We start from the raw sequence: 113,914 nt of genomic DNA on the forward strand, positions 1-113,914 counted from the left end.
CTGGTCCCGGTGGTGCTGTCGTTACTGGCCGGCCTGACGCGCAACTATTTTCTGGGCCTGTCGAGCGGTCTGACCTTCGACTGGCTGGTGCAAGTCTGGCAGGCCTACTCACCGACCGTCTGGCTGTCGTTGCAACTGGCCGTGGCGTGCGCAATCTGCGTGTGTCTGGTGGGCGTCCCGGCAGCGTATGCGCTGGTGCGCATGAACAATCGCTTCAGCCGGGCCTTCGAGGAATTGATGGTCTTGCCCGTCGCCATGCCCGGTCTGGCCAGCGCCCTCGCGTTACTGCTGACCTACGGCCAGTTCGGCGGCTTTCGCAGCAGCTGGTTGTTCATTCTGGTCGGCCACGTGTTGTTCACCCTGCCGTTCCTGGTGCGCCCGGTCATGGCGGTGATGCAGCGTCAGCAACTGCCGGTGCTCGAAGAGGCGGCCGCCAGTCTGGGCGCCGGGCCGATCAAGCGTTTCTTCAGTGTGGTGGTGCCTAACTGCCGGGCCGGGATTCTTGCCGGTGTGCTGATGGTCGTGACCCTGTCGCTGGGCGAATTCAACCTGACCTGGATGCTGCACACGCCGATGACCAAAACCCTGCCGGTCGGTCTGGCCGACAGTTACGCCTCGGCCCGACTGGAAGTCGCCAGTGCCTACACCCTTCTTTTTCTGTTGCTGATTGTGCCGCTGCTGATTGCGTTGCAGGCCATCAGCGCGCGTCTTGCCCGTGGAGAGAGCCGATGAGCGGAACCACCATTCGCCTGAAAGGCTGCCGCAAGGCATTTGCCGACGGCACCGTTGCTGTAAAGGATCTGCACCTGACCATCGAGCCCGGCGAAACGCTGGCGATTCTCGGTCCGTCCGGTTGCGGCAAGACCACCACCTTGCGGCTGATTGCCGGGCTTGAACGTCCGGACGTCGGGCAGGTGTTGTTCGATGATCAGGACGTGACTCGTCTGCCCATCGAGCGGCGCGACGTGGGCATGGTGTTTCAGAACTACGCGTTGTTTCCCAACCTCGATGTGGCCGGCAATATCGTTTACGGCCTGAAGATTCGTGGTCTGTCGGCTGCCGAGCGCAACAAGCGTTGCGATGAGTTGCTGGAACTGGTCGGTTTGACCGGCCACGGCAAGCGCCGCGTCAACGAGCTGTCTGGCGGGCAGCGCCAACGGGTCGCGCTGGCCCGGGCGCTGGCGCCGCGCCCTCGGGTGCTGTTGCTGGACGAGCCGCTGGCGGCACTGGACGCGCAGTTGCGCGAGCGCTTGCGCAGTGAGCTGGACCAGTTGCTGCGTGGGCTGGGCATCACCTCAGTTTTCGTCACCCACGATCAGGGCGAGGCGATGGCCCTGGGCGACCGGATTCTGGTCATGGAAAAAGGCTGCGTCTCGCAATTGGCGACGCCGAGGGACATCTATCAACAACCTGCCAATGCGTTCGTCGCCGGGTTTGTCGGCAATCTGAATGCGTTCAGCGTGGTCGAGCGCACCCCGTCAGGCCTCAAGGTGAGCGGCGGCGAGCTGCCGTGGCACGGTGCTGACCTACCGGGCACGGTCTACTGCCGCCCCGAGCACCTGCGTTTGATGTCAGGAAACGGCCATATTCATGGGCGTCTGGTCGGGCAGTTTTTTCAGGGCGCGCAAAGTCGCTTGCTGGTCGATGTCGGTGGCCCGCAGCCGCTGCTGGTAGACAGCACCGACAACGTGATTTATGCCGCAAACGCAGTCATTGCCTTGAGCGTCGACCCGCAAGTGCTGTTTACCCTGCATTCGTGAACTCGTTTTTCGTAGAGAGATTATTTTGAATCGTCCGTTTCTTATTGCTCAGATCAGTGACCTGCACCTCAAAGCCGACGGGCGCCTGACCTATGGCGTGGTCGATACCCTGCGGGCGCTGCGCCGCGCTGTCGCGCACATCAATGCCAGCAAGCAGCGCCCCGACATCGTGGTGATCAGCGGTGACCTGGTGGACTTCGGTCGCGAGGACGAATACGCCGTGCTCAAGCCCGAACTGGAACGTCTGCAGATGCCGTTCTATCTGGTGCCCGGCAATCATGACGATCGGCACAACCTGCTGGCCGCGTTTGCCGAGCAGGTGTACCTGCCGTTGTCGGCCAGCGGTCCTCTGGACTGGGTCGTTGAGAAATACCCGGTGCGCCTGATCGGCATGGACACGACCATTCCCGGCGAGCATGGCGGGCAACTGGATTATTGTCAGCTGGACTGGCTGCACGCACAGCTGTCCCGTCGTCCTTACGTGCCGACCGTGATCGTCATGCACCATCCGCCGTTCATTACCGGCATAGGGCACATGGACCGCGAATCCTTCGGCAACGCATCGGCGCTGGAGCGCGTGATCGCCCAGCATCCGCAAGTGGAGCGTTTGCTGTGCGGACATTTGCATCGACCGATGCAGCGACGTTTCGGAGGCAGCGTGGCGAGCATCTGCCCGGGCACCTCACACCAGATCGTCCTCGACCTCGACGAAGCCGCGCCTGCGCATTTCAATCTGGAACCGGCAGGTTACGTGCTGCATCGCTGGCATTCGGAACAGGGATTTGTCAGTCATAACGCCGTGTTCGGCGACTATGAAGGGCCATACCCGTTCTACGATGTGAACGGGTTGATTGATTAATTGATTGCTCATCGCTCCCACGCTCTGCGCCCGGCGTGATACTCAAGTCTTGATGAGCCCGGAAAGCGGGGCTCGACGCGCAGTATCAGGCGGAGTAAAGATCCTTGTGGGAGTGAGCTTGCTCACGAAGACGGTGTTTCAGTCGATGCATTTTCGACGATCATACAGCCCTCTTCGCGAACAAGTTCGCTCCCACGGCCTCCGGCCAGAATCAATAGCAGACCTTTATATAACGATGAGCGATCTGCGTCCTCTTCCTGATTGCCGATCAGGCGCCGATAACGCCGCCATCTTCCCGGGTGATGACCATCACCGATGAGCGCGGTTTACCGTTGGGCAAATGCTCGGGGAAGGTAGAGCCACCGTTTTCACCGGGATGCTGGATGCCGATGAACATCGTCCGGTAGTCAGGCGCAAAGCTGATGCCGGTGATTTCGCAACCGATCGGGCCAACCAGAAAACGGCGGATCTCGCCGCTGGCCGGGTCGGCACAGAGCATCTGGTTGTTGCCCATGCCAGCGAAGTCACCCTTGTTGCTGGAGTCGCCGTCGGTCTGGATCCACAGCCGACCCGATCGATCGAAACTCAGGCCGTCCGGGCTGTTGAACATGTTCTGCGCGTTGATGTTGCTCGACCCGGCCTGTGGCGTACCGGCGTGTACGGTCGGGTTGCCCGCGACCACAAACAGGTCCCACTCGAACGCCATCGCCGACGCATTGTTGCCGCCTTCGCGCCAGCGCAGGATCTGTCCGTACTGGTTCTTGGCGCGTGGATTCGGCCCGCCGACAGGTTGACCTTCGTCGCCGCGCTTGATGTTGTTGGTCAGCGTGCAATAAACCTGGCCATCCTTGGGGCTGACCACGATCCATTCCGGGCGGTCCATGCGCGTGGCCTTGACCACGCTGGCGGCCAGCCGTGCATGAATCAACACTTCAGCCTGATTGGCGAAACCCGCAGCGGCATCGAGGCCGTTCTTGCCGTATTTCAGTTCGATCCACTGGCCGTTGCCCTTTGGATGGTCCGGGTTACCGTTGCCAGCGTCGAATTGCGCCATGTACAGGGTGCCGTGGTCCAGCAGGTCGCGATTGGCTTTCGGGTTCTTGCGATCGATCCGGTCGCGGCTGATGAATTTGTAGATGAACTCGCCACGCTCGTCGTCGCCCATGTACACCACGGCGCGCCCGTCCCTGGTCTGCGTGAAGGCGGCGTTTTCGTGCTTGAAACGCCCGAGTGCCGTGCGCTTGACCGGCGTCGATTCGGGGTCGAACGGATCGATCTCGACCACCCAGCCATGGCGATTGACCTCGTTGGGGTTTTTCGCCACGTCGAAGCGCGGGTCGTGCGGGTGCCAGTTGATCTCTTTACTGGCAGCCACGACGCCATAGCGCTTCATGCCCGCATCGAATGTCTGCTCCGGGTTGCTGCTGCCGAAGCAGTCGGTGAAGTTCTCTTCACAGGTCAGGTACGTGCCCCACGGTGTCTGGCCGCTGGAGCAGTTCTGGAAAGTCCCCAGGACGCGGGTGCCGGTCTTGTCGGCGTCAGTCTTGAGCCATTCGTGACCGGCCGCCGGGCCACTCAGCCTGATCGGCGTATTGCCATGCACGCGACGGTTGTAACGCGAGTCCTGCACGAACTGCCATTTGCCGTTTTTCTGCTGTATCTCGATCACTGACACGCCTTCTGCGGCGAGTGCCTTGCGCACTTCTTCTGCCGATTGCGGCTCCTTGCCATGCTCGAAGAGGTAGCGGTAGTTGGTGTATTCGTTGTTGATCGCCAGTAAAGCACGGTCTTTGCGACCCCGCATCGGGAACAGGCACATGCCGTCGTTGTTGTCGCCGAACTGCACCTCCTGAGCCTGGGCGGTACCCTTGCCACTCGGGTCGAACGCCGGACCGCCCGCTCGCAGAGGCTGGCCCCAACTGATCAGTACCGAGGACGTGTAACCTGCTGGCAGGCTGATGCTGTCGGCGGTGGCAGCAGGAATGCTCTGGAAGCCGAGCAATCTGCCAGACGCCGCGCTGACGCTGTTGGCCAGAGCGGTACGGCTGAGCAGGTTGCCGCCGAGAAACATCGCAGCGCCGCACAATGCGCCCGCGCTGATGAAACCGCGGCGGGTGAGGCCGACCTTGTCGGCGCCGACCAGGTTTTCCAGGTCAGTGGTCTGGTTTTCTTCTAATAGTTTCATCATCACGGCTCCCTCGAATATGGCAGCCACCTTAGTGCGCGCATATGACGAAATTGTGTCGTGGTGATGACCTGCCAGCGCTTACAACGGTATACCCAGCAGTACCAGTGAAGCTGCAAATCTTGCCTGCACCGTGGTGCCGGTTTTCAACTGTTGTGCATGCAGGTGCTCAGGTGTCGCCAGGGCGCACAGCGTCTGGCCGCCGGGGAGTGTGATGCGTACTTCGCTCGGGCCATCTTCAGCGTCGGTCACGCTGTCGATTCGGCCGATCAGACAATTGTTTCCATTTGTTTCTTCGCTGCGGTCTGCGTGCAGTTCCAGCCAGCCGGCCTTGATCAGTGCAACCACCTCCGTGCCGTTTTCCAGTTCCAGACGCAGGGTGCTGTCATGGGTGACCTGTGCTTCGATAAACACCTCGTCCGCCAATTGCAGGCGAACCTGATCGTTATGCCCCTGGCGGGTGATGCTGACGATCCGCCCCAGCAACTGATTGCGTGCGCTGGTACGCAGGGTCAGGCGATTGAGCAGGTCAAGGTCGCTGCTGTCTTCGGCCGCTTCCAGCACCTGGGCCTGCAAGGCCTGGACGCGCTGATAGAGACGCAGCACTCGCTCGCCCTCGACCGACAACTTCGCGCCGCCACCGCCGCGCCCGCCGACACTGCGCTCTACCAGCGGTTTTTGCGCCAGATTGTTCAGCTCGTCGATCGCGTCCCAGGCCGCCTTGTAACTCAGCCCTGCGCTTTTCGCAGCGCGGGTGATCGAGCCCTGTTCGGCAATATGCTGCAACAGCGCAATGCGTTGCGGGCGACGGACCATGTGTTGCGTCAGCAAGGTGGGGAGGGCCATGGAAATCCGGTGCGGTCGAGTAGGAGTGGGCAGTATGATCGCTCTCGCTCATGGCGTCGAAACCGGACGCGGAGCGTCCCGAAAGGCATTACCACGCTGGAGCGTGGGAACGATATTAAACCAGGCGCGTAGGGGCCATTAGTCACCCGGCTTGGGCGTGCGAGCCAGGCAATACACGTCCACCCGCCGCGCACCGGCCTTGTTCAGCAGTCGCGCAATGACCTCAGCCGTCGAACCGGTGGTCAGAACATCATCGACCAGCGCCAAGTGCTTGCCCTGTACCCAATCGGGATCAACCAGGGTAAAGGCGCCGCGCAGGTTGCGCCTGCGGGCTTTCGCGTCCAGGCCCTGTTGCGCGGTTGTCTCCCGGCTGCGTAACACATGCTCTTCGTCGACGGGCAGTTGCAGCTGTTTACCCAGCCAACCGGCCAGCATTGCCGCCTGATTGTAGCCGCGCTGGCGCAAGCGTTTGTTGGCCAGCGGCACTGGAATGAGGCAGTCGGGGCGCGGCAGGTCTTCCTCGAAACGGTGCTGCAGGTATTGCGCGCATAGTTCCGCCAGCAGTCGTCCCATGGGCCATTTACCGTTATGTTTGAAGCGGGTGATCAAACCGTCGACCGGGAAATCGTACAGCCAGGGCGCGATGACCTGAGCAAAGCCGGGCGTTTGCTTGCAGCATTGCGCGCAGCTCATGCCTGAACGCGGTAACGGCAGCGCACAGCACACGCAGGCGTTGCCCAGCCACGGCAGTTCTGCTTCGCACGGCACGCAAATGGGCGTGGGCACCTCACTGCGTTCATCGCATAACAAACAGGATTGTTTGTTTTTTAACCAGATGTAAACCTCATACGGGTAGCTGGGTTGACAGCGCATGGCTCTTCCTTAAATATGCCCGACATCCGTGTAGCGCATGGGGTCTTTCCCGCCCTCGCGCATTGCCCAGAAACACCAAGGAGCCGCCCGATGAGCGCCAGCACCACCGCCACTTTGCGTCACGACTGGACTTTAGCCGAGGTCAGGGCGCTGTTCGTACAGCCATTCAATGACCTGCTGTTTCAGGCGCAAACGGTGCACCGCGCTCACTTCGACGCCAACCGCGTGCAAGTCTCCACGCTGCTGTCGATCAAGACCGGCGCCTGCCCGGAAGACTGCAAGTACTGTCCGCAGTCCGGCCACTACAACACCGGTCTCGAGAAAGAAAAGCTGCTGGAAGTGCAGAAGGTGCTTGAAGAAGCCGCGCGTGCCAAGGCCATTGGCTCGACCCGCTTTTGCATGGGCGCGGCCTGGAAGCATCCTTCCGCCAAGGACATGCCTTATGTGCTGGAGATGGTCAAAGGCGTGAAAGCCATGGGCATGGAAACCTGCATGACCCTGGGCCGCCTCGATCAGGAACAGACCGAAGCGCTGGCCACTGCCGGGCTGGATTACTACAACCACAACCTCGACACCTCGCCGGAGTTCTACGGCAGCATCATCACCACCCGGACCTACAGCGAGCGCCTGCAAACCCTGGCCTACGTGCGCGATGCGGGGATGAAGATCTGCTCCGGTGGCATTTTGGGCATGGGCGAGTCCCTCGATGACCGCGCGGGGCTGCTGATTCAACTGGCCAACCTGCCTGAGCACCCGGAGTCGGTGCCGATCAACATGCTGGTCAAGGTCGCCGGTACGCCGCTGGAAAACGCCGAAGATGTTGACCCGTTCGATTTCATTCGCATGCTCGCCGTGGCACGGATTCTCATGCCGAAATCCCACGTGCGTCTGTCCGCCGGTCGCGAAGCGATGAACGAGCAAATGCAGGCACTGGCGTTCTTCGCCGGGGCCAACTCGATTTTCTACGGCGACAAGCTGCTGACCACCGCCAACCCGCAGGCCGATAAGGACATGCTGTTGTTCTCGCGTCTGGGCATCAAGCCCGAAGCGGGCGAAGGGCATGCCGACGAAGTGCATCAGGCCGCCATCGAACAGGCGCTGGTCGAGCAGCAAAGCAGCTCGATGTTCTACGACGCTGCCTCTGCCTGATCCGTTGAATGGGCCGGCCTGTTCCGGCCCGTTTTGAATTGTCATCTTCCGGTTCGGGGCCTGCATGTCTTTCGATCTCCGCACGCGCCTCGATGCCCGGCGCGCCGCACACCTCTATCGCCAGCGCCCGCTGCTGCAAAGTCCGCAGGGGCCGCAGGTCATCGTCGACGGCCAGCCGTTACTGGCGTTCTGCAACAACGATTATATGGGGCTGGCCAATCATCCCGAGGTGATCGCCGCCTGGCAGGCAGGTGCCGAGCGCTGGGGCGTGGGAGGCGGGGCTTCGCATCTGGTGATCGGCCACAGCGCGCCGCACCATGAACTGGAAGAAGCGCTGGCCGAGCTGACCGGTCGCCCGCGCGCCCTGTTGTTCTCCAATGGCTACATGGCCAACCTGGGCGCAGTGACGGCGTTGGTCGGGCAGGGCGATACGGTGCTGGAGGACCGTCTCAACCACGCCTCGCTACTGGATGCCGGTCTGCTCAGCGGTGCACGGTTTTCGCGCTATCTGCACAACGATGTGAGCAGCCTGGAAGCCCGCCTGGAAAAATCCGTGGGCGATACCCTGGTAGTCACCGACGGGGTGTTCAGCATGGACGGCGACATCGCCGATTTGCCCGCGCTGGCCCGTTCGGCGAGGGCCAAAGGGGCCTGGCTGATGGTGGATGACGCTCACGGCTTCGGCCCCTTGGGTGCCAACGGCGCCGGTATCGTCGAGCACTTCGGCCTGAGCATGGATGACGTGCCGGTGCTGGTCGGCACCCTGGGCAAGTCGTTCGGCACTTCCGGAGCGTTTGTGGCCGGCAGTGAAGAGTTGATCGAAACCCTGATCCAGTTCGCCCGGCCCTACATCTACACCACCAGCCAGCCGCCCGCGCTGGCCTGCGCCACCTTGAAAAGCCTGCAGTTGCTGCGTACCGAGCATTGGCGTCGCGAGCATCTGACGCGGCTGATTCAGCAGTTTCGTCGCGGTGCCGAGCAGATCGGGCTGCAACTGATGGACAGCTTTACCCCGATTCAGCCGATCATGATCGGTGATGCCGGTCGAGCGTTGCACCTCTCGCAGTTGCTCCGCGAGCGTGGCCTGCTGGTCACCGCCATTCGCCCGCCTACCGTGCCTGCGGGCAGCGCGCGACTTCGTGTGACCTTGTCTGCCGCGCACAGCGAAGCCGACGTGCAGCTATTATTGAACACTCTGGAGCAGTGCTACCCGCTGCTGGATGCCAGCCAATCCTCGGAGCCTGTTCATGCGTGATCGTCTGATTCTGTTGCCAGGCTGGGGCCTTGGCGTTTCGCCGCTGGAGCCGCTTGCTGCTGCGCTGCGTGGGCTGGACGAGCACTTGCGGGTTGAAGTCGAGCCATTGCCGGATATCGACAGCTGCGACTTGCCAGACTGGCTCGACGAACTGGACAGCAACCTGCCAGACGACGCCTGGCTGGGCGGCTGGTCATTGGGTGGCATGCTCGCGGCTGAACTGGCGGCGCGGCGCGGCGAAGGTTGTTGCGGATTACTGACGCTGGCCAGCAACGCCTGTTTCGTCACCCAAGGTGCGTGGCCGAACGCAATGCCCGCGCAGGATTTCGAGGCATTTCTGGCTGGCTGTGCCGATGATCCGGACCTGACCCTCAAGCGTTTCAGCCTGTTATGCACGCAAGGCGCAGAAGACCCGCGCGGTCTGGCGCGGCTGCTCAAGGCCGGCGCACCGCACCTGTCGAAAACGGCGTTGATCGACGGCCTGAAAATACTTCGGCAACTCGACACCCGCAGCGCTTTGCAAACCTATCGTGGCCCGCAACTGCACCTGTTTGCCGGGCTGGATGCCTTCGTGCCCGCTGAGGCGGCAAGTGATCTGCTGGCCTTGTTGCCGGATGTCGAAGTGGGGCTCATCGAGCAGGCCAGTCATGCCTTCCTGCTGGAAAACCCTCACGGGGTGGCGGCTGCGATCCATGCCTTTCTGCACGAGCTGGACGATGACTGATCTTTCAATCCCCAAACCACCTTCTGTCTTGCCTGACAAACGTCAGGTCGCCGCGTCGTTTTCCCGCGCGGCAGGCAGCTATGACAGCGTTGCCGAACTGCAGCGCAACGTCGGTAATGAACTGCTCACGTGTTTGCCTGCGCAATGCAATCCGTCTCGCTGGCTGGATCTAGGCAGCGGCACCGGCTATTTCAGCCGGGCGCTGGCGCAGGCTTTCAATGGCAGCGAAGGCATTGCACTGGATATCGCCGAAGGCATGTTGCGTCACGCCCGACCCTTGGGTGGCGCACAGCACTTTGTTGCGGGTGATGCCGAGCACCTGCCGCTGCGTGACCAGAGCTGCGGGCTGATTTTTTCCAGCCTCGCGGTGCAGTGGTGCGCCGATTTCACGGCGGTGCTCAGTGAAGCTCACCGCGTTTTGCAACCAGGCGGCGTATTTGCCTTTGCCAGCCTGTGTGTCGGCACGCTGTACGAGTTGCGCGACAGTTGGCAGGCAGTGGACGGCCGGGTGCATGTGAACCGTTTTCGTCATGAGGATGACTATCGTCAGCTGTGCGCGGCGAGCGGCCTGCAAGTGCGCAGCCTCGATGTTCGCCCGCAGGTTCTGCATTATCCGGACGTGCGCAGCCTGACGCACGAGTTGAAGGCGCTCGGTGCGCACAATCTCAACCCCGGACGACCCAATGGCCTGACCGGGCGCGAGGGAATCATGGGCATGATTCAGGCCTATGAAGGCTTCCGCCAGGACGCCGGACTGCCCGCTACCTATCAAGTGCTGTACGCGGTGCTTGAAAAAAACTGACGGACTGACAGGAAAGACTGCTGAGATGACTGCTGCCTACTTCATCACCGGGACCGATACCGACGCTGGCAAGACCACGGTGGCTGCCGGTTTGCTGCATGCTGCCCGAATGTCCGGCCTGAGCACGGCCGCCGGCAAGCCCGTTGCCTCCGGTTGTTTTGTCACGCCACAGGGGCTGCGCAACCCGGATGCTCTGGCGTTGCTGGCCGAGTGTTCTGTCGAGCTGGATTACGCTGACGTCAACCCGCTGGCTTTCGAACCGGCCATCGCTCCGCACCTGGCAGCACGCGAAGCTGGCGTCGCGTTGACCGTCGATTCGGTGCTGCAACCCATGCGGCAGATGCTCGCCAGACAGGCCGATTTCACCCTGATCGAAGGGGCGGGCGGTTGGCGCGTGCCGCTGTCCGGGCAGAGCACATTGTCCGACCTGGCCATTGCCTTGGACCTGCCGGTGATTCTGGTGGTAGGCGTGCGTCTGGGCTGCATCAATCATGCGGTGTTGACTGCCGAAGCGATTGCCCGTGACGGGTTGCGTCTGGCCGGCTGGGTGGCCAACATCGTGGATGCCGACACCTCGCGGCTTGAAGAAAACCTCGCCACGCTGGTCGAGCGTCTGCCTGTACCTTGCCTGGGACGGGTGCCGCGCTTGAACGAGGCAAGTGCCGAAAATGTGGCGCAGTATCTCGACTTGAAGGTGTTGAGCTGACAGCACCGCTATGTCGCTGACCGGCAAGACAGTTTTGGATTTTCAAGACTCAGGCTATCGTGCGGCCTAGTGCCATTAGTCTGTTTGTCGAGTATTTCCGGGCAAATGCTGCTTCAATGGGCGTGTTCGTTTTTTGAACTGAGGATCGGCTTATGCAAATCACCATGAACAACACCCTCTACCCAGGCCTTAGCGCAATGCAGGTCGGGCAAAGTCGTGTGGATCAGGCGGCCACCCAGATTGCCAGCTCCAATATCGAAGTGTCGGGCAGAAGCCAGTCTTCTGACTTTCAGCTTGAGAACCTGCGCTCTGTTGATCGCAGCCAGCGTTCCGACTTGCCGTCCAACATCGTCGAACTCGAGGCTGGAAAGGATCAGTTTGCAGCCGGACTGGCTGCGCAGAAAGCCAGCAATGAAATGCTCGGCACGCTGATCGACACCTACGCCTGATTTTCGCGTCAATTCCCGCCGTGCCATCTGCGCACGGCGTTGCCCTCTGAATTTCTCCGCATCATTGTCCTGTATCTCACCTGCACCCGGTTTCGCCCTCCACTAGACTTTTGCTTACGTTTCGCTCGCCCCCGCACGACGTACGCCTGCGTGGCTTATGCATGGGCCGTGGACGAATGGTGCGTGCTTCGCTATTGACAAGGTTTGGGCGTAAACGTATGTTTCAAACACCTGTTTGACCGCGAGGCATACGAGATTGTCTGGCGCTTGAGGGTATCTCTCCAGCGACCGCCCGGTCATTCGTTCCAGGATTCATCAGCAGAGGTTATCGCTATGCCTGACTACAAGGCCCCCTTGCGTGATATTCGTTTTGTTCGTGATGAACTGCTCGGCTATGAAGCGCACTATCAGAGTCTGCCAGCCTGTCATGACGCCACTCCGGACATGGTCGACGCCATTCTGGAAGAGGGTGCCAAGTTCTGTGAGCAGGTGCTGGCACCGCTGAACCGTGTGGGCGATACCGAGGGTTGCACCTGGAGCGAGTCGGGCGTGAAGACGCCGACCGGCTTCAAACAGGCTTACAAACAGTTCGTCGAAGGCGGCTGGCCAAGTCTGGCGCATGACGTTGCGCACGGCGGTCAGGGTCTGCCCGAGTCGCTGGGCCTGGCGGTCAGCGAGATGGTCGGTGAGGCGAACTGGTCGTGGGGCATGTACCCTGGCCTGTCACACGGTGCGATGAACACGATCTCCGAGCACGGCACGCCCGAGCAGCAGGAAGCGTATCTGACCAAGCTGGTGTCCGGCGAATGGACCGGCACCATGTGCCTGACCGAGTCGCATTGCGGTACCGACCTGGGCATGCTGCGCACCAGAGCAGAGCCTCAGGCTGACGGGACCTACAAGGTTACCGGCACCAAGATTTTCATTTCCGCTGGCGAACACGACATGGCCGATAACATCGTCCACATCGTGCTGGCCCGCCTGCCGGACGCACCGGCTGGCACCAAAGGCATTTCGCTGTTCATCGTGCCCAAGTTTCTCTCGGCTGCCGATGGCGGCATCGGTGAGCGCAACGCCGTGAACTGCGGCTCCATCGAGCACAAGATGGGCATCCACGGCAACGCCACCTGCGTGATGAACTTCGATGGCGCTACCGGTTACCTGATCGGGCCGGCGAACAAGGGCCTGAACTGCATGTTCACGTTCATGAACACCGCGCGTCTGGGGACTGCACTGCAAGGTCTGGCGCACGCCGAAGTCGCCTTCCAGGGCGGCCTGCAATATGCCCGTGACCGCCTGCAAATGCGTTCGCTGACCGGCCCCAAGGCACCGGAAAAAGCCGCCGATCCGATCATCGTTCACCCTGATGTGCGTCGCATGCTGCTGACCATGAAGGCGTTCGCCGAAGGCACCCGTGCCATGGTGTACTTCACAGCCAAACAGGTCGACATCGTCAAGTACAGCGAAGACCCGGAGCAAAAGAAAGCCGCTGACGCGCTGCTGGCGTTCATGACCCCGATTGCCAAGGCGTTCATGACGGAAGTGGGCTTTGAAGCCGCCAACCACGGCGTGCAGATCTACGGCGGCCACGGCTTCATTGCCGAGTGGGGCATGGAGCAGAACGTTCGCGACAGCCGGATTTCGATGCTGTACGAAGGCACCACCGGTATCCAGGCGCTCGATCTGCTGGGCCGCAAGGTGCTGATGACCCAGGGCGAAGCGCTCAAGGGCTTCACCAAGATCGTTCACAAGTTCTGCCAGAGCAATGAAGGCAACGAAGTCGTTCAGGAGTTTGTGACGCCACTGGCTGCGCTGAACAAGGAGTGGGGCGACCTGACCCTCAAAGTCGGTATGGCGGCGATGAAGGATCGCGAAGAAGTGGGTGCTGCGTCGGTGGACTACGTCATGTTCTCCGGCTATGCCTGCCTGGCGTACTTCTGGGCCGACATGGCGCGTGTTGCGGCCGAGAAACTGGCGGCCGGTACGTCTGACGAAGCGTTCTACCGCGCCAAGATCCAGACCGCGCGCTTCTACTTCCAGCGCATCCTGCCGCGCACCCGTACCCACGTGGCGGCCATTCTGTCGGGCGCTGCCAACCTGATGGACATGAAGGAAGAAGATTTCGGCCTGGCTTACTAAGCTTCGCTGGCGTCATGAAAACCGCCTGATCGCTGATCAGGCGGTTTTTTTATGGGTGCGTTTTAGCGCATCGCTGTATTCGAATCTCCAGCGAAACCTGGGAAGGCGTTCAGGCCCCGTGCATAGTCATGATGTTCTTCAGTACACCTCTCGTTCCTCACGCTCCGCGTGGGAATGCAGTTCGTGACGCTCTGTGTCACCCAACGCATGCCGACGCGGCGCATGGACGCAAGAAGCCCGCAATAAACATTTCCCGCTTCCTGCCGTTACAGAAATTAAGTTGTTTGTTGATCCTGCCGATGCATTGTTTGCTGGGGAGGGGCACAATGCCATCAGGCCAGCCAGTCATCCAGATGCCGGGTAGGAGATAACCCCTTTTGTTGCGTCCATCAGCTGCACGCTTGAGTCATTTTCTGCCTTCACTGGGCTTGCTGGTGGCGGGGCTCGCGGCTGCGTACGTAAAGGACCTGAACGTCTTCTTCACTTCGCTGTTCAACGTGCTCCCGACGCTGGTTCTGCTGTTGGGCGGCGCGTACTGCTGTGTTTACCGACGTCAGCGCGAGCTGTTTCTGATGCTCACGGTGTATATCGCCTACTACCTGCTCGATACCCAGACCGATTACTACCGTGACCACGGCAAGGTCCGCGAAGATGCGGCGGTGATCTTTCACCTGGTCTGCCTGCTGCTGCCGCTGCTGTTCGGGCTGTATGCAGCATGGGAGGAGCGAACGCATCTGTTCCAGGACATGGTCGCGCGGCTCGCGGTGCTGGTAGCGCTGGGCGGCGTGGCGGTGGGGCTTGAACAAAGTTATCCGGTCGAGCTGCAAGTCTGGCTGGCCGACATCCGCTGGCCTGTCCTGCATGGCGCATGGATGAGCCTGATCCAGTTGTCTTACGCGATGTTCCTCGTGTCATTCGGGGTGCTGATCTGGCAATACCTGGAAAAGCCGCGACCGCTGCATGCGGCGCAGATTGTCGGCCTGCTGGGTTTGTTCTGGGCATTGCCCAAGACCTTCATCCTGCCGTTCACGCTGAACATCCTGTGCAGCCAGGTGATGCTGATGATTGCCGCTGCTGTCGCTCATGAGGCCTATCAGATGGCCTTCCGCGACGAGCTCACCGGGTTGCCTGGGCGTCGGGCGCTCAATGAGCGCATGCAGCGTCTGGGTCGCAACTATGTGCTGGCGATGAGCGACGTGGATCACTTCAAGAAATTCAACGATACCCACGGCCATGATGTGGGAGATCAGGTGCTGCGTCTGGTGGCCAGCAAACTGTCGAAAATCACCAGCGGCGGTGGCAAGGCCTATCGTTATGGTGGCGAAGAGTTCGCCATTGTGTTCGCCGCCAAGACTATCGATGAGTGCATGCCGCACCTGGAAGCCATCCGCGAGACCATCGCCAATTACGAGATTCAGCTGCGCAACAAGGACAGTCGCCCTCAGGACGATCAGCAAGGCCGGCAGCGCCGCAGCGGGGCGCAGTCAGGCAGTGTGTCGGTGACGGTGAGTATCGGCGTTGCCGAACGCCAGCCGGAGCATCGCACGCCCGAAGAGGTGCTCAAATGCGCCGACCAGGCGCTGTATGCGGCCAAGGGTGCCGGGCGCAATTGTGTGGTGGCTTACGGGCAGTTGAACCGACGTGGCGCTGTCCGCACAACTGAAGCGGCAACCTGAGCAAGCCCTTACACTTCCCGTGACCTGTTATGACTATTCAGTCATGACACGACCCTATGTCTCTGAAATGTTGTTCGGTTAGACTCGTGGAACTCGACTGCTGATCTGCGTCGCTGGATGCATCGATCGGCTTCCCAAAGCATTTCGATCCGTGTTCACGAGGTTTGCCATGGCTGACTATAAAGCGCCACTGCGCGATATGCGCTTCGTCCTCAATGAAGTCTTCGAGGTTTCAAAGCTCTGGGCTCAACTGCCCGAGCTGGCCGAAACCGTCGACGCTGAAACGGTCGAAGCCATTCTCGAAGAAGCCGGTAAAGTGACCAGCAAGACCATTGCGCCGCTGAGCCGCAACGGTGACGAGGAGGGCTGCCACTGGAAGGACACCGTCGTCACCACACCTGCAGGTTTCCCCGAGGCCTATAAGACCTACGCTGAGGGCGGCTGGGTCGGTGTAGGCGGTAACCCCGAGTTTGGCGGCATGGGCATGCCCAAGGTGGTGTCGGCTCAGGTCGAAGAGATGCTCAACTCTGCCAGCCTGGCGTTCGGTCTGTACGCGATGCTCACGTCCGGCGCCTGCGTATCGATAGACACCCACGCCAGTGAAGCGCTCAAGACCAAATTTCTGCCCAATATGTATTCAGGCGTCTGGGCCGGGTCGATGTGCCTGACCGAGGCCCACGCCGGTACGGATCTGGGCATGATTCGCACCCGCGCCGAACCCCAGGCGGACGGCGCTTACCAGATCACCGGCAGCAAGATTTTCATTACCGGTGGCGAACACGACCTGACCGAAAACATCATCCATCTGGTGCTGGCCAAGTTGCCGGATGCACCGCCTGGCCCGAAAGGCATCTCGCTGTTTCTGGTGCCCAAGTTCATGGTCGCTGACGACGGCAGCATCGGCGAGCGCAACGCCGTCAGTTGTGGCTCGATCGAGCACAAGATGGGCATCCAGGCGTCTGCAACGTGTGTGATGAACTTCGACGCCGCCACTGGTTACCTGATCGGTGAGCCGAACAAAGGGCTGGCGGCGATGTTCACGATGATGAACTACGAGCGCCTCGGCGTCGGTATCCAGGGCCTGGCCTCTGGCGTGCGCTCTTATCAGGCCGCCGTCGAGTATGCGCAGGACCGTCTGCAGAGCCGTGCCCCGACCGGTGCGCAGAACAAGGACAAGGCCGCTGACCCGATCATCGTCCATCCTGACGTGCGTCGCATGCTCTTGACCATGAAGGCGTTCAACGAAGGCGGTCGTGCGTTTTCCAGCTACGTCGCCCTGCAACTGGATATCGCCAAGTTCAGCGAAGACGATGCCGCGCGCAAGCGTGCCGATGATCTGGTGGCGCTGCTGACGCCCGTCTCCAAGGCGTTCCTGAGTGATATCGGTCTGGAAACCACCGTTCATGGTCAGCAGGTATTCGGCGGCCACGGTTACATCCGCGAGTGGGGCCAGGAGCAACTGGTGCGTGACGTGCGTATCACGCAGATCTACGAAGGCACCAACGGCATTCAGGCGCTGGACCTGGTCGGGCGCAAGATCGTCGGTTCGAATGGCGCTTTCTATCAGCTGTTTTCCGATGAAGTCCGCCAGTTCATCAGCGGCTCGGACAACGCGCTCGGCGAGTTTACTCAGCCGCTGAGCAAAGCCTTGAACATGCTGGATGAGCTGACCGGCTGGGTGCTGGATCGCTCGCGTAACAACCCCAATGAAATCGGCGCAGCCTCTGTGGAATATCTGCATCTGTTCGGTTACACGGCGTATGCCTACATGTGGGCCATGATGGCCAAGGCAGCACTCGGTAAAGAGCAGCAGGAAGAGTTCTACGCAAGCAAGCTGGGTACTGCACGCTTCTACTTCGCACGTCTGCTGCCGCGTATTCACTCGCTGGATGCCTCGGTGCGCGCGGGCAGCGATTCGCTGTACCTGTTGAAGGCGTCACAATTCTGACTTGGAAAAGCCTTGTAAGCATTTGCTTACACTGCGTGGTGCCAATTGACCTCTTCCCAAGAAAGGGATCCAAAGTTAATCTTCGTTCATGGACGTAGCGCAGGACGCGCAACAAGACATAACAGGGACACGTAGGGAAGCCTGCCAGGATGGCGGGCTGAAAGGGAAATCAGGGAAACAGTCTGGAAAGCCCCGCTTCGGCGGGGTTTTCTTTGTTTGCGTTTTGACGATTCTGTTTTCTTTCCGCTCGCAGCACACGATGCTGTGCCCGCATTGCAACGCTTGTCCTGATCCTCTCCCGAGAAAGAATAATGGCGCGGTGCCAGAGCCGGTTGAACCCTCACCGCCGGCCAGGGTCGATTAGCTGTATGGCCAATCAGAGCCAATCAATCAGGAGCTTTCCATGGACATCATTCGTATCATTTTCGCCATCCTGCTGCCCCCGGTAGGCGTGTTCATGCAAGTAGGCTTTGCTGGCGCTTTTTGGCTGAATATCCTGCTGACCCTGCTGGGTTACATCCCGGGCATCATCCACGCGATCTACATCATCGTCTCGCGTAAGTAACACCTCGTCGCACTCGCTGATCGTTCCCTGATGCGGGAACGATCACACGGCTCGATCAAGCATCCAGCACATCCCGATAGAAACGCCATTCCTTCTCCAGCGCATCTGCCAGGTTGTTCGCCTTGCGGAACCCGTGGTGCTCGTCCGCGTAGAAGTGCGCTTCGGTCTTGATTCCGTTGTCTTGCAATGCCTTGAGCATGGACCGGGTCTGTTCCGGAACCACCACGGCATCCAGCTCGCCCTGAAAGAAGATGACTGGCACGCTGATGCTGTCTGCGTGCAACAGGGGCGTACGAGCCTGATAGCGCTCGATGTCCTTGTCGGGATCGCCGATCAGCCAGTCCAGATAATCACCTTCGAATTTATGCGTCGCCCTGGCCAGTGCCACCGGATCGCTGACGCCGTACAGACTGGCACCCGCGCGGAATACATCGTGGAAGGCCAAGGCGCAGAGCGTGGTGTACCCACCCGCACTGCCGCCGCGAATAAACGCCTGTCGTTCGTCAATCAGGCCGCGCTCGGCCAGATGTTTCACGACTGCACAGGCATCTTCGACGTCCGCCACGCCCCAGGTGAGGTGCAGGCCTTGCCGGTACACCCGACCGTAGCCGCTGCTGCCGCGATAATTGAGGTCTGCCACGGCGAAGCCGCGGTGTGTCCAGTACTGAATGCGTGGGTCCAGCACCGGATAGCAGGCAGAGGTCGGGCCGCCATGGATGAACACCACCAGCGGTGGTTTCTCCGCGCCGGTCATGGCCGGATAGAAGTAACCATGAGCCTCGGCCCCGCCACTGGGGTAACGCAATGTCTGAGGACGGCTGATCTGGTTGGCTGGCAGCGGCGACCCGCCTCCGGCAAGCACCTGAGCACTGCCGTCGTGGCGAGAAATAGCCAGTACCGCCGAGGTGCTTACGGCTGAGGCCGCGATGCAATAGACGAACTCTTCGTCAATGGCGAGGCTGCGAAAGCGGCTGTAACCCGCGCTGAAATCCTCGACGCTGCCGTCGGCCTGACAAAGCCCCAGAACACTTGAACCGTCTTCGAACCAGCTCGCCAGGTAACCATCGTTGATCGGCAGCCAGGTGCAGCTGCCCATTTGCCAGGGCGCGGAGGCATGATCCGCCGGGCGGGCGGAAAGCGGCGCAAACCCGGAAGGTGATTCGCCCCACGGCTGCCAGAAACCTGCACGATCTGTCAGGCAATACAGCCGCCCGTGGGCATCGAAGCGCGGTTGTTGCAGTGACTCTTGCGCGCCGTCGCCTGCGATGCACTGCGCAGTGGCCCAGCTGCCATCGTCCTGTTTCGTCGCAGACATCAAGCGGGTGCTGGTCCACGGCTGATGCGGGCGCTGCCATTCGATCCAGGCCAGGCGTCTGCCGTCGGCGCTGACAATCGGTGATGAGTAGAAATCAGCGCCTTCGGCCAGCAACTGGCGCTTGCCGTCAGCCAGCTCGATAGCCACCAGTCGATGCGTGTTGTGGTCCTCTTCAACGGCCAGAATCTGGCCGCCGCTGAAGAACACGCCGCCGTAGCGCTGGTTGCCCTCGGTCAGCGCCACCGGCTCGCTGGCATCCAGTGCCTGTCGATACAGTTGCTGGTCGCGCTCGTTGACGAAGACTACGGCGTCGTCGGCGAGGCAGAACGAGCCACCACCGTATTCATACACCCGACTGCGCACGCTGAAGCCTTGTGGCGTCAGGCAGCGCTTGCTGTTGGCGTACCAGTGCCAGATGCGGCTGGCGCCGTCTTCGGGGCGGTATTCGTTCCAGAACAGGCCCGCCGAGCTGACATCCAGTTCGGCGAAGTCGACGCCTGCAGCGACCGCTTGGGCGGCGCTCAGGCGTTCAGGAGGATTTTGCGATGAGTCGTGAGTTTCGGTCATTGCGAAAGGCCAGCTCTTCAATGGTTTGAGTAGCGGTTTCGGACTCGTCACGAGCCTGAGTGATGATCCCGTGGTGATAGGATTTGCTGCACACCGGGTCGGCATTGGCGGCGTCGCCGGTCAGCATGAAGGCCTGGCAGCGACAACCGCCGAAGTCCTTTTCCTTCTCGTCACACGAACGGCAAGGCTCGGGCATCCAGTCGTAACCGCGGAAGCGATTGAAGCCGAACGAGTCGTACCAGATGTGCTGCATGCTGTGATCGCGCACGTTGGGGAACTGGATCGGCATCTGCCGTGCGCCGTGGCAGGGCAGCGCTGTGCCATCCGGTGTCACGGTCAGGAAGATATTGCCCCAGCCGTTCATGCATGCCTTGGGACGCTCTTCGTAATAATCAGGCGTGACGAAAATCAGCTTGCACGGATGATTCTCTGCCTCCAGCCGGACGCGGTATTCATTGGTGACGGCTTCGGCGCGGACCAGTTGATCCTTGGTCGGCAGCAGGCCGAGGCGATTCAGGTGCGCCCAGCCATAGAACTGACAGGTCGCCAGTTCGACGAAATCCGCCTCCAGCGCGAGACACAGCTCGATGATCTTGTCGATGCGGTCGATGTTGTGTCGATGGGTGACAAAATTCAGCACCATCGGGTAGCCGTGCTTTTTGACCGCCTTGGCCATCTCCAGCTTCTGCGCGAAGGCTTTTTTCGAGCCGGCGAGCATGTTGTTGACCTGCTCGTCGCTGGCCTGAAAGCTGATCTGGATGTGGTCCAGGCCTGCTTCCTTGAAGGCGATGATCTTTTCTTCGGTAAGGCCGATGCCCGAGGTGATCAGGTTGGTGTAGAAGCCCAGACGCCGGGCCTCGGCGATCAGCTCGGCGAGGTCCTGGCGCACCAGCGGCTCGCCGCCGGAAAAACCGATCTGCGCCGCCCCTATTTCCCGCGCTTCCTGCATGACCTTGAACCACTGCTCAGTGCTCAGCTCCTGGCCCTGTTTGGCAAAATCCAGCGGGTTGGAGCAATACGGGCACTGCAACGGGCAGCGATAGGTCAGCTCGGCGAGCAGCCACAGGGGCAGCCCGACCTCGGGAGTGGGCGGTATGTACGGGGTGTTGGTGACGGGGGCCAGGTCAGACAAGATCGATCCAGTTTTTCTTTTTGGCGCCTTCCATGAACTCGTCGACGTCCATGCCCAGTTCGGGAACATTGGGGAACTGCTGCTGAAGCTCATGAATGATGGCGGTGATGGTGCGCTTGCCATCGATCAGCCCGCCAATCAGGGCCGCGCTGTCATTGAGTTTGATCATGCCTTCAGGGTAAAGCACCACATGCGCCTTTTGCGCAGGCTCGTACTGAAAGCGATAGCCTTGATGCCATTTGGGTGTCAACGCTCGGAACTGCGGATCGTGCTTCATAGCGTAATCCCCTTATGCCAGACCCTTTGGTCTGTGACGCTGTGATACGGCGGGCGGTTCAACTCGTAGGCCATGGACATCGCATCGAGCATGCTCCACAGGATATCGAGTTTGAACTGCAGGATTTCCAGCATACGCTGCTGACCTTCGTACGTAGTGTAGTGCTGTAACGTGATGGCGAGGCCGTGCTCTACATCGCGTCGGGCCTGACCCAGGCGAGTGCGGAAATACTCGTAGCCGGCCGGGTCGATCCACGGGTAGTGCTGCGGCCAGCTGTCCAGGCGCGACTGGTGGATCTGCGGTGCGAACAGTTCGGTCAGCGAGCTGCTGGCAGCTTCCTGCCAGTTGGCGCGGCGGGCGAAGTTCACGTAGGCGTCGACGGCAAAACGCACGCCTGGCAGCACCAGTTCCTGCGAGCGCAGTTGGTCCGGGTCGAGCCCGACGGCCTGGCCGAGACGCAGCCAGGCTTCGATGCCGCCGTCTTCGCCGGGCGCACCGTCATGATCGAGCAGGCGCTGAATCCACTCGCGACGGATCTCGCGATCCGGGCAGTTGGCCAGAATCGCCGCGTCCTTGAGCGGAATGTTCACCTGATAGTAGAAACGGTTGGCGACCCAGCCCTGAATCTGCTCGCGGGTCGCACGGCCCTCGTACATCGCCACATGGAACGGGTGATAGATGTGGTAATAGGCACCCTTGGCGCGCAAGGCCTGTTCGAATTCGGCGGGGGACAGCGCAGTCGCTTCGCTCATGTCAGCTCCTAAAGCTCGATGCTCATGCCATCGAAGGCCACTTCGACGTTGCGACGAACCAGCTCCGCACGTTCCGGGGAGTCTTCGTCGAGAATCGGGTTGGTGTTGTTGATGTGGATAAGCACTTTGCGCTGCTCGGGAAAGCCTTCGAGGACTTCCAGCATGCCGCCGGGGCCGTTCTGTGCCAGATGGCCCATTTCCCGGCCGGTACGTGTGCCCACACCACGGCGCTGCATTTCGTCGTCGTCCCACATTGTGCCGTCGACCAGCAGGCAGTCGGCGTCACGCATTTTCTCGGCCAGTGCGTCATCGACCTTACCCAGGCCCGGGGCATAGAACAGCTTGCCGCCAGTGCGGGTGTCTTCGACCAGCAGGCCGATGTTGTCGCCCGGGTGCGGGTCGAAACGGTGTGGCGAGTAGGGCGGGGCGGCGCTGCGCAGCGGAAAGGGCGTGAAGCGCAGGTTCGGGCAGGCCGGAATCACAAAGCTGCCCTGTAATTCGATGCGATTCCAGGTCAGGCCGCCGTTCCAGTGCTTGAGCATTTCGAACAGCGGGAAGCCGGTGCTCAGGTCCTCATGGACCATGTCGGTACACCACACCTGATGCGGGCAGCCTTCACGCAGGCTGAGCAGACCGGTGGTGTGGTCGATCTGGCTGTCCATCAACACGATCGCGCTGATGCCGGTGTCGCGCAATGCGCGCCCGGGCTGCATAGGCGCAAAGCCCTGCAATTGCGCGCGAATGTCCGGTGAGGCGTTGCACAGCACCCAGTTGATACCGTCGTCGGACAGCGCAATGGACGACTGGGTCCGCGCATGGGCACGCAGGCTGCCGTCGCGAAAACCCGCGCAATTGACGCAATTGCAGTTCCACTGGGGGAATCCACCGCCAGCAGCAGAACCTAGAATCTGGATGTACATGACAGCTCCTGGGACACGCTCTGAAATAAAAAACAGCCACAACCATAAAAAAAGCCCCGGCGAACCGAGGCTTCACAGCGCACTGAAATCAACGGCTTGCGAAGTACATGGTGACTTCAAAACCGATACGCAGATCAGTGTAAGCAGGTTTAGTCCACGACATAAAAATCTCCTCGGATAAGTGCAGCGGTGGGTGACTACATCTTAGTGCATCGCTGGAGGCATACGTTCAGATGCTTAGGGAGCTATGTTACTCATTTTCACAATTCAGCAGGGCTAGAATCTGCATGAAAGACCGTTACCGTTCAGGTAAGGATTGCGGAACGGCCGCGCTGGCAGGGCGATTGGCCACGATCAGCCAGCCCCCTGTGGCGTTGATCAATTGATCCGCAGAGGCCAGCAACGAGTGTGTATCCAGATTTGACAGAGCGCGCTGCAAGGTCTGCGCATGGTCACCCCGGTGCCCGGCGAGGTGTGCCTGCCACTGCAGGTCGGCACGCTGTTGCTCCGGCAGGCTCGACGGCTCGAACTGCGCTGCAAGGGCTTTGGTCTGCTCAGGCAAATCTGCATCGCGGACCCACTGCGGCAATCCGCCGATAAAGGCCTCGATGTGCGCAAACAGTTGCTGGGCATTGCAGGTGGGTGATTGCACGCCGAACAGCAAACCGGTCCGTCCGTCGATCTGCCTGAGGCCACTGAACACCGCGTAACCCAATTGCAGTTCGACCCGCAGCCGCTGATAGAACGGCGCTTGAGTCAGGTGCGCGAGCAGACGCCAGGCCGCTTCATCTTCGATGGAAGTCGTGGGCGCGGGGCAGAACACCAGCACGGCGTCTTCCGGGGAGGACGATGCTTCCGTCGCCCAGTGCTTGCCAGCGCGAATGGCTGGCAGATCGGGCGGGGAGGTTTGCCGAACGCCGGGTGCTGCATTCAACACCGCGTCCAGCATTGACTGGCTGGCCCGTTCAATACCGCTGGTGAAACTGATCCAGCGCGAAGCCGCCCATACGCCTGGCAGGTCGCTTATGCTCGCCTCCGACCCATTGCGCAAGAAGTGATCGGCAAGCTGCTTGAGCAACTGACGAATCGGGATCAACACCGGCTCGTCGTTTTCCTGTGCGTGGGTATCGGGGTGTTGCAAGCGCTGCAGGCTTTGTTTCAGGACCGCTGGCATCGGTTCGCGCAAACCGTTCAATTGAAGCTGCCAGTACGGACCGTACGCGGTGAAGGTCAGGGTTACTCCGGCCTGACGTGCGTCTTCGACCAGTGGCTTGAGCGCCGCATCGAGCATCCGCCAAAGAGCGGGCTGCGGGGATGGCAGTTGCCAGCGCAGGTACAGCGCGGCTTCAGCGGGGTCGTCCGCTGCCGTATGAAGAAACGGATTCGGCGCTGGCAGGCGCCAAGTGACCGGCTCTGGAACGAGGTTATCCACATCAGCGGTGAGCTTCGCCAGTAATGCACTTAACGTTTTTTGGCCTTGCTCGCTCAACTGCGCGGGCGTTTCGCGACAGTGATGGTTTGCCAGAGCCAATGCTCCGCACGTCTGCAGACGGCGTCGTTCGAGGCGGTGGTATTCCTCGATTTGCGTTGGCCAGTGAGCTTTGAAAAAACCGAGCCAGCTGAAAAGCAGGCTACTGATAGCGGTCGCGTTCGCCGGGTCGCCTTTAAACTCGATATCCAGCAAAAGCTGCCCGCCGAACTGGTACAGCGGCGCGGCGTTCAATGAGGTGCAAAGGCCCCTGCGCACCAGCTCGGCGACCAGTCCGCCAGGCTGCGCGGCATTGAGCCAGTGACAGAAGAAGGCCACCGCTTCGTCAGTTTTGTCTGGCAAGTCCTCGAAGGCAAACAGCAGATGGTTTTGCTCGCCAGCCTGTCGAGGGCTGGCCATCAATGCTGGAGGCGGGTGCTGTGTGACCTTCATTCCGGTGGCGAAAACCGCGCCGTGGTTTATCGCCAGCGCCTGCAGTTCAGCCACCGGCAGCGGGCCACTCAGGCACAGGGTTATCTGCCCGGCCTGGTAGAAGCCTCGATAAAAGTCTTTCAACGCTTGCTGAAAAGCCGGGTTGGGCACTGACAGGCTGTAGCGATTGCCGGCGTGAAAGCCGCGCAGCGGATGCTGTGGGTTGATCGCTGTCAGCAGGCGCGCCTGATCGCCGGATGCGCTATCGCCGCGCCAGGCGATGAATTCGGCATGCAGCACTTCGCGTTCGCGTAATTGATCTGCGATGTCCATGCGCGATCGGGCAAGCATGTCGCATAGCCGCTCCAGCCCTTGGGCGAAGGCCGCTTGCGGCAATTCGAAGAAGAAGTCAGTGGTGCGCTCACGGGTGCTGGCATTGACCTGCCCGCCATGACGCTGCACGAAGGTCATCAGGTTGTCCCCGGCCGGGAAGCGTTCGGTGCCGAGGAAAAACAGATGCTCCAGAAAATGCGCCAGCCCCGGCCACGCTTGTGGCGCATCGTGACTGCCGGCTGCCACGCGCAATGAGGCCGCACAGCGCTTGAGCCGTGGCTCGTGACACAGCACCACATTCAAGCCGTTGGCCAGCGTGAGGCGTTGAGTGTCGGCGGCGTGTGCGGCAGGCATGAAGGGCGTCCGGAAAGCTGTGCGAGGCGAGGCGTCATGCTAGCGGATTAACAGACCCGTTCGCGAGCCTGCTGCTCAAAGCTGCGAAATAGAGGACGCAGAGCGTCCAGAACGGCATGCCAACGCAGAGCATTGGCACGATAGGCAACGAGAATGACGATAAGCAAACGCGCTATTTCCAGAGGCTGTACCGGCCTCTTCAGGATCAAGTCAGCGACGTATAAAGCGCCGGGCGGCGATCCACGAAGTAGTCGTTCGCGGTTCGGGCCTGTGCCAGCAGTGACTTGTCCAGCGTGCCGACCAGCAATGCTTCGTCCTGACCCGCCAGCAACGGGCGGCTGCCGTCCGGCGCGCAGAGGCTGCTGAGCCCGCAGTAACGAATCGCGCCCTCGCTGCCGCAGTAGTTGGTGTACACCACGTAGCAGTGATTCTCGAAAGCCCGCGCCCGGACGGTCACGTCGCAGACGAAATCGTAAGGCAGCATGTTTGCGGTGGGGACCAGAATCAACTCGGCCCCCGCCAAGGCCAGCCGACGAGTGTTTTCGGGGAATTCCACGTCGTAGCAAATCAACAGGCCCAGGCGCCAGCCATTCAATTCGACCACCGGGTAATGATCGTCGCCTGCAGCGAACATCGACCTGTCGAGCTCGCTGAACAGGTGCGTCTTGCGATAGTTGCACAGGCGTTTGCCCTGGCTGTCGATCAACTGCACAGCGTTGTAGATCTGCCCATCGGCGGCGCGCTCCGGATAGCCGTAGAGGATCGCAATGCCACTAGCCTGTGCGATAGCGGCAATGCGCGTCGCTGCCGGACCGTCCTGCGCCTGTGCCAGCTCACCGACAGCTTGGGCGCCGATGTTGTAGCCGCTGAGGAACATTTCCGGACAGATCAGCACCTGTGCCCCTTGTTCGGCGGCGGCCTGAGCCTGCTGTTCCAGGCGAGTCAGGTTGCCGCTGACATCCAGCGGCAATGGCGGGCATTGATACAGCGCAACGCGCATGGGGGTTTCCTTCTGTCAGTCGCCCAGTGCAATCGGGCCGATTTCGTGGAACACATCACCGGGGCCGGGGTTCTCGGCGTGAGTTTTGCCGCCAAAGTGGTTCATGATGCCCCACACAGCATTCAGCGAAGTCTGCACAGCGCCTTCGACCCACGCCGGTGTCCAGGACACATCGTCGCCGGCGATGAACATGCCGCGCTGTTCGCTGGGCATGTCCTGCTGCATGAAGTGCGCGTACATGCGCTGGTTATAGCGGTAATGGCCCGGCAGCGCACCCTTGAAGGCACCCAGGAAGTGCGGATCGGCTTCCCATGACACGGTAATCGGATCACCGATGATCCGCGCTGCGATGTCCACTTTCGGGTAGATCTTCTTCAAGGCATCCAGCGCCAGCTTCACCCGCTTCTCGATGGGCTGCGGGAGCATCTTCAGTGCATCGCTCATCCACGAGTAGGACAGGCAGATCACGCCGGGCTTGTCGTCGCCGTTATCGAACAGGTAAGTGCCACGGGTCAGCCGGTCGGTGAGGGTCATGCTCATCAGGTCGCGGCCGGTTTCCGGGTCCTTGTCCTTCCAGAACGGGCGGTCGACCATCACGAACGTCTTTGACGACTGCATGTAGCGGGTGCGGTCCAGGGCCATCCACATTTTCTGCGAGAACAGCGACTCTTCGCACTCGATCTGCGTGGTCAGCAGCCAGCTCTGGCAGGTCGTCAACACGGCAGCGTATTGCCGGGTGTCGCCCCAATTATCGGTCACCGCAAAACTGCCATCCTCGGCGCGTGCGATGCGCTTCACGCCGGGACGTGGTGCGCCGCGGTGCAACGACGACAGGCTGGTGCCCTTGGGCCAGTGCGCGCAATGCTCGGGGACGTGGCTCCACAAGCCGACCGGCACTTGCTGCACGCCGCCGACGATCAGATGCTGGTGCTCATCGCAGTTGGTCATCACCACACGGAAGATTTCCAGCATCGAGTTGGGGAAGTCCGAATCCCAGCCGCCAGTGCCGAAGCCCACCTGGCCAAACACTTCGCGGTGAAAGAAAGACAGCTTGGCGAAGGCCTTGGAGGTCGCGACAAAGTCATAGAACGTGCGGTCGTCCCATAACGGCACCAGCTTGTTCCACAGCTCTTTGAGACGCGGCACATCGCGGTCACGGATCGCCTGCTGGATGTCACCGAATTGCGAGCCGCTTTCCAGTGCGTCGGCCCAGGCGTCGGCGACTTCCTGAAACAGTGCCGGCAGGTCCGAGAGCATTTGTGCGTAGTAGGTGGTGCCTTCCAGGTCGATAACGGTGCTGCCGGACGCCGCGGTCAGCGGGTTGGGGAACGGCCTGGACTCAAGGCCCAGCTTGTCGACGTAATGGAAGAACGCTGTCGAGGACACCGGAAAGCGCATGCCGCCCAGTTCGGCCACGATGCCTTTGGCGCCTTCGAACTCCTGCGAGCGCAGGCGGCCACCCATTTTCGAGGCTTCGTACACCACCGGTTTGAGGCCCATCTTCATCAATTCGTAGGCCGCCACCAGACCGGCTATCCCGGCACCGATAATTGCCACTTCAGCGCCTTGGTTCTCCACCGGAATGCTGCCCAGACCTTTCGGGTGCTCAATCCAGTCATCGAAGGCGAAGGGGAAGTCGGGGCCGAACATGGTGATCGGCTTTTTGCCGTTGGCGGGGTGACGGTTGTTCTTCATGACGGACCTTGATGGGCAACGGCGAAAAACAACAGTCTAGAGAAGGGCGGACACGTTAATAAGACGCAAAGTGTCGTCGATATGCTGTTTGTTTGGACTAAGTGACGAATTTTCTGGTCAGTTTGTATCACTGCTTGATAGAAGCGTGCAGTTACACCGGCTGGCCGCGGTCGATCTTGCTGCTGAGGATGATCGATGTCGTGGTCTTCTCGACACCATCCACGCTGCCGATCAGGTCCAGTAGCTGGTCCAGTTGCTCGGGAGAGTCCGTGCGCAGCCAGGCGACATAATCGAACTCGCCACTCACCGCACAGAGTTGCTGAACCTGCGCCATGGCACTCAGCCGCCGCAACACTTCCTTGCCCGAGCGAGGTTGCACGGTAATGCCGACATACGCCTGCAACCCGCCACTGACCACGCGCTGGCCAAGGCGCACGCCGTAACCGGTAATCACTTTGCTGCTTTCCAGGCGCGCCAGCCGCGAGGTCACGGTGGTACGCGCGATGCCCAGTTGCCGGGCGAGCATGGCGACGCTTTCGCGCGCATTGATTTGCAGCGCGGCAATCAGCTGGCGATCGATTTCATCCAGCACAGGCGGGCGGGTATCGGGCACGGGCGGTTCCTTAAAACTTCCAGCGTTTGGCGGTCTTGGCCAGACGTGCCTGCAGGCCGTCGAGGTTGAGCGCTAACTGCTGGGTCATCAAGTGGTAGCCCTTCAGCTCGGTAGGAATGACGGCTTTCACTGGTGGTGTTTCCGGCGTCTCCGGTGTTTCGGTCGTGCGTTCCAGACGCTCGGTGGCACCGGTTTGCAGGGCGCGCGCCATGCCGATCAATTGCCGGCGAATCTGGCGGTAGTCAGCGTCCAACGATACCTTGAGCGTCTCGTCGGCAAGCTGATTCAGGTTCGCCGGGCGAATATTGGCGAGAATCTCCAGGGTGCTCAGGCACATGCGGAAGTGGCCCTGAATGGCGTCCAGCTCGACCATGGACATCTTCACTTCCTTGGACACCGACGGCAGCAGCGAGCGCAATTGCAGCATCGTGCCGTTGAGCCTGGCGGTCAGTTTCAAATGCTCATCCGCCGTCACTGGCTGGCCTTGCACAATGCGCCCGTAGACCTTGGCGCAGTCACGCAAACCACTGGCCAGGTTGTAGCGCCAGGAAAACACCGCATACAGGGGCAGGGCGAAGGAGAACGCCAGGGCCAGCGCGATACCAATCAGAATATCGACGGTACGCCACAGCCCGTCACTGATCGGGTTGTAACCATGACCGGCGACGATGAACAGCGTGATCGCCGACAGCAGCGCGGTGTAACCCCCTTTGCCGATGGCGTGATAGGCGAAGAAACCGCACATCATTGCGTAGGTCAGCAACGGCATTTCCAGATAGCCCTGCTGAACCACCACGATCAGACCGAGACCGGCACCGATCAGGGTTCCGTAGGCCCGTTCGACCGACTTCTTGCCGATATTGCCGTGGTGCTGCAAACCGCCGATCACGATCAGCATGGTCACCGATGCCCACTCACCGTGAGGCAGGTTGAGGCCGGTGGTCAGCAGGATAGTCACCAGCAAGCCCACCGCAATCCGCGCCGCGTGGATCAGCCGCGCATGCCGATAACGGCGATACGGGTCCAGCAAAGGACGCAGAACAGGGCGAAGCCAGGAGGGTATGAAAGCAGAGCGCGAATTCGTCATGCGTTAAGAGACCGCGAGGGTAGGGAAGAGATTCCCTGATTGGATGATGGCAGGCTTCAGTAAGCCACATTTTGATGGGGGATGGGTGGGGTATGTCGATGATCAGTGACGTGGCATTGCGCATTCTAGGTGTAGGAATGACGCGCTGAGGGCAGTAGTCACGATTTTTATGAGTAGTTAAGGTGTCACTTAGTGAGGCTTTATGAGGATTAACGTGCTCTTTCGTGAGCTGTTATTTTCGGGTCCACACTTCCCATGTCCGTCGGCATCGAAGGGTCGCGGCTCAATCGAGGCAATCTGCTCAGTCAGCACGCTCACTTTGCCTTGAGCAAGGAACAAGCCGAGGCGGCGCTGGACGAGGTGGCCGGTTGGGAAGCCGAACTACATGATTACTACAGCCAGTTCCTGTCCGGTGCGGAACTGGATGCTGCAGTCGATGCGACCAGTGGCGCACGTCTGAAGCGCTAGCAACTCCTTCTGCTGTGTAGGGTTCTACGGCAAGGGCCGATTGATCTGGTAACGAGTGCTGCGGCCTCCACCGGGCAGGTGAACCAGGCAGTTTTTGGCAAGCAGATCGCTTAAGTGGCGGGTAGCGGTGGCCTTCGAGACATTCGCCACTGCCTGATACTGCGCTGCGCTGCGAGGATGAGCCGATTGTGGTGATTACTCGGCTCACCGTCCAGACGTGCTCATCGGCGTCTGGTTTCGATGTCAGGCAGTCAGGGAGGAAAAGCGGATGGAATTTGATCTGCGTGTGTCGCAACACAGCGACCTGGAATCGTTACAACGCCTGTCGGCGCGGGCGCGTCACCGGTACAAAAGCATTCCTTCCTTGGCGCATGTCGCCGAAAACCCTCCGCTGGGCGCAGACAGGTTCGAAGCCTGCCGGGTGGTGGTGGCTGCCAACAGGCGCAGCGGTGACATCATCGGTTTTGCAGCCATGCGCTTGCTGGATGATTTCCTGTACCTGGACAACATCTCGGTCGAGCCTGGTGCATCCGGCAAGGGTGTCGGAAAAAGCCTGCAGGCGTCTGTCGAGGCGTACGCGCAGGTTTGCCAGCTGCACGCGATAAGCCTGACGACATTTCGCGAGCCGCGCTGGAACGGTCCATGGTTTCGGCAACATGGCTTCCACCCGATGCCAGCAGAGCGTATTGGCGATGGACTGAGAGGCGTCATGGACCGTCAGGCGCAGTCTTTCAACCCCGCGACACGCGAGACCTTGTGGCGTCTGCTGTAACCCGCACAGCAATGTGGGCCATTCGCCACCTTCGTTTTGTTGTTCAAGATTCGTACAGCCAGCCTTTGCCATATTCGCCTTGCCAGCTTGTTCTCTTGCCTCGGTGAGAGCTGCAGTGCTCCAGCCAAAATGTATCAAAACGGACATATTCCGGACACGCAACGACCACAGAATTCGCGCCAATCGCTGACGGACCGGCTCATAACCAGAAATCTCAGGCACCTCCTTCAGACGAGCTAATACCTGCTGCCATGAATAACCTGAACCTGTCGACGCTAGGCCAGAACGAACAATCGCTGGACGTGATTTACGGTCCAATCCAACCTGAGCTGCTACGTGAGGAGGTGCTGGCCGATTTGCTGGAAGCCAGTGCCCGGCGCAACCCGCAGCAAGTGGCACTGATCTTCGGCGAGCATCAGATCAGTTATGGCGATCTGGACCGGCAGGCCGATCAGGTGGCGTCTGCGCTGATCGGTGCGGGTGTTCGGCCGGGGCACATTGTCGGTCTGTGGTTGCCGCGCGGCATCGAGCTGCTGGTCATGCAGGCCGGTATTGCCAAGGCGGGCGCCGCGTGGCTGCCTCTGGATCAGGACACGCCGGTAGAGCGTCTGCAGGTTTGCCTGGACGACGCCAGCGCAGTCGGGCTGGTGTCCTGCGATGCGTTGATGCCGGTGCTGGCCGATACCGGTTTGAAGGTGTGGACTGCCGAACACCTGCTGGCGCCGACCGACGCAGCGTTGGTGCGTCGCAGTGGGGTGCTTCCCGACCATCCTGCCTATGTGATTTACACCTCCGGCTCCACGGGCAAGCCCAAGGGCATTCTGATTTCCCAGCGCAGCATCTGCCATTTTCTGCGCAGCGAGAACGCGATACTTGGCATTCGTACCAGCGACCGGGTTTACCAAGGCTTTTCCGTGGCCTTCGACATGTCCTTCGAAGAAATCTGGATCGCTTATCTGGTGGGCGCGACGCTGTGGATAGGCCCGAAGGAAACCAGCGGTGACCCCGAAACCCTGCCGCGCTTGCTGAACGAGCAGCGCATCAGCGTTTTGCATGCGGTGCCCACTTTGCTGGCGCTGTTCAGCGAAGACGTTCCCGGCCTGCGCCTGATCAATCTGGGCGGCGAGATGTGTCCTGAGTCGCTGGTCGATCGCTGGGCCACGCCGCCCCGGCAGATGTTCAACACCTACGGCCCTACCGAAGCCACCGTGTCGGCCAGCCTGGCGCGTCTGTCGCGCGGTCGCCCGGTGTCGATTGGCACACCGTTACCCAATTACGGGCTGTTGGTCATCGCCAATGACCCTGCGGTCGGAAGCACCCTGGCGCCCAGCCTGCTGCCGCGTGGCGAAGTCGGCGAGCTGTGCATTATTGGCCCTGGCCTGGCTAAGGGATATCTCGGTCGGGCGGACCTGACCCAAGAAAAATTCCTGCCGAACCCTTGGTCCACCGGCTATCACGATGCGCGCCTGTATCGAACCGGCGACCTTGCCCGGATCGACGACGAAGGGCAGGTGCAGTGCCTCGGGCGGGCCGACGATCAGGTAAAAATTCGCGGTTTTCGCGTCGAACTGGGCGAGATTGAATCGCTGTTGGCGCAACAGCCTGGCGTGGGCACCGTTGCCGTCCTGTTGCGCAACGAGGCGGGCGTTGATCAACTGATTGCTTATCTGGTGAGCGACACGTCGACACCTTCCGCATTCACGAGTCAGTTGCGCAAAACTCTGCAGGCGCAGTTGCCGCCGTACATGGTGCCGGGACACTTCGAGCTGCTCGACAGCATGCCGCGCCTCACGTCCGGCAAAATCGACCGCAAAACGCTCAAGGCCCGGCCGTTGACGGTGGATGCCAAGGCCGCCAGCGCAGAGTCCGATGTGGCGCAAACCGAAGGAGAGATCGCACTGTTTGCCGCGCTGAGCACACTGTTCCCCGGCATGCCGATCCGCCGCGATGCGGACTTTTTCACCGATCTGGGCGGGCATTCCTTCTTTGCCGCGCGTTTGGCCTCGGCGCTGCGGGCCAACCCGCGCTTCGCTCAAGTCACGGTGCGCGACATTTACCAGCATCGGCGTATCGGCGCGATTGCCGAAGTGCTGGATCAGGCGCCACAAGAGGTGGATGCGCCGGTGGACTGGACGCCTCCGTCAGCCTGGCGTCGCTGGCGCTGCGGCGTGGCCCAGGCGCTGGCATTGCCGGTCATGGTCAGCCTGCGCATGACCCAGTGGCTCGCACCGTTCTTTACCTATCACCTGCTCACCGGCTCGCCCGACGACTCTGTCGCATTGGCGACGCTGGCGTCGATCTCGGTATTCCTGATTGCTACCGTTCTGCAGTTTTTCATCGCGCTGGCAGCCAAGTGGCTGATCGTCGGCCGCCTGAAGCCTGGGATCTATCCGCTGTGGGGCGTTACCTATTTTCGCTGGTGGGCCGCAGACCGCATGGTCGAGTCGGCGCCGACTTATCTGCTGAGCGGCTCCTCACTTTATCCCCTGTGGCTGCGCGCACTGGGCGCGAAGATCGGGCAGGACGTGATTATTGGCGGCGCTACAGTACGGGCTCATGACCTGCTGGAAATCGGCGACGGGGTCAGCGTCGGCAACGGTGTCAGCTTCGAAAATGCGCGCGTCGAGCGGGGCCAGTTGCATCTGGGCCGTATCGCCTTGCAGGACAATGCCTGTGTCGGCTCTTACGTGATCATGGAAGGCAATACGGCTGTAGGCCCGTGGGGGCATCTGGAAGCCCAATCGGCCATGGCCGATGGTCGGGAGGTTCCGGCTGGGCGCATCTGGCAAGGCTCGCCAGCGCGTGATGTCGGCGCGTTCGATACGCTCGGCCAACCTGCACGGCCTGTGACCAGCCCGGCGCGTTTGCGGGCAGAAAAGCTGTTCTTCGTGTTCGGCGTTCTGCTGGTCGCGACGCTGTTCTTCATCCCGGTCTTCCCGACCTTTTTCCTGATTGACTGGTTCGACACGCAGAACGTCTTGCCATGGTTCGAGGGCAGCGGACCATTGGGACAACTGGCGCGCTATTTCCTGCTCGCGTTCCCGGCCAGTGCGGTGCTGATTGTCGCGACTGTTCTGGCCTCTGCCGCATTGCGCTGGGTCGTCTTCCCACGCCTCAAGCCGGGCCGTTATGAGGTGCACAGCAATACCTACTGCGCCAAGTGGCTGATCAGCCAGATTCAGGAAGCGAGCCTCAACGTGCTGTCCGGCATCTATGCCACGGTGTATTCGCCCTTTTGGTATCGACTGCTGGGCGCGAAAGTAGGGCGCGACGCCGAGATTTCCAGTGCACAGGGCGTCATCCCGGACATGCTGACCCTGGGCGATGAAACCTTTATCGCGGATGCGGTGATGCTCGGTGATGAGCGTATCGACGGCGGCTGGATGACCATGCAGCCCACGGTCGTGTCGCATCGCAGCTTTGTCGGCAACGGAGGGTACATCGCGGACGGCACGGTACTGCCGGAAAACGTCCTGATCGGCGTCCATTCCTGCGCGCCGCACAACAGCAAAATGGTCGACGGCGACACCTGGCTGGGCTCACCACCGATCCACCTGCCTGCCCGCGAGCAGGTGAGTGGCGCTCCCGAATCACTGACCTTCAAGCCTTCACCGCTGCGCCGCCTGGCACGAGGACTGGTCGAAGGCGTGCGCATTGTCACCCCGCACGCGGTAGTGATCGCCGTTGGCTACACGGTCATGCTTGACCTGATGCCTCTCGCCGACGACGAGCGCTGGGGCGCGGTGCTGGCCTACCTTGCAGTGATCGGCGTGGCGTACAGCGTGGGTAACTTTCTGCTGATCGCGGCCCTGAAATGGCTGGTGATGGGCCGCTATCGCAAACGCGCTGACCCGATGTGGACGCCCTTCGTATGGCTGTCGGAGGGTATCACCAGTCTGTACGAAGGCATGGCCGCACCGAACTTCATGCGCTACCTGCGCGGCACACCGTGGTTGCCGCTGGCGTTCAATGTGCTCGGCTGCAGGATTGGTCGCGGGGTTTACATGGACACCACCGACATCACCGAATTCGACTGCGTCAGCATCGGCGCAGACAGCGAACTGAATGCCGGCGCCTGCCCGCAGACCCACCTGTTCGAAGACCGAATCATGAAGATTGATCACGTCAGCATCGGCGAGCGCGTGTACATGGGGCCACGCAGCGCCGTGCTGTATAGCGCTGTCGTCGGCAACGATGCGCACCTTGGCGCACTGACCCTGGTGATGAAGGGCGAGCATATCCCTGCCGCCAGCCGATGGGCCGGTTGCCCCGCGTCACCGGACAGGGCATGAAGTGCGGGGCGAGCTGGGTATTCGATGAAGATGGCCGGCTCGCCCCTCCAGAGTCCTTCCCTTGGCAGAATGTATTGCTGGTCAGCTGCGTCACCAGGCCAGGCTGTGCAAGAGATGAGGCCAGAAACCGCATTCGGGCTTGTGTGCGTACCGCCGTGGAACAGTGGCTCGAATTGCCATCCGGGGCGATCACGTTCATCAGCGCCTCAGGTGTCGCGCCGCGATTGCTTATCGACGGGCTGCCGGAGCCCGGGTTTTCCATCAGCCACGAAGCCGGGTTCTCTCTTGCTGCCGTCAATCTCCACGGCGCAGTGGGCGTGGACTTGATGCAGGTTCAGGCGGTGCCGGACTGGCATGCTGTCGCGCAGGATTATCTGGGGGCTGAGGTTGCTACCCGTCTGTCAGGCATGCCCGAGTCGATTCGCCCGATTGCGTTCGCCAAGGCATGGTGCAGGCGCGAAGCGTTTTTGAAGTTGCATGGATTGGCGCTCGATGAATGGACAGCACAGGGAGGGTTGCAGGGTCTGGGGGTTGAGGTTGAATTGGCGGAGGGGATGGTTGGAGCGGTGGCGTTGAGTCAGGTTTTGATGGAGTACATGAATCAGGCTGAGCGGCGCACGGCACCTTGATTGATGCGCTGCTGCCAATCGAAGATGAATGCACGAATGTTCTAGACGTCACCTTCTGACGTCAGCGATAACCAATCGCTTTCATCGATTCAGGTGTTTTATGCCTTCCACACACTGGATAGACCTCGCTCGCGACCTTGATACAGGCATCGAGACGCTGCACGCGCACTTTCAGGGGCATGCCTATGATCCCCATTGGCATGACAGCTATCTGGTGGGCGTTACCCGGCAAGGTGTGCAGCAGTTCAATTGCCGCCGTCAGCGCCATGCCAGCACGCCCGGGCAGGTGTTCACACTGGAGCCGGGAGAAATCCATGATGGCAATGCCCCGTGCGCCGAAGGGTTCACCTATCAGATGCTGTACCTGGACCCGCATTGGCTGAGCCGGGAGCTCAGTGGGTTGTTCGAACAGGCTCCCGACCAGCATCTGCCTTCTTTCGCCAACACCCTGCAAACCGAATCACGGCTGGCTCACGCGGTCACGTTCGCTTTCACGGCGCTGCACCAAAATGAGCTACGCATCGTTCGTCAAAGCGCGTTGGATGAATTACTGGCGCAGCTCATTGATCGGGTGCAATGGCGACGCATGACCGATCCCGATCCGCGCTTGCCGCAAGTGGCCTTGCGGGCGAGGGATTATCTGCACGCGCATCTGCATCAGGACGTGGGCATGAACGAGTTGGCAGCTGTTTGTGGCGTCGACCGCTTTCGCCTGACGCGGGCGTTCAAGGCTGCCTTCGGCCTGCCGCCTCATGCATATCTGGTACAGCTGCGCCTGGCCAAGGCTCGTCGAATGCTGGCAGCCGGAATCTGGCCCGCTCAGGTGGCCAGCGATCTGGGCTTCGCTGACCAAAGCCATCTGGGCCGCTGGTTCATGCGCGCCTACGGACTGAGCCCGGCGGCCTATCGCTTGCGCTGCTCAAACCTTCCAGACTGATCCTGTGGTATGTCGCAGCATGGGCTTTTCAGCCCTGGATTGCCGATCATGCTGCCTTTCATACTGTTCGCCTTCGTCGCCTCGATCACCCCCGGCCCCACCAACATCCTGGTATTAAGCAACAGTGCCCGCTTCGGCTGGCGCGCCGTTGTACCGTTGATTCTGGGAGCCTGCACCGGCGCTGCACTGTTGGTGTTGCTCGTCGGCATGGGTATCGGCCACTCACTGCTCGCGATCCCCAATGCTCAGCGCGTCATGGCATGGGTCGGCGTGCTGTGGCTGACCTGGCTGGCCTGGAAGATAGGTGCCAGCCCGACCGACTCAATCGAGCGGCAAAACAGCCTGCCGATGGGCTTTATCGGTGGCGCAGCACTGCAAGTAGTAAATCCCAAGACCTGGGTCATGGCGCTGGCGGTGGTCAGTGTATTCAACCAGCGCAACCCGGTGTCTTACCTGGCGCTGGTGTTCTTTCTGATTTCCTTGCCCTGCCTCGGCAGCTGGGCGCTGATGGGCGCAGGCTCGACCCGCTGGCTCACATCGCCTTGGCGAGTGCAGTGCATGAATCGAGTGCTGGCGGTTTTGTTGCTGCTGGCGGCGTGGATCGGTTTTATGGACAGTGTCTGAACGTGTGCGGTCTGGGTTGGCAGCAGGCACGCGAGGAGTCGGCTTCATTTCAAATCAAAGGCTGCTCTTGTCGAGCAACTCGACTATTTGCTTGTGACGTGAGTTTTGCTCTTCAACTTGCTGGTTTGCTCTGCGGTCGTCATCTCTTTTCACCGCAGAGCTTATATGGCGTCAGATTATTCCGGTGCTTGCGCGCCGCTGGTCCTGGACAGCTCAGCAGGTCGTGTTGCCGCATTGAAGAAGGCCAAGTGATAGGCCAAGCCGACGAACACCGCGCCGCCCACCGCGTTACCCAAAAATACCGGGACGAAATTGTCGCCGAACTGCGCCCAGCTCAAGGCGCCGGCAAAGATCGCTGCAGGAATGACGAACATGTTGGCGACGATGTGCTGAAAGCCGATCGCGACGAATGCCATCACCGGAAACCACATGCCGACCACTTTACCGATCACGTCCTTGCTCGCGTAGCTGAGCCACACCGCCAGGCACACCAGCCAATTGCAGCCAATGCCGGAGATGAACGCCTGTTCAAAGCTGGCCCCCACCTTGGCATTGGCGATGGCCACGGTCTTGGCCATGAATGGGCCTTCAGTCAGCCCCACCACATGGCCGAAACAATAGGCGACGAACAGCGCGCCGATCAGGTTGGCCAGCGTCACCAGTACCCAGTTGCGCACCAACTGACCCAGACCGATACGCCCGGCGAATAGCGCCATGGGCAGGCTCATCATGTTGCCGGTCAGCAACTCGCCACCGGCCAGCACCACCAGAATCAGCCCGACCGGAAACACCACAGCGCCAAGCAGATTGCCCAGCGACGCCCACTCGTGAGGGATCATGGTGCTGACATGAATATCGAGAAGAAACCCGAGGGCGATGAAAGCCCCTGCCAGAAAGCCCAGGATCATCAACGACGGCAGGCTCAGGTGGGCCTTCTTGACGCCGCTTTCGACGGCAATTTCAGCGATTTGCTGCGGGGTGTTCAAAGACATGGTGGGCTCGTGCGTGGTCGTGGGCTGAGCGGGGGGGATTAAAAGCTCAAGCGGTGCGCGCATCTGTCGCACCGGGAAACAACGTTACGGAATGTTTCGGAGGATGGCTAATCGGATGTTTTGATCGGGTGATTGAGAGGGTCGATGACCGGGCAGGTTTGCGCGGGGGTGGACTTATAGTTGTTCGGTCGGCAGGTTTGTAGTGGGTCAACTAAACCCGATCACTGAGTTGTCAGCGACCGAGCCATCTTGAAAACGCTGACTCAAGCGCTCAAGCCAGAGGATTTTGACGCAACGGTAGGCAACGGAGCAAGGCGCCAAGGCTTCTGTAAGACGTTTACTCGTTTCGCAACACGATCCTGTTTTTTACTTCATCCGGCTTGGTATTGGCCGGCATCACCCCATAACTATCCCTGTCTCCATAAACCGCAAGGACAGACCATGACCAACCCAACCGAAACCGCCATCCTTGCCGGCGGCTGCTTCTGGGGCATGCAAGATTTATTGCGACGCTACCCCGGCGTGCTGCACACGCGAGTCGGCTACACCGGTGGTGACGTACCGAACGCCACCTACCGCAACCACGGTAATCATGCCGAAGCGATTGAGATCGTGTTTGACCCGGCGGTGATCAGCTACCGGCAGATTCTTGAGTTCTTTTTCCAGATCCATGACCCGAGCACCCCTAACCGGCAGGGCAATGATCTTGGGCCAAGCTATCGTTCGGCGATTTACTACCTGAGCGAACAGCAAAGGGATATTGCCGAAGATACCGCGGCTGACGTGGACGCCTCGAAGCTGTGGCCGGGGCGTGTGGTCACGCAAATCGAGCCCGCGAGTGAGTTCTGGGAGGCGGAGCCGGAGCATCAGGATTATCTGGAGCGGATACCGAACGGTTATACCTGCCACTTCATCCGGCCAAACTGGAAGTTGCCCAAGCGGGCTTGAACCTGAATTGCACTGGGAAAGGCCGCGATAGGGGCAGAGCGCAAAAGCTGATCTACCTCTGTCATGCAGGCAATTGTAGGGGTAATCAGACACTTCTATCTGGCGATATTCTCGCCTGAATGAGTGTCTGGAGTTACTAGACCACTACAAGGCTGCATCTGAGAGGACCTCACCAGAAACACAAAAGCCGCGCAATGCGCGGCTTTGGAGTTGGTGGGCCCACACGGACTCGAACCGTTATGTGGTGCGTAAATTTCCGGTTTGAGTACTGTCCGTCCGGTCTTGGGGCATGTAATCTCTAGAGAAATGGGCGTTTTTTGTAAGCTGACAGACTCGGTGGAAGCGTATTTTAAATACCACCTGGGTGTCGCATTTGAATAGCCGCCACCCTCACCCCGGATTTCAGTTATCTGTTGCACCGACAACGCGAGGTATTCGATTTTTGCCCAGCAGGCGCCCTTCGGAGCGTATTGGGAATATCCTAGGGTTTGTCTGAAAAGTCAGCCCGCAAGCATCTTTCGATGCAGGCCAGTGTGACCATGGCTTTAAAGCTGCTGGCCAGTTTGTCGTAACGCGTACAGATCCGACGTTTTTCCTTAAGCCAGCTGAATACTCGCTCAATAACGTTGCGTTTTTTGTACTGAGGCCTGTCAAACAGCCGAGGCAAGCCGGGTCGAGGCTTGCGATGCATCTTGCGCAGCGGAATCACCGGCTGCATGCCGTAGCGGTCGCAGTACTGACGTATAACCTGACTGTCATAACCCTTGTCGGCAAGCACATAACGGCAACGCTTGCGCGGGCGACCCCTGCTGCCAGGAAGGCTGATCTGATCCAGCAACGGCATGAAGTGGCGCGAGTCAGCCTGCTCGCCGGGCGACAGCATGATGGCCAGCGGGAAGCCATGACTGTCGCAGGCGAGGTGTATTTTGGTGGTCAGTCCGCCCCTGCTTCGGCCGAGACAGTGGTGTTGCGGTTCCTGCGGGCCCCTTTTTTCCAGCACCGCTGGCAGCCCGGGCGGCCCGGATTGACGTGGAATCGACCATCCAGGTATCCAGATCGATAAACCCGTCTTCTCGCAAACGAAGATGAAGGTGGCGCAGAACCTGCTTGAACGTGCCGTTGTCACGCCATTGCCTGAAGCGCTGGTAAACGGTCTTCCAAGGCCCAAAACGTTCTGGAAGATCCCGCCATTTGGCGCCAGAGCACAAAATCCAGAAGATTCCATCAAGCATCTGACGATCATCGCGCCTTGGCCGCCCCATGTGTTGAGGAGGGGAAACAATGGCTTCAATGATCGCCCAACGCTCAGATGAAATTTCATAACGGCCTGTCATGACGGCTCTCCTGGCAACCAGAGGGCATCATTCTAACGAACGCGACTTTTCAGACAATCCCTAGTATTGTCAGGGGAGGCGCCGCTTGAATTCCTCAGACGCAGCCGAATGGAACCCAGCGCTTCATCGCCGATGTCGCCAACCATGCACTGGAACCCAAGTGGTCATACAAAAATCCCGACCTTAACCAATGGCTGGTAGCCAGGGGATAAATCATGGGCATGGCGTCTGCACCCAGCTCAATTGATCTCTGTACTGGTCTCCAAACGCTGCACGCAACCTTTAAAAAATGATCGCGTTGGTCACAGCTACCCTGCTGGCATCCAGCATAGGCTTTTCGGATAAGCTTAGAAGGTAGTTTTGCTCTTTGGCTACCTCTCGGAGGAGACTGTCCATTGCTACGGATAGATGCAGCAAGCCATTGAATTTGTCCTCGGTATTAAAGATAAAGCGGGAGCCATCAGGTACTACTATTCGCCTCGCTTCTTCCTTATTGTTCCACAAATAATCCAGATATCTTTGGGTCTCGGCCAATATCGCTAGTTCAAAGTAGGCGCCAGCGGAGAGGCTATGCATGTTTGCATGGTACATTATTGAGGCAATATCAAAGCTTGAGATCGTTACAGGTTTTCCCTCTGCTTCGAGCTCTGCCTTTATGTTTTTACATAATCTTATTGATTTGCGGAGCCCACCACCCGTGGTTTCACATCGTTCTCGTACCTTTTTGATGTGCAGGAAAGGCCAGTTTTCAATCGTGGTACTTTTATGCGAATCTAGGATAGTGACCGCGCGGTCATATTTCTGGCCAGAGGCTTGATAAGTGATGGTGTCATGCCAGTGGGAAGGCACGACATCTACTGGACGTGCTAATGACCCTCCTTGCAATTTGATGGCCTTAGAGCCAGAGGTGTCAATTGTCGCAGCGGGAAACGCATCACGAAGAGCTTTACTAATTTCCCCCCTGCGAGCGGTTAACACCCCAACTGAAGTGCGTGAGGTCGGTGAGCGGTACTGACCCGATGTACTCATGTGCCCACGGGCATCATAGGTATGAAAGTCAGCTTCTATCGCTAAAAGATCGACATCACTGACTCCTCGAATATGGACATTCAGTGGTACTGATCCCTGAAGCTCGAATTCGAGATTGCCGCTTGTCCTCTTCGACAACTGGTTGCTAACCCGTTCTGCGGTTTCGATGCTGATGCGGGTGTAGGTAGGATCTACCTCCTGCATCGCTCCTAAAGCAAACGTTGTATTCGGCTTGTCTTTAACCCTATGTTCCCACGCCTCTTTTGTGAGGCTTCGGTTCACGATGAAATCCTTCGCATCCATCGCGATCACAGAGGATCTATCAAGGCCCGAGCGTCTGGAGCGTAGACGGTTGATTCGTTCATTAATTGATGTGCTCATTCTTTCTCCTCAGCTCCATTCGCCCATAGGTGGGCCGACCGTAACCGTTAAAATAGTCACCCTGTGCGCAATCTAGTGATTTAGTAAACAAAAGGTTTGCGCTGCCAACATGTCCCCGAAGCTCAGGTTCGCCGGGATTAGGATCATTCCGGTAGTTATAAAGAAGGCGGTATCCGTCAGCTTCGTCGTGAACCAACGCCGCAGTGATACTGTTGGAGCCTGACTGATGTGTCTTCAAGCGCACTCTAATCTTGTCCCAAGTTTGACAAATATATACATCAGCTTTCCAGGAGCGAATCGGATTTCCTTCGGTGTCCAGTGTCGTTCCAGTGCACTGCCACTCTCCCGACAGGTCAGGAACTTTTAGATATTTAACTGCCCAGCGCCATTTCCAAATTGTCGTATTGAATAGAGCATATAACAAGGCAAAGACTATACCTGCGCCAATGAGCGACAGGGCTGTCGGTGGAAGATTTACAGGTAGGTTATACTTTTCAGCCAAATCTGCAGCTGATAGCAGCAGAAAAACCGCAATGCCGGAAATCGCGCTTGCCAGGATTGTCAAATATCTGCCGATAAGAGCTCGATTGATTCCTCCCAACAGGCTGTATTCGTGATCATGAATCATGAGACTCAACCTTCAATAGACTTAATGTCCCGGAACCCCATCAACCTGAAAAGATGGGCAGCAGTAAAGCCGCCCAGAGCCCCTGATGAGACTTCAAAAATTACTGGGTATGACACACCGAGGAGCACGTCCGACAACCGTTCGATTGTCGGTAGGTGTTGCGAGCCTGGCGAACAGCGGTCGCACAGGTGGTGTGATAGCCAAGATCAAGGCGATTGTGAACTGCCGGCAAATAGATGCACGTACTGGTATGCACCTCGTGGTCACCGTTGGTCTGTGCGTTGCGGTTGACGAAATATTGAGCCATTTTACTTACCCCGCTCTTTGTTCGATTGGGCGAGTACCGAGGCAGCTAAGGTCTTGGTGGTGGCGTTGTACTTGTTGCTGTCGAGAACATGACTGGCTTTAGTCTCCATATCGGCACCGGTTTGCTTGCCGGTCGAAGCTTGAGCCATGGCAGACCCTGCCAATTCCTTCTGGATGGCCGAGGAGCTGTCACTACGCAGGATTTTGGAGGCCAAGCTGGCCACGGGAGACGAAGTTTGTTTAGGATTTTTCGGCACGTTTGGGTGCTCCTGTATCTAGAAAAAATCGAGTAGGCAGGAGCAACCCTTGAGCGGAAAACCGAGCTGAATGGTTGACATCCAAAGTCGGTTTTTCTCTAATGCGCGTCCCACCAGTGTCCGCATTGGCTCAGGGATTGGCGGGTATGTGTGCTCGGCGTCCAAACTTTGCACGCATACCCGCTGTGTTCACTGACACCTCAGCCTCTCGCAAAAACACAACATGTAGTGCTGATGTCGAGATGACCTACAAGATAATGGGGTCAAAATGACATTGCAAGGTAACAACCCTGTGGATAACTTGTGCGCAAATCAGTGCTTGGATCCATTTTACCCCTGTATGTATGCCCAGCCCTTCTAAATCGGGGGGTAGGACGTTCATCATTGAAATAATTTGAAACACACTCCACTCGCATACCCGTGTTGTGCTGTTGAACAGCCATCCTAAGTATTTAAAAGTGACAATCTAGTGGCGTCATTTCTCCATTAACTCTAGTTTGGTTTTACCGTCAGTTGCTGTTCCTGAGCTCTTTCCACGGCCAGTGGGCGACGCTAAAAAACGTCCATTGAAAACATTCGGGCGGGGTATTGCGGGGCTATTTCCTCTGTCATATGATCACGCTAGGCGGTGATGGTCGCCTGGCGCCTGTTTCGCGAAGCAATAGCCCATCTGTGACACCTTCAGTTTTACATCGGCATGTCCCTAACCAGACGCTGCCCGGTGAACAGGCAATCGGACACCTAAGCGTCGTTGATTTAGGAACCTTTGCCATGTCTGATTTTTCCCCGCTAAACATCTTCAAATCCCAAGCTAAACAGCTTGCTCGTGATCAGGGCCTGAAGCTTTCTATCGCTCAAGAAACCCTTGTGCAAAAAGCGGGCTTCGCTGATTACCATGAGCTTTCTGTCGTCGCTCAACGGAATCCCAAGGATCCGCGTCTGATGTTGGCCGTTTTTGGGATCAAAGACTTTTCCCAAGCGATCCATGAGGATGATGTCTACGCCGACCTGGATCTAGAGCTGGAGGATCAGCTCTCCGGTGCGATTGCGGATACCAATGCAAGTGGATTCACGATTGATGCTCTTGAAGTGGAAGCCGCCGACTACAGCGATACAACCGGGAAGCTCACATTGGGGCTCTCCCTTACGTACCAGGGGCAGCAAGATCAGGAAAGGATGTATCACGGTGCAGCGTTCTTCCTCAATGCAACGGTTGAGCTACTGCGCCGCGAAGGTAAGTGGCTGCTGAGTGAGGAGGGCGTTTCCATCATCAGCGGTGAATCTGATGCTGATCGCGACCGTAGATCTGAGCAGGAGTATTGGGCAACAGTGGAAGAAGCCCGGAGTAGTAACCGGATGTCCATGGCTCAAGCCCTTGCGATTGAACTCGGGATATCCGCCGACGACGCCGAGCTCTTGTCCGGAGCAGAGATCACGACCAACGAATCGGATGACGGACTCGTATATAGCTACTGGATCAATCTTGAACCGGAAGCTGAAGGCGAACTGAGAGCAGACCTGCTGGCGCGATTCGGCTCTTTGAAGTACGAGCTAGGCCCGAGCTTCTTCGACGATATTGAGCACGAGTTCTGAGATTGATGAGGTGATGGCCAGCTGAAAGCTGGCCATTCAAAACAATCACCCTCATCCCCCTGTTCACAAAACTGGCCCCTATTTGTCACCGCCACTGTAAAAATGACCCCCTAACGCCAACCTAGAATTGACCCCCCTGGGTAAAACTGGCGGCTTTGAGCTGCCAATATGTTGACCCAGGAGCAGTCTGTGGAAATTAAAGTGTTGGCCCGTCAGGGCCATGGCATCAAATTCATCGCCCGTGAGCTGGGTATTTCGCGTAACACCGTGCGCAAGTACCTGCGAAAGGCCCGGTCGCTACCCAGTGACAAGGTGAGACCCGCACGTCCGTGCAAAATCGACCCCTTCAAGGACTACCTGCACGAGCGTATTGAGGCGGCGCGCCCACACTGGATTCCGGCGACCGTCCTGCTGCGTGAGATCACGGCATTGGGGTACAGCGGCGGCGTCAGTCGTCTGAAGGCTTATATTCGCCCCTTCAAACGTAAGGCAGAAGAGCCGGTGGTACGTTTCGAGACACTGCCCGGCAAGCAGATACAGGTGGACTTCACCACCATTCGACGAGGCCGTCAGCCGCTTAAGGCGTTCGTGGCGACACTTGGTTTTAGTCGAGCAAGCTTTGTCCGTTTCTCCGAGCGAGAGGACAGCGAAGCCTGGCTGACAGGGCTTCGGGAGGCGTTCGCTTACTTTGGCGGCGTGCCCGAGCAGGCATTGTTTGATAACGCCGGAACCATCATCACCGAGCGAGATGCTTTTGGGGAGGGCCAGCACCGTTGGCATCCCCGATTGGCTGCGCTGGCCGATGAGTTTGGTTTTATTCCCAAGGTCTGCCGCCCTTACCGTGCCCAGACCAAGGGCAAGGTTGAGCGCTTCAACGGGTATCTGAAGGGCAGTTTCATTACCCCGTTGGCCGCTACGCTCAAGAGTGCGGGTCTGACGCTGGATGTGGTGACGGCCAACGCACATATCGGCCAATGGCTCGACGAAGTCGCTCATCAGCGGATTCACGGCACGACGGGTGTTCAACCGGCGGTACGTCTGGCCCAAGAGCAGCAGGTACTATTACCACTGCCAACACAGAGCCTGCGCCCGCAACCCGCCCAAGGCCTACGCCTGGGACGGGTCCTGCCGTACGAGAGCTTGCAGCATCCGCTGTCGGTTTATGAGCAACTGCTGGAGGTGAGAGCATGAACCTTCAACATGCTCGCCTGACAGAACTATGCAAGGGGCTAAAGCTTGAGCGCGTCGGGGTGGACTGGCCGCACCTGGCCCAACAAGCAGCAAGCGGCGAAGACAGCTTTGCCGACTTCCTCGAAAAGCTGCTGGCTGCCGAGACCGATGCCCGAAGTGAACGCTCTCGACAGGCCCTGCTGAAAACTGCCGCGCTGCCCGCTGTGAAAACGCTGGAGCAATACGACTTCGCGTTTGCCACCGGCGTCCCCCGGGCACAGCTCCAGGAGCTGGCAGCACTGAGTTTTGTTGGACGTGCCGAGAACATCGTGTTCCTGGGGCCTAGTGGTGTAGGCAAGAGCCACCTGGCTATCGCCCTGGCCTACCGGGCAGTGATGGCCGGTATCAAAACCCGCTTCGTCACGGCGGCTGACTTGATGCTGCAACTGACCGCTGCGCACCGCCAGGAACGGCTCAAGGAATACTTCAGTCGTGTGGTGATGGCCCCTGGGTTGTTGGTCATCGATGAAATCGGCTACCTGCCGTTTGGTCGTGATGAAGCCAACCTGTTCTTCAATGTTGTCGCCAAGCGCTACGAGCAAGGCAGCCTGATCCTCACGAGTAACTTGCCGTTTACCCAGTGGGCCGGAACCTTTGCGGATGATCAAACACTGACAGCGGCCATGCTGGACAGGCTGTTACATCATGCCCATATCGTGCAGATGACAGGTGAAAGCTATCGACTCAAGGACAAGCGCAAAGCAGGAACCAAATCTTCTCGGGCCGAACCGGCTCGAAAATATGAACCCGAGGGGGGTCAAAACTAAGTTGGCGATTTAGCACGGAAGGGGGTCACTTTTTAGTTGGCGTTGACACCTATTAACAGGATTTCCCTATCTTCTGGCCGGCAGCTATCAGATCGACCTTTCGTGAACGTCCCGCCAAGCAGATATGCCCGGGGGAACGTGCAGCCGGCTTCCGTTACCCTTGCTCAAAAAATGCGGACGGCTCTGCCATCGCTGTCTTCATCGGCACCGGCGCGTATCGTCGGAAAGTGACATTCTTATTCGGGGATGCGCTGAAGGGCTGTGGGCTTCGATCCCGTCAACTGGAGACACCAGCGACACTTTCCCGCTGGAGCAAGAAACCGGCCCGGTAGACCGGCTTTCTTAGTCATCTAAACTTTACGAACTGGGGATGAGCTTGCTGAAGGTAGTCTTTGACGAGCCCCGTGATGAACTGGTGGCCTTCATCAATCGTCATCGATATGCGTCCGGCCAACACGCGTTCAAAATTTATTAACTGGGATTATGGTGGCTGCGTATAGCCGAGCTGCTGTCGTCTAACCGGAACCGCTGAGCGAAGGTAGAAGCGCTCGCTTACACAGTCTATCCGGGCATAAACATGGCTCATGGGCTGACAAGGGCAGCCCTGACGCTCGGGCTCTACCTGCAATGCCGCTTGCCCTCCACGAATGCGCGGAAATCACCGTAGGGAATGGGCAATTTGCCGTGGAAGAAAATGGACGACGCGTGGTTGTAGAAACCATGGGGCGATCTCACATACGCCTTTGCTTTAGCTCGGGCTGCTCGAATCATTTCACGATTACTGTACCCGGCTTTTGCAACCTGGTTGGTGACGATCTGCTCTACGACCTCAGCACGCCCTGCGGCATTGAAGCTGTTTACCATAAAGGTGGCCAGGGTTCGGTAAAACCATTCTCCGCAGTGGAATAGCGTTAAAGGGGGAGCTAACAGGGCAAGCCCTGCCTGCAAATCCCCAGACTGAACCACGGACTTGTAGAACCCTGGAATGACGTCCCGAAGGTAGCCAGCTCGCACCTCATCAGGTGCGGCGATGAGATAGTTGAATGGACAAGGCGCCATAATGCTCACAAACCTTGAAACCTCAAACCCGTGGCACACAGCTAGCACTACCGCCGTGTTATTCCGGGTAGCCTGGTTGATTGCCGCAATCTCTTGGACAAGCTCTTCCCATCCGACATATTCCTTGCTGGCGTGGAGGAAGATTCCTTTCGCCGGGTCGCCATGGCACTCGAAATGGAGTACGGGAGAGAGGACACCTGATCTGCATTCAGCGTGCACCAGCCTCAGTGCTGCAATAAGCATCTGCTTGCTTTTGATCTTGTGGAAGCTGCAGTACCCAGCCCGGCCAATGGCAGCGGAGTGGTCGAGCAAGTCCTCGTAAAGCCGCCGCCCAGTCTGCATCTCGCCTTCACCGAGCGCATCGAAAATGATCAAGCCGTTGTTTTGACATATCGAGGTGTAAACCAGCTCTTCCATAGTCACCATTATCCAGATGGGACGGGTTGCCTATCATGCTTCTGCGCCCTGGCGAAGCGCGCAACACGTCTGCCTACGAAATATCGAAAGTCCGTATCTTGATCGAAACACCGAAACTTGTGTATTCGTCTTCGACATCGCCATTGCGACCTACCGGTAGTAGTACGCAGATGAGCTTCTGGGTGTTGCCGCTGACCGAAAACTGACCCAGTAGAGGCTGTTCTGCCGACTGAAAACTGACCCAGGTGTTCAACTGCTTCTGCTCACTTTTTGAGCAGGAGAACACAGGGTGATCAGCATGGAAATGTTGGGAAAAATCCGGCGGATGTACTTCCGCGACAAGCTCTCGCTGCATCAGATAGCCAAGCGTACCGGGCTGTCGAGAAACACCATCCGAAAATGGGTCAGAGCGCCCGAAGCCAATCAACCGGCGTACCAACGGTGCGCATCCTTCAATAAGCTCAACCCTTTTCACGAGACCTTAGAGCAGGCGCTCAAGGCTGATTCGTTCCGGCCAAAACACAACCGTAGGAGCGCCAAGGCACTTTTTGAGCAGATCAAGGCCGAGGGTTATGACGGCGGTTACAGCCAGCTCACGGCGTTTGTCCGCTCTTGGCGGTGCGAGCAAGGCAAGTCTGTACGCGCTTTTGTACCGCTGACTTTTGCCCTCGGTGAGGCCTTTCAGTTTGACTGGAGCGAAGAAGGCCTGCTGATCGGTGGCCTGTTTCGACGTATCCAGGTCTCCCATATGAAGCTGTGCGCAAGTCGCGCGTTCTGGTTGGTTGCGTACCCCAGTCAAGGCCACGAGATGCTGTTTGATGCCCATACACGTTCGTTTGGAGCGTTGGGTGGCGTGCCACGTCGCGGCATCTACGACAACATGAAAACGGCTGTCGACAAGGTTAACAAAGGCAAAGGCCGCACGGTCAATGCCCGGTTTTCCGTGATGTGCGCGCACTATCTGTTCGATCCGGACTTCTGCAACGTGGCCTCTGGCTGGGAGAAAGGCATCGTCGAAAAGAACGTGCAAGACAGCCGGAGGCGAATCTGGCTCGATGCTCAAAATTGCATGTTCCATACCTTCGAGGAGCTGAACGTCTGGCTCGGCCAACGCTGTCGTACGCTCTGGGCTGAACTTGTACATCCGCAGTACAACGGTTTGACGGTGGCAGAAGCCCTGGAGCTGGAGCAGGCTGAAATGATGCCGATGCCGACGGCCTTTGATGGCTACGTGGAACGCACCGTCCGTGTCTCTAGCACCTGCCTGATCAGCGTGGCGCGCAATCGTTATTCGGTGCCTTGCGAGCGTGTGGATCAATGGGTCAGCAGCCGTTTGTACCCTTCGCGAATCGTGGTCATTGCCGACGAAACGGTGATCGCCAGTCACGAGCGCCTCTTTGATCGAGATCAGATCGGTTTTGACTGGCAGCACTACATCCCACTCATCGAACGCAAGCCTGGTGCACTGCGCAATGGCGCTCCATTTGCTGATCTGCCAAAACCGTTACAGCTTCTTAAACGCGGACTGAGGCGTCACACCAACGGTGATCGAATCATGATGCAGGTACTGGCTGCTGTGCCCATCGCCGGTCTCGAACCAGTGCTGGTGGCGGTGGAGCTGGTACTTGAATCGGGAAGTCTGAGCGCCGATCACATCCTCAATGTCGTTGCCCGCCTGACCTCCACCGCACCACCTCCCTGTGTAGAAACCAGCCTGCAACTCAAAGTGGCGCCGGTTGCCAATACAGCACGCTACGACCGGCTCCGTACGACCGATGAGGAGAATCGCAATGCGTGACCTAATGACTGAACTCAAAGAACTGCGCCTGCACGGCATGGCCAGTGCTTGGGAAGAACTGGTCTCTCAAGGAACAGCGTCGACGGCTTCATCGAAATGGCTGCTGGAACATCTGCTTCAGCAGGAACATGCGGATCGCGCGGTGCGCTCGGTGAATCATCAGATGAACATGGCAAAACTCCCCATGCACCGTGACTTAGCTGGCTTTGACTTCAGCGCTTCCAGCGCTGATGCCCGGCTGGTCAGCGATCTATCCAGCTTGGCGTTCACTGAAACCGCGCAGAATGTCGTGTTCATCGGCGGCCCTGGCACCGGGAAAACACACCTGGCCAGTGCCTTGGCTGTATCCGGAATCACGGCCTACAACAAACGCGTGCGCTTCTTTTCCACGGTGGATCTGGTGAATCTGCTGGAGCGTGAGAAGTACGATGGCAAGGCAGGGCGAATCGCCCAGGCACTGCTGCGCACAGACCTGGTGATACTGGATGAACTCGGATATTTGCCCTTCAGCCAAAGCGGTGGCGCCCTGTTATTTCACCTGCTGTCCAAACTGTACGAACACACCAGCGTGGTCATCACCACCAACCTGAGCTTCTCGGAATGGTCGAGTGTGTTTGGCGACGCCAAGATGACCACCGCGTTGCTGGATCGGCTGACACACCACTGCCACATCGTCGAAACGGGCAACGAGTCCTACCGCCTACAACACAGCACATTGGCTGCCCAGACAAAGATCAAAACACGCGAACGAAAGCGAAAGGACGGAAATGATATCGAGGACGATGAGCCATTTTGATCCGCACCATAAATGCCCTGCTGCATGCGGTGGGGCTTGATGCGTCTTCAATCGGAACACTGCTGCTAAGCTTATCCACAATTGCTGGGGCAAAAATCAGCAATCCGTCCTGGGTCAATTTTCAATCGGCAGGGTGGGTCAGTTTTCAATCAGCGCCAACAGCTTTGGCAAACATCGCGGTGTGAGAGCCTCAAATCGCCCGCTATCCGCGAGCGATTGGCGAAATGTGGCATGGCCGAGTAGAGACGAAAACCGGGAGCCTTGATGCGGATTAAGTAAGAAACCTCAACTAGATAAGAGATCGCTCCAAGCCAGCCACGGACGAAAATGAGGCGACCTCACCGGAGCCCTAATGGTGCCGTTCACCGATAGGTGAGCGGTTAGCCTAGGGAGCGTGAGATAAAAAGGGGATCTTTTAATGAAAACCGCACTCATGGAGTGCGGCTTTTGAATTGGTGGGCCCCCCCGGAGTCGAACCGGGCACCAACGGATTATGCGTACCACTTCAGTTTTCACTGCCTCTTTCGAGTTCGTGGTCTGGACTGTCTCTTACCTTTCGGCTCGCCCGTACAGTCTCTACACCTTCCTTGAAATCTCAAGGCTTGGCTCGGGATTACCACGCTGATGCAGAGGCTTCCCCGAATTTGAGCGATTCTACCAAGGGACAGAGTCAACTTATCCCAGGGCAACCCATTTGCTCATCACCATGCCCTGCGAAGGGGGGAGGTTCTGAGCCGTTAAGTCCGCTGCTCTAACCAACATGAGCTAGAGGCCCGAATTTGCTGCGTAAAGCTATCAAATCCACGGTTCAAATACCACACTGTGATCCATACCACATAAGAACCGTGGACCAAAGGATTATGAGTCCTCTGCTCTAACCAACTGAGCTATGGGCCCTCAGTAGGTCGCGGATTATAACGGCGGTTTCGCGGCTGTGCTATCCGAAAAGTCCGAAAGATTCATAAGAAGAAATCGCTCGCGGAATTCTTCGGCGTCGAGGGGCAGGCTGACGATGTAGCCCTGGATCTGTTCGCGGCCTTCGCTGGTCAGAAATTGCTGCTGTTCGCTGTTCTCCACGCCCTCGGCGATCACGGTCAGTTGCAGGCTGCGCCCTAGCGCGATGATGGCGCGGACGATGGCGGCGTCGTGGGTGTCTTCCGGCAGGCCGCGGACGAAGGACTGGTCGATCTTGAGGATGTCCAGTGGCAGGCGTTTGAGGTAGCTCAGTGAGGAGTAGCCGGTGCCGAAGTCGTCGATCGCCAGTTGCACGCGGAGTGTTTTCAATTGGTGCAGCACGGCCAGCGCTTCCTGTGTCTGGCTCATGATGAAGTTTTCGGTGATTTCCAGTTGCAGGCAGCCGGGTTCGAGGCCGTTGTCAGTGAGCAGTTGTTCGATGCGTTCGAGCAGGTTGGTCTGGCGCAGTTGCGCGCCTGCCAGGTTCACCGACAACGGGCCGAACGGCTGGCAGGCCTTGCGCCATACACCCATCTGGCGGCAGGCCTGCTCCAGCACCCAGTCGCCGATCTGCAGGATCATGCCGTTTTCTTCTGCCAGGGGAATGAAGTGCTCGGGCGGCACATCGCCAAAGGTCGGGTGGTTCCAGCGGATCAGGGCTTCTGCGCCTGCCAGTGTGTGGTTCGTCAGGTTGATTTTGGGCTGGTAGGCCAACGTCAGTTGATTGCGCTCCAAGGCTCTTCTCAGCTCCTGCTCGAGGGCGATGCGCTCGCTGGCCTGGTCACTGAGGTCGCAGGTATAGCTTTCGACCCGGTTACGGCCTTTTGCCTTGGAGCGGTACATCGCCGCGTCGGCATTTTTGACCAGCGTGGCTACGTCTGTGCCGTCGGTGGGGAACACACAGCTGCCGATGCTGGGGCTGATGTAGAGCTCATGTTCGCCAGCCTCGAAGGGCGTGTTGAAGCAGGCCAGTAATTTATTGGCGATGGCTTGTGCGTCGCTGGCTTGCAGCAGGCCGGGCAGCAGAACGATGAACTCGTCGCCGCCCAGGCGCGCGACGGTGTCGATGTCGCGCAGGGTTTCCTTGAGCCGGTGTGCGATGCCTTTCAGCAACAGGTCGCCGACCGGGTGGCCCAGGCTGTCATTGATGTGCTTGAAGCGATCCAGATCGAGGAACAGGACTGCGCCGAGGCTGCCGGATTCTTCGCTGTGCAGCAGAGCGGCCTGAAGCCGGTTCTCGAACAGTGTTCGGTTGGGCAGGCCAGTGAGCGGATCATGATGGGCCTGATAGTCGAGGCGCGCCTGGGCATGTTTGAGGCTGGAAATGTCGGCGAAGACGGCGACGAAGTGGGTCAGGAGGTTGTCCTTGTTGCGCACGGCACTGATGGTCAGCCAGCTCGGGTAAAGCTCGCCGTTCTTGCGGCGGTTGCTGATTTCACCCTGCCAGTGGCCCTCGGCCGCCAGTTGGTGCCACATCGCGGCGTAGAACGCGCTGTCGTGTTGGCCAGAGGCAAGCAGGCGAGGGGTTTTGCCGATGGCTTCACTTTCGCTGTAGCCAGTGATTTCCGTGAATGCACGGTTGACGGCGCTGATGGTCTGGTCGGTATTGGTGATGAGCACTCCTTCGGCAGTGCTCTCGAAAACGGTGGCCGCCAGATGGAGTTTCTCCTGCATTTGCCTGCTTTCGGTGATATCCCGGGTAGTCGTCAGCAGACAGTCTTCACCGGCAATGATGACGGGTTGAGATGACAGCTCGCACAGTCGAACATCGCCATTGCTGTTACGAATCCGGACCCGCAGATCCCTGACGAAACCATATTGTTTCATTTGCTCGATGAGTCTTGAGCGTTCGCTGAGGTCGACCCAGATGCCCAGGTCGAATGTCGAGTGGTCAAGGCAGTACTTTTCGCTATACCCGGTCAAGCGGCAGAACCCTTCGTTGACCTCCAGCAGCATGCCGTCCTGCTGCCGGGTAATCGCCATCCCGTCAGGCGAGGCATGAAAGGCTTTGGCGAACTTCTCTTCGGAAAGCTGCAATTGTTGCCGGGCCTGTTTGAGCTGGGTAATGTCACGCACTATCACCAGCACGGCAGGTATCGGGCTATGCTCGAACGGTTGGGCGGACATGAGCCCTGAAAAGGTTTCGCCGTTTTTGCGCCGAAAGGGTATCTCCAGATTATGGATATCGCCGGTCTGCAATTGCAGCAAGGCTTTTGGGCCGATGCCTGGCACTGCCCACAGATTCAGTTCTGTCGGTGTCTTGCCAATTACTTCATCAAGGGGGATGCCGGTTCGCTCTACGAACGCCTCGTTGGCATCCATGATGTGCCCGTCAGCAAGGCTGACGATAAGCATGGCATCCGGGCATTGAGCGAAGATCGAGGCGAATTTTCCTTCGGGCAGGCATGACGCTTCCCGGTCACTTTTGTTGATTACTCCACGCATATGCGGCTTACGTCCGTGTCTGACTATCGCTGATGATGGTGTGGCGTAACCCTGTAACTTCAATGATCCAAGGCTTGATTTGAAAAGCGCTGTTGTCTGGTGTGATACATAGTTGTAGGTCAATTTGTCAGGCGCTGCAATTAGACTGACGTCTGACCTCTTCTTGTTTTGGTCAATTGACGACTGGGCCTGCAAAGTTTGAATTTTCTTCTGCCCGGAAACGCAAAACCCCCGGCATGCCGGGGGTCTTGTTGACTCGCTGGTGCGATTACTCGTCGAGGAACGAGCGCAGGTGCTCGCTTCTTGTCGGGTGACGCAGCTTGCGCAGTGCCTTGGCTTCGATCTGACGAATCCGCTCGCGGGTTACATCGAACTGCTTACCAACCTCTTCAAGGGTGTGGTCGGTATTCATATCGATGCCGAAACGCATGCGCAGAACCTTGGCTTCACGGGCAGTAAGCCCCGACAGCACTTCGCGTGTCGCTTCTTTCAGGCTTTCGACAGTGGCGACATCGATTGGCGACTGCATGGTCGAGTCTTCGATGAAGTCACCCAGGTGCGAATCTTCGTCGTCACCGATCGGGGTTTCCATGGAGATCGGCTCTTTCGCGATCTTCAATACCTTGCGGATTTTATCCTCAGGCATTTCCATGCGTTCACCCAGCTCTTCCGGGGTCGGTTCGCGACCCATTTCCTGCAACATCTGCCGGGAAATACGGTTGAGTTTGTTGATCGTCTCGATCATGTGCACCGGAATACGAATGGTGCGTGCCTGGTCGGCAATCGAGCGAGTGATCGCCTGACGGATCCACCAGGTGGCATAGGTCGAGAACTTGTAGCCACGACGGTATTCGAACTTGTCCACAGCCTTCATCAAGCCGATGTTGCCTTCCTGGATCAGATCGAGGAATTGCAGGCCACGGTTGGTGTACTTCTTGGCGATGGAGATCACCAGACGCAGGTTCGCTTCAACCATCTCTTTCTTCGCGCGGCGGGCCTTGGCCTCACCGATCGACATGCGACGGTTGATGTCCTTGATCTCGGCGATTTTCAGGCCGGTCTCTTCTTCCAGTGCGGACAGCTTCTGCTGGCAACGCTGGATGTCAGGCTGCAGGCGACCGATGGCCTCGGCGTATTTGCTCTTGCCCTTGGCCAGTGCGTCAGTCCAGCTTTCGTCAACTTCGTTGCCTGGGAACTGGCGCAGGAAGTCGGCGCGCGGCATACGTGCATCACGTACACACAGCTGCATGATGGCGCGTTCCTGGGCACGAAGACGCTCAAGGGCACCGCGTACACGCTCCACCAGACCTTCAAACTGTTTTGGAACCAGCTTGATCGGCATGAACAGTTCGGCCAGTGCAACCATTTCGGCAATGGCGTGCTTGTCGTCGCGACCAAATTTCTTCAGGGCCTTGCGGGTGATTTCCATTTGATCGGAAACCGCACCGAAGCGCTGCTGGGCGATGACCGGATCAGGACCGCTCTCGACTTCGTCTTCTTCGTCGCTGGCGTCTGCCGACTCTTCCTCGTCGTCATCGGCACCTTCGGCCTTGACGGCCTTGGGGTCGACAGGCGGCGGGACTTCGGCAGGCGGCGCAATGCCGTCGTCCGGGTCGATATAGCCACTCAGAACATCGGAAAGGCGACCGCCTTCACTGGTGACGCGTGTGTATTCGGAGAGAATGTGGTCAACCGTGCCTGGGAAGTGCGCGATTGCGCCCATCACTTCACGGATGCCTTCTTCGATACGTTTGGCGATTTCGATTTCGCCTTCACGGGTCAGAAGTTCAACGGTGCCCATTTCCCGCATGTACATACGAACAGGATCGGTGGTACGACCGATGTCGGTTTCGACCGCTGCCAACGCTGCAGCCGCTTCTTCTGCGGCTGCCTCGTCGGTATCGGCGTCGGCCAGCATCAAGGCGTCCGCATCCGGAGCACTCTCGTGTACCGGGATCCCCATGTCGTTGATCATGCGGATGATGTCTTCCACCTGCTCGGGATCTGAAATATCCTCGGGCAAGTGGTCGTTGACCTCTGCGTAAGTCAGATACTTCTGCTCACGACCCAGGGTGATCAACTCTTTGATACGAGATTGCTGTTGCGCTTTTCCGGACATAACACCCTATCCACTGAAGGTCTTGGCGGGCAAAAAACAAGCCGAGGATTATACCCGAGCTATGACCTCACGCGCCAGTTGAGGTCGGGGTTTGTGCGGGAACATTGCGATTTAGCAGTTCCCTAAGCTGAATTTTCTCTTCTGCGCTCAGCTCGGTCTGCCGAGCCTTGCTGATCAGATGTTCCAGACTGCGCTCGCGTTGGCGAGCGGATAAGCTAGTTATAGTGTCGAAAAACTGTTGTTCAAGGTTGTCGGCCTCAATCAGCCATTCCTTTTCTGCCAGTGCGCGCAGCAAACGGCCCTGCTCAGTCCCGTGCCATCGCGCTATCAACTGTAACGACCGAAGGTTCGGATTCTTTTGCCTGGCCTCGATAAGAGCGACCAGCAGTTGTGCGTTGGATTGGTCTTCTGCAGCGAAATGGCTGGCATTTTCGACCTTTTCCGCCAATTCGGGGTGATGCAGCAAGGTTCTCAGTGCGGCCTGCATGGGCGGCTCGACGGCGGTGGGGACGCGCGGCGTGCGAGGTTCGAAGTCCTGGCGCTTGCCTTTTTTGCCCCAGGATTTGTTGTCCCATTTTTTTTGATTCGGACCGCCGGTTTTCTTCTGCGTCCATTCCTGTTGAGGCTCGTAACCGCCTTGTGGCTGGTAATCGGCAAAATCAGGCATGGCGTCGTAGTCGACATACGGGTCGTAACTCGGTGGCGCCTCCGCTGGCGCGCTCTGCACCAGCTGGCTGACGGCCTCGCCGGTCAGCCCGGTAATTTCGGTCAGGCGCTGACGCATCAGAATACGCAGGTTCGCGCCGGGCACCTTGTCGATCAATGGCGCCGCGAGGGTGGCCATGTGCGCCTTGCCCTCCAGCGAGCGCGGGTCGGACTCTTTGGTCAGTTGCTCGAAAAAATAATCGGCCAGCGGCTGCGCGTGCTGATTGATACGTGCCTTGAACGCATCTGTGCCCTCGGAGCGCACCAGCGTGTCCGGGTCTTCGCCCTCGGGAAGAAACAGAAAGCGCGCCCGGCGTCCGTCCTGCAGGTTCGACAGGGTCGCTTCCAGTGCCCGCCATGCAGCGTTACGCCCGGCCTGATCGCCGTCGAAGCAGAACAGCACGTTGGGCACCACCCTGAACAGGCGCTTCAAGTGCTCTTCGCTGGTCGCAGTACCCAGCGTGGCCACGGCATTGCGCAAGCCTTGCTGGGCCAGGGCGATGACGTCCATGTAGCCTTCGACGACGATGATTTCATCGAGGTTGCGATTGAATTTGCGCGCCTCGAACAACCCGTACAGCTCCTGACCCTTGTGGAAAACCGGTGTTTCCGGGGAGTTCAGGTACTTGGGTTTGTCATCACCCAGTACGCGGCCGCCAAAGGCAATGACACGCCCGCGTGAATCGCGAATCGGAAACATCACCCGGTCGCGGAAGCGGTCGTAGCGTTTGCCGGTTTCGGCGTTCTCGATCAGCAGGCCGGCATCGATCATCACCTTTTGCTGCAATGAGTCGCTGCTCAGGTGCTTGTACAGGTTGTCCCAGCCGGGAGGGGCGAAGCCCAGGCCAAAGTCCCTGGCGATTTCGCCGGACAGCCCGCGGCCCTTGAGGTAATCCACCGCAGCCTTGCGTGACGGGTGGCTTTTCAGGGCCTGACGGTAGAACTCGGCTGCGGCGGTCAGCAGCGGGTAGAGCGGGGAATCGGTCGGTTGCCGGGGCTTCTGGCCTTTTATGCTCTGTTCGCGAGGCACTTCCATGCCGGCGGCCTTGGCCAGGTCCTCGACGGCCTGGGGGAAGTCCAGGTTGTCGTGGTCCATGATGAAGCCGAGCGCGTTGCCACCTGCGCCGCAACCGAAACAGTAATAGAACTGCTTGTCCGGGCTGACGCTGAAAGACGGTGTTTTCTCTTTGTGGAACGGACAGCACGCGGTGTAATTCTTCCCGGCTTTCTTGAGCTGCACGCGCGAGCTGACAACATCGACTATATCGGTGCGGTTCAGAAGGTCGTCGATAAAGCTCTGGGGAATCAGCCCGGCCATGGCGTTCTCATCATTCAAGCGTGGTGCAAAAGTATCGGATGACTCTACGAGCGTTCCGTCAGCCTGTCAGCCGTCTTTTTGAAGACGTTGGCAATAAACGGGCACGTCTTTGCATCCGAAGGGCGGTGTTGGCCTGAAAGGGATAAAGCTTGATCCCGCGAGTGGATCAGAAAGGCCGCAAGCTTCGTTGTCCACGAGAAGTGGTCAGAGCTTGAAGGCACGGAAGACGCTGCCTTGGCTGAGCTTCTTGCGAAGTCATCAAGGCATACTCGTCTGGTCATCGGTCGATGTGCTGCCCGAGTGGGCATGACCGATGTAGCCTGTGAACAGGCTGGACGTGCTTGACTGACATATCCGAGTCGCATCGGCGGCTTGGACAGGATCAATCAATAACGCTAACGCAAAACAGCGAAGCTGTAACTGCCGACAGCCCGGCTGGTTGGCCGGGCAAGGCAGAAGCTTGCGACGAAGGTCTGTAAATTAATACAGACGAACGGCGCGGCGCTGTTCGCGCTGGACTTTCTTGGCGTGGCGTTTGACAGCAGCTGCTGCCTTGCGCTTACGCTCCGAAGTCGGCTTCTCGTAAAATTCGCGGCTACGAACTTCAGCCAGAACACCGGCTTTTTCGCAGGAGCGCTTGAAACGACGCAGAGCTACGTCGAAGGGTTCGTTCTCTTTAACTTTGACGGCTGGCATCCAGAGCTACCTTCATTCATTACCGGGGTCAACGCTCAGTGCAAACACTGCACAAAAGTACGTCGGTTTTTAAGGGTTGCGGATGTTAACCCCTCATTGAGAGGAATGCAAAGCCTCTGATCGAAAACCGCTGGTCGGCACCTCGGTCGGCGACTATTATGCGCGCCTTCAAATCTGCCCCCTACAAGGCGCAACCCCATGCTAGTACTGGGATTAGAAACCTCCTGCGATGAAACCGGCGTCGCATTGTACGACAGCGAACGCGGTTTGCTTGCGGACGCATTATTCAGCCAGATCGACCTGCATCGTGCCTATGGCGGTGTGGTGCCGGAGCTGGCTTCACGCGATCACGTCAAGCGCATGCTGCCCCTTATTCGCCAGACACTGGCCGAGGCGGACTGCGTGGCCACGGATATCGACGCCATTGCCTACACGGCCGGCCCTGGATTGGTCGGCGCCTTGCTGGTCGGCGCTTCGTGCGCTCAGGCGCTGGCATTCGCCTGGGATATCCCGGCGCTGGGCGTGCATCACATGGAAGGTCATCTGCTGGCCCCGATGCTGGAAGAAAACCCGCCACAGTTCCCGTTCGTCGCCTTGCTGGTGTCTGGCGGTCATACGCAGCTGGTGCGCGTCGACGGCATCGGTCAGTACGAGCTGCTGGGCGAGACCCTGGATGATGCCGCAGGCGAGGCCTTCGACAAGACCGCGAAGATGATGGGCATGCAGTACCCCGGCGGCCCGGAGATTTCAAAGGCGGCCATGCAGGGCGTGGCGGGGCGCTTTGTCTTCCCTCGGCCGATGACTGATCGGCCCGGGCTGGAATTCAGCTTCAGCGGCCTGAAAACCTCAGCGCTCAATACCTGGCAGCAATGCCGGAACGCTGGAGACGACAGTGAGCAAACCCGCTGCGACATCGCTCTGGCCTTCCAGCAGGCGGTAGTGGAGACTTTGACCATCAAGTGCAAGCGCGCGCTCAAGCAGACCGGCCTCAAGAGCCTGGTGATTGCCGGTGGCGTGAGCGCCAACAAGGCACTGCGCGCCTCGCTGGAAAGCATGCTTGGCGACTTGCGCGGGCATGTCTATTACGCACGGCCCGAGTTTTGTACCGATAACGGCGCCATGATTGCGTTTGCCGGTTGTCAGCGTTTGCAGGCCGGACAGAAGGAAGATTTGAGCATCAGCGTGCAGGCGCGCTGGCCCATGGAGCAGTTGTCGGGGCTGTGACGGCAGGCGAGGTGGGTTACGCCTCAGAAATGTCGTTCGCGCCCGGCGAGCAGGTCGCGTAGATTGCCGCGATGGCGCCAGACGATGAGCAGGGTCAACACGCTCATCGGCAGCAACGCATGAGGCTCCTGCCACGCCAGCAACGGCAGGGTCAGGGGTGTGGCGATCAGGGCTGCGAGCGAGCTGGTGCGGGTCAGGTAGAGCGTCAGCAGCCAGGCGACTATCGCCAGGGCGGCGGCAGGCGGATACAGGCCCAGCAGCACACCGGCGGCGGTCGCTACGCCTTTGCCGCCGCGAAAGCGGAAGTACAACGGGAATAGATGGCCCAGCACTGCACACACGCCGATCCAGCCCTGCTGTGCGGTGTCCATATTCCAGGCGCTGGCGATCAGGATCGGCACCAGGCCTTTGCAGAGGTCGCCGAACAGGGTCAGGATGGCGAGTTTTTTTCCGGCCAGACGCAGCATGTTGGTCGCGCCAGCATTGCCGGAGCCACTGGCGCGCGGGTCCGGCCTGCCGCTCAGGCGGCTGAGCAGAATGGCGAAGGACAGCGAGCCAAGCAGGTAGGCGAAGGTGGCCAGTAACCAAAACATGCGAACCATTCCGGGCGAGGATGCCCTGATTCTAACGGCGCATCGCGCCCTTGTCGTGCAGTGGAGAGTAGTGCTTGGACAGAGTTTTCATCGAGGGCCTTGAGGTCGATACGGTCATTGGCGCCTATGACTGGGAGCGCGGCATTCGTCAGTGCCTGCGTCTTGACCTCAGCTTCGCCTGGGACAATCGCCCCGCAGCTGCTGGGGACGATCTGAGCAAGGCTCTCGACTACGCCAGTGTTTCGACACGTATTCAGGCATTCGCCGAGCAGGCACAGTTCCAGCTGGTGGAGACCTTCGCCGAGCGACTGGCTGAAGTGCTGATGGGTGAATTCAATATTCCCTGGCTGCGCCTGAAACTGACCAAGCCCGGTGCTGTAGCGGCCGCTGCCGGTGTGGGCGTGGAGATCGAGCGCGGATGTCGCTGACGCGGATTTTCCTCGGCCTGGGGAGCAACATCGAGCGCGAGCGCCACTTGGTAGCGGGGCTTGATGCGCTGGATGGCTTCCTGACCGACCTGAGCTGTTCGCCGGTTTTTGAGAGCCATGCCGTGGGTATCAAGAGCGGGCCGTTCTTCAACCTCGTGGTGTCGGCGCTGACCGATCTGCCCTTGATGGAGCTGGATCGGCGCCTGAAATTCATCGAGGCGGACAATGGCCGCTATGCCCCGGATCGCAAAGGGTTGCCGCTGGATATCGATGTGCTGCTGTATGGCGAGCAGGTCGGTAGTTTCGACGGGTTGATTCTGCCGAGGGCGGAAATCTTAAAGAATGCCTTCGTGCTGCGCCCATTGGCGTTGATCGCCCCTGAACGTCTGCATCCTGGTGTAGGGATTGCCTTCAGCAAACTTTGGGCTGATGCGCAAATTGATCAGCAGCTTTGGCCGGTGGCGTTCGAGTGGCGCGGGCTGGCACTGACGCCTGAGGATTTGCTGCGTAGCTGAGCGTGTCCGCGCCTTCCCGCTCTAACGCTTCTCGTGCCAAGGCTGAAGATCGGACGCAGAGCGTCCAGGGCTGCGCTACCACGCGGAGCGTGGGAGCGATAACCGTGCACAAGAGCCTGTCAGGCGATGTGCTCAGCCTTGTAGGTTTTCAGTGCCTTCAAACGCTCGTTTTTCAGCGCATCACCCAGTTCCTTGCCCTTCAGACCCTGTTCCAGCAACGGCTGTACTGATACCGCGCGTGCGGCCTCGGCTGCGCCGCGCAGGTAACCGGCCTGTGGATAACTGCGTTGTTCAAAGCCGTGACGTCCTCGCGCGTCCATCTCGCACGCCGCAATGAACTCTTCAAAACGCTGCGGGCGGCGGTAGACGTCGAAGCTTTGCAGCAGCTCCAGCAGGGTCGAGGGTTTCAGCTCCAGCGCTCGGTGGCCGTGCGTGTGGTACTGGCCGACCAGCAGCGCCAGTTCCTGGCAGTCCCTGGGTACACGAAAACGCTCGTTCACCACTTTTATCAGGCGCAGGCCGGTGTGCTCATGGGCGATGTGCCTTGGCCATTCGGCTTCCGGCGTCAGCCCTTTGCCGAGGTCGTGCAGCAGGCAGGCCCAGCGAACCGTTAGCGGGTGTTTGTGGCGTGCGGACTGTTCGAGGACGCTGAGCACGTGTACACCGGTGTCTATTTCCGGGTGATGCGCCGCCGGCTGCGGTACGCCAAACAACGCTTCGACCTCCGGCATCAGCTCCTTGAGCGCGCCGCAATCGTGCAGCACCTGAATGAACACCTGAGGCTGTTCCTCCATGAGTGCGCGAGAGATCTCTTTCCAGCTTCGCTCGGCAGTCAGCGCCTTGAGTTCGCCCGATTCACTGAGCTGTCGCATCAGCCCAAGGGTCTCGGGGGCAATGGTAAAACCGTAACCGGCGTAACGTGCGGCGAATCGGGCCACGCGCAAGACCCTGAGCGGATCTTCGGCGAATGCGGGGGAAACGTGACGCAATATCCGCGCTTCCAGGTCCTTCTGGCCGTTGTAGGGATCGGTTAAATTACCGTCCTTGTCTTCCGCCATGGCGTTGATCGTCAGGTCACGCCGAATCAAATCCTGCTCAAGCGTCACCTCGGGGCTGGCGTGGAAAACAAAGCCTCCGTAGCCCACGCCGCTCTTGCGCTCGGTGCGCGCCAGCGCGTATTCCTCATTGGTCAGCGGATGCAGAAACACCGGGAAATCTGTACCGACCGGACGATAGCCCTTGATCAGCATGTCCTCGGTGTTTGCGCCGACCACGACCCAGTCGATGTCCGTGACAGGTTGACCCAGAAGACGGTCGCGTACAGCACCGCCCACTTTATAAATCTGCATAAAAAACCTCCGTAAGCGCGACAGGATAAACCTTGTGCCGTGCTTGCGGAGGCTAAAGCTGAATGAATAGGCGTTTTAAGCGCTATTGCCCTGGCGCTTAAAGGTGGACGACCGCCATATCAAGCCGGGGATATTCACTGTCGGCATGCTCGCCTTTCGGGGGGACGTGATGGGTTTTGACCACTTGATCGCCCTGCAAGGTTTCCAGGTGGATGTCAAAGCCCCACAGCCGGTGCAGGTGTTTGAGCACCTCGTCTGTCGATTCACCGAGCGGTTTGCGATTGTGCTGTTGGTGGCGCAGGGTCAGCGAGCGGTCGCCTCGGCGGTCGATGCTGTAGATCTGCACATTGGGCTCCCGATTGCCCAGATTGTACTGCGCAGCAAGTATCTCGCGGATGGTTCGGTAGCCGTTTTCATCATGAATGGCGGGCACCAGCAAGTCATCCTGCTGGTCGTCGTCCATGATGCTGAACAGTTTCAGGTCGCGAATCACCTTGGGCGACAGGTACTGGAGGATGAAGCTCTCATCCTTGAAGCTGGTCATCGCAAACTTGATCGCCGTCAGCCAGTCGGTGCCGGCGATTTCCGGAAACCACTGCCGGTCTTCATCGGTAGGGTTTTCGCACATCCGGCGGATGTCCTGATACATGGCAAAGCCCAGCGCGTAGGGATTGATGCCGCTGTAGTAGGGGCTGTCAAAACCGGGCTGAAAAATCACGCTGGTGTGCGACTGCAGGAACTCCATCATGAAGCCGTCAGTGACCAGCCCTTCGTCGTACAGGTCATTCATCAGCGTGTAATGCCAGAACGTCGCCCAGCCTTCGTTCATCACCTGGGTCTGGCGCTGTGGATAGAAGTACTGCGCAATTTTGCGCACGATGCGCACCACTTCACGCTGCCAAGGCTCCAGCAGCGGGGCGTGTTTCTCGATGAAATAGAGAATGTTTTCCTGCGGCTCGGCCGGGAAGCGTGCATTGTCTTCCTTGCTGCTTTTGTCGGCATTTTTCGGGATCGTGCGCCAAAGATCGTTGATCTGCCGCTGAAGGTGCTCCTCACGGTCCTTCTGCCGACGGCGCTCCTCTTCGGCGGAAATCGGGTACGGGCGCTTGTAGCGGTCCACACCGTAGTTCATCAACGCATGGCAGGAGTCGAGCAAGTCCTCCACGGCATCGATGCCATGGCGTTCCTCGCACTGCATGATGTACTGCTTGGCGAACACCAGGTAATCGATGATCGAGCTGGCGTCGGTCCAGGTCCGAAACAGGTAGTTGCCCTTGAAGAAACTGTTGTGGCCATAGCACGCATGGGCCACGACCAGCGCCTGCATGCAGATGGTGTTTTCTTCCATCAGGTAGGCAATACACGGGTCCGAGTTGATTACGATCTCGTAGGCCAGGCCCATCTGGCCGCGAGAATAGGACTTTTCAGTGCTGAGGAAGTGTTTGCCGTAGGACCAATGGTGATAGCCCAGCGGCATGCCCACCGAAGCATAGGCGTCCATCATCTGCTCGGCCGTGATCACTTCGATCTGGTTGGGGTAGGTATCCAGCGCATACCGCTCGGCAATCCTGCCGATTTCGCGGTCGTAGGCGCGGATCAGTTCGAATGTCCACTCTGACCCCGTGGAAAGGGGTTGGCGCTTCTGCTCTCTGGCGGTCATGACACTAACCTTCGCTGAAAGAGTTCGCGGAATACCGGATAGATATCACCGGCAGAGACCAGCTGTTGCTGGGCAAACGTGTCGGCAAAATCTTCACCGATGCGTTCGTATTCATACCACAAGGCCTGGTGCTCGCGCGGCGTGATTTCCACGTACGTGTAGTACTGCACGAAAGGCATGATCTGTTTGGTGAGAATTTCCCGGCAGATGGGCGAATCGTCGTTCCAGTTGTCGCCATCCGACGCCTGTGCCGCGTAGATATTCCAGTCACTGCTCGGGTAGCGTGCGGCCATGATTTCCTGCATCAGTTTCAAGGCGCTGGAAACGATGGTGCCGCCGGTTTCCCGGGAATAGAAAAACTCTTCCTCGTCCACTTCGCGGGCGCTGGTGTGGTGACGAATGAAGACCACGTCGATCTTGTCGTAGTTACGTTTGAGGAACAGGTACAGCAGAATGAAAAAGCGCTTGGCGATGTCCTTGGTCGCTTGGGTCATGGAGCCGGAGACGTCCATCAGGCAAAACATGACCGCTTTGGAGCTGGGGTTGGGTTGCTTGACCAGCAGGTTGTACTTGAGGTCGAAGGTGTCGAGGTAGGGCACACGACGGATGCGTGCTTTCAGTCGGTCGATCTCTACTTCCAGTTCCTGAATATCACCGAAGTTATCCGGCTCTTCACGCTTCATGCGCTCAAGCTCGGTAGTGGCCTCCCTGAGTTTCGCGCGACTGCTGCCGGACAGCGCAATGCGCCGTGCATGCGCCGAGCGCAGGGTACGGATGATGTTGATCCGCGACGGATTGCCTTCGTTACTGATCCCGGCACGCACGGTCTTGAAGGTGTCGGTGCCGGTCAGGTTGCGCTTGACCAGGTTCGGCAGCTCAAGGTCTTCGAACATGAACTCGAGAAACTCTTCCTGAGTGATCTGAAACGAAAACTCATCCATCCCTTCGCCGGAATTGCCCGCCTTGCCGGGGCCCTTGCCGCCACCGCCGCCTTGAGGGCGGGCGATGTGCTCACCTGTGGTGAACTCCTTGTTGCCAGGATGAACAACGGTCTGTTTGCCGCCGCGACCGTGGTGCAGGACCGGTTCGTCGATGTCACGCCCGGGAATGCTGATCTGCTCGCCGTGTTCCATATCAGTGATGGAGCGACGGCTGACTGCTTCCTCCACTGCTTTCTTGATGTGGTCACGGTAACGCCGCAGAAACCGCTGCCGGTTTACCGTGCTCTTGTTCTTGCCGTTGAGACGTCGGTCGATCACATAGCTCATAGGCTCCTCCGGGGAGCTTCAAGTTGTAAGCATCAAGCTGCAGGCGAGCATGCAGTCGATCCCGAGCCCGGGCCTCGATCGCTTTTCGCCTGCAGCTGATAGCTTGAAGCTTGCAGCTGCTTTACTGCGATTTCCGCACGCGCAGATACCATTCGGAAAGCAGACGTACCTGCTTGTCCGTGTAGCCCCTCTCGACCATTCGTGTCACGAAGTCGTTGTGCTTCTGCTGATCCTCTTTGCTGGCCTTGGCATTGAAGCTGATGACGGGCAGGAGATCCTCGGTGTTGGAGAACATTTTCTTCTCGATCACCACCCGCAGCTTCTCGTAGCTGAGCCAGGTAGGATTCTTGCCATTGTTGTTGGCGCGGGCACGCAGCACGAAGTTGACGATTTCGTTGCGGAAATCTTTCGGGTTGCTTATGCCAGCCGGTTTCTCGATCTTTTCCAGTTCCTCGTTCAAGGCGACGCGGTTGAGGATCTCGCCGGTTTCCGGATCGCGGTATTCCTGATCCTGAATCCAGAAGTCCGCATACAACACGTAGCGGTCGAAAATGTTCTGACCGTACTCGCTGTAGGATTCCAGGTACGCCGTCTGGATTTCCTTGCCGATGAACTCGATATAGCGCGGTGCCAGGTATTCCTTGATAAAGCGCAGATAGCGTTCGCGCGTTTCGGCAGGGAATTGCTCCTGTTCGATCTGCTGTTCCAGTACGTAAAGCAGATGCACCGGGTTGGCCGCGATTTCGTGCGGATCGAAGTTGAAGACCTTGGATAGGATCTTGAACGCGAAACGGGTCGACAGGCCATTCATGCCTTCGTCGACGCCCGCGCTGTCGCGGTATTCCTGAATCGACTTGGCTTTCGGGTCGGTGTCTTTCAGGTTCTCGCCGTCATACACGCGCATCTTGGAGTAGATGTTGGAGTTGTCCGGCTCCTTGAGGCGCGACAGTGTGGTGAACTGCGCGAGCATTTTCAGAGTGTCCGGCGCGCAGTGCGCCTTGGACAGCGAACTGTTGAACAGCAGCTTGTCGTAAATCTTGATCTCGTCGCTGACACGCAGGCAGTACGGCACCTTCACGATGTAGATACGGTCGATGAAGGCTTCGTTGTTCTTGTTGTTGCGGAAGCTGTGCCATTCCGATTCGTTGGAGTGCGCCAGCAGGATACCGTTGAACGGGATCGCGCCCAGCCCTTCGGTACTGTTGTAGTTGCCTTCCTGGGTTGCGGTGAGCAGCGGGTGAAGGACCTTGATCGGCGCCTTGAACATCTCGACGAATTCCATCAGGCCCTGGTTGGCCCGGCACAGCGCGCCCGAGTAGCTATAGGCATCGGCGTCGTTCTGCGGGAATTCTTCCAGTTTGCGGATATCCACCTTGCCGACCAGCGCAGAGATGTCCTGGTTGTTTTCATCGCCGGGTTCGGTTTTCGCCACGGCAATCTGGTTGAGAATAGAAGGGTAGAGCTTCACGACCTTGAACTGACTGATATCACCGCCGAATTCGGCCAGGCGTTTGGTTGCCCAGGGCGACATGATGGTGCTCAGGTAGCGTCGCGGAATCCCGAAGTCTTCTTCGAGAATCGCACCGTCCTCGGTGGCGTTGAACAAGCCCAAGGGCGATTCGAAGACGGGCGAGCCCTTGATGGCGTAGAACGGTACTTTTTCGATCAGTTGCTTGAGTTTTTCCGCCAGGGACGATTTACCGCCGCCCACCGGGCCGAGCAGATACAGGATTTGCTTCTTCTCTTCCAGGCCTTGGGCGGCATGGCGGAAATACGAAACGATCTGGTCGATGCATTCTTCCATTCCGTGGAAGTCGGCAAAGGCCGGATAGCGGCGTATGACCTTGTTGGAGAAAATGCGCGACAGCCTGGAGTTGGTGGAGGTATCCACCAGTTCAGGTTCGCCTATAGCCAGCAGAAGGCGTTCTGCGGCAGAGGCATAGGCGCTGCGATCCTGTTTGCAGAGCTCCAGATACTCCTGTAGCGAGAGCTCTTCTTGCCTCGTGCTTTCGAAGCGTTGTTGGAAGTGGCTGAATATACTCATGACGTCACCTCGCTCGATACGTGGAGCCGGCGGCGGATCGTCAGTCGATGCTGGCAACAACCGTAGCACTACGGCTGCTGTTTCCCCCCAGAACACCTTAAAAGTAACTACCGATGACCCACGCGCCGGTGTACCGGCTCTCCCCTGAATACGGATGGCCTAGGCTAAGGATAGTTCGGATTCGGAAAGATAAAGAAGGGATGCGCGAGAAGAGGGGGTGACCGTTCGTCAGATGGCTCGCGAGCCCGCGTAGAACGCGGGATCAGCTGTCATAAAAATATTTTCTATCAGCCTTGCACGGTTTCTTGCGGGTAAGTGGCGCGCCACAGCTCGAAACCACCGTCAACGCTGTACACATCGGAGAAACCCTGGCCGACCAGATAGGCTGCAGCGCTCTGGCTGGAGTTGCCGTGGTAACAGACGACCACCAACGGCTTGTCCAGGTCGGCCTCGCGGATGAAGTCGGCGATCGAGTGGTTGTCCAGATGCACGGAATCGGGAATGTGATTGCTCTGAAAAGCCTGTGGATCCCGAACATCGACCAGCACGGCGCCTTGCTCGCGCAGAGCCTGCGCCTGTTCAGGTGGGATTCGTTTGAATTCAGTCATTGCCTGGGCTCCTGAGCCTGAGGTTACGAAAGGGGAGTAGCGCCGGGTTGCACGCGGGTAACAAGCCCGTCGGCGGCATTGCCGATAGCATCGCAATTGCACTGATGACGTTCAAGCGTATCGACATTGAGCAGCGTCATCGAGCCGCCCCAGACACATCCGCTGTCGAGGGCAAAGACGTCCGGTTCGTCGCAGCGACCTTCCAGTGCAGCCCAGTGGCCGAAAATGATTTTCACGTCTCGGGTCTTGCGGCTCTGATGGCTGAACCAGGGCGCGTAGCCAGGTATCGCGGTGCCGACCCCTTCCTTGCTCTTCAGGTCGAGCTTGCCGTCGCTGGTGCAGAAGCGCATGCGGGTGAAGTAGTTGGTGATGACCCGCAGACGCGTCACGCCTTGCAGGTCGTTGTCCCACTTGGCTGGTTCATTGCCGTACATGCCGTCGAGAAAGGCGCCGTACAACTGATCGTCCTGCAGCGCGTGCTCGACTTCGGCGGCGTGCTTCAAGGCTTTTTTCAGTGTCCACTGCGGCGCGATACCGGCATGCACCATAGCGACATTGCGTTCTGCGTCGTAATGCATGAGCTTCTGCCGACGTATCCAGCCAAGCAGGTCGTCACGGTCTGGCGCTTCAAGGATTTCAAGCAGCGTGTCGCCTTTCTTCAGCAGCTCTTTTTTACGGGCCACTGCCAGCAGGTGCAGGTCATGATTGCCGAGCACGCACACCAGCGATTCGCGGATGCTGTACAGATAGCGAAGCGTTTCCAGCGATTGCGGGCCACGATTGACGAGGTCGCCCACCAGCCAGAGGCGATCCTGCTCCGGGTTGAAGTGGACGTGCTCGAGCAGGCATTGCAGAGGTTCAAGGCAGCCTTGCAGGTCACCCACGGCGTACACTGCCATCAGTGCAGCGAGCCCGGAACGGCCAGACGGAAAGGCTCGATAACGGCATCGAAGCGTTTGCCGTCTTCGGCAAGCATCTGGTAGGTGCCCTGCATATTGCCGACTTTGGTGGTCATGACCGTACCACTGCTGTAGGTATGGCTTTGGCCGACCTTGATCAGTGGCTGCTGGCCAACCACGCCTTCGCCCCGTACTTCCTCGACATTGCCATCACCGTCGGTAATGACCCAGTGCCGCGACAGCAGCCGGGCAGGTAACTCGCCGTTGTTGTGCACGGTGATGGTGTAGGCGAAAGCGAAGCGGTTCTGCTCGGGTTGTGACTGCTCCGAGAGGAAGCGTGTGACGACGCTGACGTCGACCTTGTAACGAGAATCGGGCATGCAATAGGCCTTGAAATCCATAGCTGCGAAAAAGGGCGTGTGCGGCAGGTAGATCAGTCTAGGACAAGTAAGCGGAAAATGAAGACCGAGCCTGCCGTTTACTTGTCCCCAGGGTTCACTCGGTCACAACTTTTTCGCTGAGAGTGTCTGCCAGACGAACGAATGCAGCCAGATCGAGCTGCTCGGGACGCAAGCTGCCGTCTACTCCGGAAGCGGTAATCTCGTCGCTGGTCAACAGCAGCTTGAGCGTGTTGCGCAGGGTCTTGCGACGCTGGTTGAACGCTTCACGCACGATGCGCTCCAGCACACGGTGATCCTTGGCAGGGTGCGGCAGTGTTTCATAAGGGACGAGGCGCACAATGGCCGAGTCCACTTTCGGCGGCGGGTTGAACGCGCCCGGTCCGACGTTGAACAGGTGTTCCACGCGGCAATGGTACTGAACCATGATCGACAGGCGGCCCCAGTCGCCACCGCCGGGTCCGGCAGCCATGCGCTCGACCACTTCCTTTTGCAGCATGAAGTGCATGTCGCGGATCAGGCTGGCGTTCTGCAGGAGGTGAAAAATCAGCGGTGTCGAGATGTTATACGGCAGGTTGCCCACCACCCGCAGGCTGCGCGGTTCGGCGCCGAGGGTGTTGAAATCGAACTTCAGCGCGTCGCCCTGATGCAGGTTGAAGTTCGGCTTGTTGGCGAACTGACCGTTCAGGATCGGGATCAGGTCCTTGTCCAGCTCGACCACGTCCAGCTGAGCGCCGCTGTCGAGCAGGCCCTCGGTCAGTGCACCCTGGCCCGGCCCGATTTCCAGCAGCCGGTCTTCAGGTTTGGCACGGATGGCGCGCAGGATCTTGTCGATAACGCCTGCATCGTGCAGGAAGTTCTGCCCGAAGCGCTTGCGCGCCCGGTGTTGGTATTGCTCGGTCATGAATGGGTCTCGGCCATCTGGTAGGCGGTTTGCAGTGCGACGTGCAGGCTGCCGGTGTCGATGTTTGCGGTGCCAGCCAGGTCCAGCGCCGTGCCATGATCGACAGAGGTGCGGATGATTGGCAGGCCGAGCGTCACATTGACCGCTGCGCCGAAACCTTTGTACTTCAGCACGGGCAGGCCCTGATCGTGGTACATCGCCAGCACTGCGTCGCAGTGCTCCAGATATTTGGGGGTAAACAGAGTGTCTGCAGGCAGCGGGCCGCGCAAGTCCAGGCCTTCGCTGCGCAGGCGCTCCAGAGCAGGTTCGATGATGTCGATTTCCTCACGACCCAGATGCCCGCTTTCGCCGGCATGAGGGTTGAGGCCGCAGACCAGAATGCGTGGGTGCGTAATGCCGAACTTGTTGACCAGATCGGCGTGCAGGATGCGTGTCACGCGCTCCAGACGATCCGCTGTGATGGCGTCGGCCACATCGCGCAACGGCAGGTGAGTGGTCACCAGTGCTACGCGCAGGTCGCCGGTCGCCAGCATCATCACCACCTGTTCGGTGTGAGTCAGTTCAGCGAGAAATTCGGTGTGTCCGGAAAACGCGATACCGCCGTCGTTGATCACGCCTTTGTGCACCGGGGCGGTGATCATGCCGCTGAACAGCCCATCCAGGCAGCCCTGGCCCGCGCGAGTCAGGGTTTCCAGGACGAATGCAGCATTGGCCTTGTTCAGCACGCCGGTTTCCACCGGAGCGGCCAGTGGCGTATCCCAGACATACAGACTGCCGGCAGGTGCAGGCAGGTCGGGGAGCGCGTCGGGCGTGACTGAGATCAGACTGACCGCCACACCCAGTTGCGCGGCCCGCTCAAGGAGCAGGTCACGGCTGGTGATGGCAATCAGGGGGTATGGCTGAGGCTGCGTGGCGAGCAGCAGGCAAAGGTCGGGACCTATGCCGGCCGGCTCGCCGGGTGTCAGTGCGAAACGCTTGGGTTTCACTGTGCAGCCTGGGTCGCGCCAGGGAGTTTGATTTCAACGTAGGCTTCGTCGCGAATCTGACGCAGCCAGGTTTGCAGCTCTTCGTCGTACTTGCGGTTACGCAATACGTTCAGCGCCTGCTGTTCACGAGCCTGATCGGTAGCGTCCGTTGAGCGACGACCGAGTACTTCGAGAACATGCCAGCCATACTGGGTCTGGAACGGTTTGGACAATTCGCCTTGTGGCGTTTCGCTCATGACCTGACGGAATTCCGGAACCAGAGAGTTAGGATCAACCCAGTTCAGATCGCCGCCATTGAGCGCAGAACCCGGATCTTCCGAAAAGCTTTTCGCCAGCTCGGCGAAATCTTCGCCGTTCTGGATGCGGTCGTAGATCTTCTGGGCAAGACGCTTGGTCTCTGCCTCGTTACGAATTTCGCTTGGCTTGATCAGGATATGACGCACATGCACTTCATCACGCATTTGCGCCTGACCCTGGCCGCCACGCTTTTCCAGCAGCTTGAGAATGATGAAACCGCCCGGCGTACGTGCAGGAGGTGTCACGTCACCGACAGGCATCGAGCTGAGCATGTCACCGAACGGCGGTGGCAGTTGTGCAGCCTTGCGCCAGCCCATGTCGCCGCCTTCCAGTGCGTTTTCGCTGGACGAGGAGGTGGCTGCGAGCCGGGTGAAGTCAGCACCTTTCTTCAGCTGGTCGTAGATACCCTTGGCCTTGGCCGCTGCAGCCTGGATGGCGTCCGAAGAAGCGCTGTCAGGCGTAGCGATCAGAATGTTGGCCAGGTGAAACTCTTCAGACAACTGAGCCTTGCCCAGATCGGAGGCGAGGAAGTTCTTCACTTCCTGCTGGGACACCTGGATACGTTCGGCCACCCGGCGCTGACGCACGCGGCTGATGATCATTTCCCGGCGCACCTGTTCGCGCGCATCGTTATAGGACAGACCGTCATGCGCCAGCGCGGCGCGGAATTGATCCACGCTCATGTTGTTGCGCTGGGCAATAGTGCCAATGGCCTGATTCAACTCGTCGTCGGAGACGCGAATGCCAGAGCGTTCGCCCATCTGCAACTGCAGGTTTTCCAGGATCAGACGATCCAGAACCTGTGGTTGCAGGGCTTCTGCAGGCGGTACACCAGAACCACGCTTGGCAATGGTCTGCTGAACTTCACGTACACGCTGGTCCATCTGGCTTTTCATGATCACGTCGTTGTCGACGATAGCCACGACACTGTCCAGAGGTTGAACCGCAGCATGCACTGCACCGCTCAGGAGTAACGCGCCCAGCATCAGCGGGCGCAGACAATCAGAAAGCTTGGTCTTCACGTTCACGATAACCTTGAATGCCTTTGTCGAGGAAGCTGTCTACCTTGGCGCCAGTGACACCGCCGAGCCCCTTCAACACGATTTGTAGGAATATGCCGCGGTCGCCTTTCTCGTTCTGAGGTGCTGCCTGGCTGAACTCGTCGTAGTCGATCCAGTAGCGATTGACCAGACGCATTTTCCAGCAGCAGTTGTCGTACTCGAACCCGCCGAAAGCTTCGATGGTGCGTTCACGGTTGTAGTCATACTGCCAGCGGCTGATCAGGCTCCACTGCGGCACGATCGGCCAGATGACCGAGAAATCGTGCTGCTGAATCTTGTAGTAGTCCTTCACATAGTTTGGCGAACCCGGGGTGCCGTAGTCGCCACCACCCACGACCCAACGGCCGGTGCTTTCGTCGTAACGAATCTGGTCGTTGCGATAGCGGTAGCCAAGGTTGACGACCTTGTTCGGGTTGTCTTCAGGCTGGTAGTGGAACATTGCGCTGCCCGAACGGGTGCTTCGGCTGTCCGGATCCCAGTTGAAATCGGAGTTGAAGCGCCAGTCGCGGTTGAAGCGGTATTCGTATTCCAGTGCATAAGGCGAAACGTTGGAGCGCGCATCATCACGATCCGCGAACACCACGCCCGGCAACTGCACCTTGCGGTCTTCGAAATACAGCGCCTGACCGATGCTGAAGCGTTGACGTTCGAAGCCGTTTTCCTCGATCCAGCGGTTGGTGACGCCCAGCGACAGCTTGTTCTCGTCGCCGATGCGGTCGGAACCGGTGAAGCGGTTGTCACGGAACAGCGAAGCGAAGTTGAAGGTGCTTTCGCTGGTGTCGAATACCGGGATGTCGGTCTGGTCTTTCTCTGGAACATAGAGATAGAACAGGCGCGGCTCCAGGGTCTGGCGATAATCCTTGCCGAACCAGTTGGTATTGCGGTCGAAGTACAGGCCGCTGTCTACGCTGAAGATCGGCACGCTGCGGCTTTGGCTGCTGCTGTACTCTTCGCCTGCCAGGAGCGTGTTTTTGCCCTGACTGTCGAGATCCAGATCGTATTGCGTGTAGACATACTTCAGCTTCGGCGTCAGGAAGCCATAGGTCCAGTTCATCGGCAGGCTGACCGACGGTGCCAGGTTCAGACGATCGCCGTTGGCGCGAGCCAGGCCGGCGATGTTGTTGTCCAGACGTGTCTCGGAGTTGCCGTCTTCATCGATGAACGCGCCGCTGCGCAGGTCACGTTCGAAGCGCACCGCTTCAGTCTGATAATCGAACTTCAGGCCGCCGGGGTTGTAGGGCAACGTACCGTTCAGTGTCAGCTGAGGCAGGCGGTTGTACGGCGTAACGTTGGCAACCGTCGCCAGCTTGTAGGCCTGAGCATTGAGCACTGCCGAGAAGCTGTCGCCACGGTAGGTCAGGGAGCCTTGCTGGTTGAGGAAGTCAGTCCTTTTAACGCCGATCTGATCGGTTTCCAGATCCTGGAAGTAGTACGGATCGCTGATGTCGGTGTAATCGACCTGGGTCAGCCAGCGCGTATCAAGCCCGCCCTTGTGCTGCCAGTTGATCATCCAGCGGGTCTTGTCGTAGTCCGACTGCAGTTTGCGGTCGTCGTTTTCGTCATTCAGGTACGCGCCGCCAAACTGACCTTCGCTGCCTTTGGTCAGGTAGCGGAACTCGCCTTCCATCAGCAAGCCACGATCAGCCATGTAACGCGGGTACAACGTGGCGTCGTAGTTCGGCGCCAGGTTGAAGTAGTACGGGGTGACCAGCGTGAAGCCGTTGTCGCCGCCTGCTGCAATGGACGGCGGCAGGAAACCGGACTGACGACGGTCGTCGATCGGGAAGTAGATGTACGGCGTGTACAGAACCGGTATGTCCTTGACCCGCAGGGTAACGTTGGTCGCTGTACCGAAGCCGGTGGCCGGGTTCAGCGTGATGTTGTTGCCCTTGAGCGTCCAGGCGTTGCTGTTCGGCTCGCACGTCGTGTAGGTACCGTCCTTGAGCCGGATGATCGCGTTCTCTGCACGCTTGGCGTACAGGGCGTTACCGCGAATATTCGACTTGTGCAGGACGTACTCGGCGTTGTCGACACGGGCTTCGCCGGTATCGAGTTGCAGTTCGGCCTTGTCACCGACGATCAGTGCACCATTGTCGCGCAGACGGACATCGCCGTTCAGCTCGCCACGGTTCTCGGCCTGATGCAGTGCAGCCTCCTGGGCCTGCACCTGCATGCTGCCCTGGCGCATCACGACATCACCCGCCAGCGTGGCGACCTGCGCTTCCTGTTCGTAACGCGAAGCCTTGGCTCCGACGAACATCGGCGCGTCTTTCATCGGCGTCTTGTCGTCCATGCCAGGACGGATCGGCTCGACGTAGGCACCCGAGCAATACGGGCCGGTCTCGGCCAGTTGCGCTGCGGTAAGCTTTTCGCGAGGAACCCAATCGAGGTGGCTGTAGTCAGCACTACGCGACTTCAGACCTTTGCCCTTGGCTTCAGTGACCAGTTGCGTACCCGCAGACTGTTCACCCGAAGAGGTGCCTTGTGAGGTGACCGTGCCGTTGGAACTGACCGACGTCGTGTCATGCACGGGGCGCGGAGGCAGATCCACTGCAGCAGCATTGGATTTCGGCGCACAGTTCCAGGCACCCGAAGCAGAGACTGAGCAGTCATACTGTTCCGCGGCGACCACGAACTGAGTGGCCAGAGGTTGCATCGCCAGCAGACTGCCGGTTACGAGCAACGGAAATTTTTTACGAAACGCGGGGGATTTCAATGCCATCTTATTAGTCCGGGCTTCCTGCGCGCCATCTGCCCGCGGGGGGGCCGCACGCCTCTCGATGGGCTGAAAAAGATTCCGGATAATAAAGCATGACCCGCTTGACGGCTAGCGCCGTCGGAGACCCTTGTAATGTCAGATCAAGATATACGCCTGCAATCCCTGAAAGTTTGGCTCGATGAGCAGTTGCCAGCGCTGTTTTCGGCGCACGGTTGGGGCGCTGTGCCCCCGGCTACATTGACTGCGGCCAGTAGTGACGCAAGTTTTCGCCGTTATTTTCGCTGGGAGGGTGCGGGCCGAACTTTTATTGTCATGGACGCCCCTCCACCGCAGGAAAACTGCAAACCGTTCGTGGATATCGCTCATTTATTGGAAAAGTCGGGCATTAATGTTCCAAAAATTTATGCCGAAGACCTGACACAAGGCTTTTTGCTGCTCAACGATCTGGGCCGCCAGACTTATCTGGATGTCATTGACGCCGATAATGCCGATGCCTTGTTCGCTGATGCTATCCAGGCGTTGCTGGCCTACCAGCAACTGCCTATGGACGCGCCGTTGCCCAGCTATGACGTGGCGTTGCTGCGCCGTGAGCTGGAGCTGTTTCCCGAGTGGTACGTAAAGCGGCACCTGGGTATCGAGATGGACGAGGCGCAGTTGAGCGACTGGCAGCAGGTCAGCGAGCTGTTGATCAACAGCGCCCTGGCACAGCCCAAAGTACTGGTGCATCGCGACTATATGCCGCGAAACCTGATGATCAGCGAGCCCAACCCGGGCGTGCTGGATTTCCAGGATGCGGTCTATGGCCCGGTCACCTATGACGTGACATGCCTGTTCAAGGACGCATTCCTGAGCTGGCCGCAGGAGCGTGTCAGTGACTGGCTGCGCACCTACTGGGATCAGGCGCGTGCCGTCGGCATTCCGGTACAGGAAGATTTTGCCGCATTCGAGCGCGCCAGTGATCTGATGGGCGTACAGCGACATTTGAAGGTGATCGGCATTTTTGCCCGCATTTGCCACCGAGATGGGAAACCGCGCTACCTGGAAGACGTTCCGCGCTTTTTCGCTTATATAGAGGCGGTTTTGTCGCGTCGCCCAGAGCTGGCGCAACTCGGGCAGTTGCTCACCAGTCTGCAACCGGTAGACGCGGCTGTCTGAAAGGACAGAGACGGCCAGCGTGAGAGAGCCGTTTTAGACATGGCCGCCTTGAAAGATGGCCATTTTGGAAAAGATCTTGATTGTGTCGAAGAGGACTGCATGAAAGCGATGATTCTCGCCGCCGGTAAAGGCGAGCGAATGCGCCCGTTGACCCTGCACACACCCAAACCGTTGGTACGTGTCGGTGATGTGCCGTTGATCGAATACCACCTGAGCGCCTTGCGCGATGCAGGGTTTCACCAACTGGTCATCAACCATGCGTGGCTGGGCCAGCAGATCGAGGATTACCTGGGTGACGGTCAGCGTTTCGACCTGAGCATCCGTTATTCGCCTGAAGGCATGCCGCTGGAAACGGGCGGTGGCATTCAGCGTGCATTGCCGCTGCTTGGCCTTGAGCCGTTCGTGGTGATCAACGGGGATATCTGGACCGATTACGACTTCGGCGCATTGCGCGTGCCGCTTGCGGGCCTTGCGCATCTGGTATTGGTCGATAACCCTGCGCACCATCCGACGGGTGATTTCTCACTGGTTGACGGTCAGGTGCGCGACGACGATTCGGCAGGTCAGCGGTTGACGTACAGCGGCATCGCCATCCTCCATCCACAGCTGTTTGCCAACTCTGAGCCCGGCGCGTTCAAGCTCGCGCCGCTGTTGCGCGAGGCGATGCATAAGGGACTGGTCACGGGCGAGCACTACCGAGGGCGCTGGGTCGATGTCGGTACCCACGAGCGCCTGGCTGAAGCCGAGCAGATGCTTGCGGAGACTCGCTGAATGCTTTGGCCCGGCACATTGATCGGCGCTGGAGTCGGTTACGCAATGGCCAGTATTCCAGGTGCAATGCTCGGTGCTCTATTGGGGCAGGCGCTGGACCGGCGCCTGAAGCTGCAAAGCTGGGCGCATCTGCGTGAGCGTCTGGGTGGGCGTGCAACGATTCCCCAGGACGACCTGCTGTTCGTGTTACTGGGCCGTCTGGCCAAAAGTGACGGACGGGTTCTGGCCAGCCATATCCACCAGGCACGTATCGAGATGCGCCGTTTGAATCTGAACGAGACGGATCAGTTGCGCGCCATCAACGCTTTCAAGCGCGGCCGCGACGGCTCCGATGGCCTGCGCAGTTATCTGCGTGGTCTGCAACGGCAGCCGGACATTGCCGAAGACATGTTGCGCGCCTGTTGGCGGATGGCCTGGGCGGACGGCAAGGCTTCTCGGGTCGAGCGCGAGCTGATCGGGGTATGGGGCATGTGGCTTGGCTGGACAGGGCCGCAGGTCGAGGCGCTGGCGGCTGACCACGACCCTATGAAGCGTTCACCGATCAGCAGCGGCGACGACTACAAAAGTGCGATGACGCTGCTGGGGATAAGGTCGGACACGGATCCTCTGAGCATCAAGCGTGCCTACCGGCGTCTGCTCAGCCGGCATCACCCTGACAAGATTGCCGGCTCGGGCGCCAATCCGCAGCAAGTGCGGGTGGCGACCGAGAAGACCAGCGAGTTGCACAATGCCTATCGGGTGGTGAAAGCCCGACGCGGGTTCAACTGAACCTGCGCTTACTTTTCCTCTTTGGCGTCTATCCAGCCACGGACACGGCGAAATAGCTGTTCTTGTTCGGTATCTCCGCTGCCGGCGATGTTGATCAGACCAATCTGGGTAAAACCCGGCCCCTTGGTGCGTTTACTGGCCTGCAGGCGGGCTTTTGCAGCCTCGTCAGGCGAGTTTTTGTAGATGAAGTCGACGGCTTTTACTTTCAACTGAGGCACCATGTCCAGCAGCGAAGGCTTGGCATTCAGGGGTTCACGCGCCGCCAGCATCACCAGCTTCTGCACCACAGGCGATGTCCGCTCGTTGAGGAACCTGGCCGTCCAGTACGCGCCGCTGCTGTGGCCGATCAACACGATACTGCGTGCCTTGTTCTGCTGCGCAAAGCTGATCGCGGCTTCGATCCGCGCAAAGATGCGCTCGGCCTGGGCCTTGTTAATCTCTTCGTCGGCTGCAGCCTTGGCTGTTTCAGCAGCCGCCAGAGCCTCGGCTTCTGCCGCCGGGTCCTTCGCTGTCGCGCTGGCGTCCTTGGGTGTTTCCTTCGGCGTTTCAGTGGCTTTGCTGGCGTTTGCATCTGCCGGAGTTGCATCGGGCTCGCGTGCCCCCGGCGTGTTGTCGAGCGGATCCGGCATGGTGATACTCAGGCTCGACCAGCCGACATCCGGAAACTTGCGACGCAGCGGGCCGACAGCGTCGGGCCAGTCCGGTGATTCAGCGTCGCCAGGCACAATGATGACCGCGCCTTCAGGGACGTCGGTGTTGGCGGGTTTCCAGAGCGCGAGAAAGCTTTCGTCTCCGGCCTGAAGTTGCTGCTGGTCTTCGCGAGGCAATTGGCGTTCCAGTGCTATTGCGTCTTCCTGCGAGCGGCTGAGCAGCGGGGCTCTTTCGACCGGCGCATCCGCGGCAGCGTCTTTGGCAGGGGCCGGGTCGGCTGCGACGGCAGGCAAGGCGCAAGGCAGTATCAATGACAGAAACAATGCAGGAAACGTTGCGCGAAAGGTGTAGGACATCGGATATTCCAAGCCAGAAACTATCCCGGCAGCCTAATGGGTTGATCGGCTTTTGTCAGGCCTGAGCCTGCGCGGCACATGACCGCGATACGCACACACGAGAGCGACATACTGATGATTCGTCTTCTGCGCACCGGTTTTATCGGCTGCCTGGCTTTGCTCTTGATGGCTCAGATGGTCGATACGCAGGCTGACGAACCTGAAACACCTGCCGTTGCGCAGTTGAGTTCGGCGCAGCGTAATTGGCTCGACCAGCATGGTCCCTTGCGCGTAGGGCTGGTACTGCGGGCGCCTTACGCGCAGTTCGATCAACGTTTGCAGCAGTTGTCCGGCGCCAATGTCGATTTGATGAATGCGCTGGCGGCGACGCTGCCGGTCGAGTTGCTGTGGCGAAACTTTCCTGACCAGAGCGCGCTGGAGAACGCGCTGGCCAAGGGTGAAATCGACGTTGCGCCCGGCTTGATGCAAACCCCGGCAGGCCTGCGTCTGTGGTTGTTTTCCGACCCGTATTTGCGTGTTTCGCAGTTGTTGATCGGCGAACGTGATGGCAGCACTGCCGTGGACCTGGAGAAACTCGATAGCCTTTCCCGCGTTGCGGTGCGCATGCCCGGCACCACGGCGGACTACCTGCGCAGCAATTTCCCGCACCTCAATCTGCAAGGAGTGCCTTTGGAGCGCCAGGCGCTGCAATTGTTGCTCAGTCAGCAAGCACGTCATGCCGTGGTGGACGAGGCGCAACTCAGCCGTTTGCTGCGCGAGCCGGAGTTCGCAGGGCTGGCGGTGGTGGGGGATATCGGGCTGCCCCAATTGTTACGTGTGGCTTCACGTCGCGACATGCCGGAACTGGCGGCCATCGTCAGCGCAGCATTGCGGGCGATCCCTGCCAAGGAGCTGGAGCAACTGCATTCTCGCTGGATGCCGCTGACCCCCGCACATTTCATCGAGTCGACCAAGCTCTGGAAGAACCTGTGCATTCTGCTGCTGGTGATGTTGCTGGCGTGTTTTGCCATCGTGGTCTGGCAGCGACGCCAGCAGCAGGCGCTGGAGCAGGAACTGCTGGCTGCACGCGAAGAACTCGCCCTTCGTGTCGAAGGCGAGGAAGCCCTGCATCTGGCGCAATTCTCCATTGATCAAAGCACCGTCGGCATCCTGTGGGTCAACTGGGACAGCCGCGTGCGTTACGCCAACCGGGCGGCGGAGTCCATGCTGGGCTATGCGCCGGGGCAGGTGGTAGAGCGCCCGCTGATCGATTTCGAGCCCGGTCTGCATATGGATCGCTGGCTCAACCTGTGGAAGAACGCGCGCTCCAGCGAAGACAGCCCGCAAGTCTTCGAGACCCATTGCCTGCGCGCCGATGGCAGCCTGCTGCCCACCGATATCTCGTTAAGCTTCTTGCGCTTTCGTGACGCCGAATACTTGGTGGTATTCCTCACTGACGTCAGCGAACGACGCCGCGCGCATGACCAGTTACGTGACTTGTCGGCGCATCTGGAAAGCGTGCGTGAAGAGGAGAAGGCGCATATTGCCCGCGAGGTTCATGACGAACTGGGTCAGATGCTGACGGTATTGAAGCTCGAGACGTCGATGTGCGAGCTGGCCTATGCCGACCTCGACCCTGGCCTGAGCGAGCGACTGGACAGCATGAAGCGTCTGATCGCTCAGTTGTTTCAACTGGTGCGCGATGTGGCCACGGCCTTGCGGCCGCCGATTCTCGATGCCGGCATCGCATCAGCCATTGAATGGCAGGCGCGCCGTTTCGAGGCGCGCACGCAGATCCCTTGTCTGGTGCAGGTGCCGGACAATCTCCCGGCGCTCAGCGATGCCCGGGCTACAGGCATGTTCCGGATCCTTCAGGAGGCCCTGACCAATGTGATGCGCCATGCCCGTGCACACACGGTAGAGATCAGTCTGACGCTGCAGGACGGCATGATGTGCATGAGCGTCGCCGATGACGGGCAGGGGTTTGTCATCGAGTCAGGCAGGGCGGTTTCGTTCGGTCTGGTCGGGATGCGCGAGCGGGTGCTGATGCTCGGTGGCCGACTGGAGCTGGACAGTGAGGTGGGTGAGGGCACAACCTTGCGCGCCTATATCCCGCTGGACACCCTCGCACAGGAGCGAAGACAGTGATTCGTGTTTTGGTAGCCGAAGACCACACCATCGTGCGCGAAGGAATCAAGCAATTGATTGGCTTGGCCAGAGATCTGCAAGTGGTGGGCGAGGCGAGCAATGGCGAACAGTTGCTCGAAACCCTGCGTCATGTGGCCTGCGAAGTGGTGCTGCTGGATATCTCCATGCCCGGCGTCAACGGGCTTGAGGCGATACCGAGGATTCTCGCATTGACCAACCCGCCGGCCATTCTGGTGCTGTCGATGCACAATGAGGCGCAGATGGCTGCGCGTGCATTGAAGGTCGGCGCGGCAGGTTATGCCACCAAGGACAGCGATCCGGCGCTGCTGCTGACGGCCATTCGCCGGGTGGCAGCCGGCGGGCGTTATATTGATCCGGATCTGGCCGACCGCATGGTCTTCGAAGTCGGCCTCACCGACAGCCGGCCTCTGCACTCGCTGCTGTCGGAGCGCGAGTTTTCAGTATTCGAGCGCCTCGCCCAGGGCGCCAACGTCAATGACATCGCTCAGCAACTGGCCTTGAGCAGCAAGACCATCAGCACCCACAAGGCGCGGCTGATGCAAAAAATGAAACTCAACTCGCTGGCCGATCTGGTCAAGTATGCAATGGAGCACAAGCTGCTCTGAGTCTGAAAACGACACCTGACACCCCGCGCCCCTTTGCGACGCAGAGCGTCGAGACCTGCATTCCCACGCGGAGCCTGCGGAACGATAGGCGTCCTTGAGAACGCTATTGTTCTTGTGCTCTGCGTGGGCATACCGTGCGGAACGATAGGCGTCCTTGAGAACGCTATTGTTCTTGTGCTCTGCGTGGGCATACCGTGCGGAACGATAGGCGTCCTTGAGAACGCTATCGTGCCCATGCTCCGCGTGGGTATGCCGTTCGGGACGCTCTGCGTCCTCTTGCGATGCCGCGCGTCGAGAAGGGGAGGAACCGACATATCCAATCGCGCCATCTCTGTAGGGCAATCCCTACCCCTGGCCTTCCAGCCAGCCTAGGCGATTCTCTCCCGGCCCCCGATTTTCCGGGGCTTCAGGCTGCTCTAGGCTTGAGCCCACGCAGACAAAACAAAGGTGTGGGTAATGAGCGACGTCGATACAAGCGCTGGAGCAAATGATGTTCTGGTCAGCTTTCGTGGTGTGCAGAAGAGCTACGACGGCGAAGCACTGATCGTCAAAGACCTCAACCTGGACATTCGCAAGGGCGAGTTCCTGACCCTGCTCGGTCCGTCTGGCTCGGGCAAGACCACCAGCCTGATGATGCTGGCCGGTTTCGAGACCCCGACGGCTGGTGAAATCCTCCTCGGTGGCCGCGCCATCAACAACGTGCCGCCGCACAAACGCGACATCGGCATGGTGTTTCAGAACTACGCCTTGTTTCCGCACATGACTGTGGCCGAGAACCTGGCGTTCCCGTTGTCGGTGCGTGGCATGAGCAAGACCGACGTCGGCGAGAAGGTCAAAAAGGCACTGGGCATGGTCCAGCTGGACACGTTTGCGCATCGCTACCCGGCGCAGTTGTCCGGTGGCCAGCAGCAACGCGTGGCGCTGGCACGCGCGCTGGTGTTCGAACCCCAGCTGGTGCTGATGGATGAGCCGCTCGGTGCTCTCGACAAGCAGCTGCGCGAACACATGCAGATGGAGATCAAGCACCTGCACCAGCGCCTGGGTGTGACCGTGGTCTATGTGACCCACGACCAGGGCGAAGCCCTGACCATGTCCGACCGGGTCGCTGTCTTCCATCAGGGCGAGATTCAACAGATCGCACCGCCCCGCAGCCTGTACGAAGAGCCGAAGAACACCTTCGTGGCCAACTTCATCGGCGAGAACAACCGCCTCAATGGACGTCTGGTCAGCCAGGACGGCGACCGCTGTGTGGTCGAGCTGGAGCGTGGCGAGAAAGTCCACGCACTGGCGATCAACGTCGGTCAGCCTGGCGGTCCGGTGACCCTGTCGATCCGTCCCGAGCGCATTAACCTCAATGGTCGCAGCGAGAGCTGTGCCAACCGGTTTTCCGGTCGTGTGGCCGAGTTCATCTATCTGGGCGACCACGTTCGCGTGCGCCTGGAAGTGGCAGGCAAGAACGACTTCTTCGTCAAACAGCCGATTGCTGAACTGGACCCGACGCTCAGCGTGGGCGATGTCGTGCCGATCGGCTGGCAAGTCGAGCACGTCCGCGCGCTCGACCCCTTGCAGCAAGTGCATTGATCTATCAATAAAAGCAATAACAGAGGCGACCTGATCGCCCATCCCAATCGCTTACCAACACTGCTCGTGGAGAAAAGAACCTATGTTGAAGTCTTTGAAGTTCACCGCTATCACGTTGGGCCTGATGTGCGCCGCGCAGGCCATGGCTGCCACCGACCTGACCGTCATCTCCTTTGGCGGTGCCAACAAGGCCGCTCAGGAAAAAGCGTTTTACGCGCCTTGGGAAAAGGCCGGCAACGGCAAGATCATCGCCGGTGAGTACAACGGGGAAATGGCCAAGGTCAAAACCATGGTCGACACCAAGAGCGTTTCCTGGGACCTGGTAGAAGTCGAATCGCCGGAACTGGCGCGTGGTTGCGACGAAGACATGTTCGAAGAGCTGGACCCGAAACAGCTGGGCAATGCCGCTGACTTCGTGCCTGGCGCCATCACCACCTGTGGTGCCGGCTTCTTCGTCTGGTCCACCGTGCTGGCGTACAACGCTGACAAGGTCAGCACTGCACCCAGCGGCTGGGCCGATTTCTGGGACACCAAGAAATTCCCAGGCAAGCGCGGCCTGCGCAAAGGCGCCAAGTACACCCTGGAATTCGCCCTGATGGCCGACGGCGTTGCGCCGAAAGACGTCTACAAGGTATTGGCCAGCAAAGATGGCCAGGACCGCGCGTTCAAAAAGCTGGATGAGCTCAAGCCAAACCTTCAGTGGTGGGAAGCTGGCGCACAGCCGCCGCAGTACCTGGCTTCCGGTGATGTGGTGATGAGCTCGGCCTACAACGGCCGGATCGCCGCCGTGCAGAAGGAAAGCAACCTCAAGGTCGTGTGGACTGGCGGCGTGTACGACTTCGACGCCTGGGCCATCCCTAAGGGTTCGAAAAACGCCGATGCCGCGAAGAAGTTCATCGCCTACATGCTGAGCCCCGATCAGCAGAAGACCTACTCGCAGAACATTGCCTACGGCCCGGCCAACACCCAGGCGGTCAAGCTGCTGGACAAGGAAACCCTGCAGAACATGCCGACCACGCCTGAGAACATCAAGGATCAGGTGCAGATGGACGTGGCGTTCTGGACCGACAACGGCGAATCCCTCGAGCAGCGTTTCACTGCCTGGGCTGCCAAGTAAGTCATTTGCGTTGAGTCAGAACCGGGCGCTCCCTGAAACGGGGAGCGCCCCCTCGTTGAAAGATCCCGGAGTTTGCTATGGCCATCGCCGTGCCCCTGACTGAAGGCGCCAGCCCCAACTTGAAGCAACGTCTCGCTCGCGCCGAGCGGGTCAACCGCTGGAAGGCTCAGGCACTGATCGCGCCGTTGGTGATTTTCCTGTTGTTGGTGTTTCTGGTGCCCATCGCCGCGCTGCTCTACAAGAGTGTTGGCAACCCGGAAGTCGTGACTGCACTGCCGACCACTGTGGTCGAAGTGCAAAAGTGGGATGGAAAAGGGCTGCCGCCCGAGTCGGTCTACAAGGCAATGAGCCTGGACCTGGCCGAAACACGCAAGAATTCCACGCTGGGCGATCTGTCCAAGCGTTTGAACATGGAACTGGCCGGTTATCGCAGCCTGCTGAGCAAGACCGCCCGCGCGCTGCCGTTCAAGACCGAGCCTGCCTCTTATAAAGAAGCGCTCGAAGCACTGGACGAGCGCTGGGGCGACCCGGCGTACTGGCAGGCGGTGCGCCGCAATACCAGCAGTGTTACGCCGTATTACCTGCTGGCGGCCGTCGACCATCGTATCGATGACCTCGGCGAAGTCGCCCCGGCGACCCCGGACCAGGCGATCTATCTGGACATCTTCGCCCGCACGTTCTGGATGGGCCTGGTGATTACCGCGATCTGTCTGGTACTGGCTTATCCGCTGGCCTATCTGCTGGCCAGCCTGCCCGCCCGGCAGAGCAACCTGCTGATGATTCTGGTGCTGCTGCCGTTCTGGACCTCGATTCTGGTGCGCGTGGCTGCCTGGATCGTGTTGTTGCAGTCCAGCGGTCTGATCAACAGTGCGTTGCTGGCGATGGGCATCATCGACAAGCCGCTGGAGCTGGTCTTCAACCGCGTCGGCGTGTACATCTCGATGGTGCACATCATGCTGCCGTTCATGATCCTGCCGATCTACAGCGTGATGAAGAACATCTCCCCGACCTACATGCGCGCTGCGATTTCGCTGGGCTGCCACCCGTTTGCGAGCTTCTGGCGCGTGTACTTCCCGCAGACTTACGCCGGGATCGGCGCCGGCTGCCTGCTGGTGTTCATTCTGTCGATTGGCTACTACATCACCCCGGCTTTGCTGGGCAGCCCGAACGATCAGATGGTCAGCTACTTCGTCGCCTTCTACACCAACACCAGCATCAACTGGGGCATGGCCACCGCGCTCGGCGGGCTGCTGCTGTTGGCGACCATCGTGCTGTACCTGATTTATAGCTGGCTGGTCGGCGCCAGCCGCCTGCGTCTGAGCTGAGGAGTGTCACCATGCTGAACCCTTACACATCGCCGATCGAGCGCCTCTGGTATTACGCCTTGCGCATCATCTGCACCCTGGTGCTGCTGTTTCTCGTGCTTCCGGTATTGGTCATCGTGCCGCTGTCATTCAACTCCGGCAGCTTTCTGGTCTACCCGCTGCAAGGCTTCTCGTTGCAGTGGTATCAGGACTTCTTCAACTCCGCCGAGTGGATGCGCGCGCTGAAGAACAGCATGATCGTCGCCCCGGCCGCGACCCTGCTGGCGATGGGCTTCGGCACGCTGGCAGCGATCGGCCTGACCCGCGGCAACTTCCCTGGCAAGGCGCTGGTCATGGCCTTGGTGATTTCGCCGATGGTGGTGCCGGTGGTGATTGTCGGCGTCGCCAGTTACCTGTTCTTCGCGCCGCTGGGCCTGGGCAACAGCTACACCTCGCTGATTCTGGTCCATGCGGTGCTGGGTGTGCCATTCGTGATCATCACCGTGTCGGCGACCTTGCAGGGTTTCAATCACAATCTGGTGCGTGCGGCTGCCAGCCTTGGTGCCTCGCCACTGACCGCCTTCCGGCGCGTGACCCTGCCACTGATTGCGCCAGGGGTGATTTCCGGCGCGCTGTTCGCCTTCGCGACCTCGTTCGACGAAGTGGTGGTCACGTTGTTCCTCGCCGGACCGGAACAGGCGACCCTGCCTCGGCAGATGTTCAGCGGCATACGCGAAAACCTCAGCCCGACCATCGCCGCCGCTGCGACCTTGCTGATCGGTTTTTCGGTGGTCTTGCTGCTGGTGCTCGAGTGGTTGCGCGGGCGCAGCGAAAAACTCAGAACGGCTCAGTAACCGAGCGCGACAAGTCTCAAGCAGCCAGCCAGGGCGAATCCATTGGCGTGCAGCTTGAGGCTTACCGCTCCGGGCGAAGCTTGGCGTACAATCCGCGCACCGTGATTCTGCTCAAACAGGTGCGTCATGCAGCCCTTCGTTATTGCCCCATCGATTCTTTCCGCTGACTTTGCCCGTCTGGGTGAGGAAGTCGACAACGTGCTGTCCAGCGGCGCCGACTTTGTCCACTTCGATGTCATGGACAATCACTATGTCCCGAACCTGACCATTGGTCCGATGGTGTGCAGCGCGTTGCGCAAATATGGCGTCACCGCACCGATTGACGTGCACCTGATGGTCAGCCCGGTGGATCGCATCATCGGCGACTTCATCGAGGCCGGTGCCACCTACATTACCTTTCACCCGGAAGCGACCCAGCATATTGATCGTTCGCTGCAGCTGATCCGCGAGGGTGGCTGCAAGGCGGGCCTGGTGTTCAACCCGGCAACGCCGTTGAACCTGCTCGAATACGTCATGGACAAGGTCGACATGATCCTGCTCATGAGCGTCAACCCCGGTTTTGGCGGGCAGAAGTTCATTCCCGGCACGCTCAACAAGCTGCGTGAAGCACGCGCCTTGATCGATGCTTCCGGACGCGACATCCGCCTGGAAATCGACGGCGGCGTGAACGTCAACAATATCCGCGAAATTGCAGCGGCAGGTGCTGATACCTTCGTCGCCGGTTCAGCCATTTTCAATGCACCGGACTACCGTGAAGTGATCGAAAAGATGCGCACAGAACTGGCGTCATCCCGCGCATGAGCGGCTTCGAGCAGCTGTTTGCAGGCAAACTTCCCAAGCTGATCATGTTCGACCTGGACGGCACCCTGGTGGACTCGGTGCCCGATCTGGCCGTGGCGGTGGACACCATGCTCGCCGAGCTGGGGCGTCCGATCGCCGGGCTGGAATCGGTGCGGTCCTGGGTGGGCAACGGTGCGCCGGTGCTGGTACGCCGCGCGCTGGCCAACAACCTCGACCACAGCGGGGTCGATGACGCGCTGGCCGAGCAGGGCCTGGAGATCTTCATGCGCGCTTATGCGCAGAAGCATGAGTTCACCGTGGTCTATCCCGGCGTGCGCGAAACCCTCAAGTGGCTGCAGAAAATGGGTGTCGAAATGGCCCTCATCAGCAACAAGCCGGAGCGCTTCGTCGCGCCGCTGCTGGACGAGATGAAACTGGGGCGTTTCTTTCGCTGGATCATCGGCGGTGACACCATGCCGCAGAAAAAGCCCGATCCTGCTGCACTGTTTTTCGTGATGAAAATGGCCGGCGTACCGGCCTCGCAATCACTGTTCGTCGGCGACTCGCGCAGTGATGTTCAGGCGGCCAAGGCTGCCGGTGTGGCCTGCGTCGCGCTGAGCTATGGCTACAACCATGGGCGGCCGATTGCCGAGGAAAACCCGGCGATGGTCATCGATGATCTGCGCAGGCTGATTCCCGGTTGCCTGGACATGGACGCTGAGATACTGTTGCCCGACATCAAACGTCCCTCCTCAAGAGAATCAATCGTGGTGGTCACTCGCAAACTCTGGATGAAAGTCATCAAGGCCCTGGCCCGCTGGCGTTGGCGCGCCTGACCTGATTCTGGCCGGCCTGCCGGCACGTTTGCCTACCTGACCGTTTTGTCCTCAAACCACGAGGTTGCTCATGAACCGTGAAGAATTCCTGCGTTTGGCCGCTGAAGGCTACAACCGCATCCCGCTTGCCCGCGAAACCTTGGCCGACTTCGACACACCGCTGTCGATCTACCTCAAGCTTGCCGACCAGCCCAACTCCTACCTGCTGGAGTCGGTTCAGGGCGGCGAGAAGTGGGGGCGTTATTCGATCATCGGCCTGCCATGCCGCACCGTGATGCGCGTGCATGGTCATCACGTCAGCGTGACCCATGATGGCGTCGAGATCGAAAGCCTGGATGTCGAAGACCCCCTGGACTTCGTCGAGACCTTCAAGGCGCGCTATAACGTGCCGACGATTGCCGGGCTGCCACGCTTCAACGGCGGGCTGGTGGGCTACTTTGGCTACGACTGTGTGCGCTATGTCGAGAAGCGTCTGGCCAACTGCCCGAATCCTGACCCGCTGGGCGTGCCGGATATCCTGTTGATGGTGTCTGACGCGGTCGTGGTGTTCGACAACCTGGCGGGCAAGATGCACGCCATCGTGCTGATCGATCCGGCGCAGCAGGACGCCTACGCAAGTGGTGTGGCGCAGCTCGATGAACTGATGCACAAGCTGCGTCAGCCTATCACGCCGCGCCGCGGTCTTGATCTGGACCGGCCTCCGGCTGCCGACCCGGTGTTTCGCTCCAGCTTTACTCAGGACGATTACGAGGCGGCGGTCGACACGATCAAGCAGTACATCCTCGCTGGCGACGTGATGCAGGTTGTCCCGTCACAGCGCATGTCCATCGATTTCAGCGCCGCGCCCATCGATCTGTATCGGGCGCTGCGCTGCTTCAACCCGACGCCTTACATGTATTTCTTCAACTTCGGCGACTTCCATGTCGTCGGTAGTTCGCCGGAAGTGCTGGTGCGGGTCGAGGACAACCTGATCACCGTGCGTCCGATTGCCGGTACTCGCCCTCGTGGCGCCACCGAAGAGGCGGATCGCGCGCTGGAAGAAGACCTGCTTTCCGATCACAAGGAAATCGCCGAACACCTGATGCTCATCGATCTTGGCCGCAACGATACCGGTCGGGTGTCCGAGATTGGCACGGTCAAACTGACCGAGAAAATGGTCATCGAGCGTTATTCCAACGTGATGCACATCGTGTCCAACGTTACAGGCCAGTTGAAAAGCGGGCTGAGCGCGATGGACGCTCTGCGCGCGATTCTGCCGGCCGGCACCCTGTCCGGAGCACCGAAGATCCGCGCCATGGAAATCATCGATGAGCTGGAGCCGGTCAAGCGCGGCGTCTATGGCGGGGCAGTCGGTTATCTGGCCTGGAACGGCAACATGGACACGGCGATTGCGATTCGGACTGCGGTAATCAAGAACGGTGAGCTGCATGTACAGGCCGGTGGCGGCATTGTCGCCGACTCCGTGCCAGTGCTGGAATGGGAAGAAACCCTGAACAAACGCCGCGCCATGTTCCGCGCCGTGGCCCTGGCCTCGCAGACTGCCGAGGGTTGAGCAGGCTTGCTGCTCTGGTAATGAACGGTAGTTAGAGAGCTATCGTTCCTCACGATCCAGCGTGGGAATGCCGTGGGTGACGCTCCGCGTCACCGATCCGCACCGCGCCGCAGTTCTCAGGATAGGACGCGGAGCGTCCAGAACGGCATGCCCACGCGGAGCATGGGCACGATAGTCAGATCATCGTCCCTCACGCTCCCTCCTGCGGCAGTCTAAAAACTCAGACTCAACGCGACATTCACCTCTTGCTGGGTCACGTCATCGTTCTTGCGCCAGTTGTAATTGCCGCGCAGTGTCAGGTCCTGAGTCAGCTTCTGGCTGACGCCCAGGGTTGCCCGGTTCAGGTCGCGTTGCGGCGTGTAGCCTTCCAGCGTGAAACCCACTGACTGGACACTGTTGAGCGCCATGGTTACGTCCTGCTGATCGGTCTCGAACTCCCGCTCATGGGCAACTTCTCCCCATACCTGTGTGCTCGGTGTCACCTGGAATTTGCCCTGCACACCCACGCCTGCACGCCGCGATTTGCGCGTCTGGTCACTGAAGGTCAGCGCGGTCGAGCGGTCGCCTTTTTCCGAGTAGCCGTCGACATCGATGTGCGCGTAATCGGCGCTGACGAAAGGCGACAGATGCCAGCGACTGGTCGGGCCCGCGATGTCGAAGCCCACTCGCCCGCTGGCAGCCCACATTTCACCGTCGGTATCGCCTTTTTCTTGACCTTCGCTGACGCCCAGCGCGAACTTGCGCTCGGCATTTTCGTAGTCCAGTTTGCCGCCCGACACTGCCAGATCACCCCACCAGTGGTTGGCCTGATACTGCAGGAACGCAGTGGCGATGTAGCTGTTGAGTTTGTAGTCCGAGTCTCTTGGGCCGGCCTCAAGATTCTGGCGATACGCGCCGGCGACAACCCCTGTGCGCCAGTTTTCGGCAAACCGGTAGCTGCCGCCTATGGTCAGGTTATAGCCTCTTCCGTCAGCATCAGCCGAGCTGTCCTGCGCGTCGAAGTCCATTTTCTGACCGCCTGCCGAAAGCATGCTCTGCCACTGCCCGACACCTTGCCAGTTGCCCCAGTCGCTGAGCCACTGGGCGCGAATTTCGTCCTGATGCATACGCAGCGTGCCATTGGCCATTTCCGGCAGCAGGGAGACTTCCCAAGGGGCGGAAAGCAGCGAGTAGGCGTAGTCGGCCAGCAACCTCTGTCCGGCCTCGGTCGGGTGCACGCGATCGTTGAAGAACAGCCGGTCCGGATTCGGCGTCGCACTGGACCTGCCGTTGGTGGTGCTCTCCCGGCAGCTATTGCCGCTGAAACAGGTGCTGACCAGATTCTCGTTGGGATCGAACCCGAAGCGTGCCGGTTCAGCGAGGATCTCATTGATCAGCAATGGAACGTTCAGCGGAATGATCTGCGCATTGATCTGCGCCAGTCGGCTGACCAGTTGCTGATTGAAGCCCGCGCTGAGTGCCGAGGTGGCCGAAGCCAGTGGCGAACCGCTCAAGGCTGGCGTTTTACCGATGTCCGGCAGCAACCAGACCATGATGTAGCGCGCACCGGCCTGTTGCAGGGCTTGCGCGCTGTCCGCCAGCTGATTGGCGGCTTGCGCGGCGCTGCTGGCACTCAACACGCGACCTTGCAGAAAATCGTTGCCGCCTCCGGTCAGGTAGTAAAGAGCGTTGGGGTCAGCGCGAAAACCGTTGGCGGGCAGATAACCTGTCCGGCTGCGCAGCAGCGTGCCGGTGTTCGGGTCGACGACGGTGGATTGCGAGTTGATCGAGTCGAGAATCTGATCGGTCCGATAGCCGCCGACCGCCCAGTTATTGCCATCGGGCACTCCCAGCGCAGCATTGACCGGTGACGTCGACGCCGCCAGATCTCCTGACGGCACACCGAGCATCCTGCCGATCAGCGTCGACGAGTTCAGGTTGAACACTTCACCGCTGCCGTCCTGATAGGTGGGGCCGACACGATTGGTGAACCTGAGCGTGGAGCCTCTGGGCCCGGCGGTGTCCGGAAACTGCCCGGCATCGGCGAGACTGTCACCGAACACCACCATGGTCGAATAGGGCGCGGCAGCAGCGCTGCCGCAGGCAAGCGATAACAGGCAGGCCGCGAAGGGCCAGCGCCTCGATGTCTTGGTCATGAACGGATCCCGATTGTTTTTGTTTTGTACTGGAAACGTAGCAAGATTTTTCATGGCTGCAAAGTTCGATGAACATTATCGCGCTGCGGCGGTGCTTTTTTGACCTCAGGCTGCCCTGTTGGTCACGATGGCGCTCAGGTAGTTGGCCAGGTCATGCAGGTACACGAAGGGGTGACCCTGACGACTGCCGCCTGTGCGGCTGACCTTCAAGTCGATGCGTCCTGCGTTGATCTTGCGCAGCAGATTCCTGTCGTTCGACAGGTGCGAAAAATAACGTTCTCGGACGGCGCTCAGTGAAGGGCACGGCGTGGCGAATTCTTTGCGAAGTTGATCCAGTATTTCGTTCATTCCATGACTCCCTGTGGTTTGCATGTGAGTACTCCCGAGATGGGGTGCAGACAAACAATACGATATGTAGCGCATCGTGACAATACAGTTTGTATTTTAAATACGATTTGTATTGTTCGTCTCACAGGGAATCGATGTACCAGGACACGCGAGCAGTGCCGTTTTCAGGGTTGCGGGTGACGCTGATACCTTCGGCCTCGCTGATCTGATCCATGATGCGCTCCCAGTGAGCCACCGATTCGCCAGGCTCCCTGATCAGCAGGACCTGATGCTCGATCTGCGCCTTGTCACTGGTGATAGCGTCCTGAATGCGCTGTGCCAAGGCCAGGTAAGCGTCATGTTGCGAGGTGTCGGGGAACTGCTTGAGCATGAGTGAACTCCTTTTTACTGTATGTGCATACAGTAATTGAGGGGTGTTTCTCACGCAAGCTACAAATGTTTCCTACACGGACACCTGCCCGGGACGAAACAGTGGCGCATGAAAAAGCCCCGGTTATCGGGGCTTGGACGTGGCATGCCGGGTCAGAGACGCATTGTCATCTGCCTGATGACACCGATCAGTTTGCACTCCTCGGTCACCGCAAGGGTCGGGTAGGCGGGGTTCAGCGGCTTGAGAAAGTAGCGTCCGGCGTCTTCGACCAGTTTTTTGAACGTGGCCTCGTTACTTTCCGGCAGTTTGGCGATGACCAGCTTGCCGGCAGTGGGCTCGATTCCGGTGTCGACCAGAATCAACATGCCTTCAGGAATGCTCTGGCCTGCGGGTGCGGTCATCGAATCGCCACGGACCACCAGCCAGAAGGCTCTGCCCTTGGCTTTATAGTCGCTGATCTCGAAGGTGTCCGAATAGCCGGCAGGGTAGGGCTCGACGGCTTCACTCCAGCCACCGGCCTCTACCCAGCTGATGACCGGATAGCGATAGAAACGCGAGGGCTGCACCGTGGGCTCCACGTTGTGCATGCCGGGCTCGCTGGCCGGAATGGAGGTGGTGAGAATCGGCAGGCCGAGTTCGGTCAGGAACCGATTGATAACCTCGATCTTCGGCTCACGCTTGCCATTCAGCCAATGCCCTACCGCGCCGGGCGTCACGCCCATCCGCTCAGCCATCTCTTCCTGGCTGATCTGCTGGGTTTCCATGACCTGTCTTGCGACTTCATACCATTTTCTGTTCATGCGTCGAATCATACAGGCTGTAGGGTGTTGAGCAATATACATAATGTAATGCTTCGTTGTGTCATAAAAATACAAAATGTATTGTAAGGCCTTGGTTCTGCGCAGTGAAAGACGCTGCGCAGCGTTTCAGAAAGGTCCTACAGGAGAGACACGATGATCGAGAAAATAGAAGCCGTGATGCAGCATTGGGGGGAACAGCGCATGCGCATTGGCCTGGGCGGCGGACTGAGCAGCCCGATGGCCGGGATCATGGAGTGGGGCGCGTACATTCCGCGTCGCACACCCGGCTCGCGCGCACTGGTGGGTAATGGCAGCGGCCTGGACTATATAAGCAGCGAAGTCGAGGCGGCTGTGGCGCAGCTTTCGCGCAGCCCTGCAAAGAGCCGCGGGCCTGAACTGGCGCAACTGGCGACATTGCGTTATGTCGAGTCGTTGCCGGTGCGCGAGCAGATGCGTCTGGTGGGCATCAATGAAGGCGCAGACCGCACCTATCGCAACTGGATCAACAAGCTTCACCAGCAAGTGCTGGCGATTCTCGCTGAGCGCAGCGCTTCCAGAAGCAACAACGCCGTCGCCGACAAGGCTGCGCAAGGGTAAATGAAGACACGGTTTCACGCCGTTTATCCGGGTCGATTGCACAGCTGTGGCCGAACTCGTGTTGAACTCCGGTCAAACTCGACCCACCCCGAAACTGCCCCTTCCCAGGCTTTCCGGAGGGGGGTAAAAAGGTCCCACGATATGCGATTTGCGCCTCAGGGCAGCAGCCGGAAACAGGCTGATCAACAGCCACAACCGGTCACTCGCGACCCAAACAAAACCCCGCTTCGGCGGGGTTTTTCATTGGGCCAGGCACACGGAGGCCAGTGCACATGTTGAAGGACTATCGATGCGGGCAGTGCAAGAAGCTGCTGGCCCGCATGGGTGAGTACACAGAGCTCCAGATCAAATGTTCCCGCTGCGGAACGTTGAATCATGTGAAGGCCACGAGCCTCGAGTTATCGCCGTTGAGCGACAGAGGTACAGCAGCGTCGTTGCTGCCTCGCGGTGCTAACCAGAGGTATTAATCATGTCCAATAGCAGTTCTGCTATCAGCCAGCTCAAGAATATTCCGCTGGTAGGTATCAACCTGGGTTCAGTGGCAAACGCCGGGCAGATCGTGCCGGGCGAGGCAGGGACTCATTATCAGTGGCCCAATCGTGGAACCATCACTACCTGGGTCAAGAATCGGGGCGTGCGTCTGATCCGTTTCCCGTTCGAACTTCAGCGCGCTATTCAGCTGTCGACTCTGGACGGCTTGCCAGGCCAAGGGGCGAACCTGAATACCGACTTCGTGAAGCGCTGGAAAGAAATGCTTGGCTGGATTCGTGAAGACTCCAATGGCGAGGCCAGAATCATTCCTGATCCGCACCACTACATGCGTTTGCATCGCTACGAAACCGATGCAAACGGGAACCTGACCGGGCGCATTCTTCCTGCCGCGGAGGCCGGTAATCAGAACGGCTGGAAGGCAACCGAGTCGGTATTGATCAAGGATGGGAACGGTGTCAGTGGCACTTTCTGGAGCGCCGTTCACCTGGCCAACTTTCACCAGAAGCTGGTCACCGAATGCGACGATCCGATGGTGCTGGGCTGGGGGTTGGGTAACGAGCCGTATTCGAATACTACGGTGGGTGCCAAGGACTACATTACGTTCCCTGCTCTTGAGGCGCTGTACATCAGCACGATGAATACCGTGCTGCAGGCGTTGCGCAACAGCTCGAAAAAGCCGGTGTTCATTTGTGGGCTTGAGTTTGCAAGCGCCAGAAACTGGGCCACCGTCTCTGCCAACCTTCAGTCGAAGATCGTCGACCCGGCCAATGCAATTGTCTGGGAAGCCCATGCTTACGGCGATTACGATAAAAGCTCCAGCGGTGCCTACGCCAATAACAACGACCTGATCTCGCCGACCGTTCTGCGCGATGAAATCGTGGGTCCGTTTCTGACCTATGCCAAGACCAACAAGATGGCTGCATTTATCGGCGAAACAGGGATTCCGCCAACGGCTGCCGGTCGCACCGCGCTGAAAAACCTGCTCGATAAAGCGAAGGCGGAAAAAGTGCCAGTGACACTGTGGGTCACGGGGCCAGGCACCGATGGCGAAAAGATGAGCCTGGAGGCCAGCAATCAGGCGGAGACCGTCGCACTGGTCACACCGTACTTTGCCGAGCGCATTGCCCTATGGGGTTATGCACAAGCATGACGGTGCGAGTCATTCCGTTCTGACCCAACAACGGAGCCCCGCATCAAGGGGCTCTTTCCAGTTTATTCAGGCTTTCGATTTTCGAGGGCCCTGAGAGTCCACCACCCTATTACGGAGCACCAATGGACCCAACCGACCTAGGCCCAGGCACAGCTACCTGGCTGGGCGGCACGGGCACAATTCTGCTTGGCGGCTTTCTATGGCTGCGCAAGTTTCTTTCCAGAGATGCAACAGACCGGGCGATGGACAACGCGGACATCGGTACGGTGCGCCGCCTCAATGAACTGCTCGACTCCGAGCGCCAGGCGCGCAAGGAAGCTGAAGCGCGGGCTGATCAGTTCGCCAAGGAGCGCAACGAGCTCGCCGCAGCGGTTGGGCGGATGGAGGGCAAGATCGAAGCCCTCACCAGCCACATCGTTCAACTCACCGACAAGGTCACCACGCAAAGCGCCGAAATAGCCCGGCTGCGATCCCAACTCGGAGGTGCAAACGATGCACAGATGCGCAATTGATTTCATCGCTCGCCATTGGTGGCGGCGCCTGGAGGTCTGGCTGATTTCCGTGCTGCTGATCGCTGGCTGCCTGATGCTCGGTTTTCAGGCCGGGCAGTGGTCGGCGAATGCCGAGCATACGCAGCAGCTGGCCGAGGTTCGCAATGCCTACGACGCAGCACTGGGCAAGCGCGACCGGCGCCTGGACAGGCTGGCCGAAACCACCACCCAGGCGGCAGACAAGGTCGAGAGTGCTGCATCAATTGCCAATCAGGCCGCTCACACGGCCAGCCGTGCTGCAGACAAGGCTGATGAGGCGTTGGGCAAGGCGAACCAGTAGGCGTTTCCCACGCCGCAATCAACCTTCAACACACGCGGAACCCCTCATGAAGATAACCCCGATAGTTGCCCACTTGCAGGCGACCTGCCCGAGCTTTGCCGGGCGAATCAGTGCCGGTATCGACTGGGCGGCGGTCGCCCTCGGTGATCAGCTCGCCCACCCGTCGGCGTACGTGATTGCCACTGGCGATCAGTCCACCGCCAACGATTTGCAGAACGTCATTCGCCAGAACATCACCGACACGATCGATGTCGTGGTGGTGCTCGATGGCGGTGACAAGCGCGGGCAGGAAGCCAGTGAGCAACTGCATGCCCTGCGCGCCGAACTGTGGCGTGCGCTGGTGGGCTGGAACCCGGATCACGATTACGACGCGATGCAGTACACCGGTGGCGCGCTGGTGCAGATCAGCGGCGACCGGGTGACGTATCGCTTCGGCTTTGCAGCGCAGTTTCAACTGGGCCGCAATACCTCCGATCAGCCTGCCGAGACCTGGCACGAAGCGTATCTGGATGGTTTGCCCGGGTTTACCGGCGCCACCATTGAGATGGACTGCGTTGACCCCGCAGATCCGAACCTGAAATCCCCCGGCCCTGATGGCCGTATCGAAGCGAAGTTCACAGCAGAGGTAACCCCATGACTCAACGCATCACTGTAGTACCGGCCGAGGGCCGCACTGTGCCGGATCCGGAGGCGGGCGATTTGCTGCCCGTCGAAGGCCGGCAGGTGACCTTCAACGCCTGGTGGCAGCGTCGTCAGAACGACGGCGACATCACCCTCAAAACCGAGCAATCCACCACCACCCATCAAGCCTTCACGGCTTAACCAAGAGGAAGCCAAACAATGGCTATCAGCTTTAACAACATTCCATCCGATGTTCGCGTTCCGCTGTTTTATGCGGAGATGGACAACTCGGCCGCCAACAGCGCGTCGGCCAGCATGCGTCGACTGATCGTTGCGCAGGTCAACGACGATGTGTCCGGCCCTGAACTGGGTTCTCTGGTGCTGGTGCCAAGCGTGGCGTTGGCGAAAAACATCGGCGGTCAGGGCTCCATGCTGGCCGCCATGTATGAAACCTGGCGCAAGGCGGACCCCACCGGCGAAGTCTGGTGCCTGCCGCTGCTCAATACCGAAGGCGCCAAGGCCGGCGCGAAAGTCACCCTCAGCGGGGCGGCGACCGAAGCCGGTCTGCTGAACCTGTATGTCGGCGGCATGCGAGTGCAGGCCACTGTCGTTAATGGCGCAACCGCTGCCCAGGCGGCCACGGCACTGTCGGTGAAAATCAACGCCACACCTGATCTGCCGATCACCGCGGCTGTCGAAGCGGGTGTGCTGACCCTTTCCTGCAAATGGAGCGGGGCAAGCGGCAATGACATCCAGCTGGAATTCAATCGCCAGGGCAAGACCAATGGCGAAGTCATTCCTGCCGGCCTGACGGCGGCAGTCACCGCCATGACTGGTGGCGTAGGTACGCCTGATCAGCTCAAGGCACTGGCTGCGCTGGGCGATGAGCCGTTCGAGTTCATCTGCATGCCCTGGACCGACACCGCCACGCTGGATGCCTGGAAAGCGGCAATGGACGACAGCACCGGTCGCTGGAGCTGGGCGCGTCAGTTGTACGGTCACGTTTACAGCGCCAAGCGCGGCACGGTCGGTACGCTGGTGGCCGCAGGTCAACTGCGCAACGATCAGCACATCACCCTGCAGGGTGTCGAAAACGGTGTGCCGCAACCTGTCTGGCTGCAAGCCGCTGCCCTGGCTGCGCGCACGGCGGTGTTCATTTCTGCCGACGCCAGCCGTCCGACCCAGAGCGGCACCATGCCTGGTATCGATCCGGCTCCGGCCAGTCAGCGTTTCACCCTGACCGAGCGTGAGTCGCTGCTGCGTTACGGCATCGCCACGGCGTACTACGAAGGCGGTTACGTGCGCATTCAGCGTTCGATCACCACCTACCAGAAGAACGCTTACGGCCAGGCGGACAACTCGTACCTGGACAGTGAAACCATGCACCAGTCGGCGTTCATCATCCGTCGTCTGCAAGGCATCATCACCAGCAAGTACGGCCGCCACAAGCTGGCCAACGATGGCACGCGCTTCGGTGCCGGCCAGCCGATCATCACGCCGAGCACCATCCGTGGCGAGTTGATTGCGCAATACGCACGTCTTGAAGAAGAGGGTCATGTGGAGAACGCCGAAACGTTCGCCCAGCACCTGATTGTCGAGCGTGACGGCAATGACCCAAGCCGCGTGAACGTGATGTTCCCGCCTGACTACATCAACGGCCTGCGCGTGTTCGCGCTGCTCAACCAGTTCCGCTTGCAGTACGACGAAGCGGCATAAGCCTAACCAACCCTTTCAAGCCCGCCTCGTGCGGGTTTTTTCATTCTGGAGATAAACAACATGGGTCAGAAAGTTGCGGGTACCTGCTACATCAAAGTGGATGGCACCCAATTGACCATCAGCGGCGGCGGCGAAGCGCCTCTGATGAACATCAAGCGCGAGACGGTCGTGCCTGGTTACTACAAGGAAACCGAAAAGGCCGCCTGGTTGAAATTCACCGCCGTGCATACCGCGGATCTGCCGCTCAAGCTGCTCACTACCGGTGTGGATATGACCATCACCTGTGAGTTCAAGAACGGCAAGACCTACGTCCTGTCCGGCGCCTACCTGGTGGATACGCCGAGCAGCAAAGCTGACGACGGCACCATCGAGCTGCAATTCGACGGCAATCAGGGGAGCTGGCAATGAGTGAAGTCATCGACCTGGCCAGCCCGATCGAAGCGCACGGCGAAACCCTTTCGCAACTGACCTTCCGGCGCCCTACGGCGCAGGAAGCGCGGGCTATCAAGGCTCTGCCGTACAGGATCGACAAGAACGAGGAAGTTTCCCTGGATCTGGACGTGGCGGCGAAGTACATCGCCGTCTGCGCCGGCATCCCGCCCTCGTCGGTCAATCAGATGGACCTGTGCGACATCAATACGCTGAGCTGGAAGGTTGCGAGTTTTTTCATGGCAGCGGCATCAGCGACCTCGAAGGACTGATCGCCGTCGTTTACGACCTCGCGTATTTCTGGAAGACCGATCCCGAACTGATGATGTCCAGGGAGCTGGACGTCATCACCGAGTCGATCTTGCAGACGCAACGCATCAACCAGATCCTGCAGGGGGAGTGATGGCAGACACTATCAAGACGCTGATTACCGGCGTCGACCAGCTGTCTCCAACGCTGGCAACTATCCGCAACAATGTCAAAGGCCTCGAGACCAGTCTGGGGGCCATAGAACTTGGCAAGGCAGTCACGGACAACGCTTTGGCGGGGCCTTTGATTGCCGGGGTAAAGGCAGCGATCGGTTTCGAGACCAGCATGGCCGGCGTGAAACGGTCGGTCACCTTTGAAACACCGCAACAGTTCCAGCAGATGAGTTCCGACATTCTGGACCTCAGTGAACGGCTGCCGGAAAGCGCCAACGGTATCGCGGCGATTGTCGCCGCGGGTGCCAAGGCCAATGTACCGCGCGAAGAACTGACCGGGTTTGCCAGCGACGCCGTGAAAATGGGCGTCGCATTCGATCAGACAGCGGCCGAGTCGGGCGACATGATGGCCTCATGGCGGTCATCGTTTCAGATGACTCAGCCGCAGGTCACGGCGTTGTCCGAGAAGATCAACGTGCTCGGCGGCAACAACCTGGAAAAGAAAATCGCCACCATGGTCACTGCAATGGGCCCGCTCGGGCCGGTTGCGGGGATGGCCTCCGGGCAACTGGCGGCCATGGGCGCAACCCTGGCCAGCGTCGATGTGCCGGCCGATGTGGCCGCCAGCGGCATGAAGCGTTTCATGCAGTCGTTGACCGAAGGGGGCGCGGCGAAAGCCGGGGCGTTCGAGGCGTTGCAGCTCGACGTCAACCAGCTGACCCAAGGCATGCAGAGTGACCCGTCCGGGACCATTGAAAAGGTTCTGACGGCGGTTTCCAGTGTTGATCCCGGCAAACAGTCGGACGTCATCACGCAGCTGTTCGGTGCCGAATCGCTGGGCGCGATCACGCCGCTGCTGGCCCACCTCGATGTGCTCAGGTCCAACCTGGCCAAGGTCGGGGAGGGCGTGCAAAACAGCGGCTCCATCGAGAAGGAGTTCGCAGACAACTCCCAGACCACGGCCACTGCCATCAAAGAGATGACCAACCGTGTCGATCGTCTGGGCATCAATATCGGCAGTATGTTCCTGCCGGCGATGAACGAAGCAATGGCCGTGATCGGGCCGATGATTTCTCAGGTCGCCGCGCTGGCGGCCGAACACCCTGGCGTGATCAAGGGTGTGGTGGCCGCTGCGATTGCGTTCGGTGTATTGCAAGTTGCGGTCATGACCGCGACGACCGCCATGAGCGTACTTAGCGCGGTGATGGGCCTGTCACCGCTGGGCCTGATCGTGCGCGGCCTCGCGCTGGCGGCAGGTTTTCTGATCGCCAACTGGTCGACCGTCGCACCTTATTTCCAGGCGGTCTGGGAGGCGATTCGCGGACCGGTGATGGCGCTGTGGGACGTACTCAAGGCGGTCTTCGCTTGGACGCCGCTGGGCATGATCGCAGCCAACTGGCAGCCACTGACCGAATTCTTTGCTGCGCTGTGGAACGTGATCAAGGCGCTGGCCACGCCGTTTTTCGATTTTCTGCAGACGCTGTTTGCGTGGTCGCCATTGGGCATGGTTGTGGCCAACTGGCAGCCGTTGTCCGAGTTCTTTGCTGCGCTGTGGGACGTGATCAAGGCGCTGGCCACGCCGTTTTTTGATTTTCTGCAGACGCTGTTTGCGTGGTCGCCATTGGGCATGGTCGTGGCCAACTGGCAGCCGCTGTCCGAGTACCTGGCCGGCCTGTGGGAAACCATCAAGGCCGAGGCGCAACCGTTTACCGATGTGCTGGCAACGCTGTTCAGTTTTTCGCCGCTGGGCATGGTCATCGAGAACTGGCAGCCGATCAAAACCTGGTTCGCAGGTCTGTGGGCGGGCATCAAGCCATTCATCGAACCGATCATGAGCCGGTTTGGTGGCGACACTGATAAGACTGTCCTGCAGAGGGCGACCGAGACGGCCAATCGGTTCGCGGAAGAACAGCGGATACGCAACGCAGGGCCGGGCGGCGGGACCGGTGCGTTTCTGGCGGCCGGTGCCGTCGAGAACGTTCGCATGAATCAGCAGTTGCTCAATCAGGCCACTGGCGTGCCGTCGACCAGCCAATTGCTCGGCGTACCCACCCCGCTGGCGCCCGGCAGCCTGTTGTTGCAACAGGGCGCAGCCGGGGCCGGCCCGCGACTTGAAGGCGAGCTCAACATTCGCTTTGAAAACGCGCCGTTGGGCATGCGCGCCGGACAAGTGCAAACCAACCAGCCGGGTTTGACGATATCGCCAAACGTCGGTTATCGAACCCTCGGCGCAGGAGCCGGATCATGAGTACATGGCGTGACAGCCTGCTGCCGGCGTCTTTCCGTGGCGTCGGTTTTTTCATTGAAAAAGCCGTCGTTCCGGCAGGTCGCAAGGGGCAGTTGCATGAGTTTCCACAACGCGACGAGCCTTATTTCGAGTCGCTGGGCAAACAGTCGAAAGTGCATACGCTGACGGGGTTCATTGTCGGTCCCGACTGTTTCGAACAGCGAGACAGACTGCTACAGGCACTGGAGCAGGAAGGTGCCGGCGAGCTGGTGCATCCGTGGTTGGGTCGTGTGCAGGTCCAGGTTGGCGAGTGCGGCGTCACACACAACCTGAACGAAGGCGGACTCGTCCGACTGGACCTGAAATTCTATCCGGCCAACCCGCTCAAGTTTCCCGTGTCGACGCTCAATACGCGACGGCAGTTGCTGGGCGCGTCCGAGAGCCTGCTGGATTCGGCGCTCAGGCGCTACCGCTCGGTGATGGCCACAGTGGACGCGGTACGTATCAACATTCAGGCGCTGCGCAGTGCCTTGTCGGGCGTATTTGCGACCATTCAGCGGCAGTTCACACCGTTCATGACGATCTATTCGGATGTCACTGCGCTGGTGCATTCGCTGGTCAATGCGCCGTTGACGGTCAGCACGCTGTTTACCACGTTCTTCGCCAGTTTCGACGGGGACAGTCGTCGAGCCAGAAGAGCTAACGGCACCAGTAGTATTGGCGGGGCGAGTGCCGGGACAAGTGCCGGGTCAGGTTCCGGCAGCTCGACAGGGGGCGGCTCAGGCAGCGGATCCGCGAGTGGCAGTAACGGCACCGCTGCGAGCAGCGCGGCAGCAAGGTCCGGCAGCAATGGCGGCGTGTCCTCTGTTGAAACGGTCGATTATCGCTCCGTGATTTCCGAGGCCACGCAACAGGCGGAAGCGGTGTCCGGCATCAATCTGGTTAGCCAGGGCAGCGGGCTGGATACCGGCGTGACAGCTCAGGCCGCGGCCAATCTGGTTCAGGATGCCTTGTTGGTCAAGGTGGCGAAAATCGTCGCGAGCATGCCGGTTGCGACGACCGTCACGCCGCTCACCTTGGTGCCGTCGCTGGATCAGCAAGTGACGCAAGCGCTGCAGCGCGTCGATGTGCCGGTTGCCGATGACGTCATCGAACTGCGTGACACGCTGAGTTCGGCGATCTGGGAAGCGTCGTTGAAAGCCGATCCCGAACATTACCTGGCGCTCAACACGTTGCGTCAGGCGTTGATCAGGCACCTCAACGCGGTGGCGGCCTCCGGTGTACGTCTGGTGGACATGAAGGTCTCCGAGCCTTTGCCCGCGCTGGTGCTGGCCTATCGCCGATTCGGTGACGCCAGCCGGGCGCAGGAAATGGTGCAGCGCAATCGGCTGGCCCACCCGGGTTTCGTACCGCCAGGCACGCTGAAGATCGCACAGGAGTGACCCATGATCGACCCTAACGTTGTCACCCTGACGGTTGACGAGCACGACTACGCCGGCTGGAAGTCGGTGGAAATCTCTGCCGGGATCGAGCGTCAGGCGCGCAGCTTTGACGTGAGCATTACCTGGCAGTGGCCGGGCACTGAAATCTCGCATCCGATCACGCCCGGCGCAGCGTGCGAAGTACGTATCGGCGGCGAGTTGATTCTGACCGGCTGGGTGTTTGCCGCGCCGATCAGCTATGACGGCAAGCAAATCACGCTAAAGATTTCCGGACGCTCGAAAACCGCCGACCTCATCGACTGCTCGGCCATCAACAGGCCGAGCCAGTGGAAGGAGGTGGGGGTGTTGAAGATTGTTGAAGCGCTGGCTGCTCCTTATGGTTTGTCGGTGATCAGCGAAATACCGGAGACCTCGAAGATGGCCGATCACACCATCGAGCCTGCCGAAACCGTGTTCAAGTCCATTGACCGGCTGCTGACCCTGTTCCGGATTTTTTCCACCGATGACGAATACGGCAATGTGGTGCTGGCCAGGCCGGGTAGTCGTGGGCAGAGCGCAGACGCGCTCGAACTCGGCAAGAATGTGTTGAGCGCCGTCATCACGCGGGACTTTTCCGGGCTTTTTTCCGAGTACCGGGTTATTGGTCAACAGACCGGTAATGACCAGACGTTCGGCAAGGAGTCGTCGGAGGTCTCGGCAGAAGTCACGGATAACCGGCATGACGACCCTGCGCATAAAAAGCGTCTTCGCGTACTGGTCGTTCATGAGGATGCGCCGATCACACCGAAACTTGCCCTGAGTCGCGCCAATTGGGAGCGTGGTCAGCGGGCCGGCAAGGTGCTGCTCACCACCTATAAGGTCCAGGGCTGGCGGCAGTCCAACGGGGCGCTCTGGCGGCACAACACCATGGTCCGGGTGATTGATCCGGTCATCGGTTTCACAAGCCGCAACATGCTGATTTCAGCCGTGACCTACTCGCTGAGCGACCAAGGCACGATCACCACACTGGTGGTCGGTCCGCCTGAAGGTTTCCAGGCCGAGCCAGGTGACCCCAACAAGCGCAGCAAGGTGCAGGTCAATCAGGACGCTTACTCCTGGCTGCTGCCCATCGACGAGGAAACAACCTCATGAGCTTACTCAATCGCATGCTGGTGCGCGGCACGGTGGTGCTCGCCAGGGCCAGCAGCAAAATGCAGGCGCTGCAAATGCGCCTCACCGCCGGAGAGGTCAAGGACGACATGGAGCACTTCGAACCCTATGGCTTCACCAGCAACCCGCTGGCTGGCGCCGAGGGCATTGCCGCCTTCATTGGTGGCGACCGGTCGCACGGTCTGCTGCTGGTGGTGGCCGACCGGCGCTATCGCCTCAAGGGCCTGGAGTCGGGCGAAGTGGCGATCTATACCGACGAGGGCGACAAGATTCACCTCAAGCGCGGCAAGGTCATCGACATTGAAACCGACACCCTGAACATCAAGGCGACGGTGGCCGTGAACTTCGACACACCGCAGATCACCCAGACCGGAAAGATCGTTTCCCAGGGAGACCAGCTTGCCGCTGGCATCAGCCAGATCAGCCATCTGCACGGCAACGTGCAGGGCGGTAATGGCCAGAGCGGGCCGCCCGTTGGAGGTGCTGGATGATTATCGAAGGCTCTCTGCAAGCGTCCTTGCTGCGCTCGGTGGTCATCAGCCTGTTCACCTGGCGGCGTGCCGAAGCGGACGACCCGTTCGACGATGCCGAGCGCTATGGCTGGTGGGGCGACACCTACCCGGCACAGGCCAATGACCGCATTGGTTCCAGGCTGTGGCTGCTGCGCCGGGTCAGGCTGACTGCCCAGACCCAGCGCGACGCCGAGTTCTATGCCCGCGAAGCGCTCGACTGGCTGATCGAAGATGGCCAGGTCAAGCACATCAACATCCTTACCGAACAGGTTCAGAGCAACCGCCTGAACCTGGGCGTCGAGCTGGTCGTCTCGGACGGTCAGCTCGTGCGTTTCAACCCTTCTGAACAGTGGCAGGTGATTTATGCCGTTTGAAACACCTACGTTACCGGCGCTGATCAACCGAACCCAGGTCGACCTCGCCGACGAAGCGCTGCGTCAGTCCGATGCGCGGGTATTGTCCCGTGCGCACAGCGGCGCGGCCTACGGTCTGTACGGCTATCAGGACTGGATCGCCGACCAGATTCTGCCGGACACCGCCGACGAGGAAACCCTCGAGCGGCAGGCCATCCTGCGCCTGAGGCAACCGCGCAAGGTGGCACAGGCCGCTACCGGCACGGTGCGCTTTACCGCTGCAGCCGGCGCGGTGCTGGATGCGGACACTGTGCTGCAGTTCAGTGATGGACGCTTCTACCGCGTGACCACAGGCGTCACCACGGTTGCGGGCAATAACACCACCACGGTCGAAGCAGTCGATGCCGGTGTTCTGGGTAATGCGGATGCCGGTCTGGTCATGACTGCCGTGCAACCGGTCGAAGGCATCGACAGCACCTTCACCGTCATTGCCGACGGACTTTCCGGCGGCATCTCGCAGGAAAGTATCGAGTCGTTGCGTGCGCGTGTCGTGCGCTCCTACCGGGTCATTCCGCATGGCGGCAATCAGGATGATTACGTGACCTGGGCGCTGGAAGTGCCGGGCGTGACGCGCGCCTGGTGTGTGCGCCGGTTCATGGGGCCAGGGACTGTGGCGGTGTTCTTCATGCGTGACGACCAGGCCGATCCCATTCCTGACGCCGAGCAGCTGGCTGCGGTCGCTGCGTATATCGAGCCGCTGCGTCCGGTCACCGCAGACGTGTATGTGCTGGCGCCGGTGCAGAAACCGGTGGTCTACACCATCCGGCTCACACCGGATACCTCCGCCGTGCGGGCGGCGGTCGAAGCGCAACTGCTGGACCTGCACAACCGTGAGGGCGGACTGGGCGAAACCCTGTTGCTCACGCATATCGCCGAAGCCATCAGCCGCGCGACAGGCGAAACCGATCATGTGCTGGTTTCACCCGTGGCCAACGTTACTGCGGCGGCCAACCAGTTGCTCACGTTCGGGGGTATTCAATGGTCGTCATAAGAACTGCCGAACACTACGCCGGACAACTGCAGGCGCTGTTGCCACCTGGTCCCGCGTGGGATCCGGAGCGGGTGCCGGAATTGCAGCAGGTCATTACCGGCCTGTCCCGCGAGTTCGCACGCATCGATGGCCGCGCGTTCGACCTGCTCAACGAGATGGACCCCGCCACCGTCAGTGAGCTGGTCCCGGACTGGGAGCGGGTGATGAACCTGCCTGACCCGTGCCTGGGGCTCAAACCCTTGTTCGCAGATCGGCGCCTGTCTGTGCGCCAGCGGCTCGTGGCGACAGGAGGGCAGAACGCAGCGTTCTACATCGACATTGCCATCAGCCAGGGCTACCCCGATGCCACTGTGACCGAGCACCGAGCGCCCCGTATGGGGCGTTCGCGTTTTGGCCAGGCGCACTTCGGCACCTGGAGCGCGCAATTCATGTGGACCCTGAACACCGGCGGGCGCCAGCGCCTGGGCCGACGCTTTGGGGCCAGCTACTGGGGAGAGCGGTTCGGGGTCAATCCCGGGCTCGCCATCGAATGTTTGATCCGTCGAGCAGCACCGGCGCACAGCGTCGAATTCGTAAACTTCAACTGAGGAACACAATGTGGATTATCCCAAGAGTGTGCCGGGCGTAGGCTTGGCAAGCGGCAAGTTTGTAGATGAAAACCCGGCGACCGGCACCCCTGGTTCGCTGATCCCGGCGCAGTGGGGCAACTCGGTGACGCAGGAGATCTTGAACGTGATCCTGGGGGCTGGTCTCGTACCTAACGAGGAGGATGTCACCCAGTTACATCGAGCCATTCTTGGCCTGGCAGCATCCGATTACAAAAAATCGGTGCGTTGCGCCACGACAGTTTCCATTGGGCTGAGCGGTTTGCAGACCATCGATGACGTCACACTGGTGGCCGGTGATCGGGTGCTGGTCAAGAATCAGGATACTGCGTCGCAGAACTGGATTTATGTGGCCGCGGCAGGCGCCTGGGCTCGTGCGCAGGATGCGAACGAAAGCACCGAATGTACGCCGGGTCATATGGTGCCGGTGCAGGCCGGCACGAAGAACGCGGGCACCGTATGGCAACTGGTCAATACGACAGTGCCGGTGCTGGGTACAACTGACCTTGCGTTCGAGCGTCTGCTGGGACGCAGTGGTGTGGCCGCAGGTGATTACACGCGGGTCAAGGTCAATAAATATGGGCAGGTGGAAGAGGGGAGCAATCCGACAACCCTCAGCGGCAATGGTATTTCGGATGTGTACACCAAGGCCGAGGCCGATCTGCGCGATCTTCAGCGGCCGCTACGTGATTCCATTACCTATGTGGGGCTGGCCAATAACAAGCCTGATGCGCCTTACATGCGCCGTGAGTCCGATGGCGCTCTGGTTTCCCTGCAACCGAGCCTGGGATTCACTCCGGTACAACAAGGAGGGGGTACCGGTCAGCTCGACAACAAGGTGAAGATCGGCTGGTCGAATAATGGCCTCAAGGCGATGGTCGATAATACTGACCTTGGCAATATCTGGTATGCGAACAACTTTAATCCAGCCACCAAAGCTGACTGGGGCACTACGCTGGCGTCTTATAAAATTACTGACGCTTATACCAAGGCTGAGGTGTATGCCAAAAGCGAAGTGGATACGCGTTTGGCAACCAAAGCATTGGCTGACAGCATTACTTATGTGGGGCTGGGCAGTGGGGATCTAGGGCAGCCCTACATGCGGCGTGCTGCTGACTCTGTCATTAGCTGGCTTCAGACAAAGTTGGGGTACACGCCCGTCCAGCAAGGTACAGGCACAGGTCAATTCAATAACGTTGTGAAGATAGGCTGGTCGGATAACGGCCTCAAACTGACCGTGGACGCTACAGACTTGGGACGCGTTTGGTATGCGGCCAACTTTGATCCCAATGGAAAGGCCAACTGGGGGACCACGCTTGCTGCGTATGGCATCACCGACGCTTATACCAAGGCCGAGACGGATGTTCGTGACGCGCAGCGACCCACAGCGGACTCCATAACTGTTCTCGGCTTTGCCGGTAATGACGTAAACCTGCCTTATATGCGCAGAGCCTCTGACGGTCAGGTCTATTACCTGCAACCTCGTCTTGGCTACACGCCAGTCGAGCAGGGCGGCGGTGCCAACATGTCCGCTAACAAGGTTCGCCTTGGCTACAACGGTGCCGGTAGTTTGCGCCTTCAGGTCGACAGCTCTGACTTTGGCGACATGATCAACGATCAGAATTTGCCGGCAAAGGTTGCCGCACTGGGACTCGGCGGCATCGGTTCCTATGCATTTGCACGTGTCATCAACTCCCAGGGACAGGTCAATCAGGGAGGCACGGTATCCGGCACCAACCTGATCTATAGCTCCACAAACGGTAGCGATGGCGCCTCTAACAACTCCGGGCTTATCGGCGTAGGCACTTGGCGTGCACACGGCGCTTTTTCAGGCGGCGAACGCACACTTTTTCAACGAGTTGGATAAAGGTATTTATATGAACACAGTAATAAGTGCACGGAATCCTCGCTGGTCCGATCTGGCCCATACCTCCATCGTCCTGTCGGTGATTTTCGAGGAAACAAAGGACATTTTCGGTGAGGTGCCTTTTGGTGCCTCTGCCCATGACCCTGAGCCACATGGTGTAGACCTTTTCAACCGTGCAGTTGCAGGCGAGTTTGGCGAGATTCTAGAACCCACCGAGCAGATGGTTCATGCGCAAGTGATGTGCCAGCGTGGTATTTACTCGGCCGAGGTCACTGCGAAAATCAACGAATTGGTTGCCGCTCTGGATATGTTGCAAGATGCCGTAACCTTGGGTATGGCAACTGACGATCAGCGTAAATCACTGCCTGCTGTAAAAGCCGAGCTCGACGCGCTGCGCCTGTATCGGGTGCAACTTGCCCAACTCGAGACACTGCCAGGCTATCCAATGTCGTTCGATTGGCCGGTGCCGCCTGCGACGCCATTTGTATACGTTAAACCGTCTGCGGCACCGCTGTTGTCAATAGGCGTAAGTGAAGACGAACTGCCCAAGCCATAACGCCCCGCACTGACGGGGCGTTGTTTTATCTGCCGTTCAACTTGCTTTTACACAGGGGACTTTATCGGCTCAGGGGGCGGGTTAGTCCTGTAACCCCTAATAGGAGGACCTATGCCTATCAACCAGCAACAACTACTGCAAATCCTCCCCAACGCCGGCCCTAAAGCCGGCGTTTTCGTTCCTGCTCTCAACACCGCCATGGCCCGGTACGCCATCGACACTCGCCTGCGTATCGCCGCGTTCATCGCTCAGATAGGGCATGAGTCCGGGCAGCTTCGTTATGTGCGCGAGCTGGGTAGCGACAGCTATCTGGCCAAGTACGACACGGGCCAGTTGGCGCTGCGTTTGGGCAATACGCCAGAGGCAGATGGCGACGGTCAGTTGTATAGGGGCCGTGGGCTGATTCAGGTGACGGGGCGGACCAACTACGAGGCGTGCGGGGAGGCGCTCGGACTGGACTTGCTTGCCCAGCCGCAACTGCTCGAACAACCCGACCACGCGGCCATGTCGGCGGCATGGTTCTGGGACCGGGCCAACCTCAATGCGCTGGCAGACAAGGGTGATTTTCTGATGATCACCCGCCGCATCAACGGCGGTACCAACGGCCTGGCGGATCGGCAGGCGCTTTACCAGCGGGCATTGGAGGTGCTGCCGTGAAAGTGCTGGATATGCGATTCCTGATCCTCGCATTCGTGCTGGGGTCAGGGCTGGGTACATGGGCCGCCTGGAAATGGCAGGCGGCCCGCTATGGCCTGCAACTGTCCGCGCAACAGCTGACGTGGCAGCGCGAGCGCGAGCAGGCGGCGCTGGCGCTCGTCGACTGGCAGAACGCCGAGCAGGCACAACGACGGGCGCTGGAAGTCCGTTTGCACACCAACGATACAACCATCCACAAGGAGTTGAGCGATGCACAGACTGCTCAGGCTCGTTTGCGTGATCGCCTGGCTACCGCTGATTTGCGGTTGTCAGTCCTCCTCGCCAACAGTCCCGCCAACCGTGATGGCATGCCAGCCGGCACCGATACCGGCGGCGTGGTTCATGGAAGCTCGCGAGGCGAACTTGACCCAGCGGCTGCTGGACGAATTGTCGCCATCACCGACTACGGCGATCAGGGATTGATCGCTTTGAAGGCCTGCCAAGCCTACGTGCGCGAGATTGCGCACTGATGTTCCTCTCGGCTCCCCACCCTCGGCCATCGTGCCCCTGCCTCAATCCCGCCTCCGCAAGGAGGCGCGGCCCTCTTTTCAGCCTTTAACCGCTTTTCAATCGGCGCAGCCCGGTACATTCATATTGCACCGGCCGATTCGGTACGCTAATGTCCTGAAACGTACCGATGAGACCCCTTCCGTGACGACAGTCAGCAAGCTTTTGATGCGCGTTATCAAGGCTCACGCCCGTTGGCGTTGGCGCGCCTGACTATTTCCTTGCCGGCCCTGCCGGTCCCGTACCTGTATGCCTTCGATTTTGTGATGTTTTTCTCCGTCCCCCGGCCTTATGGCTGACGAGGGGATGCATGAGTGAAGCAGAATCCGGAAGGCCTGAATCAAGTCAGTAAATCAAAAGGTTGATAGCAAAATGCTGCTGATGATCGATAACTACGATTCGTTTACCTACAACGTCGTGCAGTACTTTGGTGAGCTGGGGGCAGACGTCAAAGTCATTCGCAATGACGAACTGAGCATCGCCGAGATCGAAGCCCTGAACCCGGAGCACATCGTGGTCTCGCCTGGCCCGTGCACGCCCAATGAAGCCGGCGTCTCGCTGGATGTGATCAAGCACTTCGCGGGCAAGCTGCCGATTCTGGGCGTGTGCCTGGGGCATCAGTCCATCGGTCAGGCCTTTGGCGGCGACGTGGTTCGTGCGCGTCAGGTCATGCATGGCAAAACCAGCCCGGTCATTCACGAAGATGGCGGGGTGTTCGATGGTTTGAATCATCCGCTGGTGGTCACCCGCTACCACTCGCTGGTGGTCAAGCAGGATACGCTCCCCGACTGCCTGGAAGTGACGGCCTGGACCGCGCTGGAAGACGGTTCGGTCGATGAGATCATGGGCCTGCGCCACAAGACACTGAACGTCGAAGGGGTGCAGTTTCACCCCGAGTCGATCCTGACCGAGCAGGGCCACGAGCTGTTCGCCAATTTTCTCAAGCAGAGTGGCGGCCATCGTCAGGGCTAAGGATTTTTTATGAGTACCCCCATGAATATCAAAAGCGCGCTGAATCGCGTGGTCAACCAACTGGACCTGACCACTGAAGAGATGAGCGATGTCATGCGCGAAATCATGACTGGCCAATGCACTGAAGCGCAGATCGGTGCGTTTCTGATGGGCATGCGCATGAAGAGCGAAACTATCGATGAAATCGTTGGTGCGGTGTCGGTCATGCGCGAGCTGGCCGGCAAGGTCGAACTGAAAACGCTGGATGGCGTGGTCGACATCGTAGGGACGGGCGGCGACGGCGCGAACATCTTCAACGTGTCGACGGCTTCTGCCTTCGTCATCGCAGCCGCCGGTTGCACAGTGGCCAAGCACGGTAATCGTGCTGTCTCGGGCAAAAGCGGCAGTGCCGATCTGCTTGAGGCTGCCGGGGTTTATCTGAACCTCACGCCTGTTCAGGTGGCGCGTTGCATCGACAGCGTGGGCATCGGTTTCATGTTCGCCCAGTCTCATCACACGGCCATGAAGCACACGGCCGGGCCGCGCCGCGAGCTGGGCCTGCGCACACTCTTCAATATGCTTGGCCCGCTGACCAATCCGGCGGGTGTTCGTCACCAGATCGTCGGCGTGTTCAACCAGGCGCTGTGCCGCCCGCTGGCCGAGGTGCTGCTGCGTCTGGGCAGCAAGCATGTGCTGGTGGTCCATTCGCAGGACGGCCTGGACGAATTCAGCCTGGCCGCACCGACCTTCGTGGCCGAGCTGAAAAACGGCGAAGTCACTGAATACTGGGTACAGCCCGAAGACCTCGGCATCAAAAGCCAGAGCCTGTACGGCCTTGCCGTGGAAAGCCCGGCGGCTTCGCTGGAGCTGATCCGCGATGCACTGGGACGCCGCAAAACCGAGAACGGCCAGAAAGCTGCGGAGATGATCGTGCTCAATGCCGGCGCCGCGCTTTATGCTGCAGATCACGCCACCAGCCTGAAAGAGGGCGTGGCCCTGGCACACGATGCGCTGCACACTGGCCTGGCGCGGGAAAAACTGGAAGAGCTGGGTGCCTTCACGGCGGTATTCAAGCAGGAGAACGAAGCATGAGTGTGCCAACCGTACTGGAAAAGATCCTCGCCCGAAAGGCCGAGGAAGTCGCGGCTCGTCGTGCGATTGTGAGCCTGGCCGAGCTTGAACAACAGGCAGCCCGGGCCGACGCGCCACGTGGCTTTGCCAAGGCATTGATCACTCAGGCCAAGGCAAAGCAGCCTGCCGTTATCGCCGAGATCAAGAAGG

General features: G+C 59.4%; 106 protein-coding genes and 2 pseudogenes (2 of these 108 cut by a window edge). 65 read left to right on the forward strand and 43 right to left on the reverse strand.

Features of this window, described 5'->3' with window-relative positions; all coding sequences use genetic code 11:
• The 3 genes in view from PCPL58_RS04765 to PCPL58_RS04775 are tightly spaced (at most 25 nt apart) and all read left to right on the forward strand, a layout consistent with a single transcriptional unit that may run on beyond the window.
• A protein-coding gene (locus PCPL58_RS04765) for an ABC transporter permease (protein ID WP_003432594.1) crosses the window boundary here: on the forward strand, nt 1–732 show its 3' portion. 63 nt of this gene lie to the left of the window's left edge; the window shows 732 of its 795 coding nt (coding positions 64–795); its start codon lies beyond the left edge, outside the window; the stop codon is at nt 730–732.
• Nucleotides 729–1,760 (forward strand): ABC transporter ATP-binding protein, encoded by a 1,032-nt coding sequence (locus tag PCPL58_RS04770; protein WP_044309136.1) that lies wholly within the window; start codon nt 729–731, stop codon nt 1,758–1,760. The genes PCPL58_RS04765 and PCPL58_RS04770 overlap by 4 nt, the downstream gene beginning before the upstream one ends.
• 25 nt (nt 1,761–1,785) lie before the next feature.
• The gene (locus tag PCPL58_RS04775; RefSeq protein ID WP_065348920.1) at nt 1,786–2,619 is read left to right on the forward strand and encodes a phosphodiesterase; all 834 of its coding nucleotides are present in this window, start codon (nt 1,786–1,788) and stop codon (nt 2,617–2,619) included.
• 268 nt (nt 2,620–2,887) lie between these two features.
• Here the strand turns inward: PCPL58_RS04775 and PCPL58_RS04780 are convergent, their stop codons facing one another.
• From PCPL58_RS04780 to PCPL58_RS04790, 3 genes are all read right to left on the reverse strand, one after another.
• The gene (locus PCPL58_RS04780; protein ID WP_065350999.1) at nt 2,888–4,804 is read right to left on the reverse strand and encodes a PhoX family protein; all 1,917 of its coding nucleotides are present in this window, start codon (nt 4,802–4,804) and stop codon (nt 2,888–2,890) included.
• Nucleotides 4,805–4,885: 81 nt separating this feature from the next.
• On the reverse strand, nt 4,886–5,650 hold the full coding sequence (locus PCPL58_RS04785; protein ID WP_003372419.1) for a TOBE domain-containing protein: 765 nt from the start codon (nt 5,648–5,650) through the stop codon (nt 4,886–4,888).
• 138 nt (nt 5,651–5,788) lie between these two features.
• A complete protein-coding gene (locus PCPL58_RS04790) occupies nt 5,789–6,523 on the reverse strand; it encodes a ComF family protein (protein WP_065348921.1) in 735 nt (244 codons plus the stop codon).
• Nucleotides 6,524–6,613: 90 nt separating this feature from the next.
• Here PCPL58_RS04790 and bioB point away from each other — a divergent pair, with 90 nt between their 5' ends.
• The 10 genes from bioB (at nt 6,614) to PCPL58_RS04840 (ending at nt 17,936) form a co-directional block, all read left to right on the forward strand.
• Complete coding sequence (bioB, locus tag PCPL58_RS04795; protein WP_003372416.1) at nt 6,614–7,672, forward strand: biotin synthase BioB; 1,059 nt, start codon at nt 6,614–6,616, stop codon at nt 7,670–7,672.
• Nucleotides 7,673–7,736: 64 nt separating this feature from the next.
• Nucleotides 7,737–8,927, forward strand: a complete 1,191-nt coding sequence (gene bioF, locus PCPL58_RS04800) for an 8-amino-7-oxononanoate synthase (RefSeq protein WP_003432604.1) — start codon at nt 7,737–7,739, stop codon at nt 8,925–8,927.
• Entirely contained in the window at nt 8,920–9,651 is a 732-nt protein-coding gene (locus PCPL58_RS04805; RefSeq protein WP_060708366.1) for an alpha/beta fold hydrolase, read from the forward strand. Before bioF ends, PCPL58_RS04805 begins: the two co-directional genes overlap by 8 nt.
• The gene (gene bioC / locus PCPL58_RS04810) at nt 9,644–10,453 is read left to right on the forward strand and encodes a malonyl-ACP O-methyltransferase BioC (protein ID WP_065348922.1); all 810 of its coding nucleotides are present in this window, start codon (nt 9,644–9,646) and stop codon (nt 10,451–10,453) included. Before PCPL58_RS04805 ends, bioC begins: the two co-directional genes overlap by 8 nt.
• Nucleotides 10,454–10,478: 25 nt before the next feature.
• Nucleotides 10,479–11,159, forward strand: coding sequence for a dethiobiotin synthase (gene bioD / locus PCPL58_RS04815; protein WP_065348923.1), 681 nt, complete (start codon nt 10,479–10,481; stop codon nt 11,157–11,159).
• Between the two features lie 152 nt (nt 11,160–11,311).
• Nucleotides 11,312–11,608, forward strand: a complete 297-nt coding sequence (locus PCPL58_RS04820; RefSeq protein WP_003316196.1) for a hypothetical protein — start codon at nt 11,312–11,314, stop codon at nt 11,606–11,608.
• Between the two features lie 333 nt (nt 11,609–11,941).
• The gene (locus PCPL58_RS04825) at nt 11,942–13,747 is read left to right on the forward strand and encodes a phenylacyl-CoA dehydrogenase (protein WP_003432609.1); all 1,806 of its coding nucleotides are present in this window, start codon (nt 11,942–11,944) and stop codon (nt 13,745–13,747) included.
• A gap of 377 nt (nt 13,748–14,124) precedes the next feature.
• Nucleotides 14,125–15,423 carry a GGDEF domain-containing protein gene (locus PCPL58_RS04830; RefSeq protein WP_058396391.1) on the forward strand — a complete coding sequence of 433 codons (1,299 nt, stop codon included), beginning with the start codon at nt 14,125–14,127 and terminating at the stop codon, nt 15,421–15,423.
• A 169-nt stretch (nt 15,424–15,592) separates the two neighbouring features.
• Nucleotides 15,593–17,371, forward strand: coding sequence for an acyl-CoA dehydrogenase C-terminal domain-containing protein (locus tag PCPL58_RS04835; RefSeq protein ID WP_065348924.1), 1,779 nt, complete (start codon nt 15,593–15,595; stop codon nt 17,369–17,371).
• A 403-nt stretch (nt 17,372–17,774) separates the two neighbouring features.
• A complete protein-coding gene (locus PCPL58_RS04840) occupies nt 17,775–17,936 on the forward strand; it encodes a YqaE/Pmp3 family membrane protein (RefSeq protein WP_002555565.1) in 162 nt (53 codons plus the stop codon).
• Between the two features lie 55 nt (nt 17,937–17,991).
• On the opposite strand, the gene PCPL58_RS04845 is transcribed toward PCPL58_RS04840, so the two are convergent.
• The 11 genes from PCPL58_RS04845 to PCPL58_RS04890 all read right to left on the reverse strand — a co-directional run bounded on the left by PCPL58_RS04845 (nt 17,992) and on the right by PCPL58_RS04890 (nt 29,881).
• Nucleotides 17,992–19,818 (reverse strand): S9 family peptidase, encoded by a 1,827-nt coding sequence (locus tag PCPL58_RS04845; RefSeq protein ID WP_065348925.1) that lies wholly within the window; start codon nt 19,816–19,818, stop codon nt 17,992–17,994.
• Nucleotides 19,781–20,950 (reverse strand): pyrroloquinoline quinone biosynthesis protein PqqE, encoded by a 1,170-nt coding sequence (gene pqqE / locus PCPL58_RS04850; protein WP_065348926.1) that lies wholly within the window; start codon nt 20,948–20,950, stop codon nt 19,781–19,783. Before pqqE ends, PCPL58_RS04845 begins: the two co-directional genes overlap by 38 nt.
• A complete protein-coding gene (gene pqqD, locus PCPL58_RS04855; protein ID WP_002555562.1) occupies nt 20,943–21,227 on the reverse strand; it encodes a pyrroloquinoline quinone biosynthesis peptide chaperone PqqD in 285 nt (94 codons plus the stop codon). Before pqqD ends, pqqE begins: the two co-directional genes overlap by 8 nt.
• Complete coding sequence (pqqC, locus tag PCPL58_RS04860; protein WP_003402120.1) at nt 21,224–21,979, reverse strand: pyrroloquinoline-quinone synthase PqqC; 756 nt, start codon at nt 21,977–21,979, stop codon at nt 21,224–21,226. The genes pqqD and pqqC overlap by 4 nt, the downstream gene beginning before the upstream one ends.
• A gap of 8 nt (nt 21,980–21,987) precedes the next feature.
• Nucleotides 21,988–22,899: a pyrroloquinoline quinone biosynthesis protein PqqB gene (gene pqqB, locus PCPL58_RS04865; protein ID WP_058416069.1), complete on the reverse strand. Its 912-nt coding sequence runs from the start codon at nt 22,897–22,899 to the stop codon at nt 21,988–21,990.
• Nucleotides 22,900–22,987: 88 nt separating this feature from the next.
• Entirely contained in the window at nt 22,988–23,062 is a 75-nt protein-coding gene (gene pqqA, locus PCPL58_RS29095; protein WP_003422658.1) for a pyrroloquinoline quinone precursor peptide PqqA, read from the reverse strand.
• A gap of 135 nt (nt 23,063–23,197) precedes the next feature.
• Nucleotides 23,198–25,486, reverse strand: coding sequence for a pyrroloquinoline quinone biosynthesis protein PqqF (gene pqqF, locus PCPL58_RS04870; RefSeq protein WP_065348927.1), 2,289 nt, complete (start codon nt 25,484–25,486; stop codon nt 23,198–23,200).
• A gap of 205 nt (nt 25,487–25,691) precedes the next feature.
• A complete protein-coding gene (locus PCPL58_RS04875) occupies nt 25,692–26,486 on the reverse strand; it encodes a carbon-nitrogen hydrolase family protein (RefSeq protein ID WP_065348928.1) in 795 nt (264 codons plus the stop codon).
• A gap of 15 nt (nt 26,487–26,501) precedes the next feature.
• Nucleotides 26,502–28,181: a flavin monoamine oxidase family protein gene (locus PCPL58_RS04880; RefSeq protein ID WP_065348929.1), complete on the reverse strand. Its 1,680-nt coding sequence runs from the start codon at nt 28,179–28,181 to the stop codon at nt 26,502–26,504.
• A 151-nt stretch (nt 28,182–28,332) separates the two neighbouring features.
• Nucleotides 28,333–28,794 (reverse strand): Lrp/AsnC family transcriptional regulator, encoded by a 462-nt coding sequence (locus tag PCPL58_RS04885; RefSeq protein WP_002555556.1) that lies wholly within the window; start codon nt 28,792–28,794, stop codon nt 28,333–28,335.
• A gap of 10 nt (nt 28,795–28,804) precedes the next feature.
• Nucleotides 28,805–29,881, reverse strand: a complete 1,077-nt coding sequence (locus PCPL58_RS04890; RefSeq protein ID WP_065348930.1) for an FUSC family protein — start codon at nt 29,879–29,881, stop codon at nt 28,805–28,807.
• A gap of 255 nt (nt 29,882–30,136) precedes the next feature.
• On the opposite strand from PCPL58_RS04890, the gene PCPL58_RS04895 reads away from it, so the two are divergent.
• Nucleotides 30,137–30,349: a hypothetical protein gene (locus PCPL58_RS04895; RefSeq protein ID WP_024650575.1), complete on the forward strand. Its 213-nt coding sequence runs from the start codon at nt 30,137–30,139 to the stop codon at nt 30,347–30,349.
• Between the two features lie 24 nt (nt 30,350–30,373).
• Here PCPL58_RS04895 and PCPL58_RS30690 read toward each other — a convergent pair.
• Nucleotides 30,374–30,520 (reverse strand): annotated as a pseudogene (locus tag PCPL58_RS30690) (DUF4172 domain-containing protein); the annotation flags it as partial.
• Nucleotides 30,521–30,617: 97 nt separating this feature from the next.
• Between PCPL58_RS30690 and PCPL58_RS04900 the strand changes: the two are divergent.
• The 5 genes from PCPL58_RS04900 to PCPL58_RS04920 all read left to right on the forward strand — a co-directional run bounded on the left by PCPL58_RS04900 (nt 30,618) and on the right by PCPL58_RS04920 (nt 37,603).
• Nucleotides 30,618–31,121, forward strand: coding sequence for a GNAT family N-acetyltransferase (locus tag PCPL58_RS04900; protein WP_065348931.1), 504 nt, complete (start codon nt 30,618–30,620; stop codon nt 31,119–31,121).
• Nucleotides 31,122–31,372: 251 nt separating this feature from the next.
• On the forward strand, nt 31,373–35,413 hold the full coding sequence (locus tag PCPL58_RS04905; protein ID WP_065348932.1) for a Pls/PosA family non-ribosomal peptide synthetase: 4,041 nt from the start codon (nt 31,373–31,375) through the stop codon (nt 35,411–35,413).
• Entirely contained in the window at nt 35,410–36,042 is a 633-nt protein-coding gene (locus PCPL58_RS04910) for a 4'-phosphopantetheinyl transferase family protein (protein ID WP_065351000.1), read from the forward strand. Before PCPL58_RS04905 ends, PCPL58_RS04910 begins: the two co-directional genes overlap by 4 nt.
• 100 nt (nt 36,043–36,142) lie before the next feature.
• Nucleotides 36,143–36,979, forward strand: a complete 837-nt coding sequence (locus tag PCPL58_RS04915; RefSeq protein ID WP_065348933.1) for an AraC family transcriptional regulator — start codon at nt 36,143–36,145, stop codon at nt 36,977–36,979.
• 48 nt (nt 36,980–37,027) lie between these two features.
• Nucleotides 37,028–37,603: a LysE family translocator gene (locus PCPL58_RS04920; RefSeq protein ID WP_065351001.1), complete on the forward strand. Its 576-nt coding sequence runs from the start codon at nt 37,028–37,030 to the stop codon at nt 37,601–37,603.
• A gap of 176 nt (nt 37,604–37,779) precedes the next feature.
• Here the strand turns inward: PCPL58_RS04920 and PCPL58_RS04925 are convergent, their stop codons facing one another.
• Complete coding sequence (locus PCPL58_RS04925) at nt 37,780–38,595, reverse strand: formate/nitrite transporter family protein (RefSeq protein WP_065348934.1); 816 nt, start codon at nt 38,593–38,595, stop codon at nt 37,780–37,782.
• A 441-nt stretch (nt 38,596–39,036) separates the two neighbouring features.
• On the opposite strand from PCPL58_RS04925, the gene msrA reads away from it, so the two are divergent.
• On the forward strand, nt 39,037–39,543 hold the full coding sequence (gene msrA / locus PCPL58_RS04930; protein ID WP_003372371.1) for a peptide-methionine (S)-S-oxide reductase MsrA: 507 nt from the start codon (nt 39,037–39,039) through the stop codon (nt 39,541–39,543).
• A 571-nt stretch (nt 39,544–40,114) separates the two neighbouring features.
• Here msrA and PCPL58_RS29105 read toward each other — a convergent pair.
• The 4 genes and pseudogenes from PCPL58_RS29105 to PCPL58_RS04950 all read right to left on the reverse strand — a co-directional run.
• Nucleotides 40,115–40,877 (reverse strand): annotated as a pseudogene (locus PCPL58_RS29105) (IS5 family transposase); the annotation flags it as partial.
• A gap of 282 nt (nt 40,878–41,159) precedes the next feature.
• Nucleotides 41,160–42,287 carry a nucleotidyltransferase family protein gene (locus PCPL58_RS04940; RefSeq protein WP_065348935.1) on the reverse strand — a complete coding sequence of 376 codons (1,128 nt, stop codon included), beginning with the start codon at nt 42,285–42,287 and terminating at the stop codon, nt 41,160–41,162.
• Entirely contained in the window at nt 42,271–42,915 is a 645-nt protein-coding gene (locus tag PCPL58_RS04945; protein ID WP_065348936.1) for a Cap15 family cyclic dinucleotide receptor domain-containing protein, read from the reverse strand. Before PCPL58_RS04945 ends, PCPL58_RS04940 begins: the two co-directional genes overlap by 17 nt.
• 308 nt (nt 42,916–43,223) lie before the next feature.
• Nucleotides 43,224–43,478 carry a hypothetical protein gene (locus tag PCPL58_RS04950; protein ID WP_065348937.1) on the reverse strand — a complete coding sequence of 85 codons (255 nt, stop codon included), beginning with the start codon at nt 43,476–43,478 and terminating at the stop codon, nt 43,224–43,226.
• A 771-nt stretch (nt 43,479–44,249) separates the two neighbouring features.
• Here PCPL58_RS04950 and PCPL58_RS04955 point away from each other — a divergent pair.
• The 3 genes from PCPL58_RS04955 to istB (PCPL58_RS04965) all read left to right on the forward strand — a co-directional run bounded on the left by PCPL58_RS04955 (nt 44,250) and on the right by istB (PCPL58_RS04965) (nt 47,068).
• Nucleotides 44,250–45,071, forward strand: a complete 822-nt coding sequence (locus PCPL58_RS04955) for a hypothetical protein (RefSeq protein WP_065348938.1) — start codon at nt 44,250–44,252, stop codon at nt 45,069–45,071.
• Nucleotides 45,072–45,239: 168 nt separating this feature from the next.
• Nucleotides 45,240–46,262, forward strand: coding sequence for an IS21-like element ISPsy4 family transposase (gene istA, locus PCPL58_RS04960; protein WP_002551322.1), 1,023 nt, complete (start codon nt 45,240–45,242; stop codon nt 46,260–46,262).
• Nucleotides 46,259–47,068: an IS21-like element ISPsy4 family helper ATPase IstB gene (gene istB, locus PCPL58_RS04965; RefSeq protein WP_005741073.1), complete on the forward strand. Its 810-nt coding sequence runs from the start codon at nt 46,259–46,261 to the stop codon at nt 47,066–47,068. Before istA (PCPL58_RS04960) ends, istB (PCPL58_RS04965) begins: the two co-directional genes overlap by 4 nt.
• A 618-nt stretch (nt 47,069–47,686) precedes the next feature.
• Here the strand turns inward: istB (PCPL58_RS04965) and PCPL58_RS04970 are convergent.
• Together PCPL58_RS04970 and PCPL58_RS04975 are read right to left on the reverse strand one after the other, a co-directional pair.
• The gene (locus PCPL58_RS04970) at nt 47,687–48,544 is read right to left on the reverse strand and encodes a hypothetical protein (RefSeq protein ID WP_157893888.1); all 858 of its coding nucleotides are present in this window, start codon (nt 48,542–48,544) and stop codon (nt 47,687–47,689) included.
• A gap of 73 nt (nt 48,545–48,617) precedes the next feature.
• Nucleotides 48,618–48,797: an OprD family porin gene (locus PCPL58_RS04975; protein ID WP_162273804.1), complete on the reverse strand. Its 180-nt coding sequence runs from the start codon at nt 48,795–48,797 to the stop codon at nt 48,618–48,620.
• A gap of 45 nt (nt 48,798–48,842) precedes the next feature.
• Between PCPL58_RS04975 and istA (PCPL58_RS04980) the strand changes: the two genes are divergently transcribed.
• The 3 genes from istA (PCPL58_RS04980) to PCPL58_RS30695 are packed head-to-tail and all read left to right on the forward strand — an operon-like array spanning nt 48,843 to nt 51,323.
• Entirely contained in the window at nt 48,843–50,342 is a 1,500-nt protein-coding gene (gene istA, locus PCPL58_RS04980) for an IS21-like element ISPsy20 family transposase (protein WP_104685638.1), read from the forward strand.
• Nucleotides 50,335–51,138 carry an IS21-like element ISPsy20 family helper ATPase IstB gene (gene istB / locus PCPL58_RS04985; protein ID WP_031598096.1) on the forward strand — a complete coding sequence of 268 codons (804 nt, stop codon included), beginning with the start codon at nt 50,335–50,337 and terminating at the stop codon, nt 51,136–51,138. The genes istA (PCPL58_RS04980) and istB (PCPL58_RS04985) overlap by 8 nt, the downstream gene beginning before the upstream one ends.
• On the forward strand, nt 51,135–51,323 hold the full coding sequence (locus tag PCPL58_RS30695; protein ID WP_157893889.1) for a hypothetical protein: 189 nt from the start codon (nt 51,135–51,137) through the stop codon (nt 51,321–51,323). The genes istB (PCPL58_RS04985) and PCPL58_RS30695 overlap by 4 nt, the downstream gene beginning before the upstream one ends.
• A 727-nt stretch (nt 51,324–52,050) precedes the next feature.
• On the opposite strand, the gene PCPL58_RS04990 is transcribed toward PCPL58_RS30695, so the two are convergent.
• The 4 genes from PCPL58_RS04990 to rpsU form a co-directional block, all read right to left on the reverse strand.
• Nucleotides 52,051–54,537 carry a sensor domain-containing protein gene (locus tag PCPL58_RS04990; protein WP_065348941.1) on the reverse strand — a complete coding sequence of 829 codons (2,487 nt, stop codon included), beginning with the start codon at nt 54,535–54,537 and terminating at the stop codon, nt 52,051–52,053.
• Nucleotides 54,538–54,805: 268 nt separating this feature from the next.
• A complete protein-coding gene (gene rpoD, locus PCPL58_RS04995; RefSeq protein WP_003411788.1) occupies nt 54,806–56,656 on the reverse strand; it encodes an RNA polymerase sigma factor RpoD in 1,851 nt (616 codons plus the stop codon).
• A 67-nt stretch (nt 56,657–56,723) separates the two neighbouring features.
• On the reverse strand, nt 56,724–58,679 hold the full coding sequence (gene dnaG, locus PCPL58_RS05000; RefSeq protein WP_065348942.1) for a DNA primase: 1,956 nt from the start codon (nt 58,677–58,679) through the stop codon (nt 56,724–56,726).
• A 480-nt stretch (nt 58,680–59,159) separates the two neighbouring features.
• Nucleotides 59,160–59,375, reverse strand: coding sequence for a 30S ribosomal protein S21 (gene rpsU / locus PCPL58_RS05005; protein WP_002551877.1), 216 nt, complete (start codon nt 59,373–59,375; stop codon nt 59,160–59,162).
• 198 nt (nt 59,376–59,573) lie between these two features.
• On the opposite strand from rpsU, the gene tsaD reads away from it, so the two are divergent.
• Nucleotides 59,574–60,599, forward strand: coding sequence for a tRNA (adenosine(37)-N6)-threonylcarbamoyltransferase complex transferase subunit TsaD (tsaD, locus tag PCPL58_RS05010; RefSeq protein WP_003372796.1), 1,026 nt, complete (start codon nt 59,574–59,576; stop codon nt 60,597–60,599).
• Between the two features lie 23 nt (nt 60,600–60,622).
• Here tsaD and plsY read toward each other — a convergent pair whose 3' ends face one another.
• A complete protein-coding gene (plsY, locus tag PCPL58_RS05015) occupies nt 60,623–61,192 on the reverse strand; it encodes a glycerol-3-phosphate 1-O-acyltransferase PlsY (protein WP_024663250.1) in 570 nt (189 codons plus the stop codon).
• Nucleotides 61,193–61,266: 74 nt separating this feature from the next.
• Between plsY and folB the strand changes: the two genes are divergently transcribed.
• A complete protein-coding gene (gene folB / locus PCPL58_RS05020) occupies nt 61,267–61,620 on the forward strand; it encodes a dihydroneopterin aldolase (protein ID WP_003316242.1) in 354 nt (117 codons plus the stop codon).
• Nucleotides 61,611–62,135 (forward strand): 2-amino-4-hydroxy-6-hydroxymethyldihydropteridine diphosphokinase, encoded by a 525-nt coding sequence (folK, locus tag PCPL58_RS05025; RefSeq protein ID WP_065348943.1) that lies wholly within the window; start codon nt 61,611–61,613, stop codon nt 62,133–62,135. Before folB ends, folK begins: the two co-directional genes overlap by 10 nt.
• A gap of 119 nt (nt 62,136–62,254) precedes the next feature.
• Here the strand turns inward: folK and PCPL58_RS05030 are convergent, their stop codons facing one another.
• The 11 genes from PCPL58_RS05030 to PCPL58_RS05080 all read right to left on the reverse strand — a co-directional run bounded on the left by PCPL58_RS05030 (nt 62,255) and on the right by PCPL58_RS05080 (nt 76,331).
• The gene (locus PCPL58_RS05030) at nt 62,255–63,484 is read right to left on the reverse strand and encodes a multifunctional CCA addition/repair protein (protein WP_065348944.1); all 1,230 of its coding nucleotides are present in this window, start codon (nt 63,482–63,484) and stop codon (nt 62,255–62,257) included.
• A 97-nt stretch (nt 63,485–63,581) separates the two neighbouring features.
• Entirely contained in the window at nt 63,582–65,144 is a 1,563-nt protein-coding gene (locus tag PCPL58_RS05035) for a SpoVR family protein (protein WP_003433256.1), read from the reverse strand.
• On the reverse strand, nt 65,141–66,412 hold the full coding sequence (locus PCPL58_RS05040) for a YeaH/YhbH family protein (protein ID WP_003433255.1): 1,272 nt from the start codon (nt 66,410–66,412) through the stop codon (nt 65,141–65,143). The genes PCPL58_RS05035 and PCPL58_RS05040 overlap by 4 nt, the downstream gene beginning before the upstream one ends.
• A 121-nt stretch (nt 66,413–66,533) precedes the next feature.
• A complete protein-coding gene (locus PCPL58_RS05045; RefSeq protein ID WP_003372786.1) occupies nt 66,534–68,456 on the reverse strand; it encodes a PrkA family serine protein kinase in 1,923 nt (640 codons plus the stop codon).
• 287 nt (nt 68,457–68,743) lie between these two features.
• Nucleotides 68,744–69,064, reverse strand: a complete 321-nt coding sequence (gene glpE / locus PCPL58_RS05050) for a thiosulfate sulfurtransferase GlpE (protein WP_003372784.1) — start codon at nt 69,062–69,064, stop codon at nt 68,744–68,746.
• Between the two features lie 23 nt (nt 69,065–69,087).
• A complete protein-coding gene (locus PCPL58_RS05055; protein WP_065348945.1) occupies nt 69,088–69,963 on the reverse strand; it encodes a symmetrical bis(5'-nucleosyl)-tetraphosphatase in 876 nt (291 codons plus the stop codon).
• Nucleotides 69,963–70,343: a Co2+/Mg2+ efflux protein ApaG gene (gene apaG, locus PCPL58_RS05060; RefSeq protein WP_003316251.1), complete on the reverse strand. Its 381-nt coding sequence runs from the start codon at nt 70,341–70,343 to the stop codon at nt 69,963–69,965. Before apaG ends, PCPL58_RS05055 begins: the two co-directional genes overlap by 1 nt.
• 115 nt (nt 70,344–70,458) lie before the next feature.
• Nucleotides 70,459–71,265 (reverse strand): 16S rRNA (adenine(1518)-N(6)/adenine(1519)-N(6))-dimethyltransferase RsmA, encoded by an 807-nt coding sequence (gene rsmA, locus PCPL58_RS05065; RefSeq protein WP_003433248.1) that lies wholly within the window; start codon nt 71,263–71,265, stop codon nt 70,459–70,461.
• Nucleotides 71,262–72,251 (reverse strand): 4-hydroxythreonine-4-phosphate dehydrogenase PdxA, encoded by a 990-nt coding sequence (pdxA, locus tag PCPL58_RS05070; RefSeq protein ID WP_065348946.1) that lies wholly within the window; start codon nt 72,249–72,251, stop codon nt 71,262–71,264. The genes rsmA and pdxA overlap by 4 nt, the downstream gene beginning before the upstream one ends.
• A complete protein-coding gene (locus PCPL58_RS05075; protein WP_003433245.1) occupies nt 72,248–73,570 on the reverse strand; it encodes a peptidylprolyl isomerase in 1,323 nt (440 codons plus the stop codon). Before PCPL58_RS05075 ends, pdxA begins: the two co-directional genes overlap by 4 nt.
• A complete protein-coding gene (locus tag PCPL58_RS05080; RefSeq protein ID WP_003433243.1) occupies nt 73,551–76,331 on the reverse strand; it encodes an LPS-assembly protein LptD in 2,781 nt (926 codons plus the stop codon). Before PCPL58_RS05080 ends, PCPL58_RS05075 begins: the two co-directional genes overlap by 20 nt.
• 129 nt (nt 76,332–76,460) lie before the next feature.
• Here PCPL58_RS05080 and PCPL58_RS05085 point away from each other — a divergent pair, with 129 nt between their 5' ends.
• From PCPL58_RS05085 to PCPL58_RS05095, 3 genes are all read left to right on the forward strand, one after another.
• Entirely contained in the window at nt 76,461–77,483 is a 1,023-nt protein-coding gene (locus tag PCPL58_RS05085) for an aminoglycoside phosphotransferase family protein (RefSeq protein ID WP_044309473.1), read from the forward strand.
• Between the two features lie 99 nt (nt 77,484–77,582).
• The gene (murU, locus tag PCPL58_RS05090) at nt 77,583–78,254 is read left to right on the forward strand and encodes an N-acetylmuramate alpha-1-phosphate uridylyltransferase MurU (RefSeq protein ID WP_003433236.1); all 672 of its coding nucleotides are present in this window, start codon (nt 77,583–77,585) and stop codon (nt 78,252–78,254) included.
• Nucleotides 78,255–79,022 carry a TerB family tellurite resistance protein gene (locus PCPL58_RS05095; protein WP_065348947.1) on the forward strand — a complete coding sequence of 256 codons (768 nt, stop codon included), beginning with the start codon at nt 78,255–78,257 and terminating at the stop codon, nt 79,020–79,022. It begins immediately after the preceding gene.
• A gap of 8 nt (nt 79,023–79,030) precedes the next feature.
• Here PCPL58_RS05095 and PCPL58_RS05100 read toward each other — a convergent pair whose 3' ends face one another.
• Nucleotides 79,031–80,029, reverse strand: a complete 999-nt coding sequence (locus PCPL58_RS05100; protein WP_065348948.1) for an alpha/beta hydrolase family protein — start codon at nt 80,027–80,029, stop codon at nt 79,031–79,033.
• A gap of 78 nt (nt 80,030–80,107) precedes the next feature.
• Here PCPL58_RS05100 and PCPL58_RS05105 point away from each other — a divergent pair, with 78 nt between their 5' ends.
• The 9 genes from PCPL58_RS05105 (at nt 80,108) to trpE (ending at nt 90,806) form a co-directional block, all read left to right on the forward strand.
• Nucleotides 80,108–82,156 carry a sensor histidine kinase gene (locus PCPL58_RS05105; RefSeq protein WP_065348949.1) on the forward strand — a complete coding sequence of 683 codons (2,049 nt, stop codon included), beginning with the start codon at nt 80,108–80,110 and terminating at the stop codon, nt 82,154–82,156.
• Nucleotides 82,153–82,782, forward strand: a complete 630-nt coding sequence (locus tag PCPL58_RS05110) for a response regulator (RefSeq protein ID WP_003341145.1) — start codon at nt 82,153–82,155, stop codon at nt 82,780–82,782. The genes PCPL58_RS05105 and PCPL58_RS05110 overlap by 4 nt, the downstream gene beginning before the upstream one ends.
• A 456-nt stretch (nt 82,783–83,238) precedes the next feature.
• Nucleotides 83,239–84,363: an ABC transporter ATP-binding protein gene (locus tag PCPL58_RS05115; protein WP_003372763.1), complete on the forward strand. Its 1,125-nt coding sequence runs from the start codon at nt 83,239–83,241 to the stop codon at nt 84,361–84,363.
• Nucleotides 84,364–84,445: 82 nt separating this feature from the next.
• On the forward strand, nt 84,446–85,480 hold the full coding sequence (locus PCPL58_RS05120) for a polyamine ABC transporter substrate-binding protein (protein ID WP_065348950.1): 1,035 nt from the start codon (nt 84,446–84,448) through the stop codon (nt 85,478–85,480).
• A gap of 77 nt (nt 85,481–85,557) precedes the next feature.
• Nucleotides 85,558–86,805, forward strand: coding sequence for an ABC transporter permease (locus tag PCPL58_RS05125; protein ID WP_003372759.1), 1,248 nt, complete (start codon nt 85,558–85,560; stop codon nt 86,803–86,805).
• Nucleotides 86,806–86,816: 11 nt separating this feature from the next.
• Nucleotides 86,817–87,638, forward strand: a complete 822-nt coding sequence (locus PCPL58_RS05130; protein WP_003394916.1) for an ABC transporter permease — start codon at nt 86,817–86,819, stop codon at nt 87,636–87,638.
• Between the two features lie 126 nt (nt 87,639–87,764).
• A complete protein-coding gene (gene rpe / locus PCPL58_RS05135) occupies nt 87,765–88,439 on the forward strand; it encodes a ribulose-phosphate 3-epimerase (RefSeq protein ID WP_003304938.1) in 675 nt (224 codons plus the stop codon).
• On the forward strand, nt 88,436–89,254 hold the full coding sequence (locus tag PCPL58_RS05140) for a phosphoglycolate phosphatase (protein WP_065348951.1): 819 nt from the start codon (nt 88,436–88,438) through the stop codon (nt 89,252–89,254). The genes rpe and PCPL58_RS05140 overlap by 4 nt, the downstream gene beginning before the upstream one ends.
• A 70-nt stretch (nt 89,255–89,324) precedes the next feature.
• A complete protein-coding gene (gene trpE / locus PCPL58_RS05145; RefSeq protein ID WP_003433217.1) occupies nt 89,325–90,806 on the forward strand; it encodes an anthranilate synthase component I in 1,482 nt (493 codons plus the stop codon).
• Nucleotides 90,807–91,018: 212 nt separating this feature from the next.
• Here trpE and estP read toward each other — a convergent pair whose 3' ends face one another.
• The 4 genes from estP to PCPL58_RS05165 all read right to left on the reverse strand — a co-directional run bounded on the left by estP (nt 91,019) and on the right by PCPL58_RS05165 (nt 94,423).
• Nucleotides 91,019–92,941 carry an esterase EstP gene (estP, locus tag PCPL58_RS05150; protein WP_065351002.1) on the reverse strand — a complete coding sequence of 641 codons (1,923 nt, stop codon included), beginning with the start codon at nt 92,939–92,941 and terminating at the stop codon, nt 91,019–91,021.
• A 105-nt stretch (nt 92,942–93,046) separates the two neighbouring features.
• Nucleotides 93,047–93,289 (reverse strand): pyocin activator PrtN family protein, encoded by a 243-nt coding sequence (locus tag PCPL58_RS05155; RefSeq protein ID WP_003316268.1) that lies wholly within the window; start codon nt 93,287–93,289, stop codon nt 93,047–93,049.
• A 121-nt stretch (nt 93,290–93,410) separates the two neighbouring features.
• A complete protein-coding gene (locus PCPL58_RS05160; protein ID WP_002551908.1) occupies nt 93,411–93,659 on the reverse strand; it encodes a DUF1654 domain-containing protein in 249 nt (82 codons plus the stop codon).
• Nucleotides 93,660–93,811: 152 nt separating this feature from the next.
• Nucleotides 93,812–94,423 (reverse strand): LexA family protein, encoded by a 612-nt coding sequence (locus PCPL58_RS05165; protein WP_003372744.1) that lies wholly within the window; start codon nt 94,421–94,423, stop codon nt 93,812–93,814.
• Between the two features lie 189 nt (nt 94,424–94,612).
• On the opposite strand from PCPL58_RS05165, the gene PCPL58_RS05170 reads away from it, so the two are divergent.
• From PCPL58_RS05170 to trpC, 24 genes are all read left to right on the forward strand, one after another.
• The gene (locus tag PCPL58_RS05170) at nt 94,613–95,056 is read left to right on the forward strand and encodes a hypothetical protein (protein ID WP_002551910.1); all 444 of its coding nucleotides are present in this window, start codon (nt 94,613–94,615) and stop codon (nt 95,054–95,056) included.
• A 272-nt stretch (nt 95,057–95,328) separates the two neighbouring features.
• Complete coding sequence (locus PCPL58_RS05175; protein ID WP_003372742.1) at nt 95,329–95,523, forward strand: Com family DNA-binding transcriptional regulator; 195 nt, start codon at nt 95,329–95,331, stop codon at nt 95,521–95,523.
• 2 nt (nt 95,524–95,525) lie between these two features.
• A complete protein-coding gene (locus tag PCPL58_RS05180; RefSeq protein WP_044309482.1) occupies nt 95,526–96,698 on the forward strand; it encodes a cellulase family glycosylhydrolase in 1,173 nt (390 codons plus the stop codon).
• A 122-nt stretch (nt 96,699–96,820) separates the two neighbouring features.
• Nucleotides 96,821–97,210, forward strand: a complete 390-nt coding sequence (locus tag PCPL58_RS05185) for a hypothetical protein (RefSeq protein ID WP_003411734.1) — start codon at nt 96,821–96,823, stop codon at nt 97,208–97,210.
• Nucleotides 97,191–97,529, forward strand: a complete 339-nt coding sequence (locus PCPL58_RS05190; protein ID WP_003372736.1) for a hypothetical protein — start codon at nt 97,191–97,193, stop codon at nt 97,527–97,529. The genes PCPL58_RS05185 and PCPL58_RS05190 overlap by 20 nt, the downstream gene beginning before the upstream one ends.
• A 46-nt stretch (nt 97,530–97,575) precedes the next feature.
• Entirely contained in the window at nt 97,576–98,166 is a 591-nt protein-coding gene (locus tag PCPL58_RS05195; RefSeq protein WP_003433201.1) for a phage tail terminator protein, read from the forward strand.
• Nucleotides 98,163–98,351 (forward strand): DUF2635 domain-containing protein, encoded by a 189-nt coding sequence (locus PCPL58_RS05200; RefSeq protein WP_003419716.1) that lies wholly within the window; start codon nt 98,163–98,165, stop codon nt 98,349–98,351. The genes PCPL58_RS05195 and PCPL58_RS05200 overlap by 4 nt, the downstream gene beginning before the upstream one ends.
• A gap of 18 nt (nt 98,352–98,369) precedes the next feature.
• The gene (locus PCPL58_RS05205) at nt 98,370–99,866 is read left to right on the forward strand and encodes a phage tail sheath subtilisin-like domain-containing protein (RefSeq protein WP_065348952.1); all 1,497 of its coding nucleotides are present in this window, start codon (nt 98,370–98,372) and stop codon (nt 99,864–99,866) included.
• Between the two features lie 60 nt (nt 99,867–99,926).
• Complete coding sequence (locus PCPL58_RS05210) at nt 99,927–100,274, forward strand: phage tail tube protein (protein WP_003372729.1); 348 nt, start codon at nt 99,927–99,929, stop codon at nt 100,272–100,274.
• Entirely contained in the window at nt 100,271–100,567 is a 297-nt protein-coding gene (locus tag PCPL58_RS05215; protein ID WP_003316280.1) for a phage tail assembly protein, read from the forward strand. Before PCPL58_RS05210 ends, PCPL58_RS05215 begins: the two co-directional genes overlap by 4 nt.
• Before the next feature lie 130 nt (nt 100,568–100,697).
• Nucleotides 100,698–102,965, forward strand: coding sequence for a phage tail tape measure protein (locus PCPL58_RS05220; protein WP_065348953.1), 2,268 nt, complete (start codon nt 100,698–100,700; stop codon nt 102,963–102,965).
• Nucleotides 102,962–104,386 (forward strand): DNA circularization protein, encoded by a 1,425-nt coding sequence (locus PCPL58_RS05225; protein ID WP_065348954.1) that lies wholly within the window; start codon nt 102,962–102,964, stop codon nt 104,384–104,386. Before PCPL58_RS05220 ends, PCPL58_RS05225 begins: the two co-directional genes overlap by 4 nt.
• A 3-nt stretch (nt 104,387–104,389) precedes the next feature.
• On the forward strand, nt 104,390–105,517 hold the full coding sequence (locus PCPL58_RS05230; protein ID WP_065348955.1) for a phage baseplate assembly protein: 1,128 nt from the start codon (nt 104,390–104,392) through the stop codon (nt 105,515–105,517).
• Nucleotides 105,514–106,026 (forward strand): phage baseplate assembly protein V, encoded by a 513-nt coding sequence (locus PCPL58_RS05235; RefSeq protein WP_003372720.1) that lies wholly within the window; start codon nt 105,514–105,516, stop codon nt 106,024–106,026. The genes PCPL58_RS05230 and PCPL58_RS05235 overlap by 4 nt, the downstream gene beginning before the upstream one ends.
• Nucleotides 106,023–106,421: a phage GP46 family protein gene (locus PCPL58_RS05240; RefSeq protein WP_003394886.1), complete on the forward strand. Its 399-nt coding sequence runs from the start codon at nt 106,023–106,025 to the stop codon at nt 106,419–106,421. Before PCPL58_RS05235 ends, PCPL58_RS05240 begins: the two co-directional genes overlap by 4 nt.
• A complete protein-coding gene (locus PCPL58_RS05245) occupies nt 106,411–107,451 on the forward strand; it encodes a baseplate J/gp47 family protein (RefSeq protein WP_065348956.1) in 1,041 nt (346 codons plus the stop codon). Before PCPL58_RS05240 ends, PCPL58_RS05245 begins: the two co-directional genes overlap by 11 nt.
• Nucleotides 107,439–108,038: a YmfQ family protein gene (locus PCPL58_RS05250; protein ID WP_003394883.1), complete on the forward strand. Its 600-nt coding sequence runs from the start codon at nt 107,439–107,441 to the stop codon at nt 108,036–108,038. Before PCPL58_RS05245 ends, PCPL58_RS05250 begins: the two co-directional genes overlap by 13 nt.
• A gap of 10 nt (nt 108,039–108,048) precedes the next feature.
• Entirely contained in the window at nt 108,049–109,923 is a 1,875-nt protein-coding gene (locus tag PCPL58_RS05255; protein WP_065348957.1) for a phage tail protein, read from the forward strand.
• A 10-nt stretch (nt 109,924–109,933) separates the two neighbouring features.
• Nucleotides 109,934–110,479 (forward strand): tail fiber assembly protein, encoded by a 546-nt coding sequence (locus tag PCPL58_RS05260; protein WP_065348958.1) that lies wholly within the window; start codon nt 109,934–109,936, stop codon nt 110,477–110,479.
• Nucleotides 110,480–110,590: 111 nt separating this feature from the next.
• On the forward strand, nt 110,591–111,136 hold the full coding sequence (locus tag PCPL58_RS05265) for a glycoside hydrolase family 19 protein (RefSeq protein WP_003433193.1): 546 nt from the start codon (nt 110,591–110,593) through the stop codon (nt 111,134–111,136).
• A complete protein-coding gene (locus PCPL58_RS05270; protein WP_003372700.1) occupies nt 111,133–111,645 on the forward strand; it encodes a lysis system i-spanin subunit Rz in 513 nt (170 codons plus the stop codon). Before PCPL58_RS05265 ends, PCPL58_RS05270 begins: the two co-directional genes overlap by 4 nt.
• Nucleotides 111,646–112,054: 409 nt before the next feature.
• Nucleotides 112,055–112,654, forward strand: a complete 600-nt coding sequence (locus PCPL58_RS05275; RefSeq protein ID WP_003433192.1) for an aminodeoxychorismate/anthranilate synthase component II — start codon at nt 112,055–112,057, stop codon at nt 112,652–112,654.
• Between the two features lie 21 nt (nt 112,655–112,675).
• Nucleotides 112,676–113,725, forward strand: a complete 1,050-nt coding sequence (gene trpD / locus PCPL58_RS05280; RefSeq protein ID WP_003372695.1) for an anthranilate phosphoribosyltransferase — start codon at nt 112,676–112,678, stop codon at nt 113,723–113,725.
• Nucleotides 113,722–113,914, forward strand: partial view of an indole-3-glycerol phosphate synthase TrpC gene (trpC, locus tag PCPL58_RS05285; protein ID WP_003433191.1) — the 5' portion only. It continues 644 nt past the right edge of the window; 193 of the gene's 837 nt are visible here — the first part of the coding sequence; the start codon lies at nt 113,722–113,724; its stop codon lies beyond the right edge, outside the window. The genes trpD and trpC overlap by 4 nt, the downstream gene beginning before the upstream one ends.

This window comes from Pseudomonas cerasi (genome assembly GCF_900074915.1).
Taxonomy (GTDB): domain Bacteria; phylum Pseudomonadota; class Gammaproteobacteria; order Pseudomonadales; family Pseudomonadaceae; genus Aquipseudomonas; species Aquipseudomonas cerasi.

Bases quoted from the DNA above. Each gene is read 5' to 3' on its own strand.
- pqqD (WP_002555562.1), bottom strand. From the start codon at position 21,227: ATGAAGCACGATCCGCAGTTCCGAGCGTTGACACCCAAATGGCATCAA.
- trpE (WP_003433217.1), top strand. From the start codon at position 89,325: ATGAACCGTGAAGAATTCCTGCGTTTGGCCGCTGAAGGCTACAACCGC.
- PCPL58_RS04790 (WP_065348921.1), bottom strand. From the start codon at position 6,523: ATGCGCTGTCAACCCAGCTACCCGTATGAGGTTTACATCTGGTTAAAA.
- rpe (WP_003304938.1), top strand. From the start codon at position 87,765: ATGCAGCCCTTCGTTATTGCCCCATCGATTCTTTCCGCTGACTTTGCC.
- apaG (WP_003316251.1), bottom strand. From the start codon at position 70,343: ATGCCCGATTCTCGTTACAAGGTCGACGTCAGCGTCGTCACACGCTTC.
- PCPL58_RS05230 (WP_065348955.1), top strand. From the start codon at position 104,390: ATGATCGACCCTAACGTTGTCACCCTGACGGTTGACGAGCACGACTAC.
- PCPL58_RS05080 (WP_003433243.1), bottom strand. From the start codon at position 76,331: ATGGCATTGAAATCCCCCGCGTTTCGTAAAAAATTTCCGTTGCTCGTA.
- PCPL58_RS04785 (WP_003372419.1), bottom strand. From the start codon at position 5,650: ATGGCCCTCCCCACCTTGCTGACGCAACACATGGTCCGTCGCCCGCAA.
- rsmA (WP_003433248.1), bottom strand. From the start codon at position 71,265: ATGACCGAGCAATACCAACACCGGGCGCGCAAGCGCTTCGGGCAGAAC.
- PCPL58_RS05170 (WP_002551910.1), top strand. From the start codon at position 94,613: ATGATCGAGAAAATAGAAGCCGTGATGCAGCATTGGGGGGAACAGCGC.
- pqqB (WP_058416069.1), bottom strand. From the start codon at position 22,899: ATGTACATCCAGATTCTAGGTTCTGCTGCTGGCGGTGGATTCCCCCAG.
- PCPL58_RS05235 (WP_003372720.1), top strand. From the start codon at position 105,514: ATGAGCTTACTCAATCGCATGCTGGTGCGCGGCACGGTGGTGCTCGCC.
- PCPL58_RS05165 (WP_003372744.1), bottom strand. From the start codon at position 94,423: ATGGAAACCCAGCAGATCAGCCAGGAAGAGATGGCTGAGCGGATGGGC.
- PCPL58_RS04895 (WP_024650575.1), top strand. From the start codon at position 30,137: ATGTCCGTCGGCATCGAAGGGTCGCGGCTCAATCGAGGCAATCTGCTC.
- PCPL58_RS05115 (WP_003372763.1), top strand. From the start codon at position 83,239: ATGAGCGACGTCGATACAAGCGCTGGAGCAAATGATGTTCTGGTCAGC.
- estP (WP_065351002.1), bottom strand. From the start codon at position 92,941: ATGACCAAGACATCGAGGCGCTGGCCCTTCGCGGCCTGCCTGTTATCG.
- pqqC (WP_003402120.1), bottom strand. From the start codon at position 21,979: ATGAGCGAAGCGACTGCGCTGTCCCCCGCCGAATTCGAACAGGCCTTG.
- glpE (WP_003372784.1), bottom strand. From the start codon at position 69,064: ATGACTGAATTCAAACGAATCCCACCTGAACAGGCGCAGGCTCTGCGC.
- PCPL58_RS05205 (WP_065348952.1), top strand. From the start codon at position 98,370: ATGGCTATCAGCTTTAACAACATTCCATCCGATGTTCGCGTTCCGCTG.
- PCPL58_RS05035 (WP_003433256.1), bottom strand. From the start codon at position 65,144: ATGACCGCCAGAGAGCAGAAGCGCCAACCCCTTTCCACGGGGTCAGAG.
- PCPL58_RS04945 (WP_065348936.1), bottom strand. From the start codon at position 42,915: ATGATTCATGATCACGAATACAGCCTGTTGGGAGGAATCAATCGAGCT.
- PCPL58_RS04890 (WP_065348930.1), bottom strand. From the start codon at position 29,881: ATGACGAATTCGCGCTCTGCTTTCATACCCTCCTGGCTTCGCCCTGTT.
- istA (WP_104685638.1), top strand. From the start codon at position 48,843: ATGGAAATGTTGGGAAAAATCCGGCGGATGTACTTCCGCGACAAGCTC.
- PCPL58_RS05045 (WP_003372786.1), bottom strand. From the start codon at position 68,456: ATGAGTATATTCAGCCACTTCCAACAACGCTTCGAAAGCACGAGGCAA.
- PCPL58_RS05105 (WP_065348949.1), top strand. From the start codon at position 80,108: ATGACCGCGATACGCACACACGAGAGCGACATACTGATGATTCGTCTT.
- PCPL58_RS04970 (WP_157893888.1), bottom strand. From the start codon at position 48,544: ATGGAAGAGCTGGTTTACACCTCGATATGTCAAAACAACGGCTTGATC.
- PCPL58_RS05185 (WP_003411734.1), top strand. From the start codon at position 96,821: ATGGACCCAACCGACCTAGGCCCAGGCACAGCTACCTGGCTGGGCGGC.
- pqqF (WP_065348927.1), bottom strand. From the start codon at position 25,486: ATGCCTGCCGCACACGCCGCCGACACTCAACGCCTCACGCTGGCCAAC.
- PCPL58_RS04780 (WP_065350999.1), bottom strand. From the start codon at position 4,804: ATGAAACTATTAGAAGAAAACCAGACCACTGACCTGGAAAACCTGGTC.
- PCPL58_RS05095 (WP_065348947.1), top strand. From the start codon at position 78,255: ATGCTTTGGCCCGGCACATTGATCGGCGCTGGAGTCGGTTACGCAATG.
- bioC (WP_065348922.1), top strand. From the start codon at position 9,644: ATGACTGATCTTTCAATCCCCAAACCACCTTCTGTCTTGCCTGACAAA.
- PCPL58_RS04875 (WP_065348928.1), bottom strand. From the start codon at position 26,486: ATGCGCGTTGCGCTGTATCAATGCCCGCCATTGCCGCTGGATGTCAGC.
- PCPL58_RS05030 (WP_065348944.1), bottom strand. From the start codon at position 63,484: ATGCAGATTTATAAAGTGGGCGGTGCTGTACGCGACCGTCTTCTGGGT.
- PCPL58_RS05140 (WP_065348951.1), top strand. From the start codon at position 88,436: ATGAGCGGCTTCGAGCAGCTGTTTGCAGGCAAACTTCCCAAGCTGATC.
- msrA (WP_003372371.1), top strand. From the start codon at position 39,037: ATGACCAACCCAACCGAAACCGCCATCCTTGCCGGCGGCTGCTTCTGG.
- PCPL58_RS04915 (WP_065348933.1), top strand. From the start codon at position 36,143: ATGCCTTCCACACACTGGATAGACCTCGCTCGCGACCTTGATACAGGC.
- bioF (WP_003432604.1), top strand. From the start codon at position 7,737: ATGTCTTTCGATCTCCGCACGCGCCTCGATGCCCGGCGCGCCGCACAC.
- murU (WP_003433236.1), top strand. From the start codon at position 77,583: ATGAAAGCGATGATTCTCGCCGCCGGTAAAGGCGAGCGAATGCGCCCG.
- PCPL58_RS05195 (WP_003433201.1), top strand. From the start codon at position 97,576: ATGAAGATAACCCCGATAGTTGCCCACTTGCAGGCGACCTGCCCGAGC.
- PCPL58_RS05040 (WP_003433255.1), bottom strand. From the start codon at position 66,412: ATGAGCTATGTGATCGACCGACGTCTCAACGGCAAGAACAAGAGCACG.
- PCPL58_RS04805 (WP_060708366.1), top strand. From the start codon at position 8,920: ATGCGTGATCGTCTGATTCTGTTGCCAGGCTGGGGCCTTGGCGTTTCG.
- PCPL58_RS05240 (WP_003394886.1), top strand. From the start codon at position 106,023: ATGATTATCGAAGGCTCTCTGCAAGCGTCCTTGCTGCGCTCGGTGGTC.
- PCPL58_RS05160 (WP_002551908.1), bottom strand. From the start codon at position 93,659: ATGCTCAAGCAGTTCCCCGACACCTCGCAACATGACGCTTACCTGGCC.
- tsaD (WP_003372796.1), top strand. From the start codon at position 59,574: ATGCTAGTACTGGGATTAGAAACCTCCTGCGATGAAACCGGCGTCGCA.
- PCPL58_RS04905 (WP_065348932.1), top strand. From the start codon at position 31,373: ATGAATAACCTGAACCTGTCGACGCTAGGCCAGAACGAACAATCGCTG.
- PCPL58_RS04820 (WP_003316196.1), top strand. From the start codon at position 11,312: ATGCAAATCACCATGAACAACACCCTCTACCCAGGCCTTAGCGCAATG.
- PCPL58_RS04920 (WP_065351001.1), top strand. From the start codon at position 37,028: ATGCTGCCTTTCATACTGTTCGCCTTCGTCGCCTCGATCACCCCCGGC.
- PCPL58_RS05220 (WP_065348953.1), top strand. From the start codon at position 100,698: ATGGCAGACACTATCAAGACGCTGATTACCGGCGTCGACCAGCTGTCT.
- PCPL58_RS04910 (WP_065351000.1), top strand. From the start codon at position 35,410: ATGAAGTGCGGGGCGAGCTGGGTATTCGATGAAGATGGCCGGCTCGCC.
- PCPL58_RS04955 (WP_065348938.1), top strand. From the start codon at position 44,250: ATGTCTGATTTTTCCCCGCTAAACATCTTCAAATCCCAAGCTAAACAG.
- PCPL58_RS05250 (WP_003394883.1), top strand. From the start codon at position 107,439: ATGGTCGTCATAAGAACTGCCGAACACTACGCCGGACAACTGCAGGCG.
- PCPL58_RS04770 (WP_044309136.1), top strand. From the start codon at position 729: ATGAGCGGAACCACCATTCGCCTGAAAGGCTGCCGCAAGGCATTTGCC.
- PCPL58_RS05085 (WP_044309473.1), top strand. From the start codon at position 76,461: ATGTCAGATCAAGATATACGCCTGCAATCCCTGAAAGTTTGGCTCGAT.
- trpD (WP_003372695.1), top strand. From the start codon at position 112,676: ATGAATATCAAAAGCGCGCTGAATCGCGTGGTCAACCAACTGGACCTG.
- PCPL58_RS04825 (WP_003432609.1), top strand. From the start codon at position 11,942: ATGCCTGACTACAAGGCCCCCTTGCGTGATATTCGTTTTGTTCGTGAT.
- PCPL58_RS04845 (WP_065348925.1), bottom strand. From the start codon at position 19,818: ATGACCGAAACTCACGACTCATCGCAAAATCCTCCTGAACGCCTGAGC.
- PCPL58_RS05055 (WP_065348945.1), bottom strand. From the start codon at position 69,963: ATGGCAGTGTACGCCGTGGGTGACCTGCAAGGCTGCCTTGAACCTCTG.
- PCPL58_RS05260 (WP_065348958.1), top strand. From the start codon at position 109,934: ATGAACACAGTAATAAGTGCACGGAATCCTCGCTGGTCCGATCTGGCC.
- PCPL58_RS05180 (WP_044309482.1), top strand. From the start codon at position 95,526: ATGTCCAATAGCAGTTCTGCTATCAGCCAGCTCAAGAATATTCCGCTG.
- PCPL58_RS05125 (WP_003372759.1), top strand. From the start codon at position 85,558: ATGGCCATCGCCGTGCCCCTGACTGAAGGCGCCAGCCCCAACTTGAAG.
- PCPL58_RS05265 (WP_003433193.1), top strand. From the start codon at position 110,591: ATGCCTATCAACCAGCAACAACTACTGCAAATCCTCCCCAACGCCGGC.
- bioD (WP_065348923.1), top strand. From the start codon at position 10,479: ATGACTGCTGCCTACTTCATCACCGGGACCGATACCGACGCTGGCAAG.
- PCPL58_RS05130 (WP_003394916.1), top strand. From the start codon at position 86,817: ATGCTGAACCCTTACACATCGCCGATCGAGCGCCTCTGGTATTACGCC.
- istB (WP_031598096.1), top strand. From the start codon at position 50,335: ATGCGTGACCTAATGACTGAACTCAAAGAACTGCGCCTGCACGGCATG.
- PCPL58_RS05225 (WP_065348954.1), top strand. From the start codon at position 102,962: ATGAGTACATGGCGTGACAGCCTGCTGCCGGCGTCTTTCCGTGGCGTC.
- dnaG (WP_065348942.1), bottom strand. From the start codon at position 58,679: ATGGCCGGGCTGATTCCCCAGAGCTTTATCGACGACCTTCTGAACCGC.
- rpsU (WP_002551877.1), bottom strand. From the start codon at position 59,375: ATGCCAGCCGTCAAAGTTAAAGAGAACGAACCCTTCGACGTAGCTCTG.
- PCPL58_RS04925 (WP_065348934.1), bottom strand. From the start codon at position 38,595: ATGTCTTTGAACACCCCGCAGCAAATCGCTGAAATTGCCGTCGAAAGC.
- PCPL58_RS05215 (WP_003316280.1), top strand. From the start codon at position 100,271: ATGAGTGAAGTCATCGACCTGGCCAGCCCGATCGAAGCGCACGGCGAA.
- PCPL58_RS04940 (WP_065348935.1), bottom strand. From the start codon at position 42,287: ATGAGCACATCAATTAATGAACGAATCAACCGTCTACGCTCCAGACGC.
- rpoD (WP_003411788.1), bottom strand. From the start codon at position 56,656: ATGTCCGGAAAAGCGCAACAGCAATCTCGTATCAAAGAGTTGATCACC.
- PCPL58_RS04990 (WP_065348941.1), bottom strand. From the start codon at position 54,537: ATGCGTGGAGTAATCAACAAAAGTGACCGGGAAGCGTCATGCCTGCCC.
- PCPL58_RS05100 (WP_065348948.1), bottom strand. From the start codon at position 80,029: ATGTCCTACACCTTTCGCGCAACGTTTCCTGCATTGTTTCTGTCATTG.
- PCPL58_RS05210 (WP_003372729.1), top strand. From the start codon at position 99,927: ATGGGTCAGAAAGTTGCGGGTACCTGCTACATCAAAGTGGATGGCACC.
- istB (WP_005741073.1), top strand. From the start codon at position 46,259: ATGAACCTTCAACATGCTCGCCTGACAGAACTATGCAAGGGGCTAAAG.
- PCPL58_RS05190 (WP_003372736.1), top strand. From the start codon at position 97,191: ATGCACAGATGCGCAATTGATTTCATCGCTCGCCATTGGTGGCGGCGC.
- PCPL58_RS04840 (WP_002555565.1), top strand. From the start codon at position 17,775: ATGGACATCATTCGTATCATTTTCGCCATCCTGCTGCCCCCGGTAGGC.
- PCPL58_RS04900 (WP_065348931.1), top strand. From the start codon at position 30,618: ATGGAATTTGATCTGCGTGTGTCGCAACACAGCGACCTGGAATCGTTA.
- PCPL58_RS05175 (WP_003372742.1), top strand. From the start codon at position 95,329: ATGTTGAAGGACTATCGATGCGGGCAGTGCAAGAAGCTGCTGGCCCGC.
- PCPL58_RS05275 (WP_003433192.1), top strand. From the start codon at position 112,055: ATGCTGCTGATGATCGATAACTACGATTCGTTTACCTACAACGTCGTG.
- bioB (WP_003372416.1), top strand. From the start codon at position 6,614: ATGAGCGCCAGCACCACCGCCACTTTGCGTCACGACTGGACTTTAGCC.
- PCPL58_RS05155 (WP_003316268.1), bottom strand. From the start codon at position 93,289: ATGAACGAAATACTGGATCAACTTCGCAAAGAATTCGCCACGCCGTGC.
- PCPL58_RS05245 (WP_065348956.1), top strand. From the start codon at position 106,411: ATGCCGTTTGAAACACCTACGTTACCGGCGCTGATCAACCGAACCCAG.
- plsY (WP_024663250.1), bottom strand. From the start codon at position 61,192: ATGTTTTGGTTACTGGCCACCTTCGCCTACCTGCTTGGCTCGCTGTCC.
- folK (WP_065348943.1), top strand. From the start codon at position 61,611: ATGTCGCTGACGCGGATTTTCCTCGGCCTGGGGAGCAACATCGAGCGC.
- PCPL58_RS04880 (WP_065348929.1), bottom strand. From the start codon at position 28,181: ATGAAGAACAACCGTCACCCCGCCAACGGCAAAAAGCCGATCACCATG.
- PCPL58_RS05200 (WP_003419716.1), top strand. From the start codon at position 98,163: ATGACTCAACGCATCACTGTAGTACCGGCCGAGGGCCGCACTGTGCCG.
- istA (WP_002551322.1), top strand. From the start codon at position 45,240: ATGTTGACCCAGGAGCAGTCTGTGGAAATTAAAGTGTTGGCCCGTCAG.
- PCPL58_RS04835 (WP_065348924.1), top strand. From the start codon at position 15,593: ATGGCTGACTATAAAGCGCCACTGCGCGATATGCGCTTCGTCCTCAAT.
- PCPL58_RS05120 (WP_065348950.1), top strand. From the start codon at position 84,446: ATGTTGAAGTCTTTGAAGTTCACCGCTATCACGTTGGGCCTGATGTGC.